The 111,198-nt window shown below is 40.1% G+C and carries 93 protein-coding genes, 1 tRNA gene and 2 pseudogenes; 54 read left to right on the plus strand and 42 right to left on the minus strand.

The features are described 5' to 3' along the window. From V5N67_RS01680 to V5N67_RS01715, 8 genes and pseudogenes are all read right to left on the minus strand, one after another. A pseudogene (locus tag V5N67_RS01680) lies at positions 1 to 157 on the minus strand (trwi protein); the annotation flags it as partial. Between the two features lie 278 nt (positions 158 to 435). Beyond that, positions 436 to 1,380, minus strand: a complete 945-nt coding sequence (locus V5N67_RS01685; protein WP_332060089.1) for a TrbJ/VirB5 family protein — start codon at positions 1,378 to 1,380, stop codon at positions 436 to 438. Then, positions 1,377 to 3,848 (minus strand): VirB4 family type IV secretion/conjugal transfer ATPase, encoded by a 2,472-nt coding sequence (locus V5N67_RS01690; RefSeq protein WP_332060091.1) that lies wholly within the window; start codon positions 3,846 to 3,848, stop codon positions 1,377 to 1,379. Before V5N67_RS01690 ends, V5N67_RS01685 begins: the two co-directional genes overlap by 4 nt. Positions 3,849 to 3,850: 2 nt before the next feature. After that, positions 3,851 to 4,159, minus strand: a complete 309-nt coding sequence (locus tag V5N67_RS01695; RefSeq protein WP_332060092.1) for a VirB3 family type IV secretion system protein — start codon at positions 4,157 to 4,159, stop codon at positions 3,851 to 3,853. 11 nt (positions 4,160 to 4,170) lie between these two features. Beyond that, positions 4,171 to 4,452, minus strand: a complete 282-nt coding sequence (locus tag V5N67_RS01700) for a conjugal transfer protein (protein WP_332060093.1) — start codon at positions 4,450 to 4,452, stop codon at positions 4,171 to 4,173. A gap of 440 nt (positions 4,453 to 4,892) precedes the next feature. Next, complete coding sequence (gene trwL / locus V5N67_RS01705; RefSeq protein WP_332060094.1) at positions 4,893 to 5,222, minus strand: VirB2 family type IV secretion system major pilin TrwL; 330 nt, start codon at positions 5,220 to 5,222, stop codon at positions 4,893 to 4,895. A gap of 1 nt (position 5,223) precedes the next feature. Continuing rightward, entirely contained in the window at positions 5,224 to 5,484 is a 261-nt protein-coding gene (gene korA, locus V5N67_RS01710; RefSeq protein WP_332060096.1) for a KorA family transcriptional regulator, read from the minus strand. 126 nt (positions 5,485 to 5,610) lie between these two features. Continuing rightward, positions 5,611 to 6,273, minus strand: a complete 663-nt coding sequence (locus V5N67_RS01715; RefSeq protein ID WP_332060097.1) for a lytic transglycosylase domain-containing protein — start codon at positions 6,271 to 6,273, stop codon at positions 5,611 to 5,613. A 750-nt stretch (positions 6,274 to 7,023) separates the two neighbouring features. Between V5N67_RS01715 and V5N67_RS01720 the strand changes: the two genes are divergently transcribed. Next, positions 7,024 to 7,311, plus strand: coding sequence for an H-NS histone family protein (locus V5N67_RS01720; protein ID WP_332060099.1), 288 nt, complete (start codon positions 7,024 to 7,026; stop codon positions 7,309 to 7,311). Between the two features lie 1,096 nt (positions 7,312 to 8,407). On the opposite strand, the gene V5N67_RS01725 is transcribed toward V5N67_RS01720, so the two are convergent. Continuing rightward, on the minus strand, positions 8,408 to 9,664 hold the full coding sequence (locus tag V5N67_RS01725) for a ubiquinone biosynthesis hydroxylase (protein ID WP_332060101.1): 1,257 nt from the start codon (positions 9,662 to 9,664) through the stop codon (positions 8,408 to 8,410). Between the two features lie 177 nt (positions 9,665 to 9,841). Here V5N67_RS01725 and V5N67_RS01730 point away from each other — a divergent pair, with 177 nt between their 5' ends. The 7 genes and pseudogenes from V5N67_RS01730 to V5N67_RS01760 all read left to right on the plus strand — a co-directional run bounded on the left by V5N67_RS01730 (position 9,842) and on the right by V5N67_RS01760 (position 18,901). After that, positions 9,842 to 12,274: an FtsK/SpoIIIE family DNA translocase gene (locus tag V5N67_RS01730; protein WP_332060102.1), complete on the plus strand. Its 2,433-nt coding sequence runs from the start codon at positions 9,842 to 9,844 to the stop codon at positions 12,272 to 12,274. 9 nt (positions 12,275 to 12,283) lie between these two features. After that, positions 12,284 to 12,567: pseudogene (locus V5N67_RS01735) on the plus strand (DNA translocase FtsK); the annotation flags it as partial. A gap of 109 nt (positions 12,568 to 12,676) precedes the next feature. Then, entirely contained in the window at positions 12,677 to 13,333 is a 657-nt protein-coding gene (locus tag V5N67_RS01740) for a LolA family protein (RefSeq protein ID WP_332060104.1), read from the plus strand. After that, positions 13,333 to 14,139: an exodeoxyribonuclease III gene (locus V5N67_RS01745; protein WP_332060106.1), complete on the plus strand. Its 807-nt coding sequence runs from the start codon at positions 13,333 to 13,335 to the stop codon at positions 14,137 to 14,139. The genes V5N67_RS01740 and V5N67_RS01745 overlap by 1 nt, the downstream gene beginning before the upstream one ends. A gap of 69 nt (positions 14,140 to 14,208) precedes the next feature. Beyond that, positions 14,209 to 15,684 carry an efflux transporter outer membrane subunit gene (locus V5N67_RS01750; RefSeq protein WP_332060108.1) on the plus strand — a complete coding sequence of 492 codons (1,476 nt, stop codon included), beginning with the start codon at positions 14,209 to 14,211 and terminating at the stop codon, positions 15,682 to 15,684. Between the two features lie 4 nt (positions 15,685 to 15,688). After that, on the plus strand, positions 15,689 to 16,915 hold the full coding sequence (locus tag V5N67_RS01755) for an efflux RND transporter periplasmic adaptor subunit (protein ID WP_332060109.1): 1,227 nt from the start codon (positions 15,689 to 15,691) through the stop codon (positions 16,913 to 16,915). Positions 16,916 to 16,918: 3 nt separating this feature from the next. Continuing rightward, positions 16,919 to 18,901, plus strand: coding sequence for a MacB family efflux pump subunit (locus V5N67_RS01760; RefSeq protein WP_332060111.1), 1,983 nt, complete (start codon positions 16,919 to 16,921; stop codon positions 18,899 to 18,901). A 541-nt stretch (positions 18,902 to 19,442) separates the two neighbouring features. Here V5N67_RS01760 and V5N67_RS01765 read toward each other — a convergent pair. The 5 genes from V5N67_RS01765 to V5N67_RS01785 all read right to left on the minus strand — a co-directional run bounded on the left by V5N67_RS01765 (position 19,443) and on the right by V5N67_RS01785 (position 26,214). Beyond that, complete coding sequence (locus V5N67_RS01765; protein ID WP_332060112.1) at positions 19,443 to 20,102, minus strand: YdcF family protein; 660 nt, start codon at positions 20,100 to 20,102, stop codon at positions 19,443 to 19,445. Between the two features lie 21 nt (positions 20,103 to 20,123). Continuing rightward, the gene (locus V5N67_RS01770; RefSeq protein WP_332060113.1) at positions 20,124 to 21,077 is read right to left on the minus strand and encodes a cell division protein FtsX; all 954 of its coding nucleotides are present in this window, start codon (positions 21,075 to 21,077) and stop codon (positions 20,124 to 20,126) included. Next, positions 21,070 to 21,729 carry a cell division ATP-binding protein FtsE gene (gene ftsE / locus V5N67_RS01775; protein WP_332060115.1) on the minus strand — a complete coding sequence of 220 codons (660 nt, stop codon included), beginning with the start codon at positions 21,727 to 21,729 and terminating at the stop codon, positions 21,070 to 21,072. The genes V5N67_RS01770 and ftsE overlap by 8 nt, the downstream gene beginning before the upstream one ends. A 246-nt stretch (positions 21,730 to 21,975) precedes the next feature. Next, positions 21,976 to 23,934 (minus strand): acetate--CoA ligase, encoded by a 1,959-nt coding sequence (acs, locus tag V5N67_RS01780; protein WP_332060116.1) that lies wholly within the window; start codon positions 23,932 to 23,934, stop codon positions 21,976 to 21,978. 1,587 nt (positions 23,935 to 25,521) lie between these two features. Continuing rightward, positions 25,522 to 26,214, minus strand: coding sequence for a YggS family pyridoxal phosphate-dependent enzyme (locus tag V5N67_RS01785; RefSeq protein WP_332060118.1), 693 nt, complete (start codon positions 26,212 to 26,214; stop codon positions 25,522 to 25,524). Between the two features lie 164 nt (positions 26,215 to 26,378). Here V5N67_RS01785 and leuS point away from each other — a divergent pair, with 164 nt between their 5' ends. Both leuS and lptE read left to right on the plus strand, forming a co-directional pair. Further along, positions 26,379 to 29,003, plus strand: a complete 2,625-nt coding sequence (gene leuS / locus V5N67_RS01790; RefSeq protein WP_332060302.1) for a leucine--tRNA ligase — start codon at positions 26,379 to 26,381, stop codon at positions 29,001 to 29,003. 144 nt (positions 29,004 to 29,147) lie between these two features. After that, positions 29,148 to 29,723 carry an LPS assembly lipoprotein LptE gene (gene lptE, locus V5N67_RS01795; RefSeq protein WP_332060119.1) on the plus strand — a complete coding sequence of 192 codons (576 nt, stop codon included), beginning with the start codon at positions 29,148 to 29,150 and terminating at the stop codon, positions 29,721 to 29,723. Here lptE and fsa read toward each other — a convergent pair. Beyond that, positions 29,720 to 30,373 carry a fructose-6-phosphate aldolase gene (fsa, locus tag V5N67_RS01800; protein ID WP_332060121.1) on the minus strand — a complete coding sequence of 218 codons (654 nt, stop codon included), beginning with the start codon at positions 30,371 to 30,373 and terminating at the stop codon, positions 29,720 to 29,722. The genes lptE and fsa overlap by 4 nt on opposite strands. A gap of 393 nt (positions 30,374 to 30,766) precedes the next feature. Here fsa and V5N67_RS01805 point away from each other — a divergent pair, with 393 nt between their 5' ends. From V5N67_RS01805 to V5N67_RS01840, 8 genes are all read left to right on the plus strand, one after another. Then, entirely contained in the window at positions 30,767 to 32,977 is a 2,211-nt protein-coding gene (locus tag V5N67_RS01805) for a primosomal protein N' (RefSeq protein ID WP_332060123.1), read from the plus strand. Positions 32,978 to 33,540: 563 nt separating this feature from the next. After that, positions 33,541 to 34,125 carry an ATP synthase F1 subunit delta gene (gene atpH / locus V5N67_RS01810; RefSeq protein WP_332060125.1) on the plus strand — a complete coding sequence of 195 codons (585 nt, stop codon included), beginning with the start codon at positions 33,541 to 33,543 and terminating at the stop codon, positions 34,123 to 34,125. Then, positions 34,125 to 35,660, plus strand: coding sequence for a F0F1 ATP synthase subunit alpha (gene atpA / locus V5N67_RS01815; protein WP_332060127.1), 1,536 nt, complete (start codon positions 34,125 to 34,127; stop codon positions 35,658 to 35,660). The genes atpH and atpA overlap by 1 nt, the downstream gene beginning before the upstream one ends. Positions 35,661 to 35,681: 21 nt before the next feature. After that, complete coding sequence (locus V5N67_RS01820; protein WP_332060129.1) at positions 35,682 to 36,593, plus strand: F0F1 ATP synthase subunit gamma; 912 nt, start codon at positions 35,682 to 35,684, stop codon at positions 36,591 to 36,593. 19 nt (positions 36,594 to 36,612) lie between these two features. Continuing rightward, positions 36,613 to 38,205 (plus strand): F0F1 ATP synthase subunit beta, encoded by a 1,593-nt coding sequence (gene atpD, locus V5N67_RS01825; protein WP_332060130.1) that lies wholly within the window; start codon positions 36,613 to 36,615, stop codon positions 38,203 to 38,205. 73 nt (positions 38,206 to 38,278) lie between these two features. Next, a complete protein-coding gene (gene atpC / locus V5N67_RS01830) occupies positions 38,279 to 38,692 on the plus strand; it encodes an ATP synthase F1 subunit epsilon (protein WP_332060303.1) in 414 nt (137 codons plus the stop codon). A gap of 23 nt (positions 38,693 to 38,715) precedes the next feature. After that, on the plus strand, positions 38,716 to 40,365 hold the full coding sequence (locus V5N67_RS01835) for an MFS transporter (protein WP_332060131.1): 1,650 nt from the start codon (positions 38,716 to 38,718) through the stop codon (positions 40,363 to 40,365). A 3-nt stretch (positions 40,366 to 40,368) separates the two neighbouring features. After that, positions 40,369 to 41,376, plus strand: coding sequence for an HlyD family secretion protein (locus V5N67_RS01840; protein ID WP_332060132.1), 1,008 nt, complete (start codon positions 40,369 to 40,371; stop codon positions 41,374 to 41,376). Between the two features lie 230 nt (positions 41,377 to 41,606). Here the strand turns inward: V5N67_RS01840 and V5N67_RS01845 are convergent, their stop codons facing one another. After that, positions 41,607 to 41,891: a hypothetical protein gene (locus V5N67_RS01845; protein ID WP_332060133.1), complete on the minus strand. Its 285-nt coding sequence runs from the start codon at positions 41,889 to 41,891 to the stop codon at positions 41,607 to 41,609. A 242-nt stretch (positions 41,892 to 42,133) separates the two neighbouring features. Between V5N67_RS01845 and ispG the strand changes: the two genes are divergently transcribed. After that, positions 42,134 to 43,375, plus strand: coding sequence for a flavodoxin-dependent (E)-4-hydroxy-3-methylbut-2-enyl-diphosphate synthase (ispG, locus tag V5N67_RS01850; RefSeq protein WP_332060134.1), 1,242 nt, complete (start codon positions 42,134 to 42,136; stop codon positions 43,373 to 43,375). An 89-nt stretch (positions 43,376 to 43,464) separates the two neighbouring features. Here ispG and V5N67_RS01855 read toward each other — a convergent pair whose 3' ends face one another. Continuing rightward, complete coding sequence (locus V5N67_RS01855) at positions 43,465 to 44,367, minus strand: polyprenyl synthetase family protein (RefSeq protein WP_332060135.1); 903 nt, start codon at positions 44,365 to 44,367, stop codon at positions 43,465 to 43,467. A gap of 333 nt (positions 44,368 to 44,700) precedes the next feature. Between V5N67_RS01855 and rpmF the strand changes: the two genes are divergently transcribed. Next, entirely contained in the window at positions 44,701 to 44,880 is a 180-nt protein-coding gene (gene rpmF / locus V5N67_RS01860; RefSeq protein ID WP_332060137.1) for a 50S ribosomal protein L32, read from the plus strand. A gap of 681 nt (positions 44,881 to 45,561) precedes the next feature. Here rpmF and V5N67_RS01865 read toward each other — a convergent pair. The 3 genes from V5N67_RS01865 to V5N67_RS01875 form a co-directional block, all read right to left on the minus strand. Next, positions 45,562 to 46,146, minus strand: coding sequence for a CarD family transcriptional regulator (locus V5N67_RS01865; protein WP_332060138.1), 585 nt, complete (start codon positions 46,144 to 46,146; stop codon positions 45,562 to 45,564). A 308-nt stretch (positions 46,147 to 46,454) separates the two neighbouring features. Further along, a complete protein-coding gene (fdxA, locus tag V5N67_RS01870) occupies positions 46,455 to 46,793 on the minus strand; it encodes a ferredoxin FdxA (RefSeq protein WP_332060140.1) in 339 nt (112 codons plus the stop codon). A 16-nt stretch (positions 46,794 to 46,809) separates the two neighbouring features. Next, the gene (locus tag V5N67_RS01875; protein ID WP_332060142.1) at positions 46,810 to 48,366 is read right to left on the minus strand and encodes a hypothetical protein; all 1,557 of its coding nucleotides are present in this window, start codon (positions 48,364 to 48,366) and stop codon (positions 46,810 to 46,812) included. A gap of 548 nt (positions 48,367 to 48,914) precedes the next feature. Between V5N67_RS01875 and V5N67_RS01880 the strand changes: the two genes are divergently transcribed. Further along, entirely contained in the window at positions 48,915 to 49,826 is a 912-nt protein-coding gene (locus V5N67_RS01880) for an RNA polymerase factor sigma-32 (protein ID WP_332060143.1), read from the plus strand. A 221-nt stretch (positions 49,827 to 50,047) separates the two neighbouring features. On the opposite strand, the gene V5N67_RS01885 is transcribed toward V5N67_RS01880, so the two are convergent. Further along, positions 50,048 to 51,469: a M48 family metalloprotease gene (locus tag V5N67_RS01885; protein ID WP_442879222.1), complete on the minus strand. Its 1,422-nt coding sequence runs from the start codon at positions 51,467 to 51,469 to the stop codon at positions 50,048 to 50,050. A gap of 242 nt (positions 51,470 to 51,711) precedes the next feature. Between V5N67_RS01885 and V5N67_RS01890 the strand changes: the two genes are divergently transcribed. The 3 genes from V5N67_RS01890 to V5N67_RS01900 all read left to right on the plus strand — a co-directional run bounded on the left by V5N67_RS01890 (position 51,712) and on the right by V5N67_RS01900 (position 54,668). After that, positions 51,712 to 52,347: a thiamine diphosphokinase gene (locus V5N67_RS01890; RefSeq protein ID WP_332060147.1), complete on the plus strand. Its 636-nt coding sequence runs from the start codon at positions 51,712 to 51,714 to the stop codon at positions 52,345 to 52,347. A 108-nt stretch (positions 52,348 to 52,455) separates the two neighbouring features. Further along, on the plus strand, positions 52,456 to 52,839 hold the full coding sequence (locus V5N67_RS01895; RefSeq protein ID WP_332060148.1) for a YMGG-like glycine zipper-containing protein: 384 nt from the start codon (positions 52,456 to 52,458) through the stop codon (positions 52,837 to 52,839). A gap of 5 nt (positions 52,840 to 52,844) precedes the next feature. Continuing rightward, positions 52,845 to 54,668, plus strand: a complete 1,824-nt coding sequence (locus V5N67_RS01900) for an ABC-F family ATP-binding cassette domain-containing protein (RefSeq protein ID WP_332060150.1) — start codon at positions 52,845 to 52,847, stop codon at positions 54,666 to 54,668. Here V5N67_RS01900 and V5N67_RS01905 read toward each other — a convergent pair. Then, the gene (locus V5N67_RS01905; protein WP_332060152.1) at positions 54,665 to 54,922 is read right to left on the minus strand and encodes a DUF2312 domain-containing protein; all 258 of its coding nucleotides are present in this window, start codon (positions 54,920 to 54,922) and stop codon (positions 54,665 to 54,667) included. The two genes, V5N67_RS01900 and V5N67_RS01905, sit on opposite strands and share 4 nt — an antisense overlap. Positions 54,923 to 55,762: 840 nt before the next feature. Here V5N67_RS01905 and V5N67_RS01910 point away from each other — a divergent pair. Next, positions 55,763 to 56,257: a DUF1036 domain-containing protein gene (locus V5N67_RS01910; protein WP_332060153.1), complete on the plus strand. Its 495-nt coding sequence runs from the start codon at positions 55,763 to 55,765 to the stop codon at positions 56,255 to 56,257. Then, on the plus strand, positions 56,254 to 57,690 hold the full coding sequence (pyk, locus tag V5N67_RS01915) for a pyruvate kinase (protein WP_332060155.1): 1,437 nt from the start codon (positions 56,254 to 56,256) through the stop codon (positions 57,688 to 57,690). Before V5N67_RS01910 ends, pyk begins: the two co-directional genes overlap by 4 nt. 205 nt (positions 57,691 to 57,895) lie before the next feature. On the opposite strand, the gene V5N67_RS01920 is transcribed toward pyk, so the two are convergent. Together V5N67_RS01920 and V5N67_RS01925 are read right to left on the minus strand one after the other, a co-directional pair. Beyond that, positions 57,896 to 58,273 carry a cell division protein ZapA gene (locus tag V5N67_RS01920; protein ID WP_332060156.1) on the minus strand — a complete coding sequence of 126 codons (378 nt, stop codon included), beginning with the start codon at positions 58,271 to 58,273 and terminating at the stop codon, positions 57,896 to 57,898. A gap of 12 nt (positions 58,274 to 58,285) precedes the next feature. After that, complete coding sequence (locus tag V5N67_RS01925; protein WP_332060158.1) at positions 58,286 to 58,561, minus strand: DUF4164 domain-containing protein; 276 nt, start codon at positions 58,559 to 58,561, stop codon at positions 58,286 to 58,288. A 335-nt stretch (positions 58,562 to 58,896) separates the two neighbouring features. On the opposite strand from V5N67_RS01925, the gene tkt reads away from it, so the two are divergent. The 4 genes from tkt to V5N67_RS01945 all read left to right on the plus strand — a co-directional run bounded on the left by tkt (position 58,897) and on the right by V5N67_RS01945 (position 64,691). Further along, the gene (tkt, locus tag V5N67_RS01930) at positions 58,897 to 60,903 is read left to right on the plus strand and encodes a transketolase (RefSeq protein WP_332060160.1); all 2,007 of its coding nucleotides are present in this window, start codon (positions 58,897 to 58,899) and stop codon (positions 60,901 to 60,903) included. Continuing rightward, the gene (gap, locus tag V5N67_RS01935; RefSeq protein WP_332060161.1) at positions 60,900 to 61,907 is read left to right on the plus strand and encodes a type I glyceraldehyde-3-phosphate dehydrogenase; all 1,008 of its coding nucleotides are present in this window, start codon (positions 60,900 to 60,902) and stop codon (positions 61,905 to 61,907) included. Before tkt ends, gap begins: the two co-directional genes overlap by 4 nt. Positions 61,908 to 62,267: 360 nt before the next feature. Then, on the plus strand, positions 62,268 to 63,473 hold the full coding sequence (locus tag V5N67_RS01940) for a phosphoglycerate kinase (RefSeq protein WP_332060163.1): 1,206 nt from the start codon (positions 62,268 to 62,270) through the stop codon (positions 63,471 to 63,473). 186 nt (positions 63,474 to 63,659) lie between these two features. Then, positions 63,660 to 64,691, plus strand: a complete 1,032-nt coding sequence (locus V5N67_RS01945; protein ID WP_332060304.1) for a class I fructose-bisphosphate aldolase — start codon at positions 63,660 to 63,662, stop codon at positions 64,689 to 64,691. A gap of 1,521 nt (positions 64,692 to 66,212) precedes the next feature. Here the strand turns inward: V5N67_RS01945 and V5N67_RS01950 are convergent. Then, on the minus strand, positions 66,213 to 66,731 hold the full coding sequence (locus V5N67_RS01950) for a TIR domain-containing protein (protein ID WP_332060305.1): 519 nt from the start codon (positions 66,729 to 66,731) through the stop codon (positions 66,213 to 66,215). Between the two features lie 397 nt (positions 66,732 to 67,128). Then, a complete protein-coding gene (rpmE, locus tag V5N67_RS01955; RefSeq protein WP_332060165.1) occupies positions 67,129 to 67,350 on the minus strand; it encodes a 50S ribosomal protein L31 in 222 nt (73 codons plus the stop codon). Between the two features lie 193 nt (positions 67,351 to 67,543). Here rpmE and V5N67_RS01960 point away from each other — a divergent pair, with 193 nt between their 5' ends. Beyond that, entirely contained in the window at positions 67,544 to 69,334 is a 1,791-nt protein-coding gene (locus V5N67_RS01960; protein ID WP_332060166.1) for an ABC transporter transmembrane domain-containing protein, read from the plus strand. 151 nt (positions 69,335 to 69,485) lie between these two features. Here V5N67_RS01960 and V5N67_RS01965 read toward each other — a convergent pair whose 3' ends face one another. The 4 genes from V5N67_RS01965 to V5N67_RS01980 all read right to left on the minus strand — a co-directional run bounded on the left by V5N67_RS01965 (position 69,486) and on the right by V5N67_RS01980 (position 72,829). Continuing rightward, entirely contained in the window at positions 69,486 to 70,277 is a 792-nt protein-coding gene (locus tag V5N67_RS01965) for an inositol monophosphatase family protein (protein ID WP_332060168.1), read from the minus strand. Between the two features lie 11 nt (positions 70,278 to 70,288). Further along, positions 70,289 to 70,864 (minus strand): elongation factor P, encoded by a 576-nt coding sequence (gene efp / locus V5N67_RS01970; RefSeq protein WP_332060170.1) that lies wholly within the window; start codon positions 70,862 to 70,864, stop codon positions 70,289 to 70,291. Between the two features lie 238 nt (positions 70,865 to 71,102). Continuing rightward, positions 71,103 to 72,146 (minus strand): tetratricopeptide repeat protein, encoded by a 1,044-nt coding sequence (locus tag V5N67_RS01975; protein WP_332060172.1) that lies wholly within the window; start codon positions 72,144 to 72,146, stop codon positions 71,103 to 71,105. Further along, positions 72,143 to 72,829 (minus strand): thiamine phosphate synthase, encoded by a 687-nt coding sequence (locus V5N67_RS01980; RefSeq protein WP_332060174.1) that lies wholly within the window; start codon positions 72,827 to 72,829, stop codon positions 72,143 to 72,145. Before V5N67_RS01980 ends, V5N67_RS01975 begins: the two co-directional genes overlap by 4 nt. A gap of 86 nt (positions 72,830 to 72,915) precedes the next feature. Between V5N67_RS01980 and V5N67_RS01985 the strand changes: the two genes are divergently transcribed. From V5N67_RS01985 to tolB, 10 genes are all read left to right on the plus strand, one after another. Next, positions 72,916 to 74,058 carry an OpgC family protein gene (locus tag V5N67_RS01985; RefSeq protein WP_332060175.1) on the plus strand — a complete coding sequence of 381 codons (1,143 nt, stop codon included), beginning with the start codon at positions 72,916 to 72,918 and terminating at the stop codon, positions 74,056 to 74,058. A 165-nt stretch (positions 74,059 to 74,223) separates the two neighbouring features. Then, positions 74,224 to 74,742: a DUF1465 family protein gene (locus V5N67_RS01990; RefSeq protein WP_332060177.1), complete on the plus strand. Its 519-nt coding sequence runs from the start codon at positions 74,224 to 74,226 to the stop codon at positions 74,740 to 74,742. 190 nt (positions 74,743 to 74,932) lie between these two features. Further along, on the plus strand, positions 74,933 to 75,457 hold the full coding sequence (gene ruvC, locus V5N67_RS01995) for a crossover junction endodeoxyribonuclease RuvC (RefSeq protein WP_332060178.1): 525 nt from the start codon (positions 74,933 to 74,935) through the stop codon (positions 75,455 to 75,457). Beyond that, the gene (ruvA, locus tag V5N67_RS02000; protein ID WP_332060180.1) at positions 75,454 to 76,107 is read left to right on the plus strand and encodes a Holliday junction branch migration protein RuvA; all 654 of its coding nucleotides are present in this window, start codon (positions 75,454 to 75,456) and stop codon (positions 76,105 to 76,107) included. Before ruvC ends, ruvA begins: the two co-directional genes overlap by 4 nt. Continuing rightward, positions 76,104 to 77,198, plus strand: coding sequence for a Holliday junction branch migration DNA helicase RuvB (gene ruvB, locus V5N67_RS02005; RefSeq protein WP_332060181.1), 1,095 nt, complete (start codon positions 76,104 to 76,106; stop codon positions 77,196 to 77,198). The genes ruvA and ruvB overlap by 4 nt, the downstream gene beginning before the upstream one ends. After that, a complete protein-coding gene (gene ybgC, locus V5N67_RS02010; RefSeq protein ID WP_332060183.1) occupies positions 77,191 to 77,637 on the plus strand; it encodes a tol-pal system-associated acyl-CoA thioesterase in 447 nt (148 codons plus the stop codon). The genes ruvB and ybgC overlap by 8 nt, the downstream gene beginning before the upstream one ends. 138 nt (positions 77,638 to 77,775) lie before the next feature. Beyond that, positions 77,776 to 78,489, plus strand: coding sequence for a protein TolQ (gene tolQ / locus V5N67_RS02015; protein ID WP_332060306.1), 714 nt, complete (start codon positions 77,776 to 77,778; stop codon positions 78,487 to 78,489). A gap of 27 nt (positions 78,490 to 78,516) precedes the next feature. After that, a complete protein-coding gene (tolR, locus tag V5N67_RS02020; protein ID WP_332060185.1) occupies positions 78,517 to 78,978 on the plus strand; it encodes a protein TolR in 462 nt (153 codons plus the stop codon). Between the two features lie 22 nt (positions 78,979 to 79,000). Then, a complete protein-coding gene (tolA, locus tag V5N67_RS02025; protein WP_332060186.1) occupies positions 79,001 to 80,449 on the plus strand; it encodes a cell envelope integrity protein TolA in 1,449 nt (482 codons plus the stop codon). Between the two features lie 41 nt (positions 80,450 to 80,490). After that, on the plus strand, positions 80,491 to 81,807 hold the full coding sequence (tolB, locus tag V5N67_RS02030) for a Tol-Pal system beta propeller repeat protein TolB (protein WP_332060188.1): 1,317 nt from the start codon (positions 80,491 to 80,493) through the stop codon (positions 81,805 to 81,807). 507 nt (positions 81,808 to 82,314) lie between these two features. On the opposite strand, the gene V5N67_RS02035 is transcribed toward tolB, so the two are convergent. Further along, the gene (locus tag V5N67_RS02035; protein ID WP_332060190.1) at positions 82,315 to 83,061 is read right to left on the minus strand and encodes a YebC/PmpR family DNA-binding transcriptional regulator; all 747 of its coding nucleotides are present in this window, start codon (positions 83,059 to 83,061) and stop codon (positions 82,315 to 82,317) included. A gap of 385 nt (positions 83,062 to 83,446) precedes the next feature. Here V5N67_RS02035 and V5N67_RS02040 point away from each other — a divergent pair, with 385 nt between their 5' ends. The 6 genes from V5N67_RS02040 to glmM all read left to right on the plus strand — a co-directional run bounded on the left by V5N67_RS02040 (position 83,447) and on the right by glmM (position 92,219). Continuing rightward, positions 83,447 to 84,148, plus strand: coding sequence for a DUF1013 domain-containing protein (locus tag V5N67_RS02040; RefSeq protein ID WP_332060191.1), 702 nt, complete (start codon positions 83,447 to 83,449; stop codon positions 84,146 to 84,148). Between the two features lie 242 nt (positions 84,149 to 84,390). Beyond that, a complete protein-coding gene (pal, locus tag V5N67_RS02045; RefSeq protein WP_332060193.1) occupies positions 84,391 to 84,915 on the plus strand; it encodes a peptidoglycan-associated lipoprotein Pal in 525 nt (174 codons plus the stop codon). Between the two features lie 58 nt (positions 84,916 to 84,973). Beyond that, positions 84,974 to 86,431 carry a tetratricopeptide repeat protein gene (locus V5N67_RS02050; protein WP_332060194.1) on the plus strand — a complete coding sequence of 486 codons (1,458 nt, stop codon included), beginning with the start codon at positions 84,974 to 84,976 and terminating at the stop codon, positions 86,429 to 86,431. Beyond that, complete coding sequence (gene tilS, locus V5N67_RS02055) at positions 86,416 to 87,903, plus strand: tRNA lysidine(34) synthetase TilS (protein ID WP_332060196.1); 1,488 nt, start codon at positions 86,416 to 86,418, stop codon at positions 87,901 to 87,903. The genes V5N67_RS02050 and tilS overlap by 16 nt, the downstream gene beginning before the upstream one ends. Before the next feature lie 119 nt (positions 87,904 to 88,022). Further along, on the plus strand, positions 88,023 to 90,197 hold the full coding sequence (gene ftsH / locus V5N67_RS02060) for an ATP-dependent zinc metalloprotease FtsH (protein ID WP_332060197.1): 2,175 nt from the start codon (positions 88,023 to 88,025) through the stop codon (positions 90,195 to 90,197). Between the two features lie 654 nt (positions 90,198 to 90,851). Next, complete coding sequence (gene glmM / locus V5N67_RS02065) at positions 90,852 to 92,219, plus strand: phosphoglucosamine mutase (protein ID WP_332060199.1); 1,368 nt, start codon at positions 90,852 to 90,854, stop codon at positions 92,217 to 92,219. A 439-nt stretch (positions 92,220 to 92,658) separates the two neighbouring features. Here glmM and V5N67_RS02070 read toward each other — a convergent pair whose 3' ends face one another. Beyond that, positions 92,659 to 93,096 (minus strand): phage holin family protein, encoded by a 438-nt coding sequence (locus V5N67_RS02070; RefSeq protein WP_332060200.1) that lies wholly within the window; start codon positions 93,094 to 93,096, stop codon positions 92,659 to 92,661. Between the two features lie 3 nt (positions 93,097 to 93,099). Beyond that, positions 93,100 to 93,444, minus strand: coding sequence for an ElaB/YgaM/YqjD family protein (locus tag V5N67_RS02075; RefSeq protein WP_442879224.1), 345 nt, complete (start codon positions 93,442 to 93,444; stop codon positions 93,100 to 93,102). A 325-nt stretch (positions 93,445 to 93,769) separates the two neighbouring features. Here V5N67_RS02075 and V5N67_RS02080 point away from each other — a divergent pair, with 325 nt between their 5' ends. Together V5N67_RS02080 and V5N67_RS02085 are read left to right on the plus strand one after the other, a co-directional pair. Then, a complete protein-coding gene (locus V5N67_RS02080; protein ID WP_332060203.1) occupies positions 93,770 to 94,609 on the plus strand; it encodes a MotA/TolQ/ExbB proton channel family protein in 840 nt (279 codons plus the stop codon). Beyond that, a complete protein-coding gene (locus V5N67_RS02085; RefSeq protein WP_332060205.1) occupies positions 94,609 to 95,202 on the plus strand; it encodes a biopolymer transporter ExbD in 594 nt (197 codons plus the stop codon). The genes V5N67_RS02080 and V5N67_RS02085 overlap by 1 nt, the downstream gene beginning before the upstream one ends. Positions 95,203 to 95,308: 106 nt before the next feature. Here V5N67_RS02085 and dut read toward each other — a convergent pair whose 3' ends face one another. The 5 genes from dut to V5N67_RS02110 all read right to left on the minus strand — a co-directional run bounded on the left by dut (position 95,309) and on the right by V5N67_RS02110 (position 100,591). Next, the gene (dut, locus tag V5N67_RS02090; protein ID WP_332060207.1) at positions 95,309 to 95,839 is read right to left on the minus strand and encodes a dUTP diphosphatase; all 531 of its coding nucleotides are present in this window, start codon (positions 95,837 to 95,839) and stop codon (positions 95,309 to 95,311) included. 477 nt (positions 95,840 to 96,316) lie between these two features. Next, complete coding sequence (locus V5N67_RS02095) at positions 96,317 to 97,132, minus strand: VIT1/CCC1 transporter family protein (RefSeq protein ID WP_332060209.1); 816 nt, start codon at positions 97,130 to 97,132, stop codon at positions 96,317 to 96,319. Positions 97,133 to 98,412: 1,280 nt separating this feature from the next. After that, positions 98,413 to 98,937: a type II toxin-antitoxin system PemK/MazF family toxin gene (locus V5N67_RS02100; RefSeq protein WP_332060210.1), complete on the minus strand. Its 525-nt coding sequence runs from the start codon at positions 98,935 to 98,937 to the stop codon at positions 98,413 to 98,415. Between the two features lie 448 nt (positions 98,938 to 99,385). Next, the gene (locus V5N67_RS02105) at positions 99,386 to 99,958 is read right to left on the minus strand and encodes a disulfide bond formation protein B (protein ID WP_332060211.1); all 573 of its coding nucleotides are present in this window, start codon (positions 99,956 to 99,958) and stop codon (positions 99,386 to 99,388) included. 12 nt (positions 99,959 to 99,970) lie between these two features. Next, on the minus strand, positions 99,971 to 100,591 hold the full coding sequence (locus V5N67_RS02110) for a YqaA family protein (protein ID WP_332060212.1): 621 nt from the start codon (positions 100,589 to 100,591) through the stop codon (positions 99,971 to 99,973). 160 nt (positions 100,592 to 100,751) lie between these two features. On the opposite strand from V5N67_RS02110, the gene V5N67_RS02115 reads away from it, so the two are divergent. Further along, positions 100,752 to 100,836 (plus strand) — tRNA-Leu (locus V5N67_RS02115). 1,151 nt (positions 100,837 to 101,987) lie between these two features. Here V5N67_RS02115 and V5N67_RS02120 read toward each other — a convergent pair. The 4 genes from V5N67_RS02120 to V5N67_RS02135 form a co-directional block, all read right to left on the minus strand. After that, entirely contained in the window at positions 101,988 to 102,344 is a 357-nt protein-coding gene (locus V5N67_RS02120; protein ID WP_332060214.1) for a hypothetical protein, read from the minus strand. A gap of 1,663 nt (positions 102,345 to 104,007) precedes the next feature. Further along, positions 104,008 to 104,643: a hypothetical protein gene (locus V5N67_RS02125; RefSeq protein WP_332060216.1), complete on the minus strand. Its 636-nt coding sequence runs from the start codon at positions 104,641 to 104,643 to the stop codon at positions 104,008 to 104,010. Between the two features lie 147 nt (positions 104,644 to 104,790). Continuing rightward, positions 104,791 to 107,070 (minus strand): toprim domain-containing protein, encoded by a 2,280-nt coding sequence (locus V5N67_RS02130; protein WP_332060307.1) that lies wholly within the window; start codon positions 107,068 to 107,070, stop codon positions 104,791 to 104,793. A gap of 1 nt (position 107,071) precedes the next feature. After that, on the minus strand, positions 107,072 to 108,040 hold the full coding sequence (locus V5N67_RS02135) for a YdaU family protein (RefSeq protein WP_332060217.1): 969 nt from the start codon (positions 108,038 to 108,040) through the stop codon (positions 107,072 to 107,074). 453 nt (positions 108,041 to 108,493) lie between these two features. Here V5N67_RS02135 and V5N67_RS02140 point away from each other — a divergent pair, with 453 nt between their 5' ends. The 4 genes from V5N67_RS02140 (at position 108,494) to V5N67_RS02155 (ending at position 110,954) form a co-directional block, all read left to right on the plus strand. Continuing rightward, positions 108,494 to 108,811 carry an XRE family transcriptional regulator gene (locus V5N67_RS02140; protein ID WP_332060219.1) on the plus strand — a complete coding sequence of 106 codons (318 nt, stop codon included), beginning with the start codon at positions 108,494 to 108,496 and terminating at the stop codon, positions 108,809 to 108,811. Positions 108,812 to 109,127: 316 nt separating this feature from the next. Further along, positions 109,128 to 109,517, plus strand: a complete 390-nt coding sequence (locus tag V5N67_RS02145) for a hypothetical protein (protein ID WP_332060220.1) — start codon at positions 109,128 to 109,130, stop codon at positions 109,515 to 109,517. Positions 109,518 to 109,520: 3 nt separating this feature from the next. Then, complete coding sequence (locus V5N67_RS02150; RefSeq protein ID WP_332060222.1) at positions 109,521 to 109,718, plus strand: hypothetical protein; 198 nt, start codon at positions 109,521 to 109,523, stop codon at positions 109,716 to 109,718. A gap of 477 nt (positions 109,719 to 110,195) precedes the next feature. Next, complete coding sequence (locus V5N67_RS02155; protein WP_332060224.1) at positions 110,196 to 110,954, plus strand: lambda exonuclease family protein; 759 nt, start codon at positions 110,196 to 110,198, stop codon at positions 110,952 to 110,954. The last annotated feature ends 244 nt before the right edge of the window (positions 110,955 to 111,198 follow it).

Here is a 111,198-nt window from a genome sequence, read left to right on the forward strand (position 1 = left end):
TCATGAATCCAGCGAGCGGCATATCTATTGCACCGCACATAATGAGCCATCCATATATGATAAAAGAGATGGTGAGACCGATTGATACGAAGGGCGTAATTGTAGCAATTGTGTTTGATGAAAAATCTGTAATATATGTTTTTGTTATATCATCAATTGTATCGAAAAGTTGTGTAAACCTTTCAAAGGTTTATAGTATTCTTCTTTAGTGAATTTTTATTTTTTCATGATCTTGGGACATTGATGCTTGTTGTGTATTTTATTGACATTCATGCAATTTGCGACAAGCATTTTTATCAAGAAAATCTTAAGGAGATTCACTCCTTCTGCGCATCCCTTCAAATTGTCGGGATAGCGCTAAATTTTTATATATCATTTTTTACTTTTGCGAGAAAATAAGATCAATAAGACAGACAATGTTGATCATATAAAACTCTATCGTATAAACCGTATAGTTGGCATTACTGTATTTTTACTATTAAGCATTTTCATATTGCGTTCGCGCTTTTGTTGGCTGATAAGCATTTGCTCTGCATTGCGTAGATGTGCAACCATTTGTAATTTTGCAGTTTCATTTTGTATCATGGCAAGCCTACCTTTGATTTGCGCTTGCAATTCAGCAATGCTTTTTAGATCTTCTGTTTTACTGATTTCATCCAATAGTCCTAAGATTTGATGAAAACGCTTTTCTGCTTCCTGAAAAGTTTGTAGACTTACAGCTTTATCGACGATCGCTGCATTTTTACTGCGTTTATTGATAAATTGGCGCTCAACATTTATAGAATCAGAAGTTTCTTCTTTCCGAATTTTTTCAACAAGTGCGAGTATATCAGAATCTTCATTTTTATCGTAAATTAATTCTGGATGCTTGAGAAAAAAGTTGGTATCGTCTACTGCTCGCACAATACGCGCTTTTTTCTGCTCTACCATATTCTTATCAAGATGCTGCTTTATAGCAGTATTTATTTCAAGATGCTCTTTTATTAAACCAATGAGTTCTGCATATTGCTTTTGTGGAAAAGATTCTGCGCGCTTGTGTGTCAGAGATCCTGCGTGCTCTTGTGTCAAAGATCCTGCGTACTCTTGTGGAAGGGATTCTACACGCTTTTGTGTCTGAGGTTTTGTGTGCTCTAGCGCAAGAGATTTTGTATTCTTTGGTGGAAGGGATACTGTATTCTTTGGTGGAAGGGATATTGTATTCTTTGATACAGAGCCTCTCGGTGGCCTTTGTGGAGAGACTCTTTTCGGTGCGTGCGCTGGTTTGTGCTTCATGTGCCTTAGATCAGCCGAAGGCATCATCACAAAAATTGCAAAACTTGGTGTTTCAAAAACTATTGCCATTGTTATTGCTATTGTTATTGAAGAAATTAATCTTTTCATGGTGTTCTCCTATCAACTTTAACATGTTGTAAAAAGATTGGCAGCCATATTGCTGGATCTTCACCTACTTCAGCGATAATAGTTTCGACTAATTCTGCATTATCGGGTGTACCTGATAATACCAAAAGCTCGTCATTAAAATCCTGATTGACAGTTTTTCCATCGATTGTCATAGGGAATTTGCTTAGATTTAATTCTGCAAGCGCAGATTGATCCCCCTGCTTTATGAGGAATTTGCGACTGAATTCACCAATCCCTTTGACCAGCTCAAATTCAGCATCTGTTAGTTTAAAACCCTCTGTATATTCTTCGTAATTTGCTTTTGGATTGGCTAAAAAAATGTAAGTCGCGCATTGCTGAATCAATGTTTTTGCAATGTTGCTTTCCAACGCATCACTAGGTTCTTGAGTTGCAAAAACAAAAATACCATTCTGTTTACGGATAGTTTTTTGTTTATCTTTTGCCAAATCCTCAAAATATGGATCTTGCAAAGGTTTCCAAAACTCATCAAAGATATACATAAATCGTTGTCCACTGATCATTCCTTCTGTGCGATAAAGCAAATACATCATCACTGGAGTACGAGTTTCTGGATTATCTAAAAATTCAGTGATATCAAATCCATAAATCTGATGCGTTGATAAATTAAGTGCGTCAGCAGGATTATCGAATAGCCATCCATAATCACCACCTTCACACCATTTTACCAAGCGGGCGTGAACAGTTGGACGCGCGTCATAATCACTCACACATGGATTTGGTAAAAATTGCACAAGGAAAGATAAGCGACGTAGCGATTTGTCAATGTTGCTATTCATAACAGCTGTAACAGCTTGGTCAATTTCTTCTTCGTCGTGATGTGTAACTTCGCCTCCTGTTTCTGCTAATTTTTTAACAAATTGTTTGAGAAAAATAAGGTTCTCCTGTGTAGGAGGGAGTTGAAATGGGTTAAAGCCACTTGGCTTTCCAGCTTTAAACGCAAGATATCGACCGCCCATGGCTCGGATAACAATTTCTGTGCCACGATCTTTATCAAAAACAATAGTTGTTGGCTTAAATTTTTGCGCTTGCGCTAACAAAAATCCTAGAAGCACTGTTTTTCCAGAACCAGATTGTCCAATGATCGCAGTATTTCCAAGTAACCGTTTGCCTGTTGCATCTTCTTCAATTTTGGAAGCATGAAAATTGAAATAAAGTGGTGTTTTACTTACGGTTTTAAAAATTGTAACCGCTGGTCCCCATGGATTTCCAGTTGGCTTTCCTGACATAAAATTGTGGAAAGATGAGAATGATAAAAAATTAAGCGATGTAATTGGTGCAGGGCGTGGCCGCCATTTCCAATTTCCAGGAAGTTGTGCCCAATAACCAGCCTCTATAGCTAAATCTACAGGTTTTGGTAGTATTGCAGCATCTAATATAGCGGCGTTTGCCTTCGCCATATAGTCGCGAACTTCTTGAATCGTATCACCATAAATGGTGAGCGTGCAATGATGCTCACCCATGACAAAATGCCCACTTATAAGCTGATTAAGCGCTTCGTCAATTTGTTCAATTTGGCTTGTTGCTACGTCGCGCGCATCGATAAGATTACGCTGATGCCGCTGTAAATAATCCTTAGCAGCATGTCGTGAAAGTATAGAAAAACTCTGCGTCAATATAAATTCAAAATCGCTTTCCAGCAGAGCATTAAGTTGACCTGGTCTGGTTGTTGCGTCGTATTCTTTAATTTCCATCATACCAAATCGACGCATCCCAGTAGATGTCCGCAATTCACCGAAAGCACCCCATTTCGAGAAAAAAGGGCGATTGATAGACATATAATCGGCAAAACGGTCGAAGCAAACTGGCATAGGCTGGTATTCGCCATTGATAAGCATCCCAAGAAATTCGAGAGCAGAAGAGTAGGCATGACCATTTTTTTCATAAACACCAAGAAGTTCTGCGCCGTAACTTTTAAGTGATTGGCTTAAAGTATGGTTGATATCATCGAGAGCTTTAATACATGATTCTTGCCGTCCTTTTTTTTGATCGAATGTTTCACGTTCATGTTGAGAAAAAAATGACATAATTTTGTCAGCTATCGGTTGGAAGACAATGGTCAGATACAAATCATTGACCATAAGATTATAACCAGTGAAACTTTGCCGATATTTTTCATCTAGTTGGCAGCAAAACATTTTATCAAATGTTGAATCAGGGTATTCGTAAACACGGCGACGCACGATATGTGTCCATAGCGACAAATTAGCCGATGCAATACCACGTAGAGTATTATTTAACTCTTTCGTCCATTGAAAAATATCTTCTTCTGAGGCACTTTGATGTGAACGTCCATCAATTTTCCAGATCGATAAATATTCTGCGTTTTTGGTCGAGATAATTGTGTCTGTAATATGGTGTGAATAGGGTATGAACAGACTCACTGGCACTTCTGATATGAGCCGTTTGCTGCTTTCAACAGCCTTCATGCTTATCTCCTTTTGCGATAATCAGAGGGGCTATAACTTGATGCACCCCAAAAATTCTTGTTTCGATTGCGAAATTTAGTATCAATCCACAACCACCAAATGTGAAACGCTTTATCATCATTTTTGGTAATTTGTGCCATAATGAACCATAATGGTGGTGCCATGATCCATAAAAAAATATTTATTATCATGGCAATGGAAGCTACTCCTATAACCATAGATATGGCTGGAATCATCGGAACACCCCAAATAGTTGGAACGCGTGTTGCTCCTTTAAATAAGGGAAATTCTTCGTGCTTTTGTGATTTCATGAGAAGTTTGACTAGTTAATGTAAAACAATATATTACTGAGATAAAATGCAGCACCAGCTATAATGGTACTGAATGCCCATCGTGCAAATGTAGTTCTTGCGATGATACGACACGCATAAATAATCACTAAAAATAAAAGAACAACAGCAGCAAGAATTGGAATAAACATACTTAACCCGTAACGCATCCCCATTAGAAGACTTGCTTTATCGATTACTGCTTGCATATCTGCTTTGTTGGCTTTTGCTTGAACATATGCAGATTGGGTTGCTAAAAACATAATTGTAGCCATGAAGGCAATACCAATTTTTCTACTAACTTTTGCTTGAAGGATATTCAAGCATTTTATATTTTTCATTATAATCGGAATTACCATAACAATATTTCCCTCTTAAAATACAAACGAAATTCTTATTCGTACGTTTGCAGTCATTAAATACGGATTTTATTTTTGAATGAATATTTTGTATTATCTTTTATTGTTTAAATAAAAGCCCAGCGAACTCGCCCCCTGACTCCAGCGATAATCATACCAATTGATCAACGTAAAAACGTGTCTTTTTCAATGAATCGTTTTGCATAATCAATTGGCTAATTGCTCAGCAATGGCGCAACACCAGCAGCGAGAGAAACAACCAAATCCACATACTCTTTCAGTTTTTTAGAATAATTTTAGCTCGTCCAAATCTTGAGTACACGCAAAATGTGTCATATTATCTCTGTAAATACAATTTAGCTTGATCCAAACAGTAACTTAACGAGTTCACCTGCTGACCCAGCGACGATCACACCAACTGACCAACGCAAAAATGTATCCTTTTCAATATATCGCCCTGCATAACAGACTGCTAGACACAAAAGTATAATAGCAGCAGCGATAGGAATAATGACAGCTAGATCTTTCTCTAAGCCAGTCAAAGCCGTTTCTGCTTTCGTTAAAGCTGTCGCTTTTTTCTGTGCGTAAGCATAAAAAGGGCTCAATGTAAAAAATACAGTTACAGTTGCAGCCAACTGAATGATGTTATTTTTAACTGTTCTTTGAAGAATATTTGATTGCTTCATGTTATTCACCTTTGTTAAGATTAAAATTTCCACACACAACACCTCTTTCATGAAGAAATTTAAAGAGATATTTCGGATCAACCCAAGTTCTCAATTTTCCTCTTTGTGTAAGAAGTGCGTATTTATTTGGTTGTCCAGTTATTGGATCATCTGCAATAAACGTAAAATACCATTCTCTTTCTGAACGCATCACAACTGTGATTTCGCGTGCTGCTTTTTGATTAAATGCTATATCAACGCTATTTTGCTCTATCATTTTCATTATTTTAACCCTCAATTAGAATAGATTTTATCCAATCTTACTAATTAGAGCTTTAATAATTCTTTATCTACCCTTCATTGCTGTATCCTTTCAGAATTAAAGTTTTAACCAATAAGCATAGCAATGCTACTCTTTCCGCTTTTCCGAGAAAGAGGAACTTTCTGTTGCAAAAGCATCATGAACACTACTTGCTTTATGTGTAAACGCATCTGCCACTTCTTCTTGTGAGAAGGCAGAAAGTTCCGTCTGAACCGTTTGTTTTTGTGGTTCAGCGCGAAGTTGTACAAATTCTAATGATTCATTATTTTCAGGCGTGAATGCAGGAATTTTTATTTCAGTAGACAAGGCACTTTCTTGCACATAAGTGTTTGTAAGATCATGTTCAAACCCTCTTGTGCTATAACAGTTTAATGCGGCTTGCAACGCAGTTTGTCCAGAATCGTATTTTGACACGGCACGCTCATAGCAATGTGTTAAAATCATTTGTACAGCTTTAAGATTTTTGCAGGGATCAAATAAATCAGAGAGAGACATATTGAACCACTCAAGATTTCTAACATTAATTTGTCCCAAACCTACGTCAAAATTATGTCCATCTTGCTTAAGTTGTTTAGCAATTATTACAGCTTCTTCAAATGTAGATGGCTGATGTGACAATTTGTGATTGCCATTGATACCTATTGCGTAGATATGACCTTGCGACTCATTTTCAATAACAACCGAAAGCGTCGTTGGGTGAACAGTCGGTGCACATGCGGCAGCTAATGCCATAAAGTTTAAAATAGTCATGAGCCGCACACCCAACGATAAGAGATTTTACCAATATAAGTACCAATCTTGTGTGAATTTTCTGAATATTGCCACACTGAATTGTTACAAAAGGAAGTGAAATTATTCGTCTCAAAAATCCATTTTTTGCGACCATAAATTTTGTCATTACGGAAAATGTTTTTGGCGAATTTTATCATATACTCAGTTATGCAAACAGGTAGAATGAAACTAGACACACTACACCGATTGGCATGACTATTATGAAGGTTATGAAAGGAGAGTTTAGATTTAAGCAATAACCATTTTATGAGAGGCGTTAAAATCGATTGCGTAATGTAATCGGGTGCGGATTTTATTTTCTTTAGATGTAGCAAGCATGAAACAGAAATCCGCTGTTTATTAAAATATTGCTTATTGTTATGGCAAATTGCTACATCATTATATAAAGAGGACTTGTTCTTTACTAAATATTGCCATAATCTATAAATTGGCGGTTTATATTCACTTTTAATCGCTGATTTAGGGGAATAAAGAAGGTACGATGTAATTCGCATATCTAAATTACCAGTTTCAGCGATCGATCCGAAAAAGGATACGGCAGTGACATCTGATACACAAATACGCAACTTTTTGTGGTTCAAAGGGCATCTCCGAAAAAGTGATATATTCATCACTATTATAATTTCAACAATAAATGGCAAAAATAGTATATAATTGTGTTTAAAATATGACAAAGCACAATTCTTTTTTTGCAAGGGAAGTAATAAAGTGAATGATTTCAAAAACATGAATCTTGATGAGCTACAAGAGATGCGTGCTCAAATCGATGTAGAATTGAAAAAACGACAAGCAAAGGAGAAGCAAAATGCACGGCAAAAAATCCTTGAAATTGCTAATACGCATGGAATTGATATCGCTGATCTTGTGAGCAAAGAGCGTCATTATAGAAATCCCAATAACCAATGGGAATTATGGAATGGACGTGGGCGTAAGCCTAAATGGGTTAAAGAATGGTTGGAAAGAGGGTATTCGCTGGAAGAACTAGAAGTAACATAATATAGATGCAATTTTCACAAGGTATGAAGATATTCTATGTGCTAAATAGAATGTTTTTTCAGTAATCTTGGTGCATTAAAACGCTGAGCTAAAGTGCTAAAGCGTTGGGGGTATTCATATGAAGCTGAACGAATTGGTTTGAGTACAAAACTTATGCCGTTGTATTTTATTTACTCGGCGTGTTTGCCACGCTGATGTGTGGAGCTATTTTTTAATGCTTTATAGAGGGAGGTGTCTGAAGCTTTTTTGTGAAATTTTAGACCAAATTTTTTTAATCATTCTTGTGGTTTAGATGTAAGATTACCCAGAAAATGAATTTTCTCTGTGGGGGAAGACGCTATTTTAGCATTTTTATTTATGTGTTTTCCTTCAAGATTTATCGAAGATCAATGCAGAGGATTGAGACAGAGAATTGGGCAATTTTTCAGCCTTGTTTATATTGTTTGATAGTATAGTAGAAAGGTAGAATGCACAATTTATAAATATTGCAGTGATGGTTGGTTGTGGGATATTTTATTGTCATATTATCGTAGGACTTTACCATAATCTTGGCAGTTAAAGAATGGGAAAAGGGAATAGCTTTTCAATTTAAAGACTCTCAAAGATATTTTTTGATGTTTGTTTAGGTGGCAACAAGTTTGGTAGGTAGGGGATATGAAATGGGCTTTTGTGGTGTTGTGAAGGAAGCAGATATGTTTTTGTAAAGAGCAAATAATAAAAAGCGCTAATCCCTCTTTTTCTTTATGCAAGCATTCAATATAAAAAACCAAAAAAATGAATTTATAGAGCGCTTTTTGTGTTATACATAAGTGAGCGAGAGACTGTTTCTAAATCTTTTGGTTACTAAGTGCTTGAAGAGTAAAATGTCGTGTTTTTGAATTTACAATAGGAATTTTATATCTTAAAAGGTACCTATTATATGTAAAAAATGTCTGCCTATGTGAGACAAGAATAGAAAATTTTAATCACTATAAAGCGGTTCATAAGAGGCTTTGAAAGAAAGCATAAATTGAGATCGGTTTTTTAGCACTTGTCTTGAGAAAAGAGAAACTTGTTCATAGAGTGCAAAAAATGTAAGGGCGTTCATTATTTTCGTTTAGAGTGGAAGACCACGTAAAAGGCGTGGAGCATTGGGGGTAAGCCCAGCGGCTTCTTGAATGAAATATTTTTTCATTTTTGGTGTTTGATTGACAATTCCAAGACCAACATCGCGCAGCATGCGCAAAAGGGGATTATCGTTAGAAAAGAGTTGGTTTAGCCAATCATTGCTTAAAGCCATACGTACAATTTCAAAACGTCTCCAGCTTTGATAGCGTTCAAGAGCAATGAAAGATCCAATATCAAGACCCAATCGCGCTGTCTCAATAATGACTTCAGCCAAAGCTGCACTATCGCGCAACCCTAAATTAAGTCCTTGTCCTGCAAGGGGATGGATTGTGTGAGCAGCATCACCGACAAGAGCAAAGCGGGGTTTAATACATTGGCGTGTTAAAGAAAGAGCTAAGGGAAAAGCTTGTCGTTCACCATTCCAAGAGAGTTTGCCTAATCGATGACCAATGCGTTTTTCAATTTCTGTTTCAAAAATAAAGGCATCAGCTTTGAGGTAATATTGAGCAGTTTTATGATGTTCGTTCCATACAATGGCTGAACGATTTCCTTTGAGTGGGAGAAGAGCGAAAGGTCCAGCAGGTAAGAAATGCTGGATTGCTTGTCCATGATGGGGTTTTTCATGTTCAATCGTGCATATGATTGCTGTCTGTTTATAGGAGTGAGAAAAATTTTTAAGTCCTGCTTTTTTGCGTAATTGAGAGTGTGCTCCATCGGCTGCAATGAGCAACTTTGTTTGCCAGATTTCTTCATTACTTAAAGTGACAGTTGTGTGTTGATCTTCTTGATGAAAATCAACAACACGCGTATTTTTGATGAAAGTAATATTGAGATCTTTTGCACGTTTTTTTAAAGTATTGGTAAGTTTTTTATGTTCAACCATAGCAGCGAAAGGCTCATTGGGGGTTACATTTCCTTCAAAGGTTAAAAAAGTTGGTTTGATAGGATCATTTGCGCACGCATCAGTGATGATCATTGAATGAATGGGTTGGGCGTGGGGTGCTACATGTTCCCAGCACTGCAATTGTTTAAACATACGAATGGAAGCGGCAGAAAGAGCCAGTGTCCGTATATTTAAGGCAGGAGTTTCTTCAAGGGTAGCGTCAACGATATTGATTTTCAAATCAGGTGCAGCTTGCTTGAGTGCTATTGCAAGTGTGAGACCAACAACTGCACCACCTGCAATGAGGAGATCACATTGTTTTGTTTTTTTACTAAGGTCAGGATACACAATGCTTCTTTTCACTTTTGCGCAGTTTATACGCCTTTAACAAAATCGATAATTTTTCTTCAATACCATTTTTTGCGCAATATGAAAGGAAATTGTTATGGTTATGATGGTTAAAACTGTGTTAACATTTTTGAGACATACTTTTGTAATCCTTATGTTGAAGTAAGAAGGTTTTGTGTTTGGAATGAGTAAATGCATCAGAGTCCTTTTCCTTATGACTTATTAGAAACGCCAAACTCTCAAAGTTCGCGGCTCATTGAAATGTTTTTGCGCCAGATTGGTGTATTCATTGGGCTTGGGCTTTTAGGCGTCATTGTTTTTTGTGTTTTGGCTTTGGCAACTTGGAATGTTGCAGATCCGTCATTAACGCATGCGAATGCGAATGAAGTTACAAACTTTATGGGATGGTTAGGTGCAATTTTTTCAGATTTTGTTATGCAGTTTTTTGGCTTAGCAAGTCTTGGTGTTTTGTTGCCGCCATTATTTTGGTCGTTTCTTTTGTTGGCACAAAAAAATATCCATAATTTGTTTTTTCGCCTTTTTTTATGGGCAGTTTCGACAGTTTTCTTTTTGATTGCTTTTGCTCTTATGACACCTGCTGTCCCTTTTATGTACTGGCCATTGCCGATTGGCTTTGGAGGTGTTTTGGGTGATAAAATTTTAAACGCTGCTTCTTTAATTTGTCCTTCTCTTTTTTCTTTTTTTCCAAATGTGCTCTTAGGCATCGCTTTTGCATTTTTAGGTTTTTTTATAGCTGCTTTTGCTGGCAATGTAGTGTGGCGACGCCAGACAAATGAAAAAAAAGCAAAAAATATTCAGAAGGTTGAAAGTGTGGAGCCAGCCTTTGATGTGCCAGAAGATGCAGAAAATTTTGCAGAAGAAACGCGACACGGCTTTTTTGTCACAACTTTTGGCGCAATTTTGCATTTTCTTTATTTTTTACAAGCGCGGTTTTTTCGTTTTTTTTCCTTCAACGTGCGGTCTAAAAGACGAGAACAGCCATTTGATCGGATTGAGCCAGTTTTCTTTAATGAAGAAAGAAAGTGCGATAACGCTCAAAATAAAATGTCTGCCGCTTCTGTTAAGGGTCGTATTTTCAAGCCTTTAACAGCTTCTTCAGAAGATGGTTTTCTTCTCCCAGTTTTGGATTATCTTTCCATTTTTCCACCAGCGGAAAAGGATGCAAAACTTTCTCCTACTGCTTTAAAAGCAAATTCTCATGAACTTGAGAATGTTTTGTTGGATTTTGGAGTTAAGGGGAAAATTATTAATGCACGTCCCGGTCCAGTGGTAACTTTGTATGAATTTGAGCCAGCTGCTGGCATTAAGTCTTCTCGTATCATTGGTCTTGCAGATGATATTGCACGCTCCATGCGTGCTATTTCGGCGCGTGTAGCGGTGGTTCCAGGGCGTAATGTAATTGGAATAGAATTACCTAATGCAACGCGTGAGATGGTTTATTTGCGGGAAATTTTGCAAGCGCAGGAATTTGTGGAGAGCAAAGCGAAGTTAGGACTTGCTTTGGGTAAGGCAATTGGCGGTGAATCAGTCATCGCGGATTTAGCAAAAATGCCACATCTTTTGGTAGCTGGCACAACAGGATCGGGAAAATCTGTTGCCATTAATACAATGATTTTGTCCCTTCTTTATCGTATGACACCTGAACAATGTCGTTTAATTATGGTGGATCCGAAAATGCTTGAACTATCGGTCTATGACGGTATTCCGCATTTGTTAACACCAGTGGTAACAGATCCTAAAAAGGCGGTGGTTGCGCTTAAGTGGGCTGTTCGTGAAATGGAAGAGCGCTACAGCAAAATGTCAAAAGTTGGGGTTCGCAATATTGATGGGTTTAATGCGCGTCTTAAGGAGGCAAAAAATCAGGGTGAGACAATGGTGCGGACAGTTCAGGTTGGCTTTGATCACGAAACTGGTGAACCCATTTATGAGACAGAAACACTTGATTTAAGTCCCATGCCCTATATCGTTGTCATTATTGATGAAATGGCAGATTTGATGATGGTTGCTGGCAAAGATATTGAAGGAGCAGTTCAACGCCTAGCACAAATGGCGCGTGCTGCTGGTATCCACGTGATTATGGCTACGCAGCGCCCTTCGGTTGATGTGATTACGGGGACAATTAAAGCGAATTTCCCTACACGCATTTCTTTTTCTGTGAGTTCAAAGATCGATAGTCGAACAATTCTTGGGGAACAGGGAGCTGAGCAACTGTTGGGGCAGGGGGATATGCTCTTTATGATGGGAGGGGGACGTATCCAGCGTGTTCATGGGCCTTTTGTGTCCGACGATGAAGTGGAGCAGGTTGTGGCACACCTTAAAGCGCAAGCACACCCTGATTATTTAGAAACTATTATGCAAGAAATTGCAGAGCACAGTTCTGATATTTCTTTGAGCTCTTCATCAGAAGATGATCCCTACAGTCAAGCTGTTGCTGTTGTTCTTCGTGATCGTAAAGCTTCCACTTCTTATATTCAACGCCGTTTGAGTATTGGTTACAACCGTGCAGCTTCATTGATTGAACGTATGGAAGAAGAAGGCATCATTAGTGCAGCCAATCATGCAGGGAAACGGGAAATTTTGGTGCCTTGTGTGGATAATGACTAGGTTGAATAGATTGTGGAACCTCTTAAATTTGAACTGCACCCTGATTATTTGAAAGCCATTGTGCAAAAAATTGCAGAGCATAGTTTTGATGTTTCTTTGAGCTCTTCATCAAAAGATGATCCCTACAGTCAAGCTGTTGGCGTTATTTTTCGTGATCGTAAAGCTTCCACTTCTTATATTCAATGCCGTTTGAGTATTGGTTACAACCGTGCAGCTTCATTGATGAAGAAGAAGGCATCATGAGTGCAGCCAATCATGTGGGAAAATGGGAAATTTTGGTGCCTCCTTTATAAAAACTCTTTTTGATTGTTTTTTTAATAATATTCGTGAAAAAAGGTATTTATCCATCATTTCTTGTTTATATTTAAGGTTTATATCATGTACTGCTTGGGAGCACTTTTTATGAAAAGGTTTGTTTTCTTACGAAGAAGGACGTTGGGGTTTACGAAAATTTTTACAAAAATCATTGTCTTTTGCTGCTTAACTTTTCCAGCTTTTTCGCAATCATCTCATCAGGTGGCGCGGGCGCAGAAGATTGCCAATCACTTTGTGGCAATGAAAACAATGACAGGTGATTTTATTCAGTTTAGCCCAAAGGGAAAAGTGACCGAAGGAACGTTTTACTTAGAGCGCCCAGGGAAAATTCGTTTTATTTATAAAAAACTACCTTTACAGATTATTGCGGATGGTAAATTTGTAGGTATTAACAATCGTGCTCTGAATACATGGAGTTTTTCGCAGCTTTCTCAAACACCAATGCAGTTTTTGTTGGGCGATAAAATTGATGTATCATCAGGGCGCTTATTAGCATTTTATGAAGATCCTGGAGCAGTAACGATGGTTTTGCGTGATAAAAGTATGGGGCGAGGGCAAATAAGAATGGTGTTTGATTCTAAAAGTGCTGCTTTGCGACAATGGACAATTGTTGATCAACAAAATTTGGAAACCACTGTTCAAATCATGAATGTGCGAACAGGTGTCAGGTTTGTTGAGGGGATGTTCAAGCTTCCCTATAAAAATAAAGATATTTCAGTGCTCAATCATCGGAACTCACGTTGATGTTCTTTCGTATTGCTACTTGGAATATCAATTCTGTTCGTTTGCGTCTTGCACAAGTTTTTCAGTATTTGGATATGTTTGCTGTAGATGTTTTGTGCCTACAAGAGACAAAATGTCCGGATGCTTTGTTTCCGTGTGAAGCTTTTGAAGCGGCAGGTTATAAGCATATCGCATTGAGTGGACAAAAATCTTACAACGGTGTGGCAATTATTTCACGCTTGCCTTTCAAAACTGTTGAAAAGCGTTTTTTTTGTCAAAAGCAAGACTGTCGTTATATTTCGGTGGTTGTTGAAATTTATGGGAGAAAAATACGGATTCATAATTTTTATATTCCTGCTGGGGGTGATGTGCCTGACGCTGATTTGAATGAAAAATTCCGTCATAAGCTTGATTTTTTAGAAGAAATGTCTTCCATTCGTGCCGATCAAGGAGATGGTTTATCTTCTCTTTTAGTCGGTGATCTGAATATTGCTCCTTTGGTAGAAGATGTTTGGTCTCATAAGCAGCTATTGAAAGTTGTAAGCCATACGCCGATTGAAACCGAGCGCTTGCAAGCCCTTTGTTGTCAAGGTGGGTGGGTTGATTTGATGCGCAAAAAAATTCCTGTTCCCACTAAACTTTACACATGGTGGAGTTATCGTGCACGCGATTGGGCACTTGCTGATCGTGGTCGGCGGCTTGATCATATTTGGTCTTCCCCAGATTTGGTTCCTTTTGTTAGCGATCTTTCGGTTTTTCGTGCTGCACGGGGCTGGAATCAACCTTCAGACCACGTTCCGGTACAAACATTATTTGATTTTTCATAATAAATTTGAAATAAGAGCTTTGGTGAATAAGATGTTAATGAGTTGATTCTGAAAAATGCGAGAGAGTGGATGCATATCAGGAGCTTAAAGTGTATTGCCTTAAAAAACTTATATTATAACGCTTTTTTATGTGTCTTTATGCTGTCAGGATGTATGGTTGGTCCTGATTATCATAAAACGTCTTTCAGTGTTCCAGAAAATTGGAGGCAGCAATCTGCGCAGATATCTAAGCATTCTGTGGCGCTTGCAGGATGGTGGCGGCGTCTGGATGATCCTGTTTTAAATGAGTTGGTAAATTACGCAATTTCTGGAAGTAATAATGTTGCCGTTGCTAAAGCACGTATTCGTGAAGCACGTGCCAGTTTGGGACAAGTTGTGGGATCCCTTGCACCAAGCCTGTCAACCTCAGTTTCAGGCACCCGCAACTCTGGGCAACCTGACACATCTTTTAGTCAATATCGTGGCGGTTTTGATGCAAGCTGGGAGTTAGATTTTTTTGGCGGGCGAAAGCGTGCAGTTGAAGCAGCCCGTTATGGCCTTGATGCAGCCATAGAAGATATGCGTGACACAATGGTAACGCTGTTGGGAGATGTGGCAACAAATTATGTGCAAGTGCGCGGTTGGCAACAAAAATTGTTGATTGCGCAGCAAATTGCTTTGTCGCAGCGTAAAACATTTAATTTGATACGTACCAAATTAGCAGCTGGTGATATTTCGGAACTTGATGCTTCAAATGCTCAGGCGCAAATGGCAAGTACAGAAGCAGACATATCACAGATGGAAGCAAATTTGGCAATGAGCATTCATCGTCTTTCTGTTTTAACTGGTCGTGTGCCTTTTGCTTTAGAAAAACTTTTGCAAAAAGATGCTGGAAAGATGAAAGTTCCGCAACCACAATGGCCAATTCCAGCAGGCATCCCAGCTGATATTTTGTTAACACGTCCAGATTTGCGACGGGCAGAGCGTCAATATGCGCAAGCTACAGCGCGGATAGGGCAGCGTGAAGCAGAGCGCTATCCCTCACTCACGCTAACTGGTAATATTTCAACAGCGGCAGCAACAATTGATCAATTGTGGAAACATTCAACGATTGGGTGGGCTTTTGGACCAAGTCTTCGTTTTCCTTTTTTTAATGGAGGACAGCTTGTGGCTTCTGTTGCGGTGGCGCGTGCGCAACGTGATCAAGCTTTTATTGCTTATCGGGCTGCTGTGTTGGGGGCGCTAGAAGATGTAGAAAATGCACTTGTAAGACTCACAAAAGAACGACAGCGTTTAGAAAAGCTTGTTGCAGCTAGTGCTGCCTATCTGCATTCATTAAAACTCTCACGCTCTCTTTTTGAAAATGGAAATACCAGTTTCCTTGAATTATTAAATGCTGATCGCTCTTATTATTCTTCGCAAATGGCACTTGAAGATAGTCGTATTTCTTTAGTAACTCAATATATTGCGTTGATGAAAGCATTGGGGGGTGGTTGGGATGGCGTGATTGATGTATCGCGTCCAGAAGTTGTTGATGGTGTTACCCGCGCTCGCGTACGAAGGTAAGACAATGAAAAAAGATTTAATAAAAAACTTTATTATGAAACGTAAAAAGCGTTTTCTATTTTTACTCGGTATATTTCTTGTCGTTTTTTTATTGTATTTGCGTGCAGTTTTTTTTGGAACGTCTACACAAATTTACGCAACAGCAGTGGTAAAGCGTGGTGATATTGAAGAGACTGTTTTAGCTTCTGGTATTGTTCGTCCTTATCGGCTGGTTGCTGTTGGTGCACGCGCAACAGGGCGGGTTGTGTCAATGCGTGTTGCCCCTGGGAGTGTTGTGGAAGAAGGGGATCTTTTGGCAGAAATTGATCCTACAGATCAAGAAAATGATCTGAAAAGAAAAAAAGCAGCGTTGTCACATTATCAGGCGCGTCTTTTAGAGCATGAAGCTTATCTTATTCTTGCGCAGAAAAATTTAGAACGTCAGAAAAAAATGATCGAATCGCGCGCAATTTCATGGGCAACTCTTGATGATGCTACAACACAAGTGAAAATACGTGAAGCGCAAGTTGTTCAGCTTCGCGAGCAGGTTGTACAGGCGAAAATTGATGTGCAAAGTGCAGAGGTTAACCTTGGTTATACGCGAGTGACTGCCCCTTCAGCAGGAACAGTTTTAGCAACAGTTGTTGAAGAAGGGCAGAATGTGAATGCGGTTCAGTCAGCGCCAACAATTGTTATTTTAGGCGATTTGTCAAAGATGATTGTTAAAGCGCAAATTTCAGAAGCTGATATTCTTAAAACGCGTGTAGGACAACCTCTTTATTTTACAGTTTTGGGCAATTCACAGCGCCGTTATGAAGGAACCTTAGAAAGGGTAGAGCCTGCACCTGAATCTATTCGTGCTGATGTGAGCATTAATCCTGGTATGATAGGAAATTCTAGCTCTTTAGCATCATCAGCGGTCTATTATAATGGGATTGTGCATGTGGATAATAAGGACAATTTTTTACGTACTTATATGACTGCTCAAGTTCATATTGTACTAGGTCGTGCTAAAGGTGTCTTGTTAATTCCAAGTGGTGCTTTACGTGATGAAACAAACGAACGTAAAGCTTGGGTCTCGCTTTTGGGAGAACAAAACAAGGTGATTGCAAAACAAGTAACCGTTGGGCTCAATAACAAGGTTATGGCAGAGATTGTTTCAGGGCTTAATGAGGGCGACGTGGTTATTACAAGCTCACGCGATAAGGTGATGCCAGATCATTCTGATGTTTATAGCGAAGATGAGATCTAAAGCATGAAAACAAAGCAAAAAGACGCTGTTCTCGTTTTGGAAAATATTGAACGCAAATTTTCTGCAGGCGAAACAGTGGTCACTGTTTTAAAAAACATTAATCTCACAATTAAGCGTGGTGAAATGGTAGCAATTGTGGGTGCTTCTGGTTCAGGAAAATCCACATTGATGAATATTTTAGGCTGCCTTGATCGACCAAATTCTGGTCGCTATTGGATTTCAGGGAAAGAAACAGCAACCCTTACTGCCGATGAATTGTCAGCTTTGCGGCGCAATCATTTTGGATTTATTTTTCAGCGTTATCATTTGTTGAATGAATTAACAGCTCTTGGCAATGTTGAGATTCCAGCTATTTACGCAGGGTGCGCAGTGGGCACAAGAAAAAAACGTGCGCAGGATCTTTTAATACGTTTAGGTATGGGTGATCGAATGAGTCACCGTCCAAATCAGCTTTCAGGTGGTCAGCAACAACGTGTTTCTATTGCGCGTGCGCTCATGAATAATGCTGAGGTCATTTTAGCAGATGAGCCGACTGGCGCGCTAGATAAACAGAGCGGTCAAGAAGTATTGCATATTCTGGATGAGCTGCATCAAGAAGGGCGCACCATTATTATTGTAACCCATGATATGCAGATAGCGAAAAGAGCACAGCGTATTATCGAAATTAGTGATGGAGAAATTATTGCTGATAATGTTTCAATGACTGCAAAAAAAAGGATCGGTGATCAACCTCTTTATGAAAAACAAAATCTAAAAGATCAAAAGTCACTCGGTTTTTTTCGCTCTTTTATTGAGCGTTTTCGTGAGGCATTTGTCATGGCTTTGTTGGCAATGAATGCGCATCGGATGCGCACTTTTTTAACAATGCTTGGGGTGATTATCGGTATTGGTGCGATTATTGCCATGGTGGCTTTGGGAAATGGAACACGAGAAAAAGTTCTAGAAAATTTTGAAAGTTTGGGTTCTAACACATTGACAATTTTTCCTGGAAAAAACTTCTCTGACCCACAAGCAGACAAAATAACCAGCTTGGTTGAAGCTGATGCGGAGGCTCTTTCTGGGTTGTCCTATGTTGCTGGAGTAACGCCTCAGATTTCGGCAAGCTCGACAGTGCGTTTTGGTGCAATTGAAGCCAATGCTGTCATTATGGGGGTGGGAGAACAATTTTTTAAAACACAAGGACTAAAAGCTATTGAAGGACAGTTGTTTAATTGGAAAAGTGTACGTGATAGAACGGTTGATTTAGTGGTAGAAAAAGAAGCGCTTTCTGTTCTTTTTCCCCATAGTCGTGAAAGCCCTATTGGGAAAGTAGTGCATGTGGGAAAAGTTCCAGCGCGTATTGTTGGTGTTGTTGCTTCGAAAAATAGCGGAGGCATATCAAATACGTTGGAGATATATTTGCCCTATACAACAGTGCAAACGCGTTTTCTCGGAACGACAGATGTGCGTGCAATTACCTTGAAGATTGCTGACAATGTCGATTCACATTTAGCTGAGGATATGGTGCGGCGTGTTTTAATTGCGCGGCATGGTGAACAAGACTTTTTTATTAGAAATTCTGAGTTATTCCGTGATCGTATCATAGAGAGTATGCGTGTTTTAACGCTTTTAGTGTCTTCAATTGCAGCTATTTCACTGATTGTGGGTGGTATTGGCGTGATGAATATTATGTTGGTTACGGTTTCTGAACGGATCAATGAAATCGGAGTGCGGATGGCAGTTGGTGCACGTCAGAGTGATATTTTACAGCAATTTTTAATTGAAGCAATTTTGGTTTGTGTCATTGGTGGTGGTTTAGGAATTCTGCTGGGCTTTTTTATCGGTAGTTTGTTTGTGCTGTTTGATGCACCTATTCCCTTCATTTATACGATTGATTCAATCATCATATCACTTGTATTTTCGACTTTTATTGGGGTGTGTTTCGGATTTTCACCAGCGCGGCAAGCTTCACGGCTTGACCCTGTTGTTGCTCTCTCACGTGATTGAGTATCACCAACTGCAAAGGGTGCTGATGGTTATGATACATGCGTCTTGGATATTATGTCTATAAATTGAATATTTATTGACTTAAAGAAGAAAACGCTAAAAAAAATGCTGCTTTGATTGGTCTTTTGTATCGTGTCAGCGATGTTGCTTTTTTAACGGATGAGGCAACAAAATTGGGATCAGATGCTTCAAAATTTGAGCATATGCAAAGAAGCTGCCTCTATGGGATTTTGCTGGCAAAGGAGCTAAATGAGCATGGCAGAGAAGGGGAATGTTTTTCGTTGTGATAGAGAAATCGTGTTATTGAAATTTGTGCAGGGAAAAGAACTGTTATTTTGAATAGTAATTTTCAATTTTTATATGAAAATCTGATCTCAAAGAGGATGACTCATATCAAAATAGATTGGTATTTCAGAAAGTAAGATGTCAGTGATGCTTGTCGCGTCAGATAAGCCTGTCTGTCGATTGCAATGATGGATGGTTGCGATTGGCAAATTGAAGAGCTTTTGGGGAAAGCTTACCAAAAACCAATGCATAACGGTTAGAATATGGTTCTGATATATACGTCAATAGTTTTGATATATTCGAAGGCAAGAATGCGGATTTGATTAATCTGTTGCATTGTGTTTTCAATGTCATTCTTTTTTACAGGATAGGCAATAAAATTTACGTTAGGTATTAAATATTTGATCTCACGTAAAGAACGCCACATATGATAATCGTGGGTGACAATGTACACTGTTTGATAATGGTACTTTTTGATCCAAGCAGCGCTTTCTTCGGCATTTCCTTTTGTATTAATTGCTTTGTGTCCAATGTCAACGCAACAGGCGAAAAGCTGTGGGTTAATATGTGTCATGCGTATAAACCGATTGAGATTGGTTGTCGTATTTACTCCGCTAATTAAGAGTCGAGAACCAAGCCCTTGCTGCAAGAGATTGAGCCCTGTCTCTATTCGGTTTTCTCCTCCTGTGAGAACGATAATTGCATCTGCTTTGGGTAAAGGATTTGGTGGCTTAAGTTGTCCAATTTTTTCAGAAAAAATAATAAAACTAACACAAAAGAATAGAATTATTATAAAAAGAACAAGTGTTGTTGGGGGAAAAGAGCGAAGCAAGCATTGAAAGCGCCATAGGCTGCATAGAGAATGTTTTTTAGAGGGATGCTCTGGCTTGTCATATTTTTGATGGTTTGAGATCATGTAAGTTATAGGTCATAAAAATTAAAATAAGCCGTTTTCGCATTGATCGATTTTTTTAAGTTGTGTCAAAATGGTTATGCGGCTAGTAAGCATGGTGAGGCAGGCAACAAAAAGAATAAGCACAATGATCTTTACATAAGGAACGGAACTTAGGGAAACATGTCCAAATAAAGCAGTGACTTGGCTGGCTTCAACTTTATCTAAGTTATAGTTTGTCCAAAAGGAAAAAGCGCTAAACAGCAATATGCTTATCGCGCCACCATATAATGCACCCCGTAGTGCAGTTTTAAAAAAGTGCCAGTCAAATTGTCGCGCAATGAAAATGGTTTTCGTGCCGAGGAAGTATAGTACATTGATAATATGTGCATTTTCTGCCAATGCGTTGCGTGTGGCAAAGATAATCGTGAGTATTAGTGCGCTTAGAACCAGCATTAAAATTGCAAAACCAATCAAAACTGTTGTTTGTGCCATTGTCGCAAAACGGTTTACCCAAACACGGTGGTTATCAAACTGTCCTCCTGGAATTTGTGTTTTGATTGCTTGCTTGATTGCAGGAAAATTGATTTTTTCATCCTCTTTTAGTGTGACGATGATGAGTCGGGGAAGTGGCAGCTCACTTAAATTTAAACCTGTTCCAAGCCATGGTTCGAGCAGTTTTTCAGTGGATTTTTTGTCAACAATTTTTGCGTCTTGTACACCATGAAATGTTTTAACCAATTTAACTGCATCATGGAGAGCTTTTTCGATATCAACATTGTCAATGGGACGTATTTGAATTGTTGCTTCATAACTAATTTGATTGCTCCAACTGTTGGCAGCGCGCTGTATTAAATCAACACCAATCAATGTTAAGCTTGAGAGAAATGTCATAATAGCAATGACTGCAACCAATGCTTGCCCAGAAATATTGCTGCTGGGAATGATAGCAGTGGTGTTTTTTTTATCTCTTGTAAAAATTGGGAAAGATTTATTCATGAATTGACATCCGTCCGTTATGGAGAATCATACGCCGTGCTGCAACTTGTTCCATGAGCGCGACATCATGGGTGGCAATGACGACAGCTGTTCCAAAACGGTTTAATTCAATAAACAAACGTAGCAAGCGTTTTGCCAAAGGCGGATCAACATTTCCTGTTGGTTCATCAGCAAGAAGGATTTCAGGTTGGTCAATGAGTGCTCGCGCGATTGCTGCTCTTTGTTTTTCTCCACCAGAAAGAACTGGTGGTAAAACATGGATATGATTGCCAAGACCCACCCAGCGTAAAAGATCTTCTACTTCATTGCGATAGGTTGCTTCTTCTTGTCCTTTAATACGTAAGGGTAAAGAAACATTTTCATAAGTGGTCATATGGTCAAGTAAACGAAAATCTTGAAAAACAACTCCAATACGTTGTCGCAGGGCAGGAAGCTCTTGTCGTCTGAGCAATGCTGTATCAATTCCAAATAAATCAATATGGCCGCGCGTTGGTTTGAGCGTCAAAAACATTAAGCGCATCAATGACGTTTTTCCCGCTCCAGAAGCACCAGTTAAAAACTGAAATGATCCAGAAGGGATATGAAAGCTAATATCACGTAAAATTTCAGGGCCCATCCCGTAGCGTAGACCGACATTTTCAAAATGAATCACTGTTCGTTACCACTTCTGCTTCTCTTTTGCGTCATTGTAAGGCATTTTGTTATCACTATTTTTTAGGTTTGTTAGTCTTTACACTTAACCATTCTCTGTTTGTATTCAAGGACATTGTCTATTTTAGAGGTTGTAAGAGTATCACCTAATTGTTTACGTTTTCCTTCACTGACTACATCGATAACTCTAGCTGGAATATTAAAATGACTTTAACAAGAGTGCTGAAGTTCCCATGGATATTTTTCGTCAAGCAGTGTTTTTTTCATTTTGACGATTGGCAATAAGATCATCAATGACTTGTGGTTCGGCAAGAGTTGAAATATCTCCTAAGTTGTCAAAATTATTTTCAGCAATTTTTCGCAAAATACGTCTCATAATTTTTCCCGATCGCGTTTTGGGTAGCTGAGGGGTAAACTGGACTTTATCCAATATGGCAATGGATCCTATTTCCTTTCTAACATGCTCAATCAGGCTCTTATGTAACTCTTCACTTATGGGTGTCCCTTCCATTAGTGTGACAAAACTATAGATACCTTGTCCTTTAATGGGGTGAGGATAACCAACAACAGCTGCTTCTGAAACAGCGGGATGAGAAACCAGTGCTGATTCAATTTCAGCTGTTCCTATTCTGTGTCCAGAGACATTAAGAATATCATCAATCCGTCCTGTAATCCAATAATAGCCATCATTATCTCGTTTACAACCATCGCCTGTAAAATATTTGCCTTTATATAGAGAAAAATAGGTTTGGATAAAGCGTTTATGATCATTATAGAGGGTGCGCATTTGTCCTGGCCATGAATCAATAATACACAGGCTACCTTCAGCTTCACCGTCCAAAACATTCCCTTGTGCATCAATGATTTGTGGTTGAATACCAAAGAACGGGCGTGTTGCTGAGCCTGCTTTGAGTTGTGTTGCACCAGGCAAAGGAGTAATCATATGCCCTCCTGTTTCTGTTTGCCACCATGTGTCAATAATGGGACAGCGGCTTTCTCCAACTGTGTGGTAAAACCATTTCCATGCTTCTGGATTAATAGGTTCACCTACGGTGCCTAAGAGGCGTAAGGATGTTCTTGCACAGCGTTCGACAAATGAATTGCCCGCACCCATCAATGTGCGAATAGCAGTTGGTGCGGTGTAGAGCGTATTGACTTTGTGCTTGTCGACAATTTCCCAGAATCTGCTCTGGTTGGGAAAGGTGGGTGAACCTTCAAACATTAAAGTTGTGGCTCCATTGCATAAAGGTCCATAAATCAAGTAAGAATGACCAGTGATCCAGCCAATATCGGCAGTACACCAGTAAATTTCATGAGGGTGATAATCAAAAACATATTGATGGGTCATCGATGCATAAACAAGATAGCCTGCCGTGGTATGCAAAACACCTTTTGGCTTGCCCGTTGAGCCTGAGGTATAAAGGATAAAAAATGGATCTTCAGCATTCATTTTTTCTGGCGGACAATCGGTTTTGGCATGAGAGACTTCTTCATGGTACCAAAAATCACGTCCTTCAACCCAATCAATTGTTCCGCTGGTGCGTCTTATGACCATAACTTTATCTACGTGAACATGATGATGTGCTGCGATATGAATGGCTTGATCAATATTGTCTTTTAACTTAATTAATTTTCCTCCACGCAAACCCTGATCGGCAGTAATAATGAAAGTCGATTCACAATCGACAATACGTCCTGCTATTGCTTCAGGAGAAAAACCAGCAAAAATAACCGAATGAATAGCACCAATGCGGGCGCAGGCTAACATGGCGTAAGCTGCCTCAGGAATCATCGGTAGGTAAATGGTGACTCTGTCACCTTTTTTTACACCGTGATTTTTTAAGATATTAGCAAAACGACAAACATGTTCATAAAGTGCGTTATAAGTTATTTTTTTATCGTGATAAGGGTTATCTCCTTCCCAAATCAACGCGATGTTGTCACCATGGTTTTTTAAATGGCGATCAATACAATTATACGCAACATTGGTTATTCCATTTTCATACCATTTAATCGATACATCGCCGTTAAATGAAGTGTTTTTTGCTTTTGTATAAGGCTTAAACCACTCAATACGCTGCCCATGTTTTGCCCAAAAAGTTTCTGGATCGTTGATGCTTTCCTGATACCATTGTTGATAGGTATCTTCATCGATCAAGGCATTTTTTTTGATGTTTGCTGGTATTGGATAGATTTTTTCAGACATAATTTCCCTCCCTTAAATAATCTAAATAATTTTTTGTTTGGAAAAGTCAGCCACTGTATTTTTGCGTTTGGATAAAACTCTCCTCTCAGTTTTTCCTTCAATGCAAAGCTTCATTCCTTAAATTAAATTAAATTAGAGAAGTTTGCACGGCAATTTTCAAAATCTTGTGCAGATTACTATCCAAAGGGGCATTTTCATGCTGTTTTTGAGCGTTTACACTGCTCAGAAGACAAAATTTGAGCCCATCTCGTCATTATAAATCAGAACTAAATATTATTATATACATTATGCAATAATCAAAGGATGAGATTGTTTGTGTAATTTGTATAATATGAGCATATTATTATAATTTTATTTTTATAAAACAGAAAGTTAATAAAAATAAGAAAAAATCCTCTCTTAAAAAAATAAGTGAATATAAATTCATTTAGTATTTTATTTGTTGTTCTATTCATCTATCTTTGCCACATATGTTATTTGCTTTCAGATTCATAATCTAAAAATTTTAATTGTAGGATGGGGATTGTATGTCATTTTTTGAGGTGTTTTTGATTGTTTTCTATGTATGCTTTTTTTAAGGTATAATTGGTGGAATAGTTTATGGATATTGGCTGATGGAGGCGATCCAATTCTTGATTTGGTACTTGTTGGGAATGGGGTGTACGTTGAGTGTCAATTGTTAAAATATTTTGGGTGGCATATTCCTTTACCGTAGGTGTTATTCGTTTTTAGATTCATAATTTAAAAATTTTATAAGGTAAGAATGTCGTGTTACTCCTTTTTTAGGGATAATTATTGGTATGTTGCTCTTCAGGAATGTGCCAGTTATTCTTGAGGGAGCGCAAGAGATCATTATGATAGCGTGGGGTATCATTTTTGCTATGCCCTATCTGTTATCCGATATGTAAAACGTTGTAAATTTTGTATTCTGCTGTGTAGTTTTTACCGTATTAGCTAAGATACTCTATTTTGGGGGGCGCAATATAAGCGTTGCGGCATATGGAATCAAACGAATTTGTTTTTTGTACCGTTGGCCTGTATGATGGAAATAGCACTGTCGTTTCGTGTATATGAGATCTTCAGCAGGTCACCACGTGATGTGATGTTTGCACCCTTTATTATAACAGTAGGATTATTTTATTTTTTTCTTATATACCATAAGCTTTACGATAAATTAAGTTTCAAAGTTTTTTCTTTCTATTGTTAGTTCGTGATTTTTTATACCATGTTCGTTGATTTATCGACGTATGATGATGTATCGAGAATGAGTTGTTTAAACCTCGTGTGCGCATCCTTTTTATGATAACAGTAGGATCACTTTTTTTCTTATATGCTATGTGCTTTATGATAAATGGCGTTTAGGAATTTTGTATTTATACTGCTTGTTTGTGTTTACTACTTTATTGTTATTGGGTGTCATTGGAGTCAATTGTATAATTGCAAGCTAAAGGGTGGATTGACAAGAGGCAATTGTGGGGTAAATTAAATCTATGGGTTAAACTGTTTAAGTGCAAAAACAGTTGTAACATCGCCTATTGGAAAATATTTTCAAGTATAATAATGGTATTGGTTTCAGTAAAAATAGAGTCAAATAGGGCGTTTTCCAAATAAAGCTGAGCCAATACGAAGAACGTTAGAGCCAAACTGAAGGGCAGTTTTAAAGTCATTGGACATTCCCATAGAAAGTTTCGCAAGACCAGCTTTTTTTGCAAGTTTTGCTAGAAGAGCAAAATAAGGTCCAGAGTTCTCTTGTGCTGGTGGAATTGCCATAAGGCCGATAATATCAAGCCCGTAATGATTTTTGCACTGGGCAACAAAGGGAATGACGTCTTGTGGTGCAACACCACTTTTTTGCGGCTCTTCTCCGATATTGACTTGAACATAACAAGGGAGGCGTCTTTTTTGTTTTTGCATTTCTTCGGCTAAACATTTGGCAATTTTTTCGCGGTCGACAGTTTGGATAACATCAAAAAGTTTAACAGCTTGTGCTGTTTTATTGGATTGTAAGGGACCGATGAGATGGAGTTCAATGGAATCAAATTGTTGACGCAAGCGATGCCATTTTTCAGCAGCTTCTTGCACACGATTTTCTGCAAAAAGAGACTGACCTGCGTGCAAAAGGGGGATAATGTCATCTGCAGAGACAGTTTTTGAAACAGCGATCAGTTGAACATCTTCCAAAGGGCGCTGTATGTCTTGACATATTTCGGCAATGTCTTTTTGCAAACTTTTCCATGCTTCAATGGAAGGGACAGGAGAGGTGGTGTGCAGTGTGCTCATATTTTCGTACTTTCTGTCTTTAATTTCAGCATTGGGTAATTGTTTATAAGAGTTTTGTAAAATACTTAGTGAAATATTTGTTGAAAATGTTGACGATGGGCTTAATCCATGGTGAAGCATAAAGTGAAGTTTTTTGGTTCAATTTTACAAAGAGTATAATGGGAATGACAATCGAACGCTATAATCCACGTGCCCAAGAACAAAAATGGCAAGCAATTTGGGATGAAAAGAAAATTTTTCAAACTGCTCAGGAAGATCAGCGTGAAAAATATTATGTTTTAGAGATGTTTCCCTACCCCTCTGGTCGCATTCATATGGGGCATGTGCGCAATTATGCTATGGGAGATGTTGTTGCACGCTATAAACGTGCAAAGGGGTTTAATGTGCTTCATCCCATGGGGTGGGACGCTTTCGGGATGCCAGCTGAAAATGCCGCTATGCAAAATAAAGTGCATCCCAAAACTTGGACCTACCAAAATATCGCAGTGATGCGGGGGCAATTAAAACAATTGGGGTTATCTTTAGATTGGTCACGTGAATTTGCGACTTGTGATGTGGATTATTATCATTGCCAACAAATGCTTTTCCTTGATTTGTATCAGAAGGGATTGGTTACACGCAAAGTGGCAAAGGTGAATTGGGATCCCGTTGACCAGACTGTTTTGGCAAATGAGCAAGTTGTTGATGGACGTGGATGGCGTTCTGGTGCGTTGGTTGAACAACGTGAATTGACGCAGTGGTTTTTCAAAATTAGTGATTTTAGTGAAGATTTATTGGCAGGGCTTGAAGAGCTTGAGCAGTGGCCAGAAAAAGTCCGCATTATGCAAAAAAATTGGATTGGTAAGTCACAAGGTTTATTAATTCGTTGGGCTTTGAATACGACCAATATTGCCGATGATGCTTGTGCGCCATTTAACGAAGTTGTCTGTTATTCAACACGACCCGATACACTGTTTGGAGCCTCTTTTTTGGCGTTGTCTGTTGATCATCCCATTGCGCAAGCCTTGGCAAAAAAAGATGAAGCGTTGAGCGCTTTTATTGAAAATTGTCGGTGTGGTGGAACAACAACTGCGGCACTTGAAACAGCTGAAAAACAAGGATTTCGCACAGAGTTTTTAGCTGTTCATCCTTTTGATCCAACAGTGCATATTCCCGTTTATATTGCCAATTTTGTGCTCATGGGTTATGGAACCGGAGCTGTTTTTGGTTGTCCTGCTCACGATCAGAGAGATTTGGATTTTGCACGTAAATATGATCTCCCCGTGCGCCCAGTGGTTTTGCCAGAAGGGGTTGATGCTCAGGATTTCGTGATTGCTCAAACCGCTTATACTGGTAATGGTGTGATGATCAATTCAGGATTTTTGAATGGTTTGACGCCACAACAAGCTTTTGAAGTGGCAGCGAAACGACTTGAAGAGCAAGTGCTCAATGGGCAACCTCAGGGGGAAAAAACCGTGCAATTTCGATTGCGTGATTGGGGGATTTCTCGTCAGCGTTATTGGGGATGTCCGATCCCTATGATCCATTGTACAGCGTGTGGGGTGGTGCCTGTGCCACGTGCCGATTTACCCGTTATATTACCCGATGATGTGACTTTTGATCAGCTTGGCAATCCTCTCACACGTCATGAAACATGGCAAACAGTTGTTTGCCCTTCTTGTGGTCAGTCTGCTAAACGTGAAACCGATACAATGGATACATTTGTTGACTCTTCTTGGTATTATGCGCGTTTCACTGCACCTTTTGCACAAGAGCCTGTAGACAAGAATGCAGCAACAAAATGGTTACCTGTGCAACAATATATTGGTGGAATCGAACATGCGATTTTACATCTTCTTTATGCACGCTTTTTCATGCGTGCCATGAAAGTGGTTGGTTATGTAAGTGTGGATGAGCCTTTTAAAGGGCTTTTTACCCAAGGGATGGTCGTTCATGAGACCTATCGGGATGATAAAGGGTGGGTTTCACCAGAGGAAATTTCAATTGTTGAAAAGGATGGAAAACGTCAGGCGTACAAATTGACCGATCAAAGTGAAGTGACAATTGGTTTGATTGAAAAAATGTCAAAATCAAAAAAGAATGTCGTTGATCCTGACGATATTATCGCATCCTATGGAGCAGATACCGTGCGCTGGTTTGTATTGTCGGATTCTCCTCCGGATCGGGATGTCATCTGGACAGAAGCTGGTGTTGAAGGAGCACATCGCTTTATACAGCGTGTCTGGCGCTGCGTGGCTTTGGGTGCTCCAGTTTTAAAGGAAGTGATCCCGTGTACAGGGCATCAGGGTGCAGCTTTAGAACTCTCAAAGGCAGCGCATCGTACACTTTGTGCTGTGGAAGATGATTTGGAAAAATTTGCATTTAATCGGGCAATTGCACGTCTTTATGAATTCTTGAACGTGATGGCACCATTGTTAAATAAGGTGGAAGCTCTTGATGATGAAATGAAGGCATCGTTACGTCAAGCAATGGATTTTTTTCTTGCTATGATTGCACCTATGATTCCTCATTTAGCGGAAGAATGTCATATTGCTTTAGGGGGAAAAACTCTGGTTTCTCAGCTTCCTTGGCCTATTTATGATCCCGCATTAATTGTTGATGAATGCTACACTTTGCCAGTACAAATTAATGGGAAAAAGCGTGGTGAGGTAACTGTTGGGGCAACAGCAAATGAAGCGATGATTGAAGAAGCAGTGTTGGCTCTTGATTTTGTACAGGCGCATCTGGTTGAAAAACCAGTGAAAAAAATGATTATTGTTCCACACAGGATCGTTAATGTTGTTTTTTAAACAGTTTTGTTTTTACGGTTTTTGCTGATTGGCTCATGTTTTTGTGTAGGCACACAGCTTGAGTTGCTTTGTTGTTAGGGATCTCTCAACTTCGATGACAATGGGCTTTTTTCCTATACAAGTAATTATGACGGAGAGGTTTTAATGTTATTCTTTAAAAATCTTACTCTTGTAGTTTTCGCTTGTGTGTTTACACTTCTTTGTGGGTGCACAGTTGAGCCACTTTACCGTCAGACGCCACAGGTTTCAACGACGATAGATTCTCTTTCTTATTCAAAGCTAAATCCTTTTGGGCTTTCCGAAAAGCTTGCCAGTATTGTTGTTGAAGAACCCTCAGATCATTTTGGTCAAATGGTGCGCAATCATTTGCTGTTTCTTTTGTATGGAAATGGAAGGAGTAAACCTGCTGCTCCAGTCTATCGATTGATGTTGAAGACATCAGCTTCCACGCGTGAATCTATGAAGATAGAGGTTGATCGAGCTAAAAAAAGCGTAGGACGCTATTCTATGGGAACCATAGTAAGCACGGCTGTCTATACTTTGCAGGATATGAAAAATACTCCTGTTGCAGAAGGAACTGGATTTGCGAGCGTATCTTTTGAACGGCTTCGTCAAGAATATGCAACGTTGCAGGCAGAAAAAGACGCCCAAAAGCGTGCAGCTAAGGAATTGGCTGAACGGATTTTTATGTCACTCTCACAGAAGCTTTTAAAGCTTTAAGCGATATTTTGTCCAGTTTTTTTCCAGTCATTTAAAAATATCTGCAAGCCTTTCTCGGTTAAAGGATGTTTGATGAGTGCTTTTAAAATTTCGGGTGGGACAGTTGCAATGTCTGCGCCGCTTAGTGCTGCTTGCTTGACATGATTAACGGTGCGAATTGAGGCTGCCAAAATTTGTGTTTTAAAGCCGTAGTGATTATAAATTGTGCGAATTTCATGAAGCAATTTGCTACCATCTACTCCACAATCGTCAATCCTGCCGATGAAAGGTGAAACAAATGTTGCCCCTGCTTTGGCTGCCAATAGGGCTTGATTGGCAGAAAAACAGAGTGTGAGATTTGTTTTCAATCCTTGTTTTGTCAGAGCCTTACATGCTTTCAATCCATCAAATGTTAGAGGGAGCTTGATGCAAATATTGTTGGCAATTTTTGCTAAAACAGCTGCTTCTTTCATGATAGTTTCAAATTCAGTTGCTGTAACTTCAGCAGAAACAGGTCCATCAGTAAGCGTGCAAATTTCTTTTATGACATCGAGAATATTGCGTCCCGACTTTAAAATGAGAGAAGGATTGGTGGTAACACCATCGACAAGGCTCAAACTTTGTAATTCTCGGATATCTTCAATATGTGCACTATCCACAAAAAATTTCATTCTCAATCTCCTTGGGTTTTCTTAAAATTTTTTCAGGCAACATTTCTGATGTTTTGCTCTGTTTTTGTTATGCGCTATTGTTTATTGCAAAAGCAAGGGAAGTACTGGTTTTGGGTGGTAAATTGGTACATAAGTTGGACGATGAAGAAAGAATTGGAGCATTGAGAAGAAGGAAAAATGTAAAAAAAATTTTTTAAAAGTGTTAAATGTATAGTGTTGCTATCGAATACACATTGTAAATGATTATCATTGGCAGATTGGCAGATTGGCAGATTGGTAAAGTTACGCAAAAAAGATTTTTCACAATGGGAAATATGTCGAAAAATAAAATGCAAGAGTAATGCAAGAATAATGTTTGTATAAAAGGGTGCGTATAAAAAATTGGTACAAAAGGTGAAATCAAGCGTGAAAGAGAAAAAGGTTGTTTCAGTTTTGGTACCCCTGCCTGTTGCTCATGCTTATAGCTATCAAGTTCCATCTTCTATGAAGGTCGAGATTGGCTCTTTTGTTCGTGTTCCAGTGATGGGGCGTGAAGTTTGTGGTCTTGTGGTGGAAGTTGAAAACCCAACAGCGCAAATGGAGCAAATGGCTGCACCTGTGGCGCGTGAAAAATTGCGCTCTATCCTGCATGTTTTTAATTGTCCACCATTAAAAGCGGAAATGATCACATTTTTACGCTTTGTTAGCCGCTATACGATGACGCCTTTTGGTCTTGTTGCACGATTGGTTTTAAGTGTTCCAGCTGCCTTAGAGCCAGAAGCGCAGATGCAAGGGTTGCGCTATTGTAGGAGAGATGTAGAGCGTTTAACACCAGCGCGATCACGGGTTTTGGAGTTAGTACGCGATGGTATGGTTTGGACACGCTCTGGTCTTGCGCATGCGGCAGGGGTTTCTGTCTCTGTTGTTGAAGGGTTAAAATCACTTGGGGTTTTTGAAGAGGTTATGATGCCAGCATCTGCTCTTGTTGCGATGCCTGACCCCGATTTTTGTCTCCCCGTGTTAGAAGGTGCGCAAAGTGAAGCAGCAACATTGCTGCGAGAAGGTGTTTTGTCTTCTCAATTTCAAGTTTTTTTGCTTGATGGTGTTACGGGGTCAGGAAAGACGGAGGTTTATTTTGAAGCGGTTGCTCAAGCACTGAAATGTGGCAAGCAAGTTTTAATTTTATTGCCAGAAATTGCTTTAACACAGCAATTTTTAGATCGTTTTTGTGCGCGTTTTGGAGCATCAGCAGCAGAGTGGCATTCAGATTTGGCACCGCGTCGTCGGGAGCGTGTGTGGCGGCAAGTGGCAGAAGGGCGGGTGCGGGTTGTTGCGGGGGCACGTTCGGCACTTTTTTTACCCTTTCAAGAGCTTGGACTCATTGTTGTTGATGAAGAGCATGATGGTGCTTATAAGCAAGAAGAGCGCATTTTTTATCATGCACGTGATATGGCAGTTGCGCGGGCTTCTTTCGAACACTTTCCTGTGATTTTATCTTCAGCGACACCGTCGATTGAAAGTCAAGCAAATGTCTTGTGGGGGCGTTATCGGCAGGTTAATTTGCCATCACGTTTTAAAGCAGCAGCACTTCCACAGTTGCAGGTGGTTGATATGCGAAAAGGAGGAGTGGAAAGAGGGCGTTTTATTTCCTCTATTCTTGAACGTGCTTTGATGCAAACCATAAAAAAAGGTGAGCAAGCGCTTCTTTTTCTTAATCGACGTGGTTATGCGCCTTTAACTTTATGTCGCATTTGTGGACATCGTTTTCATTGTACAGATTGTTCGAGTTGGTTGGTTGAGCATCGTTTGCAAGGTCAGCTTAAATGCCATCATTGTGGCTATCATCAGCCATTTCCAGAGGCATGTCCTGAATGCGGAACTTTAGATCATCTCGTGGCTTGTGGACCAGGTGTGGAAAGAATTGCTGAAGAAACACGGACGCTTTTTCCACAGGCGCGGTTGTTGATTTTGTCAACAGATCTCAAAGGTGGGATTCATCAATTGCGAAGCGAACTGCAAGCAATTGCGAATGGGGATGTTGACATTATTATTGGGACGCAGTTAGTCGCTAAAGGGCACCATTTTCCTGAGCTGTCGTTGGTTGGGGTCATTGATGCTGATCTCGGTCTTGCTAATGGTGATTTACGTGCTGCTGAACGCACATTTCAGCTTTTGTCACAGGTTACAGGAAGGGCAGGGCGTATGGGGCTGGAAAGTTTAGGCATAGTGCAGACCTATCAACCCGACCACCCAGTGATACAAGCTTTACTTTCGCAACAACGTGAAAATTTTTATATGCACGAGATCTCAATGCGTCAGCACTATCATCTTCCACCTTATGGGCGTCTTGCTTCTTTGATTGTGTCTTCAGAAAAGCGCCAAACAGCAGAACATTATGCGCGTGCGTTACGTCAAGCCGCGCCACGAGAAAAAAATGTCTCGCTGATGGGACCAGCAGAGGCACAGCTGGCTCTTGTGCGGGGGCGGTATCGTTTTCGACTTTTACTGCAAGGGCAACGCTCTTTTGATATGCAGGGGTTTATTCGCGCAATCTTTGCAAATGCACCAAAAATGCCAAGTTCAGTGCGGGTTCAAATTGATATTGATCCGCAAAGCTTTCTCTGAAAATAGCCCAACATAACGTGGAAATTTGTTTGCTTAAAAATGCTGAAAAGGGGGGATGTTTTATGAAGGGATGTTTTGTAAAGAGGGAAATTTTGAGCAAGAAGATTGGTTTTCTGATTTTGTAAAAGTTATACACAGTATCATTGATGAGTTATAGATCTAAAATGGTGCTTCCTTTATATTAAGGGGAGCTTTTTATAGAGAAGCATTTTAAGTTGAAAAAGACACTTTTAGCTGATTTTAACTCATTTCTGGAGTGAGTTTCTGGAGCAAAAAGGAAGAGGCTTGAAAGGCGTGTCAGAAAAGATAAAAAGAGATACAAAAGAAATTGTGGTGCTGCTGTGTATTAAAAAAAAATCGTTTTCAAGGGTATTTTAAATATTTTGTTTAAAATTTTCAAAAACCATCGATTTGGAGTGTTGCGAGTCGGTTGTGTCTATGCTAAAAACCGAAAAGTTTTTTTGTTCTAAGTTTTAAGGAGCAGATTCTTAAAATTTGGGATGTCTGATCCACTTCATCTGGTAAATATCAGAGAATCGCTCAAGGGAAAGAGGCGGTATTGCGTGTCTGATTCATTTTCTCTTATACCACTGCCGTTGGTAGATCAACGCTATGCGCAGGCGCTTTTCGATTTTGTTCAAGAAGCAGGATCTGCTGAAAGTGTTGAAAAGGCAGTCGCATCTTTTTTGGTTATTTTGGATCAAAATGAGGACTTAAAGCGCTTTATGCAAAGCCCGTTCTTTTCAGCAAAAGAGCAGGTTAAAGTTATGTGTTCTATTTGCGAAAGTATCGGGTTTTCTGATGAGGGTGCTGGTCGGATTATTCGTAATTTTTTGCGCGTTGTTGCAGTAAATCGTCGGCTTTGTGCTTTGTCTGGTATTTTACATGCTTTTCAACGTCGTGTTGCTTTGTCTCGTAGGGAGATTACGGCGCAAATTATTTCTGCGCGCGTGTTAAGTCCTCGTCAAGAGGAGGAGTTGCGTGTGGCTTTGGAAGGTGTCGTTGGGGGAAAAATTTTGCTACGTATCTCTATTGATCCCACAATTCTTGGTGGACTCATTATTCGCTTAGGGTCGTCTCAGATTGATACGTCTCTTGTGGCAAAATTATCTTCGCTTAAGCTTGCATTGAAAAAAGAGGTCAGCTGATGGATATTAGACCGTCTGAAATTTCAAAAATTCTAAAAGAGCAAATCAGGAACTTTGACCAAAAGGCTGAAGTTTCAGAGGTTGGTTCGGTTTTATCTGTGGGTGATGGTATTGCCCGCGTTTATGGTTTGGATAATGTCCAAGCAGGTGAAATGGTTTCCTTTTCAAATGGTGTGCGCGGTATGGCGCTCAACTTGGAAATCGATAATGTCGGGGTTGTGATTTTTGGGTCAGATCGTGGTATCCGTGAAGGTGATACAGTAAAACGGTTAGGCGCTATTGTGGATGTTCCTGTGGGTCCAGAGCTCCTTGGGCGTGTTGTTGATGCGCTTGGAAATCCTATAGATGGAAAGGGGCCTATTAAAGCAGTTGAGCGTCGTCGTGTTGACGTTAAGGCTCCAGGGATTATTCCACGTCAGTCTGTGCATGAATCTATGTCGACAGGGTTAAAAGCTATTGATGCGCTTATCCCCATTGGGCGTGGGCAGCGTGAATTGGTGATCGGTGATCGCCAAACAGGGAAAACAGCGATTTTGCTCGATACGTTTTTAAACCAAAAGCCTTTCCACGAAAAGGGTGCGGGGCGAGATCAAGACAAGGTCTATTGTATTTATGTTGCTATTGGTCAAAAACGTTCAACGGTTGCGCAATTTGTTAAAGTTTTAGAAGAGCGTGGTGCTCTTGAATATTCCATTGTTGTGGCGGCTACGGCTTCTGATCCTGCGCCTATGCAGTTTATTGCACCTCTTGCGGGTTGTGCGATGGGGGAATATTTCCGTGATAATGGTCAACATGCTTTGATTGGTTATGATGACCTTTCAAAACAAGCTGTTGCTTATCGTCAAATGTCTCTTTTGCTTCGTCGCCCACCAGGTCGTGAAGCTTATCCAGGAGATGTTTTTTATTTGCATTCGCGTCTTTTAGAGCGGGCTGCAAAGCTGAATGCGGAGAATGGTTCGGGGTCTTTGACTGCTTTGCCAGTTATTGAGACACAAGCAAATGATGTTTCTGCTTATATCCCAACCAATGTGATTTCGATCACCGATGGGCAAATTTTCCTTGAAACCAATTTGTTTTATCAAGGGATTCGTCCTGCTGTAAATGTTGGTCTTTCGGTATCACGTGTCGGTTCTGCTGCACAAATTAAGGCGATGAAGCAGGTTGCAGGTTCGATCAAAGGTGAGTTAGCACAATATCGAGAAATGGCAGCTTTTGCGCAGTTTGGTTCAGATTTGGATGCGTCAACTCAGCGTCTTTTGAACCGTGGTGCGCGGTTGACTGAGCTTTTAAAGCAGCCGCAGTTTTCTCCACTTAAAACAGAAGAACAGGTTGTTGTTATTTTTGCTGGCGTGAATGGTTATCTTGATGCATTGGCTGTTTCTGACGTTGGTCGGTTTGAGCAGGGTCTTTTGACACTCTTGCGCAATGATCATCAAGATCTTTTGAAGGCAATAGCCGATCAAAAGCAGATAACTGATGAAATTAAGGAGAAACTGATTACTGTCCTTAATACTTATGCGAAAAAGTTTTCGTGATGAATTGATGGAATATTTGCAATGGCGTCGCTAAAGGATCTTAGAGACCGTATCGCCTCGGTTAAGGCAACACAGAAAATTACCAAAGCCATGCAAATGGTTGCAGCGGCAAGGTTGCACCGTGCGCAAGAGGCGGCTTTGTCTGCACGTCCTTATGCTCAGCGGATGGCTACTATTTTAGCCAATGTTGCAGCTGATGTTGATGCCGTTGACGCACCCCCCTTAATGCGAGGAACAGGTCGAGACGATGTGCATCTTTTTGTGGTGTGTACTGCTGAGCGTGGTTTATGTGGTGCTTTTAATGTGCAAATTGCACGTCATGCTCGTGAGCAAATTGAAGCTCTGCTTGCTGCTGGTAAAATAGTTAAAATTTTAACGGTGGGAAAAAAGGGAGCAGATATTTTACTGCGTAATTATAAGGCCTTGATGATTGATCATGTTGATTTGCGTTCTGTAAAACGGATTGGTTTTGCAGAGGCAGCAATGATTAGTCAGCGTATCGTTGATTTGTTTCATAAAGGTGCGTTCGATGTGTGTACGCTGTTTTATTCTGAATTTGTTTCAGTGATTAATCAGCGTCCGACGGCTTTTCGCTTAATCCCAACGATCTCTCCAAAAGAGGCTGTTGGGGTAGGAGATGTTGCTGGAAAAACAGATAAAAATAAAATTTTACAGCCAACTGTTTATGATTATGAGCCTGATGCAGCTTCTCTTTTGGATGAGCTTGTTCCTCGTAATCTTTCAGTGCAAATTTTTCGAGCTTTGCTTGAAAATGTCGCTGGTGAGATGGGCGCGAAGATGAGTGCTATGGACAACGCATCGCGTAATGCGGGCGAAATGATTAATAAATTGACGGTGACTTATAATCGTCAGCGTCAGGCACAGATTACGACAGAATTGATCGAAATTATTGCGGGCGCTGAAGCGCTTTAAATTGAAAAGGTGAGGATTGATGGTAAAAGCAGTGACGTCAAGCAAAGGAGCATCAAAAGTTGAAGAAAAGAAATCAACTGCTCGCTCAAGCGTGAAAAAAACCGCCTCGAAATCTCAAGTTGGCGCAAAAGATTCTTCAACTTCTGCGTCTCCTTCCCCTAAAGATTTGTCTGCAAAAGGTTCAGTTGGTGAAATTACGCAGGTTATTGGTGCTGTTGTTGATGTGCAATTTGAAGGTGCGTTACCAAATATTTTAAACGCATTAGAAACAGAAAATTTGGGCAATCGGTTGGTCTTAGAAGTTGCACAGCATTTGGGTGAGAACACAGTGCGTACAATCGCCATGGATACAACGGATGGTCTTATGCGTGGTCAAAAGGTGTTTGATACAGGAACACAGATTAATGTGCCTGTTGGAGAAGCAACGCTTGGTCGTATCATGAATGTGATTGGAGAACCCGTTGATAATGTTGGACCAATCGCTGCGACCAAAACACGTTCTATTCATCAAGATGCTCCTGAATATGTTGAGCAGTCAACTGCATCGGAAATTCTTGTCACGGGTATTAAAGTTGTGGACTTGTTAGCACCTTATTCTAAAGGTGGTAAAGTTGGTTTGTTTGGGGGTGCTGGTGTTGGTAAAACCGTTCTCATTATGGAGCTCATCAATAATATTGCAAAGGCTCATGGTGGGTATTCAGTGTTTGCTGGAGTTGGAGAACGTACACGTGAAGGAAATGATCTTTATTATGAAATGATTGAAAGCCGTGTGAACGTGAACCCAAAAGATAATAATGGTTCAACGGAAGGATCAAAATGTGCGCTCGTTTATGGGCAAATGAATGAGCCACCGGGGGCACGTGCACGTGTTGCTCTTTCAGGATTGACTATTGCAGAAAGTTTTCGTGATGAAGGACAAGATGTTCTTTTCTTCGTGGATAATATTTTCCGTTTTACACAGGCGGGAGCTGAAGTTTCAGCCCTTTTAGGGCGTATTCCTTCTGCTGTGGGGTATCAGCCAACTTTGGCAACGGATATGGGGGCTTTACAAGAACGTATTACTAGTACAAAAACAGGGTCTATTACTTCTGTGCAGGCTATTTATGTTCCAGCAGATGACTTGACCGATCCAGCACCTGCGACATCTTTTGCTCATTTGGATGCAACGACGGTTCTTTCACGTTCAATTGCTGAAAAGGGCATTTATCCAGCGGTTGATCCGCTCGATTCTTTCTCACGCATGCTAGATCCATTAATCGTGGGTGAGGAACATTATGCTGTCGCAAATCAAGTGCAAACTATTTTGCAACGGTACAGATCATTGCAGGATATTATTGCTATTCTTGGAATGGATGAACTTTCTGAAGATGATAAGCTGCTGGTGGGGCGGGCACGTAAAATTGAACGTTTCCTTTCGCAACCTTTCCATGTGGCTGAAGCCTTTACTGGTTCTCCAGGGAAGCTCGTACCTTTAGAAGACACAATTAAAGGGTTTAAAGGGCTTTGTGCTGGTGACTATGATGATTTACCAGAGGCAGCTTTTTATATGGTCGGTTCGATCGATGAAGCCATTGAAAAAGGAAGACGTCTCATTGCGGAAGCCTCTTCCTAAGAAAAATCTTTGATGAGTGCTTGTTGTAGAGATAACAACAGGTTCTTATATTGAACCTTGTGTGGAGGCTGTTGTGGAAAACAATAAAGTAGAGCATTTTTTGTTTGAGCTTGTGTCGCCTGAAAAACTTGTTTTTTCAGAAGAGGTGACATCCGTTGTTCTTCCTTCAGCATCAGGAGCTCTAACGGTTATGGCGCATCATGCACCTTTATTGGCAAGCATTGTGTTGGGAAGTGTTCGCGTTATGACCTCTTCAGGAGAAAAGCTGTTTGCTGTTTGTGGAGGGGTTGCAGATATTAGCTCTTCGGGTTGTTCTCTTTTGGTAGAGAAAGTGGTTGCTGTTGAGCAACTTTCCTTTGATGCGTTAGAACAGAAGATTTTACAGCTTCGGGCAACGCTAGCAGAGCATTCAAATGATGAGGCAAGTTATAAGGAAGACCTTTTTTATAACTTGGCAACTGTTGATGGTGTAATAATGGAGGCGTAACGGGTCATGCAGGAAAAGGCGACATGAGCGGCAAAAAAGGTACGGTTATGTTTGCCAAAAAGGCTGTGCCTTTTCCCAATCCAGGTGTAATTTTTGCAGGACCTTTGCCAAAATGTTTTGTTTACATTTTCGCTTCTTTTATTTTGCAGTGGGCTTATGGTTTGGGAGCGAATGTTGTTCAATCGAACATTATTCAGCTGACAGGTGATTTTCATGCAACAATGACTGAAACAACATGGTTGATTGCTGCCTATATGGCACCGAATGTAAGTGTTGCAATCATGTTGATGAAGATCCGCTACCAATTTGGGCTTCGTGCTTTTGCAGAGTTATCAATTCTTGGGTTTGTGCTGGTCTGTGTTTTGCAGTTATTTGTTACTGATCTACGTTCAGCACTGATTATTCGTTTTTTTGCTGGTATTGCTGCGGCACCATTGGCATCACTCGCGCTTCTTTATATGATGGAGGCTTTTGCACCAGCAAAAAAATTTACCATTGGTCTTAGCTTAAATTATATGAGTGCGAATTTAGCAGCGCCTTTATCAGGTTTGATTTCACCTGATTTGCTAGGAAATAGTGAATTTTCTAGTCTCTCCGCGATGGAGATGGGTTTGGTTCTCATGAGTTTGGGGTGTATCTTTTCTCTTCCACTGACTCCCGTTGCACGTAACAAGGTCATTAAAAAATTAGATTGGGTAAGTTATAGTTTGATTGCGCTTGGTCTTGGGATCAATGCAATGATTATGTCTGTTGGCAAATTGTATTGGTGGTATGAGGCACCATGGATTGGCTGGGGGCTTGTGCTCGTTATTTTGTCTTTGGTCACGGCAACTATTCTAGAGCTGAATAGAGAAAAACCATTGATTGAGTTACGTTGGCTTTTCAGTAAAGAGATGCTGCAATCTGTTCTCATTTTATTGGTCTTTCGTGTTCTTTTATCGGAACACTTAACATTAGCAGCAGAGTTTTTTAATCTTTTCGGTTTATTAAACTCTGAGATGGCACCTGTATATCTTGCAGTTATATTTGGCACCCTTTTAGGAGGAGGGATTTGTGTCTTTTTTCTGCGGGAGGGTCGTGAGGACTATTTTTATCTTTTGTCTTTGAGCTGTTTGGCTCTTGGGTCTTATTTAGATAGTCATTTGAGCCAGTTAACATGTCCAAAAGATATGATGTTAAGTCAGGGATTGATCGGCTTTGGCTACGCACTTTTTTTGCCGCCTGCTCTTTTAAAGGGATTTGTGGTGTCCAGTGCGCGAGGCCCTAGTTATATGTTAAGTTTTATTGCTGTTTTTTTGCTGACACAAGTAACAGGGGGGTTGATGAGTTCAGCTTTTTTTGGCAGTTTGCAGTTGGTTTTCGCCCATAAGCATTGTGAGCATTTATCACAAAATATTATGGTAACAGATCCGCTCGTTTCAAGTGAGATGGATGCCTTATTTTCGTCCTCTTACAATGCTTCTGTTCCTCATATTTTGGGAGATCAACCAGATGTATCTTGGCTCATTGAAAAGCTTCGATTAACGGCAAATATTTTGGCTTATAGCGATGTTTTTCGGCTTTATTTTTATATTGCAATGGTTGTATTTGTTGTTTTTCTTGTAAAAATTATTTTCAAATCACGCTCTTTGGTTGCATTCACAAAGCAAGCCAATGTTGATAAAGAGGAGTGAAAGATGATAAGAGCACTGCGATCAAAAGCGACGATTGTTACCTTTTTATCGGGTATTATGGGCATTTTGTTGATTTTGTGGGCTTGGAGGCTTCCCCCCTTTGTCAGCACAATTCAGATAACGGATAATGCTTCAATTAAAGGCAATGTGACTCTTGTAAGCTCGCAGATTTCTGGGGTAATTGAAAAGATTTATGTTCAAGATTATCAAAAAGTTGAACAGGGAATGTTGTTATTTAAACTCGATGATTCTCTCTTTAAGCAACAGCTTGCGCAGGCACAGGCTATTCTTGATTCAAAAAATGCAAAACTTGCCAGTATTGTATTGCAAGCTCAGCTTTTGCAGGGGGAAATCAACAAAGCTGAAGCCGAACTGGCACGGTCTCAAACATTCTCTAATGTACTTCCTGGACATAACAAAAAATTAGGCTTTGATGGCAGTGCAAATTCAGGTTCTCGTTCTCTTGCACAATTATTGGAAGCACTGGATACAAAACGTCAATTGCGAAAGCAATTAGATCTTGAACGGCAAAGTTTACAGTCAGAAGTTGCAGGAGCAAGTGTTGGCGTTGAATTAGCTAAACTCAATTTGAACCACACGAAGATCGTATCTCCTAGAACGGGGTATATTGGAGTGGTTGGTGCACGGGTAGGGCAATATATTGTTCCTAATACGCAATTAGTGTCAGTTATTTCTGATGATATTTGGATTATTGCTAATTATAAGGAAACGCAACTGTCCAAAATGCGGGTGGGACAACCTGTTGTCTTTTCTGTGGATGCGTTGAATAATCAAAAATTAACAGGGCGTGTGGATCGTTTTGCACCTGCGACAGGTTCAGAATTTTCATTGTTAAAAACGGATACGGCAATCGGTAATTTTATCAAAATTGCGCAACGTGTTTCGGTTCGTATTGCTTTAGATCCTGGGCAAAAAGGTGCTGAAAAGCTTATTCCTGGTATGTCTGTCGTTACATATGTAGATACTGCGCAGCGCGCTTCTGGAGGTTAAAATTTTGGTTCTTTTTAGTTTGATTTTTATCCCATTTTCTTATAGCAAATGGGCGTTTACCTTAGAAGATTTTGTTTGGTTTATCATGATGCGTGTCATAAAAATATTATTTCTAAGCTGAAGTACTTATTGCTCAAAATACTTATATTTTTTGTGTAGTGTTGTTTTAGAGATATAAAAAATGCCCACTTTAAGGGTGGACATTACAAAGAGAGGGTGTTGGCGTGTTTTTATTTTTTACGTATCAGTAAAAAGCTTGCTAACGCTACGCTTGCAGCTAATGCAAGGGTTGTTTTAGGGTTTTCTTTTGCTTTTTTCTTCAATTCTGTTGCTTGCTCGTTTAAATGGAAAAGCGCATGGCAGCCTTTTTGTTTCCATGTGTCAAGCATATCAGAGATGTTATCAAAGCTGCTGTTGTGAGAGTGCCAATGATGCACGGGGATGAGTTCGTTTTTTAATTGTGCAATGCGTTTTTTAATTTTAGCATTTTTGGAATGAATCGAAAATAGACACATTTTTTGACTCCTTCATATTTTATACTATTTTGTTATCATTGGAATTGCTTTTGGGGTTTTGGTATAACGGCTTAAAAATTAAAAAGTTGCATGGAGTGCGCTGTTTCAATCATCCATGGGAACAATCAAGAGTTTTGGCTAAATGAGGTAATTTTTTTTCATTGTCTTTTTAAAAACTATACTTTGATAAGTGTTGCCATAATAATGATCGATAATGCAGGTTTTGAAAATTTGAGGACTTGATGAGCACAGCGTATTATTTATCTAAACCTTTTGAACGCCGCCGCTCTGTTGCTGTTGCAGTGGGCGATGTCATTGTTGGTGGTCAGAACCCAATCGTTGTTCAGTCAATGACCAATACAGATACTGCTGATGTTGATGCAACTGTTGCACAAACCGCTGCTCTTTGGCGGGCAGGTTCGCAGTTGGTTCGAATAACTGTTGATAGGGATGAAGCTGCTGCTGCGGTGCCAAAAATACGGGAGCGGTTAGAACGGTTAGGTATTGTTGTGCCGTTGGTGGGCGATTTTCATTATATTGGTCACAAGCTTTTAGCAGAACATCCTGCTTGTGCTGAGGCGTTGGCAAAATATCGGATTAATCCTGGAAATGTTGGTTTTGGTGCAAAAAAGGATCGCCAATTTGCAGAAATTATCGAGATTGCTTGTCGGTATCGTAAATCTATTCGCATTGGTGTGAATTGGGGATCTCTTGATAATGTGTTGTTGACACAGCTGATGGATGAGAATGCTCGACAAACAAACCCCTTATCTGTGGCTGCGGTCATGCGGGAGGCTGTTGTTCAATCAGCCCTTCATTCAGCTCTTTGGGCTGAAGAGATGGGGCTGGGACGTGATAAAATTATCCTTTCTGCTAAAGTGAGTGATGTACAAGATCTTATTGCGGTTTACAGTAGTTTGGCAGAACGTTGTGATTATGCGCTTCACTTGGGATTAACAGAAGCGGGGATGGGGACAAAGGGTGTTGTTTCTTCTTCCGTCGCTTTGGGAATTTTATTACAGCAAGGGATTGGGGATACAATCCGTATTTCATTAACACCTGAACCTGGTGGAGATCGGACACGGGAAGTAAAAGTTGGTCAAGAACTTTTGCAGGTGATGGGGTTTCGGCAATTTTTACCTGTTGTTACTGCTTGCCCTGGGTGTGGTCGGACAACTTCAACAGTTTTTCAACAATTGGCACAAAAAATTGAAGCCGATTTATGTAAAAATATGCCAGTGTGGCGTGAAAAATACCCTGGTGTTGAAGGGTTGAAGGTTGCAGTGATGGGCTGCATTGTTAATGGACCTGGGGAATCAAAACATGCTGATATTGGAATTTCATTGCCCGGAGTGGGTGAAAGTCCAGCAGCGCCCGTCTTTGTTGATGGGAAAAAAGTAAAGACTTTGCGTGGTGACCATATTGCTGAGGAATTTGAATCAATACTTGGTGATTACATTCATACACGTTTTGGACAAGGTTGAAACAAAGATAAAGGTTTGTTTTGCTTGATTCTTTATGCTTGCATATCTTTAGGTGATGTGCTTGTGTTTTTATGTTTGCACGATCGGTATTAATTTTTGCGTGTTGCTATAAAACGGGCTGCTTGTTGGAGTGGTTTGGCGTTAGTCCCAAAAGGGTCTAGAAGCGATTCTGCTTTAGCGATGAGTGTGTCGCGTTGCTTTTGTGTTTCTTGAATGCCATAAAGATGAACGAAAGTGGCTTTTTGTGCTGCTTCATCTTTTCCAGCTGTTTTCCCTAAAACTTCAGTGCTGGCAGTGACGTCAAGTAGATCATCTGCCAATTGAAAAGCAAGACCGATATATGTGCCAAAATCAGCAAGTGTTTGGACCAATGTTTTGGGAGCATTACCGATGATGGCTCCTGCTTGACAAGCAAAGCTTATAAGAGCGGCTGTTTTCATATGTTGCAGAGTGATAATACTGTGGCGATCTTGAGGTTTTTTTTCTGCTTCAAGGTCGAGCATTTGTCCACCTACCATGCCACCAAATCCTGCTGATTGTGCAAGAGCTGTGATGAGATTTATTCTGGTTTCACAAGAAAGTGCACAAGCTTTGTTTGCAATGATTTCAAAGGCAAAGGTCAAAAGGGCGTTGCCTGCTAAAATGGCTGTGGCCTCATCAAATGCTATGTGGACGGTGGGTTGTCCGCGTCGGAGTATATCGTTATCCATGGCAGGAAGATCATCATGAATGAGCGAATAACAGTGGACACATTCTAAAGCTACTGCGACGTCGAGGGAGTGTTCAACAGGAGTGCCAAAAAGTGCAGCACTTTGAATAACAAAAAAAGGACGTAAACGTTTACCACCATTGAGTGCACCGTGACGCATGGCTTTTATTAAAATTTCAGGACGGCTTATTTCGCCATTTTGGACTTCATTATTTAACAATGTGTCAAGCCGCTTTTCAATGGTGTGGCAGTGTTGTGCAAGAAGGGTGGTAAATTCGTTCATTCTTGCTTCCTTTATTTTTGCAAAATGAGATTCTGGAGTTTGGAGCGTAGCAGTTGTAGCTGTTTCTTATTTTAATTAATCTGCATGAGACCCTCATCCCCTAGATTTATTAAAAAAACAATTGCTATTTCAGTATTTCTACACAATACTGTTTGATACTTGTATGCACTGTATGCAGTCGTTTTATTAAAGCAAAACAAAAAATTGCATGAAAGTCTAGTCAAAAGGTTTTAATCAGTGTATAGGTGAAACAAATTTTATAATGTTATTTGATAAGGGCTGTGTTATTTTTGATGCTGCCTGTTTTTTTTAGTGGATTTGGAGTATCTCTTTATGGCTGTACCTAAACGAAAAACCTCTCCATCAAAGCGGGGTATGCGTCGTTCGGCTGATGCCCTTAAGGCGCCAGCTTATATCGAAGATAAAAGTTCTGGTGAATTGCGTCGCCCTCATCACATTGATTTGAAAACTGGAATGTATCGCGGGCGTTCAGTTTTGCCTGCTAAAGATTGATATTTTAATCTGGCTACCAGTAAGTGGAATACTTACTTGATTGCACGGGCAAAATAGGTGTGTGACACCTCCCCTTTTAACTGTTTTTGAGGGTACTCTTTATTGAGATGGGGAATTTTGCTCGTGTGGGGTATGCTTTTGTTACTTCGATAGATGTTTGAATGATGGCTTGCGCAGCTCATGCGGGGTATCTGTGAGTAGCTAGTTTGGTAAAAGTTTCTGCTAATGTCGATGAAGTCTCATTGAATAGCGGAATTATCTTCCTCGATAATGTGATTCTGTACAGATGATTCGAACGAGAGCCCGCGCAGTTGCGTGGGAGGGTTGCGTGTGGCAGGCTTGGTAAGAGGTTGCTGCTAGTGCGATGATATCAGCTTAAATAAATGAGTTTTCTATTTTCTAATAATATTTAATATTGAATAAAGAGAAACAAAAAGAAAATTCGAAATATTTATTTAATGATAAAAGATAAAATCGTGTACTCAACCTCATAGACACATTGTGGCACAGAATCACCCTATGGAGAATGATGCAGATTTTCTACAAAACATTCTTTTATCCCTAAAAATTCATTGATAATAAAGTTCATTCTCGCTCTATTGCATTTTATTATCAAAGAATCTTAATCATTTGAATGTTCTGTTAACGTTGCCCGAAGCTGTAAAATCTTCTGTTCATTTATCATGCAGCATAAACGGTACTACTACCCGCATTCGTCTCATCTATTTTTGCTTTAAATTCGCGCTTTGTTCTATTAGAGAGATGCATTTCTATGAGATTGATGGCTTCTGTTTCAGAAAGACCATTGGTAACAGCGATTTCACGAGCCATACGATCAAGTGCAGCGGTGTAGAGTTGCCGTTCAGAATAAGATTGCTCAGGTTGTAGATTTGATCGAAAAAGATCGCGTACCACTTCAGCAATACAAATGAGATCTCCTGAATTGATTTTAGCATCATATTCTTGAGCACGGCGTGACCACATTGTCCGTTTAATACGTGCTTTTCCTTGCAAAATTTTCAGTGCGCGCTCAACAGAAGCAGCGGCAGATAATTTACGCATTCCAACAGAAATAGCCTTTGCAATTGGTACTTTTACATCCATTTTATCTTTTGCAAAATGAATGACAAAAAGTTTCAGCTTGTGTCCTGCAACTTCTTGATCCTCAATTGCTATAATTTGTCCCACTCCATGCGTAGGATAGACGATGTATTCAAAGGTTGAGAATCCTTTAGCATTGGAGGAATCTTTCTGTTGGGATGCCATATCTTAGTTTACTCCCTTAATGGCTAACAAGTATATCGAAAAGCAGACTAAAAGCCTGAATGCTGAGTGTTCTTTGACTAAGTATATTATATACTTTAGTGAGCATAAAAGCTGAGTACTTTTAATTTCAACAGCAACCCCTTTGCTTCATAATAGAAAAGCAAAAAAAATACTTAGAAAGATGACGACGTTAAGTTAACACTAACATCCAAAATAAAAAAAATCAATCATTTCGCCCAGATTTTTTATCTTTACATAAAATGAATTAAATCTTTGAAGAAACTGTTATATGTGTTGTTGTATAATTATTATTCGCCGCTTCCAGGATTTTTTGAAAAATACTTCTCTAGTTTATTTGGAACACCGTCCATTTCTTTTGCTTGAGGAAGAGGGTCTTTTCGAGTGGTTAAATTGGGCCACTTTGTTGCATAATGTAAGTTGAGCTCTAGCCATTTTTCCAATCCTGGCTCTGTGTCAGGTTTAATGGCTTCTGCTGGGCATTCAGGTTCGCAAACACCACAATCGATACATTCATCAGGATGAATGACAAGCATGTTTTCGCCTTCATAAAAGCAGTCAACAGGGCAAACTTCGACGCAATCAGTGTATTTGCAGTGAATGCAATTGTCGGTTACTACATAGGCCAAGATCAAACTCCATTTTTCATTTTACTGACCTTTGAAAGGAAGTATTAAGTGTGTTTTTTTCATTTGTGAGCTGATCACGCAACGCCATTAATTTTGCAAAAGGCGAATCAAGGTTAGGGCGTTTTTCTTTTTGAGATGATTTATTATGTGGGCGTTTAGTATGGGATTTGTTGGATTTATAAAAGTGCTTAGCATGTGATGCCGCTTCTTGAGAGGTGTTTTTATTCACGTTGCTTTCTTGTTTAAAAGATTTTTTGTGTTTGTTTTTCCATCTTTGTCCAGATTTATCACGGTTTTTGTGAACATGCTGGTAACGCCATAGTAAAATAACTTTATCTTCTGTTGTTGTATGTTGTTGTTGAGAAAAATTGCCAACGGGTTCTGCTGCAGGTAAGCAATCTGTAGAACAGGATTGTTTTTCAATGTCAGAAGGTACAGCTTTTTCTTCTTTCTGTGCGGTTTCTTGTGCGCTCATTTTTTTCCATTGATCGCCAACGCATTCTGCTTCAGGAACTTCTTGTGTCATTGTGCACGCAGGCAGAGAGACATTGTTTTGAAGGAGATTTTGTTCAAAAACGGCACTACTACAAGGGTGCGATTGATAGCCAAGCCCTTTAAGAATTTCTTCCATATCAGTTCCGTTAGCACCAAGAATAGACATCATTGTTGGAGTGACAAAAAAACTTTTTCCATCATAAGCTCCATTCGGCCTTGGCTCGACTCCTTCTTGCCAATTAAGTGCAGAACGGATAAGGTTGGCAAGACGCTCTAAAATATCAATTCGTACTGCGCGATGCCCTAAAATACGATAACCACCTAACTGGTAAAATTGGCGATTATAAGTAGGGTTAAAAATCAAAGAAGTTCGTCCAGAAGCGAGTGCAGAAAAAATTTCATTTAAACCCGTTTGGTCACATCCTTTATTTTGAAGATTCCACAATAACGTAATTGCTTGGACGGGAGTTGGTTTAAGCATTGCAGCAACATAAATATGAAAAGCACCAAAGCGAACACCAAGCCGTCGTAGCACTGCGCGCGATTCTTGATCGAGGCTTTTAACAGTGTCAGCGATTGTTCGACGCGGTAAAATCCCTAAAGAGTTGACAAGTTGTTGTGCAAGATTGCTTGTTAAGCCCGTTAAGGTATCGGCATTGCGCAAATCAAACAAGGGTTTTAAAGCGGTTTCAAAATGAAAGGTTACAAAACGCTCTAATCGTTTTATGACGTTTTCGCGCGATTCTCCCGTTAATTGTGTGTCCGCTAAAAGAATGGGCTTGGGTTTTAAAAAATCCTCGGTTGTGACAAGTTGCCCCACAGGTTGACCAATCCAGCGCACAATACCATCAAAGCTGAGTGTAAAATCTCCATTGGCAGAAGCACAAAAACGTGTTGCACGTTTGTTAAAGGCAGTAATCAGACTTTCATTATCTGGCAAATTTTGTGTTTCAGCCGTTTGATCGGTGTTGTTTTTGTTGGCGTAAAAACGAAAACCTTCAAATTTACCGCTTCCATGTTTCTCAATAAAAATATCATCTTGAAGAATATCATTCTGTTGAACAATCTTGCTATCCATGATCGTTTTCTTTCTCAGTGCTGTTCTGGTAAAAAGCTTATTCCCGACAACTCTATAATTGTGCTGCTCCTTTAGCACGTTTATTGCATTTTCTTCAATCATTCTTGTTACTTTTTGCCATTTTCACTTTGGATGTTTCTTTTTTTATTCAGTTTGGTTGCTTTATGTGCATTTAATTACACTTATTAGTTGTATTATAGGGCTAAAAACATAAAATGGATGATTTATTCAACGGTAAGTGAGCTGATGGTTAAATAAGAGAGAAGCTCTTTTGTCGTTTGTGCTGTGAAGATGTGAAGAGAGAGCCTTTTTACGCATTTCTTGAGGGAAAACCATACTTAAAAACCATACCTATATTGCTGTTTTGTTTGGAAATTCATGTCGTCGGATCAAGAAGTTTTACGATGATAATAAAAAAACAATTGCGATTATAAAAATACACGTTAAAGTAGTGTTATAGTAATAAACAACTTTTACGTTCTTTTTTTAAAGAACGGTGGTGTCGTTACCAAAATCAACTTTGATAAATTTAATCGCAAGGGGTTATTATGGGTAATCTTTCAAGTGCTGTTTATAAAAGCAGTAAAAATTACAGCGATGCGGACAAAAGTTTAGGACGCAATATGATGCGTTCTGCTATGCAAGCGCCTTATCTTGAACGACAAAAAGAGCATGATTTAGCTCTGCGGTGGAAAGACAAACATGATGATGACGCCATGCATCAAATTGCCGCAGCTCATATGCGTTTAGTGATTGCGATTGCCAATCGTTTTAAACGCTTCAAAATGCCATTGGGAGATTTGGTACAAGAAGGCTATGTAGGGTTATTGGAAGCTGCAACGCGTTTTGAGCCTGATCGGGGAGTACGTTTTTCAACCTATGCTACATGGTGGATACGTGCTTCTATCCAAGATTATATTTTACGCAATTGGTCTATTGTTCGAGGAGGAACCAGTTCTTCACAAAAAGCACTTTTCTTTAATCTCCGCCGTTTGAGGGCTAAATTGGTGCAAGATGATAGCGCTCTGACAAAACAGGATGTCTTTCGTATGATTGCTGAAAAACTTGGCGTTTCAGTTCGTGATGTTGAAACAATGGATTTCCGTTTTTCTAGCTCTGATAATTCATTAAGCGTTTCTATTTCTGAAAATGGCGACAATTCCATTGCTAAAATGGATACTCTCGTGGATGATAATCCTCTTCCTGATGCTCTCATTGAACAAGTCATTGATGGTCAGCGACGAACACAATGGCTTTATGATGCGTTACAAATCCTTAATGAGCGTGAACTTGAAATTATTCGTTTCCGTCGCCTTAATGAAGAAGGTGCGACTTTAGAAGTTTTGGGTGAAAGGTTGGGAATCTCAAAGGAGCGGGTACGGCAAATTGAAGCGCGGGCTTTGCAAAAATTACGCTCTGCTTTGCTGACTGCCAATTCAGTAGATGCTTATGATGTATAAGTACTTTAGGTTTTTTGGGGAGATAAAATAAAAGGAAGATTGTGCAAAATACAATCTATTTGGCAAACATTTGTCAGACTATTTATGGGGTAAGTATGGGGTAAGATGGTACCATAAGCCAATGCATAGAAAATGTTATAAAGGTGTTATAAATGCACAAAAGTGTCATGAAAATGTCATGAAAGTGCAGGGGAAGATAAAGAAGGAGAAAAAAGCTGCACTCACTCAGCAATAATTTTTACACGTGTACCTGCCTGTAAGGTTTGGGTGGGTGAAAGTGCATTAAGAATGCGGAACAGTTTTTCTTTGTGTGCTGTATCTTGCATTTTTTCAGAAAGGTTTGCGACATCCTCTCCTTGTTTAACGCGAATGACGCGAATTTTCAAGGGTTTTAGTGTGCTTAACTGTGATGGTGAAAGAGGGTGAAAACTTTGAACAGTTTTGTTGGCAATAGCCTCAAAATTTTGAAAATGGTGAGGAGCAGCAGTGAGAAAGCGGAAGACATGATTATTAAATATAATGACGACCACATCAAATTGCCATTGTTCATTGGCAGCATAGGCATGAGCTCCAGACAAGCCTTGTATTGTGATTGGATGGACAGATGATTCATCCAGCCCTACAACCCATCCGCTTTTTAAGTAATCGGTTGCAGATATGTTTGCAGGAAGTGGTACTGCGTCAAAACGAATTGCAATTTTATCTGGGCGACTTATTAAAACAGCGTGACCTGAATTGGTTATTGTAAAATCATTTGGAACAGAAAAAGTTACGCGCAATTGTGGATGAATAAAGCGGTTTTCTCGAACATAGCCTTTATGAAAATTTCCACCAAAAATCATGCCGTCAATGCTATTGAGAAAACTGTCGCGATCTGTATTGCCAATGTTGGGCGTACTAATTTCTTGAGCTTTTTTTATAGCAAGATGAATCCGTTGTGGGGTTGTTGGATGCGTTGCTAAAAAGTCTAATGAGGTATTTTTTGTTCCTCCCAAGGTATTGCGAAAAGCATTATAGGCTTCCAGAGATTGTAAAAAGCGTGGTGATGCAAATGGATCATATCCAGCACGGTAAAGCATTTCGATAGCAATCGAGTCGGCTTGCAGTTCCTGATTGCGTGAAAACTGTGCCAGTTGTTGCTTATTTTTCATGGTATCTTGGTGTTTGGTGTCAGGATGCGATAACAGATTGGTGTTCTTGTGATTCGCGCGCTTTAATTCTGCCTTTTTTTGTAAACGCAAAATGCCGTGATTGGCTACGATATGTGCTATTTCATGAGCTAAAACTGCTGCAACTTCTGAAGAATCATTGGCTAATGCGAGCATGCCGCGTGTTACGTAAATATAGCCGCCCGGTAGTGCAAATGCGTTAACATTTTCCGAGTCTAAAGTTGTAACATGATAGGTTTGGTCAGAATTTTTTGAGGCAATAGTCAATTTCTGCACAATTTTTTCTAACATGCGCTCAAGCTTTGAATCATGATAGGCGCCGCCATATATTTGCAAAATGCGCGGGTGTTGTGTAGCACCCAACGTCGCATAGACATTATTTTTGTTGGTGTGCTCGATTCCTCTTGGTGCGTTTGCAGAAGATGATGTATCGCTTGAGGGAAGAGGCGCGTAACAGGCAGAAAGAAAAAGCATTAAGTTTATCAAAGATGCTTTACAGATTTTCGCGCGAAAAGGGGATATTCGTTGAAAAAATCTGATGCCTTGGATCATTGTGCGCCTCGTTTGCATTGCAGTTTTATAAATTTTATGCGTCTTGTTTTGTCTTATTGTGCATCTTTTACAGTCAAGAATCTTGTTGGGAAAGACTTTTTGGCTGTATCATGGTTGTTGTTTATAAAAAGGTGATAAAAACGATATGAAAGGTGTAATATGTTATGACAACATTTACAATATTGTTAAATGGAGATGTTTATATTACGGATCGTTTGCGCAACCAAATAAAAAAGAGTCGAGTCATTGCCGTTGATGGTGGAATGCGTCATGCTGCAGCACTGGGTGTGATGCCTGAGTTGTGGTTGGGTGATTTTGATTCCTCTGATCAGGCTTTAATGTGCAAATATGGAGATGTTCCTCGCGAGGTTTTTTCTTCGGATAAAGATATGACCGATGGCGCGTTGGCATGTGAAAAAGCGCTGCAAAATGGCGCTAAAAAGCTGATTTTATGTGGTGCTTTTGGAGGCGAAAGAAGTGATCATAGCCTTTCTCATATGACGCAGGCACTGGCGATGGCAGAAAAGGGTATTTCAGTCTTATTAACCAGTGGCTATGAAGAAGGATGGCCACTGTTGCCAAGACCTTTTTCATGTGATTTACCTGATGGTTGCCTTTTTAGTATCATCGGTTTTTCTGATCTGCAAGGATTGACTTTGTCGGGTGCGCAATGGTCACTGGATAACAAAAATGTGCCTTTTGGATCCTCTTTAACACTTTCTAATCGTATTTGTGGAACATTTTCTTGCTATCTGTGTTCTGGAAAAGCTATATTGTTGGCGTCTGTACCTATTCCATAAAGCTCTTTTGGTATATTTGGAAAAGGCAAGGGGTAGCAGAGTAATAAGTACTGGCATAAATAATATACCTTGTATTGTTACTTTAACAAAAGGAAGGGTTTTTTTTATATGTTAAAATCAATTTTGAAAATAACAGCTGTTTCAGCTGTGGGTGTCGGTTTAGTTGCTTGTTCTTTGGATGAGCAAAGAGTTGCAGGTTATGGCGTTGGAGGAGCTGCACTAGGCGCCTTGGCAGGAACAGCAGTTGGAAACTCTCCTGATGCAGCGCTTACGGGTGCAGCACTTGGTGCGGTTGCAGGTACAGTAACGGGTGTTGCTGTAAATCAGAAAAAACAACAATCTCAAATTGTCGTTCAGCAACCACAAATGTGCACTTATCGTAGCCGGAGAGGGCGTATTTATCAAGCACCTTGCCCTCAGACACCGCAGACACCACAATTGTGCACCTATCGTGGTCACGCAGGTGCATTGTATCAAGCACCTTGTCGGTGACATTGATGACAGTGCCGCTGCTGCGGCTTGATGATGTTTTCCTCACCTTTGGGGCAACTCCCTTGCTCAACCAAGTTTGCTTATCGGTGGAGCAGGGGGCGCGTATTGCGTTGGTGGGCCGTAATGGATGCGGAAAATCAACACTATTAAAAATTGCCGCTGGGATGATAGAACCCAGTGGGGGAGAGATTTTTTGCCACCCTCGGGTAAGGGTTCGTTATGTATCGCAAAGTCCTGATTGTTCAGGAGAAGGAGACATTCGTGCCTATGTGGAAGCGGGGTTGGATAATGCACCCGATATACAATGGGTCAACACACTTTTGAGCAATCTTGGCTTTTCAGGGACAGAAAAATTAGCAACGCTTTCTGGTGGAGAAAAGCGGCGCGTTTCATTGTTACGGGCGATTGCTGTGAAACCAGATGTTCTTCTCTTGGATGAGCCAACCAATCACCTTGATTTGCCGACCATTGAATGGCTTGAAGGCGTCTTATGCTCTTTGCGCTCGGCAATTGTGGTGATTTCGCATGATCGGCGATTTTTGGAAAATGTTACGCGTTCAACGGTATGGCTTGATCGGGGCACGACAAAAAGATTGGAAAAGCGTTTCTCAGAATTTGAGAGTTGGCGTGATAAGGCTCTCGAGGAGGAAGCACTCAAACAGCATAAATTGAGTCGACAAATTGAGCGTGAAGAACAATGGTTGCGCTATGGCGTGACAGCTCGGCGTAAACGTAATGTACGACGTTTGAGTGCGTTAAAAGAGTTACGAAAGTTTCATCAAACATATAAGGGACCCACTGGAAGTGCACTTTTGGCAGCTGCTAAAAGTCACGATTCAGGTCAATTGGTGCTTGAAGCGAAGCAGATTTCAAAATCTTATGGCGATCGTGTTATTGTGAAAGATTTGTCTTTGCGTATTCAACGGGGGAGTCGGATTGGTTTGGTGGGTCCCAACGGTATCGGAAAGACAACATTGTTGTCCATTCTTATTGGGCAGGAAAAGGCTGATAGTGGAATGGTAAAGCATGGATATAATCTTTCCATGGCATTGCTTGATCAACAGCGTATTTTAAATGCAGAGGAAACTTTAGCACAATATTTAACAGGTGGGCGAGGAGATACTCTTCTGATCAATGACCAAGAGCGCCATGTTGTTTCTTATATGAAGGATTTTTTGTTTTTACCTGAACAAGCGCGTATGCCAATCAAAGAATTGTCAGGTGGAGAAAGAGCCCGCTTAATACTCGCTCGACTTCTTTCAAAGCCTGCAAATTTTTTGGTTTTAGATGAGCCAACCAATGATTTGGATATGGAAACATTGGATTTGTTGCAAGAATTTATTGCCGATTTCACTGGAACAGTATTGTTGGTCAGCCATGATAGGGATTTTTTAGATCGAACTGTGACCCATATGTTAGCTCCCCATGGCGATGGTCTTTGGGTTTTGTATGCTGGGGGCTATAGTGATATGATGGCGCAGGGCAAGAAAGAAGCATTGTTGCAGCGCAAAGAGCCGTTGAAGCCTCATAGGCAGAATCATAAAAAACGCGTCTGTGCACCAGAAAAAACAGCGCTGCGTAAATTATCTTACAAACAGGTTTATGCACTGGAAAAACTCCCCAAACAAATCACTGTTTTGCAAAACGAAATTGAAAAAATTGAACAAGAACTCTCTGATCCAGCGCTGTATCGCTGTGATAAAGAGCGTTTTGAGCGTTTATCAACAGCGCTGAAAGAGAAGAAAAATTCTTGCATGCAAAAAGAAGAAGAATGGTTGGAACTTGAACTTTTACGTGAAGAAATAGAAAAGGAAACACGTGCACGCTAATTCATGCCGAGTGCATTTTTATAAAGTTGAATGATTGCTTCTTCTTCAAGTCGTTCATGGTCTTCTTTTTTGCGCAACCTTATGATGCTTCGAACAGCTTTACTATCAAAACCAGACCCTTTAAGCTCAGCATAAACCTCTTTAATATCATCAGCAATAGTTTTTTTCTCTTCTTCTAATCGTTCAATGCGTTCGATAAAAGCACGCAATTGGTTTACCGATATGGCTTGTGTTTGATCAGTTACTGTATCCATTTATTTTTCTCCAGATTTTGTTTTAAGCTGTTTTTGTACAATAAATTTGTGTGAGGATATTTGAAAAACAGAAAATAAATCAAGCTATATCGCTTTTTACAAATTGACTCTTGAGACCAATAGTAAAATATTTTCTGCGCTTCTATAACCAAAGTTACAACGATATAAGATATTTTTTCTTCGCCTTCTTCTCCCCTTTTACTTCTCCCATATGATTGATCAAAATTGGTTTGTTTTTGAGAAATTCAATCAATCCATTGTTTTCATGACCATGAAATAAAAAAGAAGAATTTGATAGATTGCTCTTTAAACAACTTTGATCGATTGTCTTCTTAATAACTTAAATCCTTTACTGTTGTTTTTATGCTTAAATGTTATTTTACATAAATTTCTTTATTTTTCAGGTGTATTTTTGAGATATTTCATTTGTTTAAAATAATATTAATTTATTGAAGAGTAATTGTTTTTACATTTGGAAAAGCATTTTGCTTATAGTGCTCAAACTGTGAAAAAGGTGTTACATGCAATATGAATAAAAAATAATTTTTTCATATTTTTTCCATAATATGCTCTGCATACTGCTTTTTTAATCGTCTTTTACTGGTATTGAGCATCTGGAGTGTTTTATCGTATAAATTTTTATGCAGTAAAATATTGTGCAATAAAATGTTTTTTAGAAAAAATGTTTTGTAAAAACTTTAAAGTATGCACGTTGAAAAAAAGGAGCACTAAAAGGCAGAAAACATGAGGATATATCTGCATAAATGGAAAGACCTTTAGAAAAAGAGCAAAAAAGATATATATTTTATTTTCTATAATTTACGTCATAAAGGTGGTTTTGTGGTTGCCGAAAAACAAGAATGGGTGTTTCAAAAAAGCGTGAGAATTTTTCTTTTGAGTGTTCTCCTTTTGCTCTTGGTGATTGGTTTTGCAAAAGCCAATTTTCGAGTTTGTAATATGACCCAGCAGCCTGTTGGTGTTGCCCTTGGCTATCGTACAATTTCAGGCTGGGTGAGCGAAGGATGGTGGATGGTTCCAGATACTGAGTGTAAAACTTTGATCGAGGGACCTCTTTCTGCACGATTTTATTATTTTTATGCTGAGGGTGCACAGAAAAAAGGGAGTTGGCTTGGTCGTGTAACTATGTGTGTGCAAGATAGCCAATTTATTATTCAAGGGGTTCATGATTGTTTTGCCAGAGGATTTCAAAAGGCAGGGTTTAAAGAAATTGACACAGGCAATCAAACCAATTGGATGGTGCAGTTGACTGAAAAATCTTTGTTTAGTGATTCAGTTTTGCATCCCTCTACTTTTACAGGAGTTTCTTCGCCGTGAAGTGTGCTCGTAAAGTAAAAATTATTGCCACTCTTGGTCCTGCTTCTTCTTCCACTTCGATGATTGAAAAGCTCTTTAAAGCAGGGGCTGACGTTTTTCGTCTTAATATGAGTCACATTGACCGTGAAACAATGGTTGATTTGGTGATGCGGATACGCGATGTTGAAAAAACGGTTTGTCGACCAATCGGCATTTTAGTTGATCTACAGGGTCCAAAGTTGCGTATCGGTTGTTTTGCCAATGGTCAAGAGGATTTGGTTATCGGGCAAAAATTTACATTAGATGATCGTGATGTGCTAGGTGATGCACAACGTGTTTTTTTCCCACACAGGGATGTTTTAGCAGCTGTTAAACCAGGGGATCGGCTGCTGATTAATGATGGAAAGCTGGAACTGTGTGCGAGAGTGTGTGATGGTCATTCTATTGAGTGCCATGTGGTTGCTGGAACCCATATCTCGGATCGAAAAGGGGTAAGTCTTCCCGATACAGTTTTGTCTTTTAGTTCGTTGACGTCAAAGGATAAGGGGGATCTTCAAGCTGTTTTGGAACAGCCAGTTGATTGGGTCGCACTTTCTTTTATCCAGTGCCCAGAAGATATTCTGGCAGTGCGTCAATTGACGAAAGACAAAGTGTCTTTAATGGCTAAGATCGAAAAACCTCAAGCCTTGGAGCGGATAGAAGAGATTATTGATGTTTCCGATGGCATTATGATTGCACGGGGAGATCTGGGTGTGGAAATGCCGTTGGAGAGGGTTCCTGCTCTTCAGATGGAGCTTATCAAAGCGTGCCGTTTAGCCGGAAAGCCCGTTGTTGTGGCAACACAAATGCTCGAATCCATGATTACATCATCTGTTCCAACGCGTGCAGAAGTTTCTGATGTTGCTACGGCAGTTTATGCAGGAGCTGATGCTGTGATGCTGTCTGCTGAATCTGCATCTGGTCATTATCCTGAAGAGGCAGTGCTTATGATGGATCGAATCGCGCGCAAAATTGAACAAGATCGCACTTATGCAGCAATGGTTGGTGCGCAGCACCCTGTGCCAGAATCAACAGGAACAGATGCAATTTCTCTTGCAGCACGACAAATTGCCGAAACGCTTCAGTTGGCTGTTATCATTGCTTATACTGCTTCAGGTACAACGGGTGTGCGTACATCTCGTGAACGCCCAAATCAACCCATTATTGCTTTATCACCTATCGTGGAAACAGCGCGACGATTGGCTTTAGTGTGGGGGCTTCATTGTGTGGTTACTGAAGATGCACGAAATTTAGAGGACATGGTTGATCGTGCGGCAGCCATTGCTTTTCAAGAAGGCTTTTGTTGTGGGGGCGAGCAATTTATCGTTACAGCAGGAGTCCCATTTGGAACGCCTGGCACTACGAACCTATTGCGGATTGCGTCTGTTTCTCAAGATGGTACAAAAGCTGTTTAACACAAATGTTCCTTTTAACACAAATGTTCCTTTATCGCATCCATCGTGGAAACAGCGCGACGATTGGCTTTGGTGTGGGAGTTTTTATGGTTGGTGCGAAAGCAATTTTGCCCTTTCTTTAAGGGCGTTTTAGCGTTTTTATTGTTGCGGCAGTTAGCACAATTCTTTCATAAATTATGTGCGTCTTTAAGAATTGAGGATACATTTATACCGTTTCTTTATTTTGAAGATCTGTGTTATTTTGGGTATCTGTGAGCAATTGATGGGTGAGCTTTTCAATCCGCTTAGTTGTGTCTTGCATAATTTTGCTCATGGCATGGTCTTTTTCGGTTTGTTGTTGCAAAAGTGCCTCGTAGTCTTTTTGTAATTGTTTCTTTTCTCGTTTTATTTCTTCCATTTCATCGATAATCATGATACCAGCCATGACAGATAAACGATGATCACCGATTTCACCAAAGTTTTTCTTCAAATGTGTGATATACTGATCTAATTGAGCAGCAAGCTCAATGAGATGGTGCTCTTGTCCTTTATCGCAAGCCATACGATACATTTTACCGTCAATGGTGACCGAAATGGTTTCCATGCACTCAAACCTTTATCTATCAATTACAATACGAATTGTTTCCATTGCTTTAATCAACCGCTTGGAAACTTCTTTGTTTACTGTCTCTAGCCGTTCTACATGAGCTTCGGCTTTATCAAGTGCTTGTGCAAGACGACTACGATCAGCATTCATCCGTTGAATTTCTTCTTCCCATTCATTGTTCTTATCAATAATAGTGTTGCGGTTTATAACGGTGATTTCTAAGGTCCTTAGTGCTTTTTCCAGTTGTTTTAGTGCGTGGGGTAGAACTGTGGTTTCTTGATTCATGATGCTTATATCCTTTGAATGATTGTATTTTGTATCAATCTTTTATGCAAAAACGAATCATTTATTTTCTTTCTTTGCGTGTATTTTACTTTTAAATATGTAAGATATTTTAGCAAGAAAAGCAGAAGATACATGTTAATTAAAAGCTGGATTTTTTAAAAGTGTTGGCATAAATGGTTATGTGCATAAAGAATATGTGAGAGCAATGAACTTAAAATATGACAAAAGGTACTTTTTCGTCACAAACAATTTAAACAGAGAAATGAGTATTTCTTAAGAAATTTAAGCAAATAAAAAGTAATCAAAAAACGATTTTAAAAAATGGTCTATCATTCATGACAAATACCCAACAACAAAATCAGATGGCCAATGCTATCCGTTTTCTTGCCATTGATGCGATTGAAAAAGCAAATTCTGGTCATCCTGGTTTACCAATGGGGGCAGCTGATATTGCTACTGTTCTTTACACAAAATTTCTCTCCCATAATCCTAAAAATCCCCGTTGGCCTAACCGTGATCGCTTTGTGCTCTCTGCAGGGCATGGCTCTATGCTCCTTTACGCTTTATTATACCTTTCCGGTTATGAAGATATCTCTCTTGAGGATCTTAAAAATTTCCGCCAAATAGGATCCAAGGCAGCTGGACACCCAGAATATGGGCATATTGCAGGAATCGAAACAACCACTGGACCGCTCGGGCAGGGATTGGCAAATGCTGTGGGTATGGCTCTTGGTGAGCGCTTGTATCATGCGCGTTTTGGCGATTTAATTGACCATTATACTTATGCGCTGGTTGGGGATGGGTGCCTCATGGAAGGGATTGCTCAAGAAGCAATTTCACTTGCGGGGCATTTGAAACTTCATAAGCTTATTGTTTTGTGGGATGATAACAATATTTCAATCGATGGCGATATTTCCCTTGTTGATAAGACAGACCAGATCGCTCGTTTTAAAGCGTCAGGTTGGAATACACTCAGAGTCAATGGGCATGACCAAGCTGCAATCACATCTGCTCTCGAAGCTGCACGAACTTCTGATAAACCAACTTTGATTGCTTGTAAAACAACGATTGGATTTGGGGCGCCAAATAGAGAGGGAACCAATAAAGCCCATGGGGCACCTTTAGGAACAGAAGAAATTGCTTTAACCCGTGTCTCCTTAGAATGGAAGGCAGCACCTTTCGTTATTCCAGCCGATATTCTTGATGATTGGCGTTTAGCAGGTTTGAGTGCTGCTAAAAAATGTCAAGCATGGGAAGAAAAATTGGCAAATCTTCCTGTGTCAGAGCGGGTGGAGTTTGAAAGGTTGATGCGAGGCGATCTTGTTGGTGGGCTTGATGATGCTATCGATGCTTATAAAAAGCAACTGATTGAGGACTGTCCCGTTGTTGCAACACGTAAAGCTTCTGAAATGGCTCTTGAAATTATCAATGGGGTTGTGAGCGAAACCATTGGTGGCTCCGCCGATTTGACAGGCTCTAATAATACAAAAAGCAGTCAGATGAAAGTGATCTCTGCAGACGATTTTTCAGGGCGCTATTTGCATTATGGAATCCGTGAGCATGCAATGGGAGCAATTATGAATGGTCTTGCTCTTTATGGCGGATTTATTCCTTATGGCGGAACCTTTTTATGTTTTTCTGACTATATGCGTCCTGCAATGCGTTTGTCGTCTCTTATGGGGTTACGGGTTATTTATGTTATGACCCATGATTCAATCGGTCTTGGTGAAGATGGTCCTACTCACCAGCCCGTAGAGCATTTGGCTGCATTGCGCGCAATGCCCAATCATTTTGTTTTCCGACCTGCGGATGCTCTGGAGACAATTGAGTGTTGGCAATTGGCTTTGAAAGCACGCAAAACGCCTTCTACTTTGGTTTTAAGCCGACAAAATTTACCACTCTCGCGTCAAGACTATGACGAAGAAAATCTTTGTATGCTGGGTGCTTATGAGTTATTGACAGCAAGCGATGATGCTCAAGTGACTCTGTTTGCTTCTGGTTCAGAAGTGCAAATTGCAGTGAAGGCGCATGCTGTATTGGAAGCAAAAAATATTCCAACACGTGTGGTTTCTGTGCCTTGTTTTGAATTGTTTGCTCAGCAATCTCCCTCTTATCAGCGTGCCTTGGTTGGTGATGCGCCCATTAAAATTGCAATCGAAGCTGCAGTTCGGCAAGGATGGGATCGTTTTATTGGTACTGAAGGTACCTTTATTGGTATGGACGGATTTGGTGCGAGTGGGACGATCGATGCCCTTTATACGCATTTTGGGATTACTTGTGAAAGTGTGGTAAATACCGTTGAAAAAGAGCTTGAAAAAATGAATGAGGAAAATGTGAAATGACTGTTCGCGTTGCAATTAATGGGTTTGGTCGTATTGGGCGCAATATTTTGCGCGCATTTGTGGAAAGTGGTCGACAAGATATCGAGATTGTTGCTGTTAATGATTTGGGATCGGTGGAGACCAATGCACATTTGTTGCGCTATGATTCAGTCCATGGACAGTTTCCCAACACCGTGAAAGTTGTTGGTGATGCCATTGATGTCGGGGGTCATTTGATAAAGGTTATCGCAGAGCGTGATCCTGCAAAACTGCCTTGGAAGGATTTGGATATCGATATTGCTTTAGAATGTACAGGTATTTTTACTGCGCGCGACAAAGCAAGTGCTCATCTGGATGCAGGTGCAAAACGTGTTCTTGTCTCTGCACCTTGTGAAGGGGCAGATCTCACAGTGGTCTATGGGGTTAATCATCAGTCTTTAAATAAACAACATCGGGTTGTTTCAAATGCTTCTTGTACAACCAATTGTTTAGCACCTGTCGCGCAAGTGCTGCATAGGGCAATTGGAATTGAAAAGGGCTTTATGACAACTATCCATTCTTATACTGGCGATCAACCTGTGTTGGATACAATGCATCGTGACCTTTACCGTGCTCGTGCGGCTGCTCTTTCTATGATCCCAACCTCTACAGGGGCAGCGAGAGCCGTGGGACTGGTTTTGCCAGAGTTAAAGGGGCTGCTTGATGGTGTGTCAATTCGTGTTCCAACTCCCAATGTTTCCGTTGTTGATTTGACATTTACGGCTAAGCGTTCCACAACGGTTGAAGAAATTAATACCGCTATTGCCGTTGCAGCACGAGGACAGCTTCAGGGCGTTTTGGATTATACAGACGAAAAGCTCGTGAGTTGTGATTTTAATCATAATCCACATTCAGCTATCTTTCACAATGATCAAACGAAGGTGATTGATGGGAAACTTTGTCGTGTTTTGGTTTGGTATGATAATGAGTGGGGCTTTTCAAACCGCATGGCTGATACAGCTGTAGCTTTTGCCAAGACAATGTAAAAAAAGAAAGTGTAAAAAAGAGTGTAAGAAGAAGAATACTCAGGATCTTTTTTTTACAACAGAAAGCGCAAGCTTTGTGGCAGAAGAGCCAAAATGTCGTATTTTTGAAAAAATGAGTGGCAAGGGATGTTATTTTTAAGGGGTGTTATTTTTTAAGAGAGAAGATATTGCTTAAAAAGCAGCATCCCAAAAAGTGAGATCTTAACAGAATAAAGTTTAAGAGGGTGCAAGGGTTTTAAAGTTTGGGAGGACGCAGGGGGTTGAGAAAACGCAGGCTATTGCAGATCTTGGTTATTGAAACAAAAGAGGGGTTGGTAGGTGCGTTTGTTTGAAACAACAGAAAGTGAAAAGGGAGCAATAATGAGTTTTCGTACACTTGATGATGTTGATGTTGCTGGAAAACGCGTTCTCGTGCGGGTAGATTTTAATGTGCCAATGTCGCAAGGAAAAGTATGCGATCAAACGCGCATTGAGCGGCATAAAGAGACACTTATTGAACTTCAAAAACGTGGTGCTAAGCTGATTCTTCTTTCCCATTGTGGTCGCCCCAAGGGGCAGGTAGAGCCAGAATTTTCATTGCGTCCCGTTGTTGGGGTGCTGGAAAAAATAATTGGTCAGCCAGTTGCTTTTGCTACCGATTGTATCGGAGAACCCGTGCAGATAGCAATTGAGATGTTGCGAGATGGTGCTATTTTACTGCTAGAAAATGTCCGTTTTCATTCAGGTGAAGAAAGGAATGATTGTCATTTTGCTGAAGCTTTAGCACGTAATGCAGATCTCTATGTTAATGATGCTTTTTCCGTTTCTCATCGTGCTCATGCTTCGGTGGAGGGAATAACGCGTTTGTTGCCTTCTTATGCAGGACGCTCGTTGCAGCGTGAATTGCAAGCATTAGAAAAAGGGTTGGACAATCCGACACACCCAGTGGTTGCTATTGTTGGAGGCGCGAAGGTTTCAAGTAAGCTTTTTGTGCTCAATCATTTGGTTGAAAAGGTTGATTATTTGGTGATTGGCGGCGGCATGGCAAACAGTTTTTTAGCTGCGCAAGGTATCCATGTTGGCAAATCACTGTGTGAACATGCATTGCTGGAAACGATCAAAAAAATCATTGAAAAAGCGTGCAAGTGCCAATGTAAGATTTTATTACCTGTGGATGCGATAGTTGCGTTTCGCTTTGAAAAAGATGCGCCGCATCGTCTCTATGATATTGAAGATATTCCTGAAGGTGGGATGATTCTAGATATTGGGACGCGCTCTGTTGCTCATGTCAATGCAGTGATTGATGAGGCTGCTACCCTTGTATGGAATGGTCCTCTTGGTGTCTTTGAGATGCCCCCTTTCGATCAGGGAACGATTGCAGTTGCGCACCATGCAGCAGAATGTAGCCGGAAAGGGCAGCTGGTTTCAGTCGCTGGAGGGGGAGATACGGTTTTTGCACTCAATCATGCTGATGTTGCTGATGATTTTACTTATCTCTCAACTGCAGGAGGAGCTTTTTTAGAGTGGATGGAAGGTAAAGTGCTTCCTGGTATTTTTGCTCTCATGCAAGAGAAAAGGAAAATTTAAAAGTCGTATTATGGCGTGGGGATAGCTTTTGGGGAATGGATGGATAAGGCATTTTTCGGGATTCTTCTCTTTGTGCGGGGTATAAGGGCAGTTTTACAGAATGAGTCGTATCATGTGGGTTAATAAGATATGGCTGGTGCGTTACGCACATTTGGAAATGAAGACACGACAGAAAAGGAATTTTTTATGAATGAACGTCTCGAAGACATTGCGCTTGCTTTAGTTGGTGCAGGTAAAGGTATTTTGGCAGCAGATGAAAGTACCGCTACGATTGGAAAGCGTTTTGAGACTATTGGTGTTGAATCCAACGAGGATAATCGTCGCGCTTATCGTGAAATGCTTTTTACAGCAAAAGAAGCTATGGAAAGCGCTATCTCTGGTGTCATTTTATTTGATGAGACACTTCGTCAAAGGGCATCCAATGGACAAATGTTGGCAGACATTATTCGTGATGCAGGTGCTTTGCCAGGTATTAAAGTCGACAAAGGTGCTAAATCATTGGCAGCTTTTCCTCAAGAAACGATTACAGAAGGGTTAGATGGTCTTCGGGAACGTTTAAAAGATTATTATGCTTTAGGAGCGCGTTTTGCTAAATGGCGTGCGGTGATTGCCATTGATGCGCACGCTTTGCCAACAAAGGGGGCGATAAGCCAAAATGCACAAGCCTTAGCACGCTATGCTGCTTTGTGTCAGGAAGCAGGTATTGTGCCAATTGTTGAACCAGAAGTGTTGATGGATGGACAAGCACGTCAGCATTCAATTGCGCGCTGTTTTGAAGTGACACAAGCTGTTTTAAGTACTGTGTTTAAAGAATTATTTAAAGCACGTGTTCTTCTGGAAGGCATGATTTTGAAACCCAATATGGTCATTGATGGAAAAGATGCGCGGGTTGCTTGTGTGGAAGAAGTCGCGGAAAAAACGATTCGTGTTTTGAAACAAACGGTTCCTGCTGCTGTTCCAGGGATTGCTTTTCTTTCTGGGGGGCAGTCTGATGAAGAAGCAACTGCTCATTTGTCGGCTATGAACAGTTTAGGAAATTTGCCTTGGAAATTGACCTTTTCTTATGGGCGCGCATTGCAAGCGGCTGCATTGAAAGCATGGGGTGGAAAACATGAAAATGTTGCTGCTGCACAAAAGGCTTTTGCACACCGCGCACGGATGAATCATCTTGCTGCTTTGGGACAATGGACAAAAGAGCAGGAAAAATCTTGCGCTTAAAATAATATAAATTTTGCACTCAAATGCAGTTATTATTGATCTTTAGTTAGGGCTATTTATGCTGTATGCGATAATTTGTAATAGCGTAATATTTTTTTATTTTGTGCATAATGGTATGGAATCAGCAAAAATGGTTCAAGTGCAGGTCAAAGAAAAGTTGGTCGATGAATTCAAGCGGGTAGCTTACGAATCGTTTAAGTGCAAAAAGAGTGGTAACGATTGGAAATTGTTCAATAATGATGGGACTGCTTTTTTCTAGGTCGCATGAAAAATGGCAGTTCTCATTGATATTGTGCTATATTATTTAGGAAGTGCACTATTTAGGTAATGCCAAATTTTGCTCTATGGTGTGCCGCGGCAATCATTTCTTGATAAAAGAGAGATGTTTTTTTAAAACACCAAGAAGCTCATTTTTCACAAGGGGAGAAATCCTATGGTGATGAGAGGGGTGGGAAGGTGAGGTCACCTCTTAAAATAAATTAAAATATATGCCAAGCAGTTATGTGCTGATCCATAAACAGCGTTATCCTTCCAAAAATGCGAAAAATAAAAATATAAAATTGTTTTGCGTCACTTGCTAAAAGATATTGTTTTGGATATCTCTGAAAAGCTGAAAAGCTGAAAAGCTGAAAAGCTGAAAAGCCAGAACTCTGAGAAGCTCGCCGAAATGAAGATGACAAAATTGGGCGCTGGTTTATATCTTTGCGCTTCATATTTTTTCTCTCAAATGGGGATAGTGTGCTTGCTTCAGCCGTGCATAGATGCTTGTTATATATCACTTTCCAATTTGGCATGTAAATTTTCAACTTTATACGTAAAATTCAGGTCAGGGTGCGAAGAAATGGATCATTTGATGATGATTGGCTTGAAACGCGTGATTTATGCTGAGATGTAATATTGATTTACAAATAGAAGCTGGATGTTAATTTACGAGGAAAGGTGGAGTTATTTTAAAAATTCCCCCGCTAGTGTATTTTCGTTTGCTACAGTTTTTACATATGGGGCTGGCTTCAAAAAGTAAGCTTTTTGTCAATTATTGCTTTCAATTTTATTCTTAATGATTAAGTGCAAACAGTAACGCTGGGTAGATCCTTTAAAGATGCTGTCAAAAGCAGGTTAATTTTAAAGGCATGTTTTCCATGAAATTGAACATAAAAAATTTTAAAGGGGAGGAAAGGGTATGAGCAAAAGGAGCAAGGGTGTGAAATTTTTTTTACAAAATGCAGATCTGAAAATAATTTTCAAAGAATGGATAGTTGCTTTAAAAGAGGGGAAAAGGCTTCCATGGTAATAGTCCCATGGGAGCAGAGAAGAGCATTGTAAATAGGGAGAGGTTTGTTGATAAAATTTGCTTTCTTTCTTAGAAGCTTTCTTAGAAAATTGCACAGAACAATCTTTTATTTCTCAATAAGAGTCTTTTGAGGATAAGATTTTGAGAGTTAAAAAGGTCAGATTTGAGAAAGTAAAAGTGTAGATTAGGATTTTTGAGAGGGGCTAGGTAATTTGCTTCTTAGCTTTTATTTAATATACATTAGTAAGCGCTTCTGCTTTGAAAACAAACCCTGAAGATTGTAGATGTTTAACAAGTTGTGGAAGCGTCTCTTTTACGTGGTCATTGAAAGGAATGTATATAATTCCGCTCGCATCTGAAGGAATTTCAAGGCTTTGTTTTTTTAGAATGGCAACATTTTTACGTGTAAGCGCGGCAATTAACATTCCCATTTCAAAAACAACATTTTGTCGAGCACGAGGTTGGATTTCTTTTTCACCAGCAGATTTAGCGTAACCCATGTCATCGGGTGTAAGGAGAACAATACCAAACCTAGCAGAATTATCTTGCGTACAAATTTCTTTTTCCAAAGCTTCAATGATTGTTAAACTACCATTGCTACCATTTTGCAGAACATATGGCTCAAGTCCGAGCTTGTGAATGATAAGCTCAAGTTGTTCCCGAGCGGTAGAATCATGACCATGGACAATAAAAATTTTGTCTTTTACTGGAGGAGATTCAGGTAAAGAAGCTTTGGGAGGTTCAGGTATAGTAGCTGTTTAGAGTTCTCTCCGTATGTTCATATAGGTCTATTTTTAGCTTTTCTTTGGCGTTTTTTTGCCTTGAAGCTAGATTGTTCTTATTGATTCATACCAGTTAATGACTGCTCTCTTGGAAATTTTGATCTGATACTGCCCATTGCTATGTAAATCACTTTTTATAATTTCGTATCCAGCTTTGCAAACTATTTGTTTTAAGTTCTCAAAAGTTCCATAATACTTCATTTTTCTTATAATCTGAGTGTTGTGGTGAAGATGGATATAAGCATAAAAATTTCTTTTTTGCCTTAATTTCCAAATTCACCCAGCGAAAATAAATGAAAAACCCCTCAATAACCAACCTGTTTTTTCAGTGGTTTTGTCGCGATTGACAGTGAGAAATAGGATTTTAAATACCCAGATTACCGAAACGATTTTTAAATTTAGAAACGCGTCCACCACGATCCACCAATGTTTGAGATCCCCCTGTCCACGCTGGATGCGTTCTTGGATCAATATCCAGATTAAGGGTGTCCCCTTCTTTTCCCCAAGTGGAGCGTGTCGTATATTGGGTACCATCCGTCATAACAACGGTAATTTTGTGATAGTCAGGATGAATATTCGGTTTCATGTGGCAAACTCTCTGCTTTCATATAACGAAATGGCACATGCTCTATTTTTTAAGTGCGCTTTTTTCGTCTTTTTGATAAATTTATTAAAGTTTTTTCTCTATAACTGAGCATGTATAAAAAAACAAGTGTCCAAGATGTACTACTGCATCACAGTTATAAACAATCTAATATCTAATATGTAAGCGAGATTCCATGAAGCTCTTTAATCATTCAGAAAAATCTGCAAATTCTTCTCATACGAAACCTTCATTCTCTGCTCTTTCAAGCTTTTTTCCTTATATTTTGCGCTATCGCTGGCTCATTATCTGTGCTTTTTTGGCTTTGTTTGTTGCTGCCCTTGTTACACTGGCTTTGCCTATTGCTATTCGCCAAATGCTCGATCATGGTTTTTCTGCTTCGAATCAGAGTAATATCAATTTTTATTTCGGTATTTTGTTTGTACTTGCTTTGCTTCTCGCACTTGCTTCGGCTTGCCGTTACTATTGTGTTATCACGTTGGGTGAGCGGATTGTTGCTGATTTACGACGTGATGTTTTTGCACATGTCACGCAACTTTCTCCTGCTTTTTTTGACCAGTCCCATTCTGGTGAAATTGTTTCGCGGCTTTTAACAGATACGACTCAAATAAAATTGGCAGTTGGTTCAACCGCGTCCACAGCTTTGCGTCATCTCATTGTGGTGATTGGAGCAGTTGTAATGATGATTATCACAAATGCTAAATTATCTTTGCTTGTTCTGTTTGCTATCCCCTTTGTTGCCATTCCCTTGGTTGTTTTCGGGCGCAAGGTTCGTAAACGTACACGTGCTGCGCAAGATCGTTTGGCAGATGCTAATGCCTTGGCAACAGAACAAGTAAGTGCTATGCGCACTGTGCAAGCTTTTACTGCTGAAAAACACATTTCTGCACGTTTTTCAGAGTTGGTTGAACGCGCATTTCAAACAGCACGCTCTTGCGTAACCTTACGTTCTTTTTTTACAGGTTTTGCGATTTTTCTGGTTTTTAGCAGCGTTGTTGCTGTTTTGTGGATTGGATCTCATGACGTGCTCAATGGCACCATGTCGGGCGGTGCTTTAGGTCAATTTGTCCTCTATGCAGTTTTTGGAGCCTCAACTTTTGCACAGTTATCAGAACTTGGTGCAGAATTAATACAAGCAGCAGGTGCTGCTGAACGGCTTGCTGAATTATTGCAACAACAGCCCACAATTTTGGTTCCAAAAGCACCTGCACCACTGGTACAACCTGTTCAAGGAGCAATCGTTTTTAACCAAGTTGATTTTACCTATCCTTCTAGACCAAAAGAAAAGATTTTACGTTCTCTTTCCTTTTCTGTGAAAGCAGGCGAAACTGTTGCTTTTGTTGGCGCTTCAGGGGCAGGGAAAAGTACCATTTTTTCTTTGATTCTTCGCTTTTATGATCCGACAAGCGGTAAAATTCAGCTTGATGGCGTGGAGATTAATCGCCTTGCTCTTCATGATTTACGCAGCGCAATTTCTTATGTTCCGCAAGATGTTGCTATTTTTGATGGTACGTTACGCGATAATATTGCTTTTGGGAGCGAAAATATCAATGAAGAACAAGTCATTGCTGCAGCAAAAACAGCCAATGCACTTGAATTTATCGAAGCTTTACCACAAGGCTTTAACACTGAAGTGGGAGAACGCGGTGTCATGCTTTCAGGTGGGCAAAAACAACGCATTGGCATTGCACGAGCGATTTTAAAAAATGCTCCCCTTTTGTTGTTGGATGAAGCAACATCCGCTTTAGATGCGCACAGTGAAAAGTTAGTGCAAGAAGCACTAGAAGGGCTGATGCAAAATCGAACAACATTGGTGATTGCCCACCGTTTGGCAACGGTTTTAAAAGCAGATCGTATTCTTGTAATGGATAAAGGTGTTCTTGTTGAAGAAGGAACCCATGCACAGCTCGTTGCACAAGAGGGAGTTTATGCGAATTTAGCAAAATTACAATTCTCATCTGAGTAAGCTATCGTCAATCAATATTTGATAATATTAGCAATATTACCAAATTGGCAATTTCCTCTTAATTTATTGCCATTCGTCGTCGCTGCGTTCAAGAAATATACAAAAAACTTCCCTCAATATAGCTTTTTTCTCAAATAAGCTATATTGAGGACTAGATGCCTTTTTTGAGTGTTTTTTCTAATTTGATTCGGATGCGTTCATTGCCAGCGATGATATTTTTTTTGCCAAATATATCGTTTCCACCTTCTTTATCTGTGACAAAACCACCAGCTTCACGCACGATTAGCATTCCAGCAGCCATATCCCAAATTTGAAGGTTATCTTCCCAAAATCCATCTGTTCGTCCAGCAGCAACATAAGCCAAATCAAGAGCAGCAGCTCCAAAACGCCGAATCCCAGCAACCTCAGCCATGACATTGCGCAATTCGATCAGATATGTTCCGTGATGAGGACGGTTTAAATGAGGCGTTCCTGTTGCAATGACACAATCTTCTAATTTGCGTCGTGCAGAAACACGGCAACGTCTGTCATTGAAGAAAGCACCGCCCCCTCGTTCAGCGGTAAAAAGCTCGTCACTAACAGGATTATAAATCACACCAGCAACAATCTGTCCTTGACTCTCTAAAGCAATTGAGACAGCAAAAAAAGGAATGCCATGTAAAAAATTCGTTGTTCCATCCAAAGGATCGACAATAAAACGGTGCTGAGAATCTTCTCCAATAATTTCTTCCGATTCTTCCATCAGAAAGCTAAATTTTGGTCGTGCTTTACTCAGTTCATGGAAAATAATTTTTTCAGCTTTGCGATCTGCTTGACTGACATAATCTGCAGGCCCTTTCAAGGATACCTGTAAATTTTGCACTTCACCATAATCACGTACCAGAGAGCGTCCCGCTTTCATTGCGGCTTGCACCATGACATTCATTATTGCAGAATGAGCCATATTTTATCTCTTTATTTATCTTTTTCGTTTGCGCGACGCAAATAAATCAATTCGTTAGTGTCGACAATGACACGTTCACCAGCATTGATAAAAGGTGGCACGAGAATACGAATGCCATTTTCAAGAATCGCTGGTTTATAAGAGGACGTGACCGTTTGCCCTTTGATTGCAGGATCAGCCTCAGCAATTGTCACAATGACTTGATCGGGAAGCGATATGCCAATGGGCTTTTCTTGATAAAGTTCAACGGTTACTGTCATACCATCTTGCAGAAAAGCAGCGCGCTCACCGACAAAATCTTTTTGTAGTTCAAGTTGTTCATAGGATTGTGAGTCCATAAAAACCAAAGCGTCACCTTGTTGATAAAGGAAAGTAAAATCTTTTTGTTCAAGGCGCACTTTTTCAACAGTTTCAGCAGCACGAAACCGTTCATTGAGCTTCGTACCATCAATCACATTTTTCATTTCAACTTGATTAAATGCCCCCCCTTTTCCTGGTTTTACAGCATTACATTTAACAGCTACCCATAAGCCTCCTTGATGCTCTATCACATTACCAGGTCGAATTTCATTGCCATTAATTTTCATAGTTTATATCCAATTTTGTTCTTGCAAAAAGAGCTTTCTATAGTTGCTTTGCGCGCGAGAGTTATCACTGTCTTTGCAGAGAAAAAAGCTTAAAAAGAATTTTTGTGTATCTTCATCTTTTTGCTTTTTGCAAGACCATAAAAATCACTTAGACGCAAGTCTTTTAAAAGTCTCTAAAAGATTTTTATGAAAATTGATACGTTTATAGTGAAATGCGCCCCTTTTATTAAACATATATTTAAAGAAAAGGAAGGTGTTTTATTGCTACTTTGCGTGCTTCTTCCAATTGTGTGCTACTCATACCTTGGAGCATCATTTCAAGATCAGGTGCTTGCATTTTTGCTTGTTGTGCAACCATATACCATGCTGCGGCAGTTATAATATCACCTTTTGTTCCTATTCCATCCCGATACAGCCTTGCAAGAGCAATTTGTGCTGGTGGGATCATGTTGATGGCATTGGTGAGGAGCAAATGAAATGCACGTTGAAAATCAGGCTCGCCTCCACGACCTTGCAAAAGCCATTGGGCTAAAAGAATTTGAGCCATGAAATGGTTATTTTGGGCTGCAATCTCCATAAGCTTGCGCGCATTACGGTCATCCTTTGGTCGTGTTAAAGTTCCCAAAGAGAGAACCTTTGCAGCCGCAAAAGCAGCTTCAGAATCACCAAGAGCTGCACCTTTTAAAAACCATTTTAATGCGTGTTCAATTGCTTCAGTTTCGCGGGCTGAGGAAGAGACACCTGCAAGAGCCTGCTTTTCTTGCAAGGCTTTGTAAAGAAGCAGTTGTCCATAATAAAAATAGGCTTCTTTCACATCAGCTTCTGCGGATTTGCGAATAAATTCTTCACCGAGTTTTTTATTTTGTGTAATAAAATGACCATCAAATAACATAAGACCATAGCGCAGTTGCGCTTGTGGCTCACCTTGTTTTGCTGCACGTCCAAACCACAAAGCAGCGCGCGCTCCGTCAACAGGAACAGCACATCCTTCCATGTAAATTCGTGCAACCAAGGTTTGTGCGAAGGGGTCATTTTTTTCAGCACGTTTAAGCGCTTCACGGAAAGCTTTTAAATAATAGCCTTGGATGTAATAATCATAAGCTTGATCATATTGTCCAGCTTTTAGAGGCTGAAAAGGCTTGTTAGTATTTGATGTATCTTGAATGGTATTGAAAGAACGCTCAAAATTTGACAGTGCCTCAGTAGTGATAGGAAAACTTGTAACAACAGCCACCAGCCATATCCATATCAGAATGTGCAGTCTGATACCTCTCTTTATCATGAATGACCTCCCCTTCCCATCAACAAGGGGGAATTTTTACATTTTTCTTTCATCATATCAAGAACGACTAAAGGGTTCTTGTGCGCAAAAAGCATTTCTTCAACTGCAATAAACTCACATCCCGCTTTTGTTACCTCGTCAAAATTTGCAAAATCACTTCCAGCTTGGAGAACAGCAGGGATCTCCATAATTTCTGCCCACCATTGCGCTAACTGGATATTGCGGGGGTGCGCGTGGGGTTTTTTATCAGCGCCTAATTTGCCAAAAAACAGATAATCAGCGCCAGATTCCGCAGCAATCATTGCACAATGGCGATTACGTAAATTTCCAAAACCTTTAATTTTTTGTTCCTTATCCTGATTATTGAGATTTACAAGAGCGTGAAGGTCATTCTCTAGATGTAAACCATCAGCTTTTATCCGTTCAGCAATGCGCCTCTCACCAGAAATGAGAAGTGCAGTGCCATTATACTGAATATCTTTGGCGTAAATTTGTGCTTGTTTTTGTAAAAAGGCATTATCATCTTTAATGCCGTGAGAGTCGTAAAGGATAACGCTGGCAAAAGACGCTGTTTGCATGATTTGACGCAAAAAAGCAGGGTTTAAAGTACGCTGAACATCCAATGTTAAAATCAATTGAGGAAAAAGATAGGGCTCAATTGGTTTATTTTGTTGTTGTGTCATACAAAATCCTTGACTGTAAAAAAAATTTCGTTTTATGAAATACTGTTTGCTATATATTCCAAATTATGACTGATGGGGGTCAATTTATGGGATACCACGGTGCTTTTAACCATGATATGCACATTTTTAACCGTGATACACGCATTGATGTTTTTCGTTCTTTAGCTTTGTTGACAATTTTCATCAATCATATTCCTGGAACTTTGTATGAACATATAACACATAAGCATTTTGGTTTTTCCGATTCAGCAGAAATATTTGTTTTGCTTTCAGGTGTTTCTCTCGGGCTCAGCTTTCGCACACGTTTACATGGAAAACCTTTTTCTTTCATTGTACGCAAACTTTGGTATAGGGCTTTTCAACTGTATGGGGCATATCTTTTTACCACCTTTGCAACGTTAAGTCTTTTTTTGGGTGCTTTTTTATTGTGGCATGTAGAAAAACTTCTATGGATGAATAATGTGGGGTTGTTTATAACACAACCTGTTGTCGCATTTTTTAGCACCCTAAGCCTTGGGCACCAATTAGGATATAATAATATTCTTCCGCTTTATATTGTTTTAATGATTTTTGCTCCTTTTATGCTTTATTTGAGTTGTAAGCAAAAAGGGTTGCTGCTTTTAGGGTCGTTTCTGTTGTATTTGATATGCGGAATTTATAAAATTGCTCCTCCTTCTTATCCAATACAGGGAAAATGGTTTTTGAACCCTTTGTCATGGCAATTCCTTTTTGTTATAGGGCTGGTGAGCACTTTATCTCTTAAATCAGGAAAAACAATCATTTGCCAGCCTTTATTGGTTATTTTATCAGCTGCGTATCTTTTGTTTGCGCTGCTATGGGTTCGTTTAAATTGGTGGGGTGTGTTGGGGTGGCTGCAGTGGTCTTCTCCACTGGTTAATTTTAATAAAACATTTTTAAGTTTGCCTCGTTTACTCCATATTATTGCGTTATCATCCTTTATTCTCTGCTTACCCAGCGTGCATAAGTGGTTTTATGTTTCACCACAGCACCCCTTAGCAATCTTGGGCAAGCATAGTTTACCCGTTTTTGTAACGGGAACCGTCTTTGCGATGTTCGGGCAAGTTTTAAAAACAGTGATGACGGGAACATTTTTGTTAGATAGCCTCTTGATTATAAGTGGCATTGCGATACAATTCGGGATCGCTTTTTATTGTGAAAAACGCCGACTCTTTGAGCGGGCTTGTGTGAAGAAATCAGTGAGTTTATAAAAACACCTTGTGACGCATTAACCCTAACGTAAAAAGCACGTTGCGTCAGCGTTTTAAAAGAGGTACTCAGTTTTAGTAAGGCATTTTATCTAGCACAAAAGAAACTTTTTAACTCTCTATTCGTTGAGTTTTATAATTTTTGTGCTGATATTGGAGTGTAAAAGCGTGAGCGCATATAAATGTCCGTATGATGAACCCATTATCATGATTGAGCACGATGCTTTTGAGAGTGCTTTCAACCGTCTCTACGAAGAGACAATGGCTCTGATCGAAGAGACAGCAGTTTATATTGACACAGAAGGAACATTAGTGACACGCTCTGTGTCAGCAGAAGTTGCTGCACTTTATGCAAAAGAAGCAACCTATTTAAGCACACGGCTTATGCAAATTGCTTCTCAACTTCTCCTTCTTCGCGCAGAACGTGAAGGAGAAATGTCTCCAGAACAAATACAAAAGGAAATCGTTAAAGTATCACGGTATACGCCAACGCTTAAATTTGAAAGCACATATTGGCAAGAATTGCCAGAAACTTTTCGTCATTTTGTTACCCGTTCACTTCGTTTAGAAGAGCGAATGCAGTATATGAACTACAGAAAAGAACAACCATCTTCCCACATGTTGGAAGATGATAACCCCGTAAGTAAACAAATCGAAATGCTTAAAATCGCTTTTAAACGTTCTTAGAAAATTTAAAATTTCGTTTTTTTCTGCCTTCTTGTTGCTGCCTTCCGCTTTTATGCTATCCTTCTTCTATGAGGCGCTTTTTTCTGAGTTTTTTTCGCGCTTTTTTTCATATTTTGCGTTTTGCTTTTGTTTTCTTTGCTTTAAGTTCAGTGTCTAGGCAAAAGCAGAAAAATAGCATAAGCTTACTCTTATGGCAGAAACGATTCGTATTATAGGTATTGATCCCGGATTACGGCGAACGGGATGGGGAGTGATCGACTTTTCTGGCAATCGTTTACAATTTGTTGCAGCAGGCACTGTCTCTTCTGATGCACAGCGCGATCTTGCTTCCAGATTATGCCAGCTTTACAAAGGACTTTCCGAAATTTTGCATCAATTTATGCCCCATGAAGCCGCTGTAGAACATGTCTTTGTCAACAAAAACGCTACGGCAACTTTAAAACTTGGCCAAGCGCGTGCTGTTGCACTCCTCGTGCCAGCACAAGCAAATCTGCCTGTTTTTGAATATGCTCCAAATACAGTGAAAAAATCAGTTATTGGCGTTGGGCATGGCGATAAAGAACAAATTCATATGATGGTGAAAGTGTTGCTTCCGCGGGCTGAATTCGATAGCAGTGATGCAGCTGATGCACTGGCACTGGCTCTTTGCCATACAACCCACCGCCAGACAACCCACAATGTAAAGCTCCCTTCTCATTTAGGAGTTACGGTATGATCGGTAAGTTAAAGGGTATTCTTGAGCATGTCTTTGATGATCATATTATTTTGAATGTGCAGGGGGTGGGCTATATTGTTTTTGTGTCAAATCGGCTTTTTCCTTCTTTGCCAGCTGTGGGGGAAAGTTTAAGCCTGTTTATTGAAACGCACGTGCGTGAAGAGGCTATCCGCTTGTTTGGTTTTGCCACAAAAGATGAGCAGGAGTGGTTTTGTTTTTTGCAAAATGTCCCTGGGGTGGGGGCAAAAGTTGCTTTGGCAGTTTTGGGCACTTTATCGCCAAATGAACTGGCACAAGCGATTGCATTAAACGATATTGCCATGATAAGCCGTGCCCCAGGAATTGGGAAAAAAGTCAGTGAAAGAATTGTCAGAGAACTCAAAAGCAAAACATTGCCATCCAACAACAACGCATTTTCTAACAACGCATTTTATTCTGCTCCAAGCCCCCATTTGGAAACAGCCGATCAACCTATCCATGATGCACTGGCAGCTTTGGTCAAGCTCGGTTTTGAACGCGATCAAGCAGCAAGTGCTCTTGCTTCAGCAAAGAAAGCCCTTGAAGATGAAGAACAAACCGTTTCTTCTGCATTGCTTATTCGTCAGAGCCTCAAATTGCTTTCTCTCTCACTTAGCACAAGGTCACAATGAATAAAGATGAAGATCAGCGCCTTTTGAGTGGCGCTTCCTTTCCAAGCGACCCAGATCGCTCCTTAAGACCACAAGTGCTTGATGACTTTATTGGTCAAGAAGCCGCGCGTGCAAATTTAAAAATATTTATCGAAGCGGCAAAAACACGCAAAGAAGCGCTCGATCATGTTTTGTTTGTTGGTCCTCCTGGTTTGGGAAAAACAACACTTTCACAGATTATGGCAAAAGAATTGGGGGTTAATTTTCGCTCTACCTCAGGTCCCGTTATTGCCAAGTCAGGCGATTTAGCTGCTCTCTTAACCAATCTGGAAGAACGCGATGTTTTATTTATTGATGAAATTCATCGTTTAAATTCAGCGATTGAAGAAATTCTTTATCCAGCCATGGAGGATTATCAGCTTGACCTTATCATTGGTGAGGGGCCTGCAGCACGCTCAGTGAAAATCGATTTAGCTAAATTTACCTTGGTTGCTGCAACCACACGGTTGGGGCTCTTGACAACACCATTGCGCGACCGTTTTGGCATTCCTATTCGATTGAATTTCTATACTATTGAAGAGTTAGAATATATCGTTCGACGCAATGCTCGCCTTTTTTCGGTGCAGATTAGTGATGATGGTGCCCATGAAATTGCACGTCGTGCACGCGGGACTCCACGGATTGCAGGACGGCTTTTACGGCGTGTGTGTGATTTTGCCTTGGTCAAACAGGTGGAAAAAATTGATCGCAAATTGGCTGATGAAGCTCTTTCTCGTCTTGAAGTTGATCATTTGGGTCTCGATCCATTGGATCGTCGCTATTTGTTACTCATTGCAGAAACTTTTTTAGGCGGTCCTGTGGGCATTGAAACCATCGCTGCTGCTTTATCAGAAGCACGTGATGCCATCGAAGATATTACTGAACCCTATCTGCTGCAACAAGGTTTTATTCAACGAACTGCTCGTGGACGAATACTCACAGAAAAAGCTTGGTCCCATTTAGGGCTTTGTTCTCCAGATTCCACGATTTTAACACAAAAAAACGCTCAAATGTCTCATATAAAAAATAATTCTCAATTACAGGCAACTTTATGGGACGCAGAAGATGACTGAGACAACTTCTTTCAAAAATGACTATATCAATAATTTACAAGTGCGCGTTTATGTTGCCGATACAGATTTTTCTGGTGTGGTTTACCATGCACGATATCTAGAGTTTTTTGAACGCGGCCGTTCAGAATTTTTGCGGGATACAGGATTTAATAACAAATTGTTAGCGTCAGGTGCTCAGGGAGAAAAACTGTTTTTTGTTGTGCGCCATATCGAAATTAATTTTTCTCGACCAGCACAGCTCGACAATCTTTTAACAGTTAAAACGCAGATAAACTACATCCAAAAGGCACGCTTTTTTATGGATCAATCTATTTTACGTGATAATATCATGTTGGCTACTGCGAAGGTTGAAATTGCTCTCATTAATGAAGAAGGAAAACCACGGCGTTTGCCTCAAGGGCTTTTTTCAACATTTCTTGCTGAAAAGTGCTTTGGGTAAAAAATACGATAGAGGGAGATGTTCGTAAAAAAAACTGAAATTTGCTTTCTTAAGTTTATAGACTTATAAAATAAGCTCTTAAAATAAACTTTTTATTGAATTTTGATAGATAAATTTTTCAGTGAGAGGGACAAAATGATGCCGAGTACAGAATTAACAAGTCCTGATGCAATTGGAGTGTTCAGCTTATTTATGCAAGCCAGTTGGGCTGTGAAGGCTGTTATGGTGGGGTTGTTCTTGGCTTCTATATGGAGCTGGGCAATTATTTTTGATAAAATATTGACCTATCGGAAAATACGACGTGAAATAAAACAATTTGAACGGACATTTTGGTCAGGTGTGCCTCTAGAAGAACTGTATGTAGCGTGTAAAAATCAACGTCCCAATAGTATCTCAGCGGTTTTTATGGCAGCAATGGCAGAGTGGAAAAAATCCCTTGCAAAAGGGATCCATACGTCAACAAATTTACAAAATAGAATTGATAAGGCAATGTATCTTATTTTAGAGCGTGAAAGTGCAAAAATAGAATCAAAATTAAGCTTTTTAGCTACGCTTGGGTCGGCAGGTCCTTTTGTGGGGCTGTTTGGAACAGTTATTGGTATTATGGGGTCGTTCCTTTCTATTTCAGCATCTCAAAATACGTCGTTGGCAGTTGTTGCACCAGGTATTGCAGAGGCACTTTTGGCTACTGCTATTGGTTTGTTTGCAGCAATTCCAGCGGTGATTGCCTATAATAAATTGATCAACGAAAGTGCACAGATTATCACACAAATAGAAAATTTTGCCGATGAATTTTCGACAATTGTATCACGGCGTATTGATGAGACACGCACGTCCCATTCATCATTATAGAAGCCATATTATAAAAGGGAGCCGTTTATGGGCGTTTTTGTTGCTTCTTCTTCTCGTAAAAATGTACGCAGGCGATCTCGTTCGCGCAGCAAAATCATGAGCGAAATCAATGTAACACCCTTTGTTGATGTTATGCTGGTCTTACTAATCATTTTCATGGTTTCTGCGCCACTTTTGGTCAATGGTGTTCCTCTTGATTTGCCTCATAGTCAAGCTGGGCCTGTGCAAATGAAAGGTTCTCCACTTACGGTTTCTCTTGATGCACAAGGGCGTTTGGCTATCGGTCAAGATTACTACGATACCCCAGAAGCTTTAATTGCGCAGCTCAAGGCTAAATTAATGACGGATCCTGCGCAAAAAAAACAACGTATTTTTGTGCGTGCTGCTAAGACTGTTGAATATCAACAAGTGTTAAAATTGCTTGCAGATATTCAAAAGGCAGGGTTTTCACAAGTTGCTTTAGCCAGTTTAGCACAGACAAATTATTAAAAGTAAAAAACAAGGCACGGAGATGAATAAAAACTCTCATCATAGCATGAAGCGAGGTTTGATTTTATCTCTTGGAGTGCATGCAACCCTTCTCAGTTTGGGAGTTATGCACTTTATAAATCCCGTTTCTTTACAACAACAACAACAGTTGGAAGCAATTCCAATCACCTTCGCCTCTTTGGATCAAGAATTTTCTTCTCAACAAGGTACATTAGATGCACCTGTACGGGAAATTTCTGCAGTAAAACCAACCACTAAACCACAAGAAAAAGAAGAAGCTCATCATTTCGGAGATGGACAGGTCGATAGTATTGCACCCTTCATGCCGAAAGAAAAACCACGCAATGTTGAGACAACGCATTTGTCATCAGGAGAGGAACGCGCAACAGAGGAACCTTTAGTCTCTCCAGAGATTGCAGAGTCTGTTCCTCCTGATGAACCTGTAGAGTCTCCAGAGGTTGCAGAGTCTGTTCCCCCTGATGAACCTGTAGTTTCTCCAGAGATTGCAGAATCTGTTCCCCCTGATGAACCTTTAGTCTCTCCAGAGGTTGCAGAGTCTGTTCCCCCTGATGAACCTGTGGAGTCTCCAGAGATTGCAGAATCTGTTCCCCCTGATGAACCTGTAGTTTCTCCAGAGGTTGCAGAATCTGTTCCTCCTGATGAACCTGTAGTTTCTCCAGAGGTTGCAGAATCTGTTCCCCCTGATGAACCTGTAGTCTCTCCAGAGGTTGCAGAGTCTGTTCCCCCTGATGAACCTGTAGAGTCTGTTCCAGAGATTGCAGAGCCTGTTGTGCCAAAGGCATCTCCAAAAACGCTTAAAAATGAAGAAGTGATATTACCACAAAGCTCAGCTCCGGTAGTACAAAAAAAGCCTGTAGAACAAACACCAGAACATCAACAAGCTCCAAAAAAAATGCTGCCAGAAAAATCTCCTCTCCCGCAGGCCAAGCCAAAACCTGATAAACACTTTGCAAACCAAAATGCGCAGGCTGTGAAAAAACAAAATCAACAAACAGCTGAGCAAACAATTGAGCATGTTTTAGCAATGGAAGAAAAACATCTGCTTAATCATGCTCGCACGCAAGGAGGTGGGGCAAAACGCTCCAGCATACCAGAAGCTTTTGGTGGACAAAGAAATACTAAAGATGCTACAAAAATAGCACAAACATTAGTAAGTATCACTGGTGCATGTATTCAAAAAAAGCTGAAGCTTGTTGCTCTTGGTGGAGATTTTAGAAATCGTCCAGTTGTACGTTTACGATTTTCTCTCAATTACGAAGGAATGGTTGTAGGAGATCCGATTATTGATCCACTCAGTGGTGATGAGAGTCAGAAAGCTATTATGACAAGGCAGGTGTATGCGGCTGTTTTTTCGTGCCAACCTTATGCAGATCTCCCACGCGATCAATATGATTTGTGGAAGCAAGGTTTCGATTTTAATGTTGATCCCTTCCAAGAGATAAATCGATGAGATGCAAATATATTTTCTCTCCAATAAAAGGATACATTCCCATGGCTATAACGAGATACACATTTTTTTCTTGGTTTATTGTCACCGCAGGTTTGTGGCTTTCGAGTTTTTCATTTGCACATGCGCAACTGAAAGGCACAATTTCAAGTGCTGACTTTAATCCCATTCCAATTGCAATTACGGATTTTTTGTCCAATGATTCGATAGGAGAGAAAATAGCTGCTGTTGTGACTGCTGATCTTGAACGGTCGGGACTGTTTTCTCCACTTAACAAGGCATCTTTTTTTGAAAAAATTCCCAACCCTGATATTGAGCCAAATTTTCTCGGTTGGAAAAAAACCAATGTGCAAGGTTTAGTTACAGGACAAGTGATAAGAGAGACCGACGGGCGATTGAGAGTCGATTTTCGTTTATGGGATGTCTTTGGACATACGCAGTTAAAAGGACGGCGCTTTTATACAGCCACAGAACGTTGGCGGCGTGTTGCGCATATGATTGCAGATGAAGTCTATAGTCAGATGACAGGGGAAAGTGGTTACTTTGATACGCGAATTGTTTTTATTGATGAAACGGGTCCCAGAAATGCACGTATTAAACGTTTAGCGATTATGGATCAAGATGGCGCAAATTTGATCTATATTTCTAAAGGCCGTGAACTGGTGCTGACCCCACGTTTTTCACCTAAGCGGCAAGAAATTACTTATATGGCCTATGGGCACAAACAAACACCCCATGTTTATCTTCAACAACTTGAAGTGGGACAAAGAGAATTGATCGGAGCCTTTGATAATATGACGATTGCTCCGCGTTTTTCTCCTGATGGGCAAAAAGTGATCATGAGTTTGTTACAAAACAATGGCAGTGCAAATCTTTATACCATGGATTTGCGAACGCGCACTATGACGCGACTTACAACAACCTCAGCCATTGATACATCGGCTTCTTATTCGCCAGATGGGACACAAATCGTCTTTTCATCAGACCGCAATGGAAAACCGCAAATCTACACGATGAATGCCGATGGCAGCAATATTCAACGTATTTCTTCAAATGATGGCAGCTATTCTACACCCATTTGGTCTCCGCGTGGAGATTATATTGCTTTTACAAAACAGTCTGAGGGACAATTTTCCATCGGAGTTATGCGTCCTGATGGGCTAGGAGAGCGCATTTTAACCACAGGGTTCCACAATGAAGGACCAACGTGGGCGCCCAATGGTCGTGTCTTAATGTTCTTCCGTCAAGATCCTGGTATGGGACCTAAAATTTACACGATTGATATTACGGGGCGTAATGAACGTCAATTGCCTACACCCAATGATGCCTCTGATCCAGCGTGGTCGCCGTTGTTGAAATAAATAAGCCGTTTTATAAAGTGAATAGCTATTTTTTAAGGTTATGAGGTTCGCGCAAATGTGTGTTTGGCTTATTTGGCGCGGGGAGGATTGTTGTGTATAAAACAAGGTTGATAATAGTTATGCAGCTTCTGTGATAAGAGGGTGTATAGAAGGAGGGCACAAAGAAAAGATCATGCTCATCGATGATGACGTAAAGATGCTGCTGTTTTCGTTGTGCTACTGTTTGTGTTGATGAAAATTTTCTAAGGAAGGATTTTAAAGAGATTTACATTTGAGTATTTTGTTGAAAGTGCATGGGAGTGTTTTCGCGCCACGCGTTTAATCCTCCGCTTTGGCGCGGGGAGGATTGTTGTGTATAAAACAAGGTTGATAATAGTTATGCAGCTTCTGTGATAAGAGGGTGTATAGAAGGAGGGCATAGAGAAAAGATCATGCCCATCGATGATGATACAAAGAAGGTGGCACAAAAAAGGTGACACTCTGGGGGTAGTGACTCTCTAAAGGGATTTATGCAGAGAGTTTTGCCAAAATTTCATCGCTGACATCAAAATTGGCATAAACATTTTGCACATCATCATCTTCTTCTAATGTCGCGATGAGACGTAAAATCGACAAAGCTTTTTCTTCATCTATGGGGGCAAGGGTGGTTGCTTTCCAAACAGTTTTGATCGATTCTGCCTCGCCCAGTTTTGCTTCCAATGTCTTAGAAACTTCACCAATATCTTCAAATGCGCAAATAATGTGGTGTCCTGTTTCTTCTGACTGCACATCTTCAGCACCCGCTTCGATCGCTGCATCCATGATATGGTCGGCTGTACCTGCTTCACATTTATAGATGATCTCACCAATCCGATTAAACATGAAGCTCACGGAACCTGTTTCTCCCAGTGCTCCACCCGATTTGGTAAAGGCAGCGCGCACGTTTGAAGCGGTGCGGTTGCGGTTATCGGTTAAAGCTTCGACAATGACTGCAACACCCCCTGGACCATATCCTTCATAGCGCACTTCATCATAATGTTCGACATCAGTGCCTGAAGCTTTCTTAATGGCGCGTTCAATATTGTCCTTTGGCATCGATTGTGCTTTAGCATTTTGAACAGCAAGTCTTAAGCGTGGATTCATGGCAGGATCGGGAGCACCTTGTTTGGCTGCAACTGTAATTTCACGTGCAAGTTTAGAAAATATTTTCGAGCGCATCGCATCTTGACGCCCTTTACGGTGCATAATATTTTTAAATTGTGAATGTCCTGCCATAGCTTCTCTTTCCGTTTAGGGTTTCCCTTATCTGCTTGAAAGATTTTTCCTCAGTTTCAAGGTAGATCCAACATCCCTATTTAAAGAACAAATATGCCGCAAATGCGCCGCAATATGGGATGAAGAAATCGCACAAACCCTTTATAAAAAAAATCACGTTAAAGGTAAAGATCCTCTCTTGAAGATCATCACAAGATAGGTGCTCTTGTCGTTCATTAAAAATCAGGCTATAACGGGGTGTGATTTCATGGCAAAAGTGATTTATTCCGTGTTTCGCTCTTATAAAATGGGGGAGCAGGGACTGATATAATAAGGGGAAAAGCCCTTAAATTCCTAAAGTGGGTGGTAATCTGCCTTAAACAAGGCAAACAAGAGGATAATAGAAATGGCAACACAACTTTTGATGCCTAAAGCTACGGCGGTTTGGCTGGTTGATAATACCGCACTTTCTTTTGACCAAATTGCAGATTTTTGTAAATTGCATGTGTTGGAAGTTAAAGCAATTGCAGATGGTGAAGCTGCGCACGGTATTAAAGGTTTGGATCCTATTAGCTCTGGGCAGTTGACGCGTAGTGAAATCGCACGTGTGGAAGCTGACGAAACTGCGCGCTTGAAAATTTCAGAATCAAGGGTTCATATCCCTGAAAAAAAACGCAAAGGTGCTCGTTATATTCCTCTTTCTCGGCGGCAGGATCGCCCCAATGGTATCTTATGGTTGGTCACCAACCATCCTGAGTTAAAAGATGCACAGATTGCACGCTTGATTGGAACAACAAAAGCAACAATTGAGCAAATTCGTCAAAGAACCCATTGGAATAGCGCTAATTTAACGCCTTTGGATCCTGTGGGGCTTGGTTTGTGCTCGCAAATTGATCTGGATTTTGAACTTCAGCGCAGCGCAAGAAATCGTCCCATCTCTTCTGAAGAAGATAGATCCTTGCTTCCAGCATCAGTTACAGAAAGTGTTGCTTTCAGTGAAGATGAGGATGAACAACACCTCAACAAAAGTTTCGATGCAGATAAAGTGTTTGCAAAACTCAATGCGCTGCGGAAAAATCGTCAGGATGACACAGAAGAAAAATCGTAAAAAAGCCGTTCAGATAGCGCATAAAGAAATCTCGTGGTATTGCGTGTAAAAAGTGTTTAGGCAGCTTGATATCCCATGTTGGTGCTTAAAAAAAGCTGTAAAAAGAAAATTTTAGAAGGTAAAAAGCAGCTGATGAAATGAAAAGATGCATCTATCTTCATGAAAAACGGACATTACTCTTGAAAAGTGTTAGAATAATGTATTTCCTTCAATTTTAGCGCTTATAACAAGGATACCAATATATGTATTTTATCAAAAATATTCTTTTTCATCCATTAATAGTCGCTCTATTTTTTGCAGTGTTGCTTGTTGGGTGTGGTAGAAAACATGCCAATACTGCTGCGCACGATATAAATAGTGCCTCTTTAAATGACGCAAATTTTCATCAGACGCCAGAAGTGGCAAAGCAGTATTTTACTGTGAATGTTGGAGATCGCATTTTCTTTAGTCTCGATTCCTCTTCTATCGAACCTGATGCTCAACGCGTTTTGAGACGGCAAGCTGAATGGTTGCTTCGTCATCCTTTCTTCTTCGTTACAATTGAAGGTCATGCCGATGAACGTGGTACGCGTGAGTATAATTTGGCTCTTGGGCAGCGTCGTGCTGTTGCTGTGCGCGATTATTTGATTTCTCTTGGTGTGTCTGCACAGCGGATGCAAACAATTTCTTATGGAAAAGAAAGACCTGTGGCAGTGTGTAACGATCTTTCTTGTTGGAATCAAAATCGACGCGCTGTTACGAAAATCAGTGTTGTGCGCGGTGGTTAAAACAAACAATGTTAAGGGTTCAGACTTATTTTAAATTAAACTGTTGAGGAAGAAAGGTATGTATGTATTGAAAAAACAAAATTGGAAAGTTGTCTTTTTAGCATCAAGTCTTATTGCGTGTTTCGCCTTGTCTGCTCAAAGTGCATCGCGAAGTCCTAAGCATTTTTCTACTTATGATACAGATCCCTCTGCGGATGCAGCGCCTTCTGATAAGGGTGCGGAATCTTCAGCACAAGATGCAGCGCCTTTTGATAAGGATGCAGAATCTTCAGCACAAGATGCAGCACCTTCTGACAAGGGTGCGGAATCTTCAGCACAAGATGCAGCGCCTTCCGATAAGGGTGTAGAATCTTCAGCACAAGATGCAGCGCCTTCCGATAAGGGTGTAGAATCTTCAGCACAAGATGCAGCGCCTTCTGATAAGGGTGCAGAATCTTCAGCACAAGATGCAGCACCTTCTGACAAGAGTGCAGAATCTTCAGCACAAGATGCAGCGCCTTCTGATAAGGATGCAGAATCTTCAGCACAAGATGCAGCGCCTTCTGACAAGAGTGCAGAATCTTCAGCACAAGATGCAGCGCCTTCTGATAAGGATGCGGAATCTTCAGCACAAGATGCAGCACCTTCTGATAAGGATGCAGAATCTTCAGCACAAGATGCAGCGCCTTCTGATAAGGGTGCAGAATCTTCAGCACAAGATGCAGCACCTTCTGATAAGGATGCAGAATCTTCAGCACAAGATGCAGCGCCTTCTGATAAGGATGCGGAATCTTCAGCACAAGATGCAGCACCTTCTGATAAGAGTGCAGAATCTTCAGCACAAGATGCAGCACCTTCTGATAAGGATGCAGAATCTTCAGCACAAGATGCAGCGCCTTCTGATAAGGGTGCGGATTCTTCCGATCTGAGTGTGATTAAAATTAAAGAAATGGCTTTAGAAAATAAGGCATCTTTGCTTCAAGACAATGATTTAGATAAGCTCTTGAATATGATAGAAGCAGTGCTTGAACATAATAGTCTGGAAGATACACAAAAACAATTTCATAAGCTTTTTGATAAAGATGGTTCTGCTTTTTATTCTTGTTTTTCTGATAACCCTCCTTTGGATAAAGAGTTGTCTCTTCTCTCTCCCCAAGTGTTGTATAAAAAGGGTTACGATTTTATTCTTTCTGCTAATTATGTTGAAGCCGAAAAGGCTTTTTGTGTTTTTCAAGACCGTTATCGTAAAGACCCTTTGGGCGGGGATGCTTTATTTTGGTTGGCAGAATCTTTATTGGGACAAAAGCGCTATTATGAAGCGGCACAAACTTATCTCACTGTATGGTACACAGATAAGAAGAAGCTCTACGGTTCTGAGATTTTACTGAAATTAGCAGTGAGTATGGCTGCTCTTGGTCAAAATAAAGAAGCTTGTGCTTTATTTGACAATATATCAAACCACTATAAAACGCTGGATTGTATTTTTTGTAAACGTCTTCAAGAGGAGCGGAGTCGTGCGCGGTGTTCGTTAGATTAGCAAAAAATCTCTTTAAAACGTCAGATTTTATCCAGTGTCAAAAATTGATTGTTGCAGTTTCAGGAGGGAGTGATTCGTTAGCTTTATTGTTTTTGGTTAAAGATTATTTAACAACTTTGTCTGTTCCTCCCGAGATGATTGTCGTGAGTGTTGATCATCGGTTGCGTAGAGAGTCTGCGCGTGAAGTGGAGGATGTCGCAGAAATTTGTCGTGCACATCATATTAGACATGTAACTCTGCGCTGGGATGGAGAAAAGCCAAAAACTCATATCGCTGAAAAAGCACGTGTAGCACGTTATAATCTCCTGTTTCAAGAAGCGCAAAAACAAGGTGCAACGCTTATTATGACAGGACATACGCTCAACGATCAGGTTGAAACTTATCAGATGCGTAGTCAACGGATTTCAAAAAATGTCGATGCTTTGCAGCAAACAATCTTTGGAGATCTTCAAGGGGAAGGTTGTGCTGCAAAGATGACAGCAAATATTGCAGAGATGACAGGAAAAAATTGTATATTGGTGCGTGAGCGTGGATTATCTTGTATTCCGCGTGAAGCGTTGTTGCGTCAAAAAGTGCGCTTGATCCGTCCTCTTCTTGGTGTAAAGCGTAAAACATTGCGTGCTTATTTGCGTTTGCAGGGAAAAACATGGATTGATGATCCAACAAATGAGGATCTCAATTTTGAACGCGTGCGTGTGCGCCAATCCCTTCCACAAAAGAAAATTGCCAATATTGCTAAAAAAGTTAATGAAGCTGCGCTTAAACGTCGTAGACAGGCGCAAAATATTGCTGATTTGATTTTGGCTTTAGATATTGCTGTGGAACATGGACGTTGTTTTATTGAAAAGCCTGTGCCATTTTTACATCAACATCCAGATTTTCCGTTCGTTGTTGGGCTTTTTGCGGTGTTGATGGGAGGAAGCTCTTATTTGCTGCCCTATAAAAAATTGACCACTCTTGCACAGAAATTATGTCTCTCTTCTCCCAAAAAACAGCGTTTCACTTTGGCTGGATCTGTTATTGAATGTAGCATCAGTGGTGTCGCTTTTTGGCGAGAATCTCGAAATATTAAAGAGGCAATCGTTGCACCTAAAAAAACTGTTCTGTGGGATGGGCGTTATCAGATTACCAATCATACATCCAATGCTATAACGGTGAAACCAGCTGATTTGGAGCATCTGAAATCTTTGTGCCAAATGGAATCCCAAATGGAATTTTTGTGCCAAAACAGCATATGCGATTGCAAACACCCACATTTCCCATCTCTGCAATCGCTTCCGATGATTTTAAAGGATAAAGAGGTCAATATTCCTGAGCTCACTTATCAATGCGCATTTGAACAAAAAGCTCTTTTTCAACAAAATGTTCTCATAAAGCGAATTCTCGCTCCCTTTGACTGGCTATTGTCATGCGAAGATGCTGCTCTTGTACACACTATTGAACCTTTTTTTAATGTTGAGATAAGGATATAAGAAGAATCATTCTAAAAAAAGATGACAAACATCTCCTCATACCTTGGCAAGGGGCAGACAAGGTTATATGTTAAAGACAACTGTTTTAAAAACCTGTATTTTTATTAAGTGGATCTAATATGAATTCCAATTACCGCTCTCTCCTCATTTGGGGAGTCATTGCTTTAATTTTGATTGTGTCATTTTCTCTCTTTAATGGAGAGGGTCAGCGTTCTGGAAGTGGAGAAATGTCCTATTCCGAATTCTTGCAGAAAGTTGAGAATAATGAACTGAAAGCTGTGACCATTCAAGGTCAAAAGTTAACAGGACAAACCGTTGAGTATAAAGTTATTTCAACTTATGCACCACGAGATCCAAATTTGATACAAAAATTAGAAAGCAAAAATGTGAATGTTAAGGCTATTCCTGAAAGCTCGGGCAATAGTATCTTCCTTAATTTGTTATTTTCACTGTTGCCTGTGATTATTATCGTCGGGGTCTGGATCTTCTTTATGCGGCAAATGCAAAGTGGATCGCGCGGCGCTATGGGGTTTGGAAAGTCAAAAGCAAAATTGCTCAATGAAGCGCAGGGACGTGTCACTTTTCAAGATGTCGCTGGTGTTGAAGAAGCAAAACAAGATTTACAAGAAATTGTCGAGTTTTTACGGGAGCCACAGAAATTTCAACGCTTAGGAGGACGTATTCCACGGGGTGTTTTGCTCGTTGGTCCTCCTGGAACGGGTAAAACTTTGCTGGCGCGCTCCGTGGCGGGTGAAGCTAATGTGCCGTTCTTTACAATTTCAGGGTCAGATTTTGTCGAAATGTTTGTCGGTGTTGGTGCAAGCCGTGTGCGTGATATGTTCGAACAGGCTAAAAAAAATGCACCCTGTATTATCTTTATCGATGAAATTGATGCTGTTGGGCGCCATCGGGGTGCAGGATTGGGAGGCGGAAACGATGAGCGTGAGCAAACCTTAAACCAGTTGCTTGTTGAAATGGACGGGTTTGAGCCCAATGAAAGCATTATTCTCATCGCTGCAACAAACCGTCCCGATGTGCTCGACCCTGCTCTTTTAAGACCTGGGCGTTTTGACCGACAGGTTGTTGTGCCAAATCCTGATGTTGCTGGGCGTGAACAAATTTTGAAAGTTCATGTGCGCAATGTGCCTTTAGCTCCTAATGTCGATTTGAAAGTGTTGGCAAGGGGAACCCCAGGGTTTTCTGGTGCCGATCTGATGAATCTTGTCAATGAAGCTGCTCTTATGGCTGCTAGTCGCAATAAAAGAGTCGTGACGATGCAAGAGTTTGAAGATGCTAAAGATAAGGTGATGATGGGCGCTGAACGCCGATCAACTGCTATGACACAAGAAGAAAAAGAATTAACTGCTTATCACGAAGCGGGGCATGCTATTGTTGCTCTGAATGTGCCTGTTGCTGATCCTGTTCATAAAGCAACAATCGTACCAAGAGGAAGAGCGCTGGGAATGGTCATGCAGTTGCCTGAGGGCGATCGCTATTCCATGAGCTATCGGTGGATGATTTCGCGTTTGGCTATTATGATGGGCGGAAGAGTGGCTGAAGAATTAAAGTTTGGGAAGGAAAATATCACTTCTGGAGCTTCCTCGGATATCGAACAAGCGACAAAACTAGCGCGAGCAATGATTACGAGGTGGGGATTTTCTGATCTGCTTGGAAATGTTGCCTATGGTGATAACCAAGATGAAGTTTTTCTAGGGCATTCCGTCGCACGGACACAAAATATCTCTGAGGAAACCGCACGCATGATCGATGCTGAAGTGCGTAAACTGATTGATAATGCTTATACAAGTGCTACGGAAATTTTGAAAACAAAAAAACAAGAATGGTTCGCTCTTGCGCAAGGTTTGTTAGAATATGAAACCTTAACGGGAGCGGAAATTAACGAAGTAATTGCAGGAAAGCCTCCTTCACGCACACAAAAGGATGAAAATGCTTCTGTGCGTATTTCGTCTGTGCCAAAAACTGGAACAAGCAAAACAGAGCTTGGGAAAGTTATGCCAGATGAAACAGATGATCGTGAAAAAGGAGAAGAAAAAGCACAGCGCAAAGTTGAACATGAAACAGAAAAATCAACGAATGCAAAACATGATACAAAGGTGCAATTAAAAAGCGCTCAGTCTCAAAAATCTGATAAAAAAACACGAAGCACAAAAACGACAGCTAAAGCCGTAAAATCTTCTGAACACGGTGCAAGTACAAAAAAAGATGCAAGTGCAGAGAAAAGTGTAGATGCTGTTGAAAAGAAAGGAAAACAAACACCTTCTAACGATGCTTAAAGAGGCTGTGTTTTTTGAAAATTTCCCCATGCAGCAAATGTGTGGGATCACAAAAAGAGGTGCAAAGTTTACTTTGCACCTCAAAAATAATATGCACAAAAGCAATATGCGAAAAGCAAAAAATAGTAATATACGAAAAATTATATTGGAATAAGTGGTGAATTATCCTACAAAAAATCCTTACAAAACAGCTTTTTAAAAAATGAAAATTTTTAAAAATGAAAGGGTTCGCTTTTTACAAAAAAGTTTTGTTACAAAAAATATGTGTGGTTGTAAAATAGTATGGACTTTTAAGGTTGTTTTTATAGTGGGGTTTTGAGCGTGGAAGCGCATCAAAAAAGCGGGAAAATACGGATTTCGTGAGGTTGTTAAGTCAACGGTTTTTGAATTTTTGGAGAGCACGAGCGTTTTTTTAAAGTAGGGGGGGAAAATGCATGGTGTTTTAAGAAAAATGCGCAATTTGTTTTGGATAAGATTTGTTTTGAGCAAGATTTATGGTGGGTGTCTTGACTATCTTGAAAGGATGAAGCGCTGCAAATGATCTTACTGCTTTGAGAAGATCTTTCTGTACCAAAATTTTCTACGTCGCAACTGCAAAAGAAGCTGCGTCACACAACCGCGAAAGAAAAAAGTGCGTATAAAGGAAAAGTAAGAATGGCGCAAAAATATTTTGGTACAGATGGAATTCGAGGAAAAGCCAATTCTTTTCCTATGACACCAGATTTTGCTATGAAAGTGGGAATGGCTGTTGGGGTTTTGTTTCGATCGCAACATCAGTCGTGCCGTGTGGTGATTGGAAAAGATACTCGTTTATCGGGTTATATGTTGGAAAATGCTTTAGTTTCAGGATTTACTGCTGCTGGAATGGAAGCTTTTTTGTTGGGACCTGTGCCAACACCTGCTGTTGCTATGCTTTGTCGTTCGCTGCGTGCTGATATTGGGGTGATGATTTCTGCTTCTCATAATCCCTTCTATGATAATGGAATTAAACTTTTTGGCCCCGATGGTTTTAAGCTTTCAGATGAGGTAGAAAGAAAAATTGAACAATTAATTGATACCGATCTTTCAAAATCTTTAGCAAATTGTGCGGAAATTGGTTACGCAAAACGGGTTGAAGGTGATATTTATCGCTATATCGAATATGCCAAGCGGACTTTACCGCGCGATGTTCGTCTGGATAGTTTGCGTATTGTTGTGGATTGCGCCAATGGTGCGGCTTATAAAGCGGCACCGCGTGCTTTATGGGAATTGGGAGCTGAAGTTTTTGCTATCAATAATACTCCAGATGGTTTCAACATTAATCAAAAATGTGGCTCAACCGATTTGGCTTCTCTGAAACAAAAAGTTCATGAAGTGCGTGCCGATGTGGGAATTGCTCTTGATGGAGATGGAGATCGTGTTTTAATTGTCGATGAAAAGGCGCAAACCATTGATGGGGATCAGTTGATCGCGGTCATTGCGGAACATTGGCATAAAACAGGACGGTTGCAGCGCAACGGTGTGGTGACAACAATTATGTCTAATCTTGGGCTTGAGCGTTTCTTACACTCTAAAGGGTTGGAGCTTATTCGGACAAAGGTTGGGGATCGCTATGTTGTCGATGCGATGCGTCAGAAGGGGTATAATGTCGGAGGTGAGGTTTCTGGGCATATTGTGTTGAGCGATTTTGGAACAACAGGTGATGGATTGGTGGCTGCCTTACAGGTTTTATCTTGTATGCAGGAGAGTCAAAACTCTATGAGCCAGTTGTGTAAACGGTTTGAGCCGGTGCCACAAATTTTGCAAAATGTTACAGTTAAAAACAAAAATGTGCTGACAAAAAATGCGGTCAAAACTGCAATAGATCAGGCGACCCAGCGTTTGGGAAAAGAATCACGATTGGTGATACGCCCCTCTGGAACCGAGCCAATGATCCGCGTTATGGCAGAAGGCGATGATCGAGAAACTCTTGATACTATCGTGACAGAGATGATCGATGTTATCGCGCATCATGATGTTGCTTCAAAGAGTGATCCTCTCTGAAGAAGTTATGATGAGGGAGCATGAATGTTTTTTATCTAGATTATCCAATTTATCAGAAGTGTTGAATCACAAATAATATAATTCATTATTTTTTCGTGCGTTTTGATCATTGTGGAATCTTTTCATCATTGAGCATAAAAGTCCAAATATGGACTTGTGTTATGAGGCAAGAGATTGGTCGTAGATATCTTCATCAAACCTTGCATATAATCCGCGCGCGCATAAGGGTGAAAGTGTATGGTAAATGATGATGATTTAAGTGGTGCTGTTTTGTTTTAAACGATATGTTCGACTATTTTTCCTGAAAGTTTTTATAGTTGTGGGTTGTCTTAAACCATCTCGTCTATATTTATGAATGGGGGGGTTGGCAAAAAAGGTGCTTTTTTTCGATAGGGGAAAAAAAGCACCTTATGGGGGATAAAATGATGAAAAATCTCTTTTAAGAGCGGTTTTTTTTATCTTTGTTCCACAAAAAATAGGTCGCAAGCCCAAGAACTGAAACGCCCAATTTGGCAAAAGGCAGATGCTGACTGAGAAGTGCAATGCTAGAAAGTGTTGCGTCTGTCATAAATTTTTGCTGTTGTTGCTTCAACTGTTTTTGTTGATTGTGAAGCTGATAAGCTCTGAGAAGTCGACCCACAAAGAGAGCTAATCCTGCAATAAAAAGCCAAATGAAAAACATTGTGCTGGCTGCGGCAAGGGGTGTCATAACCGAACATAATGCAATAAAGCCAATGGTACACAAAAACATCAAAGATATGAATAAAGACATTCCAATAATTCCACGGCAAATGGCTTGACGACGCATTTGCTTAACGGTGTTTTTGAGCTCTCCGTTGACAAGAGAATTAAAAAGGGGGGCGAGGAGCGTATACATTGATTAACGACGCAATAATTGGGCAAGAACAAAGCCAATCCCTGCTGCAAACAAAACACTTTTGCTTGGATTTTTGCGGACGCATTTGTTCATGGCTTGTTCAAAATTGTTAATTTTATCTTTCGCTTGCGACATGATCTCTTCGCTGTTTTCCTTTGCAGAGCTGTACAGTTTTTCAGCTTTATCTTTGGCTGTGTCTAACTTATTTGCTCCAAGATTTGTCAATGTTGAAGTGATACCAGAAATTTCATTGCGTAATTTCTCTAGTTGTGTTTGCAAGTTCTTTTCTTCTGTTGTTTTGTGGTTTGCCATGGCGATATTTCCCTCTCTTGGTTTATTGTTATTCATGATTGTATATTTTTTGTGATGATTTGCATGGAAGCCAAACAAATTTCACTGCCAAATTTACTGCTTGAGTAACGCCCAACAATTGCTTTAGTTCCATTTCTTCATTTCATTTGAAAATGTTTTTTATCAAATCAGTTTTGTCTGTAAAATCACTTTAAAAAGAGGTGCTCAGGAGCTGTCTTTGAAAAAATCGAAGTTTTAAAGTAAAACTATACTTTATTTATCAAGTTTTATTCCTTAAATTGAACATAGTTATATTATAGGAGGATAGCGCTATAGAGGCGGTAGAATCAGAAATGTAAATCCAAAATGGTGTGAGGTGTAAATGGAACCTGAGACAGTCCCCTTAGGCAGCATGTCTGCTACATTTTCTTCGCACGATCTTTCCCCTTTCTCTATGTTTATGGCAGCTGATTGGGTTGTGAAAGCTGTTATTGTCACTTTGCTGGTGGCTTCTGTGATGTCTTGGACAATTGCTTTTGTCAAAATCGTTGAAATTACTTTAGCAAAACGAAGAGCACGTTATGAACTGCGCTTGGCTCTGCATGCTCAGACCCTTACGCGCTTGGCTGCAAGCTTGAAAGAAAGTAAAGGAGCGGGGGTAGGTTTCTTAAAAGAAGTGCTAAAAGAGGTTTATCTTTCTGCACAACAGATCACTCCTCTTGGAATTGAGGATCCTTGTGGGAGACAATATGAGTCGATGGATATCAATGAAGATATTATTTCCAATGAGGAAATTTTTCGCTATGGTGAGGTTGTCCGTGATATTAATGAGGGCGTGAAGGAGCGCGTTCATTTGCTTTTGTCGCGCTGTTTACTGGCTGCTACGCGGCGTGTTGCATGTGGGAGTGCTGTTCTTGCAACCATCGGCGCTATTGCTCCCTTTGTTGGTCTCTTTGCAACTGTTTGGGGGATCATGAATGCTTTTATCGGAATTGCTGAATCTCAAACAACGCGGCTTGATGTGGTTGCCCCTGGAATTGCTGAAGCTTTGCTGGCAACTGCTATCGGGCTTTTTGTGGCTATTCCTGCTGTTGTTATGTATAATAGCCTGATGCGAGCTCTGAGCGGTTATCGCAATGATTTAGGCGATATCGTTGCTGCGATCGAGAGGCTCTTGAGCCGTGAACTCGATAAACGCAGACAGCAAAAGAGTTATAAATAATGAAAACAGATTTTAATGATGATTGGGATACAAATGAGAGTGGGTTGCACAATGAGATCAATGTGACCCCCTTTATTGATGTGGTTTTGGTGCTGCTCATTGTTTTTATGGTGGCAGCGCCTCTAGCGACATCTGTTATTCCTGTTCAGTTGCCTTCTATAACGCAAGCACCTGCTGTTGTGGTACAGCCCGATGATCCCCTTTATGTGACTTTGCAAAAAGACAGTTCCCTTTATGTCGGCGATAATCTTGTCAGCCAAGCAGGGTTTACTGAAGCCTTGCTGAAGGAAACAAACCGAAATCTCGATACAAAGATTTTAATCAAAGCTGATAGTGAAATCGATTATGGTGCTGTGGTGGATTTGCTCAATCAAGTGCGAGTTGCTGGATATACTAAAATCGGTCTGATGGGGCTGCAAACATCTTCCAATGTTACTATTGCAAAGAAAGAGGGGGGCAGTGTGACAGAAAGCACAGTTGGTGGTGCGGTAGGCATAGCAGATGGTGCTATGGAGCATACAGCAGAAAGTGCATCAGCAAGTATGATGGATGATGCCCCAGCATATACAACACAGGGTGCGGGTGCACAGTAAGTGATGTGATAAAGCAGTAAAGGGCGTATTAACGCCCCTCCCTAGTGTGGAGTGTCTTGTCGTTCCCCACAGAGAGAAAAGAGGGAAATTTGCTGTTCACTTTGGCTTAACGGTCTCCTGTTGAGCCAAAGCCACCTGCACCACGACCTTCATTTGATGTATGGGAGCTGTCTTTTTGCTCCGGTTCAATTTCGCAAACATTAACTTGAATGACAGGTGCAATAATTGTTTGTGCAATGCGCATTCCCCGCTCAATGGAGAAATTTTCTTGTCCCAAATTAATGAGAAGAACTTTAACTTCACCGCGGTAATCGCTATCAATTGTTCCAGGAGTATTTAGACAGGTGATCCCATGCTTTAAAGCTAGCCCAGAGCGTGGACGTATTTGTGCTTCATAACCACATGAAAGATGAAAGATTAAACCCGTTGGAATAAGAGCCCGTTGCCCAGGTGCAAGGGTAATTGTTTCATTTTCAGCAAGAGCTGCACGTAAATCAAGCCCAGCCGAGCCCGCTGTGGCGTAAAAAGGAAGCTCTAAACCTTGCCCATGTTCAAGGCGCTGAATCGATAAAGTTACTTTGGAGGAAGAGGTATTCTCTTGGCTCTTTAAATTTATATTAGTTTGCGTATGAGGCATGGTTAAAACTTTTTCAAAAAATAAAAATGAACTCTCTGTATCAGTTTAACATGATAATTTATTCATTTAACATAAAAGTGAATACCTCTTTAACTTATATGTATAAAATTATATACATAAAAAAATTATAAAGATGTTTGTCTAAAGGGGGACGACATAAATTTCCTTAAAATTTCTCAACAATTTTAATGGTTGAGAGAGCGTTATTCTTAGTGTTTGCTCATATATTGTTGGTATTGTTTATTGTTGATAAAAAATTTGTCTATAAAAATTCCTGTGGTAAAAACAAGCACCTCACGCAATGCCTTGTAAAGATTTTGCCAAAAGAGCGTTAAGGGTGTTAACGTGAATTTCTTTTTTCAATCTAGAACAATACAAGCTCTGTAAGGTGGGAGGGTGTTTAGTGTTTTTGGGAAGGTGTCCCTTTTGCCCTCCAGTGTTTCTTTTATATAGCGTATATAGCGCTACTATATAGCGTTATATACTGCCGATGAGAATTCCTGTCACAAAAACTAAAGTTCCGCCAATGATAACTTGTAAAGACGCCCGCCAAAAGGGGGTCGACATATATTTGTTTTGGATCCAGACAATGGCGCCAAGTTCAAAAAATACAACGATAAATGCAATAATCGTCGCAATGTAAAAAGAGTTAATGAGGTAGGGAAGCGTGTGCCCTAATCCTCCCACTGTGGTCATGATGCCACTGGCTATGCCTCTTTTAAGTGGAGAACCACGACCTGATAATTTTCCATCATCATGGGCTGCTTCTGTAAAACCCATTGAAAGACCAGCTCCAATTGAAGCAGAGAGCCCGATCAAAAAAGTTTTATACGTATCTCCCGTTGCAAAAGCTGCTGCAAAAATTGGTGCAAGAGTGGAGACAGATCCATCCATTAATCCTGCAAGACCTGGTTGAATCCACGTTAAAAGTATTTGTTTTTGTGTTTTTGATGGATTTTTGGTGGTGCGGTTTGCTACTGTTCTGGTTCGGGAGTTTGCATGCAGGGGCTTATTTTTCATAAAAGAAGACCGATTGCGTGACACAATTGCTGCTTTTGCGTAACCGCGAGAAAAAAGAGAAGGATGCTGCTTATAATTTTGAGATTTTTGGGCGCTCATTGCTGTTTTCCTCGAAAAATAAGACTCTAAAGTCCTTACATATCTGGAAAAGAGAGCTGCATATTGCTCTCTCTGTTTGAATATACACAACATCATCTTGTCAAACAGCGCTCTTTGCGATGAATACAAGGATAGCGTTTTGCATTGTACAAATGAAAAAAGGGATTTTAACATTTGCTATTCTCTTATTATTTAGAATAGTTCTAAGATATAAGAAATAAAAAATAAAAGTCAATCTAAAATGATGCACGTTTAAAAAGACAGTGGTGAGAAAAAAATCCCATAAAGGGGGGGAGAAAATAGTGAGAAAAGCTGGTAAAAAATGAGCACAAAAGAATAAAAATTAACAAAGAAAAGAGGATATATGAGAAAATTGGGGGCATGCTAAAAATGTAAAACAATCATGCTTTTGGAGACTATGCTGGAGAAATTACACTGAAAAAAATTTCCGAGGGATCATAATCATTATTTGAAAATTGTGCCGAGGGAAGCCGTGTTATAAGAACCACATTTGGGGGCCATGTTTGGGAAATTGTGTTGAGGTAGAGTGTGCTAAGGGAAAGTCTTTTCTCCAAGAAGAGAGACAGTTATAATAACAGTTATAATAAAAATGGTAATAAAAAAGATGTTTGTTGCTCAGTTTGATTAAAGAAAAAAGATTTTCATTGAGTCTAAAAATACAAAAGACTGTTTTGCACATCCCGATTATTAATCTGCAGGTGGATTTAAGACAGGTGGATTTAAGATAAGAGTGACAGTAAAATAAAAATGACAAATAATGCGTGTGAAAGATGTTCTCAGAAATGATTTGCAAGCTATTGAAAAATTCTTAAAATAACCCCTCTCCAAAAACGACGAAAGGAGCAGTTGCCTACTCCTTCGTTCCTATCTCCCTTTTGGGGAAGCGGTCACCATTTCTGACGCCGTAGATAAGATCTATATAGACGCATTTGCTATAAAAGTCAACTCATTTAATCAAGTTTATTTATTTTTTAAATGTTAATTGCATTTGTCTTTCAAAAAGTTAAGTGAACACTGAAAAAAATGAAGAAGACATATTTTGTGCGGTATATTTTGCGTGGTTTGATTAAAAGGGAAAGATTTTAATGAACTCAAAAGTGCAGAGAATTATTTTGTGTATCCTATTTGTTTTTGTGCAGTCCATTTGTAAATATTAGTTGGCGGTTTTAAGATGTGTGGTTTTAAAATAGGAATCACAGAGAGTGCTTTTTAAAATTGTCTTCACACGACAATTTGGGGAATTTTTTTAAAGATTTTTCAAATTACGTTCCAAAAACCAAAAAAGAAACAGCTCTCTGCTTTTCCATCTCCTGTCTGACCTTCACTGGGAAATAGCCATCATTTCTGATGTTATAAGCAGATGAGCTCATATTATGCGTTCGCTCCAGCCGTCAATGGCGTGGATCAATTTCTTTTTTCTTCAAGATTTAATGCTATAAATGCGGTAAATATTGAAACATAAGTGTGACAACTTTGTCAAAATCTTCCTTCGGCAATCTTGGAACAGTGTGCGAGCAGCTTAAACGACTTACGGAAACTGTTGTGACATAGTTACAGATAATCCACGCTTTTTTATTTTCTATGGGAGATTGCAGTGGGTATGCGGCTGGATTATTGGGTTGCGACTTTGTCGTAAAAGGTAAAACGATGACATTCCCATACAATTTCGCATTCTTCGAGAGAACCAAAACAGGTCGCTTTTTCCAAAACTCAGGCAAGATCGCATCGTGAGGAAAATCGCACCAAAAAACTTGTCTAATGCGTGGTGCCGATTTAATCCGCGGCTTTATATGGGGCGGTTTCTGATAAGGAGCGTTGAGGTCAATTTTTTGCCTATGTTCTCGCCATGCATCATGGTCATGCTCCATCATGTCATTTGGAGGGTCAAGGTGACTGATATTTAAGCAAGTGATTGGTGGAAGAGAGGAAGGGGGCGTTGTGTTTTCATCTTTAGACATGGCGAAACCGCTCGCATTTATTGATTCCCTCACTTAAATTCCACAGCTTTTCAGCACGCACTTTTATCAAAATATTACAAACAAGTATAGAGGGAGAAATGACAAAATGTAACGCGTATCTTCACTTTTTGTTATTTGTGTACAATTTGCTGTTTGTCTACAAAGAGAGGATGCACCTACTGTGAAAGGTGTGTCTGTTAAGGGATGGAAGGTGTGTCTGTTAAGGGGTGGAGGGTGTGTCTGTTAGAGATGGAGGGTGTGCCTGTTGAGGGGTGGAGGGTGTGCCTGTTAAGGGGTGGAGGATGCGCCTGCTGAAAAGCTATAGCAATGCGCATGGAGAGGATGGGGAAGAAAATAAAGCGAAATGTTGATGCGTGGCTTGGGTAGAAGGTGGCTTGGATAGAAGAAAGCGTGGGTTGTTGCGTGTAATCTCATTTTTACTTTGTGGTTATCGTTTTTTGCGGTTTGAAAGGAGCCCTTTTGAAGCAACATAGAGGCTCATCAGCATGTAAAGTAGGCTGGCAACAGCATTCCAACCAGCAAAGGAGAGAAAAAGAAAGCGCGCTGGTGCTGCAGAACAAGAAGGAGGGTGAATATTATTCAATTGACTGAGCAGTTGATTAACGTCTGTTATTATCTTCATTGTGTCTGAACTACAGCTGGGGGGAGCAGGCCAAAAGCCATATTCGATACCTGTATGGTATATTGCTAGGACAAGGCTGATTGTCATGAGCACAAACACGCATAAAAAGAACAGCCGTACCCACAAAGATATGCGAAAAAAATATGCCCCAAAACCTGCTAAAATCAAAAATGCTATGGCAATATAGTAAGGAAAGCGCTCAATGAGGCATAAATTGCAAGGAAGATATTTCCCAATATGTTCAAAACCAAGTGCAAGGCCGGTCGTGGCAGAGAGGCAAAAAATGAGAAAAAGAGCCCATAAACTTTGCTCTTTATTGCTTATTTCTCGATGAAGATGTTGGTTCAAAAGATGCCGAGGAGATAAAGTGCAAGCCATCAAGCATGTTCCCTAAAATGAAAGTTGCTTATTGAGGAAAGCGATAATCCCACCGTAAAGCAATAGCACACTAACACAACCAATGAGCACAATCCATTTGAAATGGTGAGAAAGATACTTCACAGCTTTTTGTCCAAAACGCTGAATCAGCCATGCGAGAAAATAAAAACGTGCCCCACGGGATAAAATACAGATGATGATAAAAAGTCCAAGATGTAAACCCATGACACCTGTTAAGATCGTGATAATCTTAATCGGTGGAAGGTGGAAAAATCCTGAGATAATGAGTAAAATCATCAGAAGTTCCAGTGTAGTACTGTTGCGCAGTGCTTGAAAACTTTCATATTTGCCGTAAAATTCTAAAATCGGTTTGGCAATACTGTCATAAGCATAATGCCCAATGAACCAGCCGACAATCCCTCCTAAAAGAGAACAGGTGGTGGCAAGAAAAGCATAGCGATAGGCACGACGAGGGTGGATAAAAACCATTGGAATATACAAAACATCCACAGGAATGGGAAAAATAGAACTTTCAAGAAAAGCAATAAATCCAAGCCAATGTGGTGCTGTGCGACGATCTGCTAAAGAAATCGTCCAAAGTTTTAATCTGTTTAATATCGTAGGTTTTTTCATCGACTTAAATGAAGAAAAAATTCTTAAATTACATTCAATAAACCAAATGGGGTAAAAATAATATAAATTTTAAAAAAAAGAAAAGTCTACTGTTGACGAATCTACACTTCTTCATATAGTGCCAAGAAGTAATGGACAAGTCTGTTCTTTATGACAGCCTGCGGGTGTGGTGGAACTGGTAGACGCGCCAGACTCAAAATCTGGTTCCGAGAGGAGTGTCGGTTCGAGTCCGACCACCCGCACCATTCAATTTCAAAAATTAGATACCATGCACTCTCTTCGAAAATGAAATATTTCAAGAATCTGATGTAAAGTCTGATATTCTGATATTTTAATATATTGACGGCGTTGTTTTTTTCATTTGCATGGGGCTGGCTGCTTTTATCATGTATTTTATTTTTATATGATTGGATTTTGCCGTAAGCTAGTACAGTTTGTAATTTGCTGTGAGGGCATGGCAAGGTCTGTAAGGGCAAAGCTTTTATTTTATTTGAAGATAAGCTTAATTTTCAAAGTTTTAAAATTTTCCGTATTTATTGTAAAACGTTTAAATCAATGAAACAATATTGTCATAAGAAAAATGCTCACTGAACCAGATAACAGCTTTTTCAAAATAAATAGATGGTTGCAATAAAATTATGTCGATAGCTAAAAATAGATCAATATTATCAAAATATACAACATAAGCTTGGGATGAAAAAAATAAAATTTTCAAGAAAAGTAATTTTAAAAACAAAGATGAAAATTTTCATAAAGACTGCTTATACTACTCTAATTTTATGGAACTCTATGAAGGATTACTGAGGGCGCTTTACGCAAATCTTTCTTAAGTGCGCAGGATAAAATTTTTAAAAGTGGGAGAGGTAGTATAACAAAAGCTATTGTCACTATAACAAAAGAAAAATGATAATATAAATCTGTTTAGCAGAGTAATATTTCTTTTGAACGTATAATTATGCTCTTTTAAGTATAGAGAGTAAGGACTTATATCACATTTAGTGCTTTAGTGAGGATTTTCTTTTCCAGCATTGATGAAAACTATTTCAGCCTTGATGAAGGCTATTGGTAAAACAACAGCATGATGAAGTGATATATGATAGACTTTTTTATCATGTTATGGCTTGATGCGTTGTCATTTATAGAGCAGTCGTAGAAACTGAAAGGGCAAATATTGTTTCTTTTATATCTTCGCTACTGGATTTATATAAGTATATATTTTTATATTTATTCTTATGCAGTTTTTTATGCAAAGAAAATTTTTATAAAAATGTAATAAAGATGAAAAGAATAAGTATTGATAAAAGTAATAGTAAAATAAAAAAGGCCTAAGATAATCAAAGGCCTTTCTCTATTTTTAATATATGAAGAATCTGTTTTGTACATTAAAGAGTATTATTTAAAATAGTGATCTAAGGTATCCTACTAAAACAGTAACAAAAAAATCAATTACAGCAAATAATAATTTCTTTCCTTCTTCGTATAATTCAGGTGTTAGTAAGGAAATATTATGATATTGTACTTTATTTAAATCATCAACTATACCTTTTGTTTTATTAAGGAGATCTAAGTCTATTTCTGGAGTATTTGAAGGAGTAATAACTTTTGTATCGGGAGAAGGTTTAATAAGCTGATGAATAGTCGAGTGGCTAGTAATTGAAGGATAATGTTGAGTGACTATATGATCAGATGATTTAAGAGCAAGAAATAAACCGCTGGTCATTGCCCCGGCTATGAAAAAATATCTGATATTCATAGTGTTTCTCCTTTATATTTATTTAAAGAAATAAATATCTAAATGGATCATATATAAAATTGCAGTAAATCACTATAGTAAAAATGCAACAATCATAAAAAAGAACATAATTTGCCTAAAAATTGCCAAAATTAACCATATTTTTTAAGTAAAATTACTTCAAAACTTGTTTTATTTATATGTAAATTTATATCAAAATAGATTATTAAAGATTCCCGTAGAAGTCCTGAAAACTCTTTATTGTAGCAAGTTAAAATGACTTATGAAGAGCGAAATACTTCCAAGAAAAAATATAAATTGAGGGGAGATGAAAAAAAAATTAAAATATTAAGAATATTTTTACTTTTTTATTTCAAATCAGTCAGTTGTTACAACTATTATAATATTCTTCTTTTATTATTAATATATTATAAGTTGTATAGTTGTAATAATCAAAATTAATTCAATATAAAAAAATAAAAGAATCTACAGTAATAAATGTAAAGCACATACTGTAAATTAGTTGCTTATTAATTTTTTCTTATTTGCACATATTTTATAAATAGTGGCTTTATAAAATATGTATTTTGCATAAGATAGACACAATAAAACAATAGTTGCAGCGTAAATGACTTAATGTTTCTCATTTAGTCTTCATTTTAATTATTAATTAAGATTATTTAAGTGTGTTCTTACTTCATTTGCATCATATTTTATGGGTCATATTTAGAGTGCTACTATAAATATAAAAAAGATTTTATTTTTTCAGAGCGATATTTTTTCGAGAAGAGTGAGTCTGAAAATATATTTCTCCATGAGAAGAGTTATGTATCTTCAATGGGTGCAGACTTGAAAGAAATTTACAAATATCTGCAAGATAGGTAATTTTTTCATGAGACTACTTTTGACAGATCTTTTTTCAGGCTGGTGATTATCTTGGGAAGTGTCTCTTGGTAGTCTGCTTTTTGGCGGAGTGGGTTCTTGGTAGGTCTCTTCTTGATAGATTACTTCTGAGGCTGGTGATTATCTTGGGAAGTGTCTCTTGGTAGTCTGCTTTTTGGCAGAGTGGGGGTTCTTGATAGGTCTCTTCTTGATAGATCACTTCTGAGTCTGGTGATTATCTTGGGAAGTGTCTCTTGCAGGTTTCTTCTTGGTGGAGTGGGTTCTTGGTAGGTCTCTTCTTGATAGATCACTTCTGAGTCTGGTGATTATCTTGGGAAGTGTCTCTTGCAGGTTTCTTCTTGGTGGAGTGGGTTTTTGGTAGGTCTCTTCTTGATAAATTACTTCTGAGGTTGGTGATTATCTTAGGAAGTGTCTCTTGCAGGTTTCTTCTTGGTGGAGTGGGTTTTTGGTAGGTCTCTTCTTGATAAATTACTTCTGAGGCTGGTGATTATCTTGGGAAGTGTCTCTTGGTAGGCTGCTTTTTGGTGGGGGTGGTTTTCAGTTGGATTGCTGAAGGGTATCTCCAGTGAGATTGGCTTTTATGGGAGCATAAAATGAGATATGCTCAAGTTGAATGAAAGTTGTAGATTGAGTGAAGGATATACACTGCAACTGAAAATGACGCTTTTCTATGGTATGCTCTGCTTTAGATGTCTTACATAGATAATCCTCTTTTATATTGCAGAAAGCATTTTGAATATTCAATATTTTGTTGGGGGGGCTGGAGTGGGTGCGTGGATTTTTAATCTGCTGTTCTTTTTTTGGGAGCAGAGGAGCATTCAGAGTGCTTATGGCTTGTATATCCCCAGTAAACTGCTAGCAGATCTAAACAATCCCGTAAATGATCGGCCAATGAGTTTTGTTTGCGTTTTGAAGGGCTCAAATCTTTGATTGCTTGACCGTAACCAACAACTTTTTCAATAAGTGAATAGCCCAGAACACCAAGGGGGATTTTGATTGCTTGTAAATGATTTGCTGCCTCTATTTGACGTTCAATGGGATGTGTATAATTTTGGCTGCTATCAACCTTTTGACGCGTGTAATCAAGGCTCATGTGGAGGTCGGATTGACTGTGACGCCAGTAAACATAAAAATGTTCTGCTGCTTTATATTGCATTTTGCTGATATGTCCTTTCGCGTATAAAAGCGCAATGGGGTGGCTTTTTGCATTGGCAATGGCAATGATGGTGCGTGGATTGCTTTTGCTTGCTTTGTGGGTTGACTGAAAATAAGGATTGCTTGTTTCAATGGGGACTTCTTGTGTTTTTAAGTGACCAAGGCGTTGTTTTCCTTCATCTTGAGAAGGGAGGGGAAAAGCGGATGTTTTCTTTTTTTGCTTATCTTGGGTTTGAGTGTTTTTTTTATTTTTGTGCTTCATGTTGCCTTCTCAAAAATTATTGTTTTAAAAGTTTTTGTCTTATTGTGTGTGTAAACAAATGGAATATTGTACAGGGCTGCGCTCTTAAAGGAGAAGCTGTGGAGCCCATGTTCTTGAAAGGGGGGGGTCTTTAAAGAAGGTGGTATTTTATTTTGTTGCCAAAGCAGCTATGGGGGCTGTATTCTTTTGCTTGTTGTGTTCAAGATAATGTCGTAGGTGGGGGGTGCCCTCAGCAGAACAACGATAACGATAAGTTTGCGGGTCAAACCAGAGACCAACTTTTCCTTCAAAGTCACCTGAACGCTGTTTCGCGATATTTATAATCACGCTCGGGCGTTTGGCTAAATTCGCCTTTTCTTCCATCCCAGATGCTGCAAAAATTTTGTCTTCTAACGACCGATTGCGCCAGATGGTAATGATATTAAACGCATTGGCTCCAATTTCTGAAGCACCTTTAATATCTTCAGTGCTAGGGACGTCCTTATCCAAGCCACTTTTGCGCGCATGAGCAACAAGATGAATGTGTACGGCGTTTAAAACTGCCCAGTCAACCATTTTATAAACCGCTTTTTCTTGTCCTGCATAGTCATCTGAGGCAATGCCAAGACGCATTAAACTGTCGATGATAAATTGATCGCAGCCATAGCGTGCACGGCAATAGTCAAACACATCAAGCAATGTATCGACGCTCGATTTACCAACATGCTCATAAAGAATAAGTCCTTCGTCTAAAAATTGCAGAATCTGTTCAATCATATCTCTTGTTGGTTGCTCCAAGCCTCCTGTTTGTTTCGTTAAACGACGCAGGGATTGTTCTCCTTTCATTTCCAATGAGGCTAAACAAAGGCGGCTCTGTTGCGAAATCCAATGTGGAATGCAATCCGATAATAGCTGGCTTTTCCCTGCTCCACTCGATCCGCTCCAGAGCGTTAACTCCGATGGACGAAAATAAAGTTTGCCGTTGAGTCTAGGGTAGGGAACCGTGTAACCAAGATATTGGTCAGGTTCTGGCCAAAACAACTTTACAACTTGATCTTTATATTCTGAAGCGTGCCGTAGTCCTTTTGGTGCGAAGCTTTTCGCTGATGAAAAGGCTGCTGCCATGGTGGCAGAATCAACGCCTGCGGTTAAACACGCATTTGCATCCTTATAGGGCAAGCAGACACGGTAGCAACGGTGGCGACCAAGTCGATGCGCAATCTCAAGTGCAGCTTCCTCTCCAGGTTTGTCCATATCGGTGGCTAAAAAAATTGTCTCAAAAGGTTCTAAATGATCAAATTCATTTTCAATCCAATTATGTTTGCCTCCACTGCCTCCTCCAAATGGCACTGAAACTGCTGGGTATCCGTAAGCTGCCAATGAGAGTGCATCAATTTCTCCTTCAGTGATGACAATTGTACGATTCATGGGAATAAAAGCGTGCCCCGTTGGGGGAGCAGTGTGCCCCGTTGGGAGAGCAGTGTGCCCCGTTGAGGGAGCAGCGTGCCCCGTTGGGAGAGCAGCGTGCCCCGTTGAGGGAGCAGCGTGCTCCGTTGAGGGAGCAGTGTGCTCCGTTGAGGGAGCAGTGTGCCCCGTTGAGGGAGCAGTGTGCTCCGTTGAGGGAGCAGCGTGCTCCGTTGAGGGAGCAGCGTGCTCTGTTGGGGGAGCAGTGTGCTCCGTTGAGGGAGCAGCGTGCCCCGTTGGGAGAGCAGTGTGCTCCGTTGAGGGAGCAGTGTGCTCCGTTGAGGGAGCAGTGTGCCCCGTTGGGAGAGCAGCGTGCCCCGTTGGGAGAGCAGTGTGCCCCGTTGGGAGAGCAGTGTGCCCCGTTGGGAGAGCAGTGTGCCCCGTTGGGGGAGTGGCTTGGTTCATGGGAACAAGAGCTTGCCAGCCAAATAAAATCGGCTCACATTGTGATGCTGTTGGTTTTGTTTTTGCACCCGCTTGTGCTAATCGCTCTTTTACTAAGGCAAGGGTACCATCAGGTTTGTAAAATGGAAAAATGATCTTTTCGCCATCCTCCTTTATGTGGTAGCGCTTTAAAACCTCAAGCGGAATACGGCGCTTTTGGTTGAGATAAGTTTTTACCAAATTCTGTGGTGTGTTCCCTGCGGGAAGGGGTGGATGCCGATAGGTGCGATGAGGTGCCATAAAAGGTTTGGGACGTGTCAGATTAAGGTAGGTGCGCGCTTCCTCTAACGCTTGAGAAAGGGTGATCCCTTTTACTGCGCACCAAAGGTCTAGAAGGTCACCACCGATGCCTTCCGCAAAATCATACCAAAGACCTGCTTTATTGCCGCTCAAACACACCGATAAACTTTGGCCAGCTTCGCCTTGTGTGCTCCCCACAATCCAATTATTGCCGCGTTTGCGTCCTCGTGGAAGAAGCATTTCTACAATCGCGCCTGCTTGAGATGAAAGCTTTTGTTTGATTTCAAAAATTGTGCTCATGTTATGATACGCGGTAGTTGATGAGACTCCGATAAAGAGCATCATTGTTGCTGTTACTGCTGCTGCTGTTACTGCTGGATGCAGATGAGGGCAAATGAGAGGGAGAAGTCGCAAGCTTTTCTTGATTTTCTTTTAGTCGCTCAATCTCACGGCGAAACCAATTGCGCCACGTGGCTTGCCAGTCAACTTTCAGTGCGTCTTTACCGCTTTTGGCACGCCAGTAATCGCGAAACTTCTTTTCTTGCCAGTGTGCTTGCTCTTGACTTAAACCTTCTGAAATTGCTGCGTGGATGTCTGCTGTCCAATCGGCAGGAAGACGTTGCCCTTTGGGGGCTGTTGTGCAGCTCTCGGCTTGCTTGTGAGAGCTGGTAAGCTGCTCGGTCAATTCTGGTTTTACAGGCTGGGGGAGAAGAGGAGAGAGACTCGCAGATGTTTCCCCCCGCACCCTCTCCTCCTGAGGTTCAGAGGAAGAAAAAAACTTCTTTTCTGAAACACCGTCAGGTGTTTCCTTTTCTTCTTCTTTCTGAGCTTCTAAGTTATGTGTATCATCTTTTGCACTCTTGTTGAACGCCTGTTGAAGCTTTATATTGATTTTCTTGCGTTTTTGAGCAGAAGTACGACCCGCAAAGGATTTTTGTTCAAGCAATTTTGCGCGCTCGTAAAAAACATTTTCGCAGCGCTTATTCCATAAACCATTCGCTAAATTTAAAATCTTACCCTCCGCAATCAACATTTCTAAAACATTCACAAATGTTCGCTTGTCACAGCCACAAAGACGTGCTAAACGCTCTACCGATAATTCCAAAGGACGACCGCGCGCATACATTTCATTAAGCAAGATTGTGTAAATGCCAATCTCGTGTGCACGCATACCGCGTACACCACCGAGAAAATCATTTTGGTACCAGCAAACGTAAGGAAGCGTAGACGATTCATAATGAGGAGTTTCTTGTTGATTCACATGTTTCATGTTTCAATCCGCTTTCTACTTTTTTATGTGTTTTCATTCGCAATAAAACCTAACCCAATGTTTTGGGAGATGTGCAGGACTTTAGATTCAAGTTTTTACTTCGAGTAAAATGTTTCAGTTTGTGTTGCCGTTTATTTTGTTAAATAGTCATTCTTTCGCTATTCCTTTTGACAGTTTAAGAGGCAATTGTACGTACGCGAGTATATGCAATAATTACGATTTTTGGTTGCATAAATGGCAAAGGACCAATAGGAGAATATTGGAGATACGTAGGTTTTCGGGGGCGCTTTTTGCACTCTTTGCGGTAGTGAATTGTTTTTCTAACCTGAAAATGAGCTTTTGTCCCCGAAATAAATTTTATCTTCTTAATATTATCCGCTTTAGAGGATAATGCAAGTCCATTTTATAAAAAGGACGTGTCTTTTTTTTTGAGACGCGCTATATGGTGAGACTATGAATATTAATGGTTGGCGTAAAAGATTGAGTGAAGCACTTAAAAAAAGTGGTCGCTCAAAAAGATCTGTTTCTCTCGCTGCTGGAAAAGGAGCTGGGTATCTTCATTCTATCCTTACCGAAGGAAAAGAACCAACAATTGAATCTCTTGCGCGTATATGTCATGAAATTAATATCAGTATGAATTATATCCTTTATGAAGATGGAGCGAGTCTTGAAGATAAAGAGTTTATTGATCTTGTTTCAAAGCTTTCTCCTGAGGAACGACAGGCAATTTTAACTCTCTTGCGGAGACCAACGCACGAAGCATTAAAATAATCTCTTTTTGTGTTTTTTGATCAAGGCTACACCAATATTCTATTAACTTTAAGTCACTCATTTTAACCCCCCTGTCTGTTGGTGATTGGTTACATTTGATAAGAACAAATAGAGAACACTAAAAGGATATGAGGCGAATAAATTTGGCAGGGTTTTTATTCACATATGCCATTTAAGTATCATAAAGACTGAAAATATATTCATTATTAAAGATAAAATGATTTGACATCTCTTCCATAGAGGATATAAGACTAACGCTATATTTGATCATGTCAAGACAAAGCTACGCTTTATCAACTATGCAGGGGGAAAAATCATGAAAAATATTCCATTTGTTAAAGAGGATGAAATTATCGTCATTCTCTGTGAGGACGAAAAGGGTGATACCTATGAAGGGCCTATCGAACAGATTGAGGAAGTTCTCGATCTCGTCGAAGAACATGAAACTGTTCAAAAACTTTTACGTCTTGATCTTGTCACATTGCATGCAGAAGACGTGAGTGAGCAGCTTGCTGATGCTTATATTGCAAATCATGATCTTGATGAAGAAAATACGCAGCTCCAGCCGTTCATTCTCAATAGCGATATTTACCATGCTTGTTTAGACGAAAAAGTCGCACAAGAGTACGAAGAAAATCTTTATGGCTCTTACAAAAAACAACATCGCTTGCGTCCTTGCGATGTGTTAACAGACTATTGGTGGTAAAAAATGCCAAGCTATCTCAAAACAGTTTATCAGGGAATTCCACTTTATTATGCTGGGCGTATTCAAAATACAGTGAAATTGGAACCAAAAAAATATAATGCACTCCCCTTTATATCGCAAAAGGCTGCTGAGTATGTTGCAAAAAATTTGGCAGAGCAATATCTGCGCGATGATTTTTCCATCGTTCAACAAAATGATTGAGAGATATCAAAAATATTAAGAAAAAATACTAAGAATTGTAGCCATCCATGCAAAAATATACCAAGCCCTACAAGAGTATATAAAAGGCAAAAGACGCTTTGGGGAAAGAAGCCGTTGTGCTTGATGGAGGGGAGGATGGAGAGCGTCAAAATCAAAAAGCATGAGGAAAAATTTAAAGGCTCTGCGCATGAGATATGAGATGGGGATATGGGATGGGGGAAAAGTTGGAGGTGGGTAGAAGTTGAAAATGGAAAAATATGGCAATTTCATCATGACAGGCAATAGAGAAAAAATGAGGGAAAATTTCCATCAGAAAAAGTGATTGAAAAGCAGAAAAGAAAATCACAACGAAAATCACAATGCTCTGAAAATAAGAAAAAACTGCTTTTGATAAGCTGCAAAAGCAAAAAATGAAGACTGATTTATTACAACGCGTTTCAAAAAGAGGAGACGCCGCAAAATAAGGGATAAAATACCATGCCAGTCATTATCGATTGTGTGCAGGGGACATCTGAATGGCAGCAAGCGCGCAATGGCTTAATTACTGCCTCTTTGTTTGAGATGGTTATGGCACAAAAAAAGCAAGGGCAAAAAACCCAAAAATACCATGCTGTTATGATGAAACTTGCTGGAGAAAGAATTACAGGGAAAACCGTTGAAGAGGGGACAACCCTTTCTATGCGGCGCGGTACAGAGTTAGAGCCAGCCGCACGCCAGCTTTATGGCACAATGACGCATACAAATCCCGAATGTATCGGGTTTGTGTTAGCCGACGATCGCATGAAAGGATTTTCTCCCGATGCCTTTATCGGAACAGACGGATTGTTGGAAATTAAAACCAAAAAACCTGAAATTCTCATTCCTCATTATTATCAAAAAAATTTCCCAGAAGAGCATAAAGCGCAGTGTCAGGGAGGATTATGGATCACGCAACGCGAATGGGTGGACTTAATGCTTTATTGGCCTGATATGCCACCTTTGATTAAACGTGCTTACCGTGATGAAGCCTATATCCGTAAGCTTGAAAGTGAGATTGACCGTTTTAATGAGGCGTTAGAAGTGATGGTGCGTCAAATTAAACATGCCAACATGGACGGGGTTAAGGAGAGAGAGGGGATAATGAGAGTGGAAACTGCTGTGGAGGAGAGGGCAGTTTTTTCGCATTTAGAAGCAAAGCGTGGGAGGGCTGCACGCAGAGTGGGGAGTGTTTGGGCAAGGAAAGCAAAGCCGCTTTGAGGGAGAGGGTAGAGTTTTTTGAAGGAAGAAGACGGAGTTGTTTTGAGAGGATGAGAGCTATTTTGGAGGAGAGGGCAGTTTTTTCGCATTTGGAAGCAAAGCGTGGGAGGGCTGCATGCAGAGTGGGGAGTGTTTGGGCAAGGAAAGCAAAGCCGCTTTGAGGGAGAGGGTAGAGTTTTTTGAAGGAAGAAGACGGAGTTGTTTTGAGAGGATGAGAGCTATTTTGGAGGAGAGGGCAGTTTTT

Source organism: Bartonella rhinolophi, from assembly GCF_036576165.1.
Lineage (GTDB): Bacteria > Pseudomonadota > Alphaproteobacteria > Rhizobiales > Rhizobiaceae > Bartonella.

Coding starts and splice junctions, on each gene's coding strand:
- V5N67_RS01685 (WP_332060089.1), bottom strand. CDS start 1,380: ATGAAAAGATTAATTTCTTCAATAACAATAGCAATAACAATGGCAATA.
- V5N67_RS01690 (WP_332060091.1), bottom strand. CDS start 3,848: ATGAAGGCTGTTGAAAGCAGCAAACGGCTCATATCAGAAGTGCCAGTG.
- V5N67_RS01695 (WP_332060092.1), bottom strand. CDS start 4,159: ATGAAATCACAAAAGCACGAAGAATTTCCCTTATTTAAAGGAGCAACA.
- V5N67_RS01700 (WP_332060093.1), bottom strand. CDS start 4,452: ATGGCTACAATTATGTTTTTAGCAACCCAATCTGCATATGTTCAAGCA.
- trwL (WP_332060094.1), bottom strand. CDS start 5,222: ATGAAGCAATCAAATATTCTTCAAAGAACAGTTAAAAATAACATCATT.
- korA (WP_332060096.1), bottom strand. CDS start 5,484: ATGAAAATGATAGAGCAAAATAGCGTTGATATAGCATTTAATCAAAAA.
- V5N67_RS01715 (WP_332060097.1), bottom strand. CDS start 6,273: ATGACTATTTTAAACTTTATGGCATTAGCTGCCGCATGTGCACCGACT.
- V5N67_RS01730 (WP_332060102.1), top strand. CDS start 9,842: ATGCATCAGAGTCCTTTTCCTTATGACTTATTAGAAACGCCAAACTCT.
- V5N67_RS01740 (WP_332060104.1), top strand. CDS start 12,677: ATGAAAAGGTTTGTTTTCTTACGAAGAAGGACGTTGGGGTTTACGAAA.
- V5N67_RS01745 (WP_332060106.1), top strand. CDS start 13,333: ATGTTCTTTCGTATTGCTACTTGGAATATCAATTCTGTTCGTTTGCGT.
- V5N67_RS01750 (WP_332060108.1), top strand. CDS start 14,209: ATGCATATCAGGAGCTTAAAGTGTATTGCCTTAAAAAACTTATATTAT.
- V5N67_RS01755 (WP_332060109.1), top strand. CDS start 15,689: ATGAAAAAAGATTTAATAAAAAACTTTATTATGAAACGTAAAAAGCGT.
- V5N67_RS01760 (WP_332060111.1), top strand. CDS start 16,919: ATGAAAACAAAGCAAAAAGACGCTGTTCTCGTTTTGGAAAATATTGAA.
- V5N67_RS01765 (WP_332060112.1), bottom strand. CDS start 20,102: ATGATCTCAAACCATCAAAAATATGACAAGCCAGAGCATCCCTCTAAA.
- V5N67_RS01770 (WP_332060113.1), bottom strand. CDS start 21,077: ATGAATAAATCTTTCCCAATTTTTACAAGAGATAAAAAAAACACCACT.
- acs (WP_332060116.1), bottom strand. CDS start 23,934: ATGTCTGAAAAAATCTATCCAATACCAGCAAACATCAAAAAAAATGCC.
- V5N67_RS01785 (WP_332060118.1), bottom strand. CDS start 26,214: ATGAGCACACTGCACACCACCTCTCCTGTCCCTTCCATTGAAGCATGG.
- leuS (WP_332060302.1), top strand. CDS start 26,379: ATGACAATCGAACGCTATAATCCACGTGCCCAAGAACAAAAATGGCAA.
- lptE (WP_332060119.1), top strand. CDS start 29,148: ATGTTATTCTTTAAAAATCTTACTCTTGTAGTTTTCGCTTGTGTGTTT.
- fsa (WP_332060121.1), bottom strand. CDS start 30,373: ATGAAATTTTTTGTGGATAGTGCACATATTGAAGATATCCGAGAATTA.
- atpA (WP_332060127.1), top strand. CDS start 34,125: ATGGATATTAGACCGTCTGAAATTTCAAAAATTCTAAAAGAGCAAATC.
- V5N67_RS01820 (WP_332060129.1), top strand. CDS start 35,682: ATGGCGTCGCTAAAGGATCTTAGAGACCGTATCGCCTCGGTTAAGGCA.
- atpD (WP_332060130.1), top strand. CDS start 36,613: ATGGTAAAAGCAGTGACGTCAAGCAAAGGAGCATCAAAAGTTGAAGAA.
- V5N67_RS01835 (WP_332060131.1), top strand. CDS start 38,716: ATGAGCGGCAAAAAAGGTACGGTTATGTTTGCCAAAAAGGCTGTGCCT.
- V5N67_RS01840 (WP_332060132.1), top strand. CDS start 40,369: ATGATAAGAGCACTGCGATCAAAAGCGACGATTGTTACCTTTTTATCG.
- V5N67_RS01845 (WP_332060133.1), bottom strand. CDS start 41,891: ATGTGTCTATTTTCGATTCATTCCAAAAATGCTAAAATTAAAAAACGC.
- ispG (WP_332060134.1), top strand. CDS start 42,134: ATGAGCACAGCGTATTATTTATCTAAACCTTTTGAACGCCGCCGCTCT.
- V5N67_RS01855 (WP_332060135.1), bottom strand. CDS start 44,367: ATGAACGAATTTACCACCCTTCTTGCACAACACTGCCACACCATTGAA.
- rpmF (WP_332060137.1), top strand. CDS start 44,701: ATGGCTGTACCTAAACGAAAAACCTCTCCATCAAAGCGGGGTATGCGT.
- V5N67_RS01865 (WP_332060138.1), bottom strand. CDS start 46,146: ATGGCATCCCAACAGAAAGATTCCTCCAATGCTAAAGGATTCTCAACC.
- V5N67_RS01875 (WP_332060142.1), bottom strand. CDS start 48,366: ATGGATAGCAAGATTGTTCAACAGAATGATATTCTTCAAGATGATATT.
- V5N67_RS01880 (WP_332060143.1), top strand. CDS start 48,915: ATGGGTAATCTTTCAAGTGCTGTTTATAAAAGCAGTAAAAATTACAGC.
- V5N67_RS01885 (WP_442879222.1), bottom strand. CDS start 51,469: ATGCTTTTTCTTTCTGCCTGTTACGCGCCTCTTCCCTCAAGCGATACA.
- V5N67_RS01890 (WP_332060147.1), top strand. CDS start 51,712: ATGACAACATTTACAATATTGTTAAATGGAGATGTTTATATTACGGAT.
- V5N67_RS01895 (WP_332060148.1), top strand. CDS start 52,456: ATGTTAAAATCAATTTTGAAAATAACAGCTGTTTCAGCTGTGGGTGTC.
- V5N67_RS01900 (WP_332060150.1), top strand. CDS start 52,845: ATGACAGTGCCGCTGCTGCGGCTTGATGATGTTTTCCTCACCTTTGGG.
- V5N67_RS01905 (WP_332060152.1), bottom strand. CDS start 54,922: ATGGATACAGTAACTGATCAAACACAAGCCATATCGGTAAACCAATTG.
- V5N67_RS01920 (WP_332060156.1), bottom strand. CDS start 58,273: ATGGAAACCATTTCGGTCACCATTGACGGTAAAATGTATCGTATGGCT.
- V5N67_RS01925 (WP_332060158.1), bottom strand. CDS start 58,561: ATGAATCAAGAAACCACAGTTCTACCCCACGCACTAAAACAACTGGAA.
- tkt (WP_332060160.1), top strand. CDS start 58,897: ATGACAAATACCCAACAACAAAATCAGATGGCCAATGCTATCCGTTTT.
- gap (WP_332060161.1), top strand. CDS start 60,900: ATGACTGTTCGCGTTGCAATTAATGGGTTTGGTCGTATTGGGCGCAAT.
- V5N67_RS01940 (WP_332060163.1), top strand. CDS start 62,268: ATGAGTTTTCGTACACTTGATGATGTTGATGTTGCTGGAAAACGCGTT.
- V5N67_RS01945 (WP_332060304.1), top strand. CDS start 63,660: ATGAATGAACGTCTCGAAGACATTGCGCTTGCTTTAGTTGGTGCAGGT.
- rpmE (WP_332060165.1), bottom strand. CDS start 67,350: ATGAAACCGAATATTCATCCTGACTATCACAAAATTACCGTTGTTATG.
- V5N67_RS01960 (WP_332060166.1), top strand. CDS start 67,544: ATGAAGCTCTTTAATCATTCAGAAAAATCTGCAAATTCTTCTCATACG.
- V5N67_RS01965 (WP_332060168.1), bottom strand. CDS start 70,277: ATGGCTCATTCTGCAATAATGAATGTCATGGTGCAAGCCGCAATGAAA.
- efp (WP_332060170.1), bottom strand. CDS start 70,864: ATGAAAATTAATGGCAATGAAATTCGACCTGGTAATGTGATAGAGCAT.
- V5N67_RS01975 (WP_332060172.1), bottom strand. CDS start 72,146: ATGATAAAGAGAGGTATCAGACTGCACATTCTGATATGGATATGGCTG.
- V5N67_RS01980 (WP_332060174.1), bottom strand. CDS start 72,829: ATGACACAACAACAAAATAAACCAATTGAGCCCTATCTTTTTCCTCAA.
- V5N67_RS01985 (WP_332060175.1), top strand. CDS start 72,916: ATGGGATACCACGGTGCTTTTAACCATGATATGCACATTTTTAACCGT.
- ruvC (WP_332060178.1), top strand. CDS start 74,933: ATGGCAGAAACGATTCGTATTATAGGTATTGATCCCGGATTACGGCGA.
- ruvA (WP_332060180.1), top strand. CDS start 75,454: ATGATCGGTAAGTTAAAGGGTATTCTTGAGCATGTCTTTGATGATCAT.
- ruvB (WP_332060181.1), top strand. CDS start 76,104: ATGAATAAAGATGAAGATCAGCGCCTTTTGAGTGGCGCTTCCTTTCCA.
- ybgC (WP_332060183.1), top strand. CDS start 77,191: ATGACTGAGACAACTTCTTTCAAAAATGACTATATCAATAATTTACAA.
- tolQ (WP_332060306.1), top strand. CDS start 77,776: ATGCCGAGTACAGAATTAACAAGTCCTGATGCAATTGGAGTGTTCAGC.
- tolR (WP_332060185.1), top strand. CDS start 78,517: ATGGGCGTTTTTGTTGCTTCTTCTTCTCGTAAAAATGTACGCAGGCGA.
- tolA (WP_332060186.1), top strand. CDS start 79,001: ATGAATAAAAACTCTCATCATAGCATGAAGCGAGGTTTGATTTTATCT.
- tolB (WP_332060188.1), top strand. CDS start 80,491: ATGGCTATAACGAGATACACATTTTTTTCTTGGTTTATTGTCACCGCA.
- V5N67_RS02035 (WP_332060190.1), bottom strand. CDS start 83,061: ATGGCAGGACATTCACAATTTAAAAATATTATGCACCGTAAAGGGCGT.
- V5N67_RS02040 (WP_332060191.1), top strand. CDS start 83,447: ATGGCAACACAACTTTTGATGCCTAAAGCTACGGCGGTTTGGCTGGTT.
- pal (WP_332060193.1), top strand. CDS start 84,391: ATGTATTTTATCAAAAATATTCTTTTTCATCCATTAATAGTCGCTCTA.
- V5N67_RS02050 (WP_332060194.1), top strand. CDS start 84,974: ATGTATGTATTGAAAAAACAAAATTGGAAAGTTGTCTTTTTAGCATCA.
- ftsH (WP_332060197.1), top strand. CDS start 88,023: ATGAATTCCAATTACCGCTCTCTCCTCATTTGGGGAGTCATTGCTTTA.
- glmM (WP_332060199.1), top strand. CDS start 90,852: ATGGCGCAAAAATATTTTGGTACAGATGGAATTCGAGGAAAAGCCAAT.
- V5N67_RS02070 (WP_332060200.1), bottom strand. CDS start 93,096: ATGTATACGCTCCTCGCCCCCCTTTTTAATTCTCTTGTCAACGGAGAG.
- V5N67_RS02075 (WP_442879224.1), bottom strand. CDS start 93,444: ATGAATAACAATAAACCAAGAGAGGGAAATATCGCCATGGCAAACCAC.
- V5N67_RS02080 (WP_332060203.1), top strand. CDS start 93,770: ATGGAACCTGAGACAGTCCCCTTAGGCAGCATGTCTGCTACATTTTCT.
- V5N67_RS02085 (WP_332060205.1), top strand. CDS start 94,609: ATGAAAACAGATTTTAATGATGATTGGGATACAAATGAGAGTGGGTTG.
- dut (WP_332060207.1), bottom strand. CDS start 95,839: ATGCCTCATACGCAAACTAATATAAATTTAAAGAGCCAAGAGAATACC.
- V5N67_RS02095 (WP_332060209.1), bottom strand. CDS start 97,132: ATGTTAAAATCCCTTTTTTCATTTGTACAATGCAAAACGCTATCCTTG.
- V5N67_RS02100 (WP_332060210.1), bottom strand. CDS start 98,937: ATGTCTAAAGATGAAAACACAACGCCCCCTTCCTCTCTTCCACCAATC.
- V5N67_RS02105 (WP_332060211.1), bottom strand. CDS start 99,958: ATGGCTTGCACTTTATCTCCTCGGCATCTTTTGAACCAACATCTTCAT.
- V5N67_RS02110 (WP_332060212.1), bottom strand. CDS start 100,591: ATGAAAAAACCTACGATATTAAACAGATTAAAACTTTGGACGATTTCT.
- V5N67_RS02120 (WP_332060214.1), bottom strand. CDS start 102,344: ATGAATATCAGATATTTTTTCATAGCCGGGGCAATGACCAGCGGTTTA.
- V5N67_RS02125 (WP_332060216.1), bottom strand. CDS start 104,643: ATGAAGCACAAAAATAAAAAAAACACTCAAACCCAAGATAAGCAAAAA.
- V5N67_RS02130 (WP_332060307.1), bottom strand. CDS start 107,070: ATGAGCACAATTTTTGAAATCAAACAAAAGCTTTCATCTCAAGCAGGC.
- V5N67_RS02135 (WP_332060217.1), bottom strand. CDS start 108,040: ATGAAACATGTGAATCAACAAGAAACTCCTCATTATGAATCGTCTACG.
- V5N67_RS02140 (WP_332060219.1), top strand. CDS start 108,494: ATGAATATTAATGGTTGGCGTAAAAGATTGAGTGAAGCACTTAAAAAA.
- V5N67_RS02145 (WP_332060220.1), top strand. CDS start 109,128: ATGAAAAATATTCCATTTGTTAAAGAGGATGAAATTATCGTCATTCTC.
- V5N67_RS02150 (WP_332060222.1), top strand. CDS start 109,521: ATGCCAAGCTATCTCAAAACAGTTTATCAGGGAATTCCACTTTATTAT.
- V5N67_RS02155 (WP_332060224.1), top strand. CDS start 110,196: ATGCCAGTCATTATCGATTGTGTGCAGGGGACATCTGAATGGCAGCAA.